The 113681-nt window shown below is 70.5% G+C and carries 109 protein-coding genes and 1 pseudogene; 66 read left to right on the top strand and 44 right to left on the bottom strand.

What is annotated here, in order from left to right; genetic code table 11:
- Nucleotides 1-167 precede the first annotated feature (167 nt).
- From AB0C27_RS50875 to AB0C27_RS50865, 3 genes are all read left to right on the top strand, one after another.
- Nucleotides 168-416, top strand: a complete 249-nt coding sequence (locus tag AB0C27_RS50875) for a hypothetical protein (RefSeq protein WP_357861639.1) — start codon at nt 168-170, stop codon at nt 414-416.
- 142 nt (nt 417-558) lie between these two features.
- Nucleotides 559-1164, top strand: a complete 606-nt coding sequence (locus AB0C27_RS50870) for a hypothetical protein (RefSeq protein ID WP_357861637.1) — start codon at nt 559-561, stop codon at nt 1162-1164.
- A gap of 11 nt (nt 1165-1175) precedes the next feature.
- Nucleotides 1176-1529, top strand: coding sequence for a hypothetical protein (locus tag AB0C27_RS50865; protein ID WP_357861635.1), 354 nt, complete (start codon nt 1176-1178; stop codon nt 1527-1529).
- 254 nt (nt 1530-1783) lie between these two features.
- On the opposite strand, the gene AB0C27_RS50860 is transcribed toward AB0C27_RS50865, so the two are convergent.
- Nucleotides 1784-3025, bottom strand: coding sequence for a caspase family protein (locus AB0C27_RS50860; protein WP_357861633.1), 1242 nt, complete (start codon nt 3023-3025; stop codon nt 1784-1786).
- Nucleotides 3026-3105: 80 nt separating this feature from the next.
- Here AB0C27_RS50860 and AB0C27_RS50855 point away from each other — a divergent pair, with 80 nt between their 5' ends.
- Nucleotides 3106-3459 (top strand): hypothetical protein, encoded by a 354-nt coding sequence (locus tag AB0C27_RS50855; protein ID WP_357861631.1) that lies wholly within the window; start codon nt 3106-3108, stop codon nt 3457-3459.
- 162 nt (nt 3460-3621) lie between these two features.
- Here AB0C27_RS50855 and AB0C27_RS50850 read toward each other — a convergent pair whose 3' ends face one another.
- A complete protein-coding gene (locus AB0C27_RS50850; RefSeq protein ID WP_357861630.1) occupies nt 3622-3828 on the bottom strand; it encodes a hypothetical protein in 207 nt (68 codons plus the stop codon).
- A 512-nt stretch (nt 3829-4340) separates the two neighbouring features.
- On the opposite strand from AB0C27_RS50850, the gene AB0C27_RS50845 reads away from it, so the two are divergent.
- From AB0C27_RS50845 to AB0C27_RS50830, 4 genes are read left to right on the top strand one after another with little or no spacing between them, the layout of a single operon-like run.
- Complete coding sequence (locus AB0C27_RS50845; protein ID WP_357861628.1) at nt 4341-5588, top strand: site-specific integrase; 1248 nt, start codon at nt 4341-4343, stop codon at nt 5586-5588.
- The gene (locus AB0C27_RS50840; RefSeq protein WP_357861626.1) at nt 5588-8005 is read left to right on the top strand and encodes a site-specific integrase; all 2418 of its coding nucleotides are present in this window, start codon (nt 5588-5590) and stop codon (nt 8003-8005) included. Before AB0C27_RS50845 ends, AB0C27_RS50840 begins: the two co-directional genes overlap by 1 nt.
- Nucleotides 8002-8574: an HAD domain-containing protein gene (locus tag AB0C27_RS50835; protein WP_357861624.1), complete on the top strand. Its 573-nt coding sequence runs from the start codon at nt 8002-8004 to the stop codon at nt 8572-8574. The genes AB0C27_RS50840 and AB0C27_RS50835 overlap by 4 nt, the downstream gene beginning before the upstream one ends.
- The gene (locus AB0C27_RS50830) at nt 8555-9391 is read left to right on the top strand and encodes a S1 RNA-binding domain-containing protein (protein WP_357861622.1); all 837 of its coding nucleotides are present in this window, start codon (nt 8555-8557) and stop codon (nt 9389-9391) included. Before AB0C27_RS50835 ends, AB0C27_RS50830 begins: the two co-directional genes overlap by 20 nt.
- Nucleotides 9392-9457: 66 nt before the next feature.
- On the opposite strand, the gene AB0C27_RS50825 is transcribed toward AB0C27_RS50830, so the two are convergent.
- The 6 genes from AB0C27_RS50825 to AB0C27_RS50800 all read right to left on the bottom strand — a co-directional run bounded on the left by AB0C27_RS50825 (nt 9458) and on the right by AB0C27_RS50800 (nt 15212).
- Nucleotides 9458-9733 carry a hypothetical protein gene (locus AB0C27_RS50825; RefSeq protein WP_357861620.1) on the bottom strand — a complete coding sequence of 92 codons (276 nt, stop codon included), beginning with the start codon at nt 9731-9733 and terminating at the stop codon, nt 9458-9460.
- A 12-nt stretch (nt 9734-9745) separates the two neighbouring features.
- Nucleotides 9746-10291: a hypothetical protein gene (locus tag AB0C27_RS50820; protein WP_357861618.1), complete on the bottom strand. Its 546-nt coding sequence runs from the start codon at nt 10289-10291 to the stop codon at nt 9746-9748.
- 14 nt (nt 10292-10305) lie between these two features.
- The gene (locus AB0C27_RS50815; protein WP_357861616.1) at nt 10306-12702 is read right to left on the bottom strand and encodes a hypothetical protein; all 2397 of its coding nucleotides are present in this window, start codon (nt 12700-12702) and stop codon (nt 10306-10308) included.
- A 3-nt stretch (nt 12703-12705) separates the two neighbouring features.
- Entirely contained in the window at nt 12706-13038 is a 333-nt protein-coding gene (locus tag AB0C27_RS50810; RefSeq protein WP_357861614.1) for a helix-turn-helix transcriptional regulator, read from the bottom strand.
- Nucleotides 13035-14159: a tyrosine-type recombinase/integrase gene (locus AB0C27_RS50805; protein ID WP_357861612.1), complete on the bottom strand. Its 1125-nt coding sequence runs from the start codon at nt 14157-14159 to the stop codon at nt 13035-13037. The genes AB0C27_RS50810 and AB0C27_RS50805 overlap by 4 nt, the downstream gene beginning before the upstream one ends.
- A gap of 129 nt (nt 14160-14288) precedes the next feature.
- On the bottom strand, nt 14289-15212 hold the full coding sequence (locus AB0C27_RS50800) for a tyrosine-type recombinase/integrase (RefSeq protein WP_357861610.1): 924 nt from the start codon (nt 15210-15212) through the stop codon (nt 14289-14291).
- Between the two features lie 96 nt (nt 15213-15308).
- On the opposite strand from AB0C27_RS50800, the gene AB0C27_RS50795 reads away from it, so the two are divergent.
- From AB0C27_RS50795 to AB0C27_RS50760, 8 genes are all read left to right on the top strand, one after another.
- The gene (locus AB0C27_RS50795) at nt 15309-16796 is read left to right on the top strand and encodes an alpha/beta fold hydrolase (protein ID WP_357861608.1); all 1488 of its coding nucleotides are present in this window, start codon (nt 15309-15311) and stop codon (nt 16794-16796) included.
- Between the two features lie 10 nt (nt 16797-16806).
- On the top strand, nt 16807-17928 hold the full coding sequence (locus AB0C27_RS50790) for a sensor histidine kinase (RefSeq protein WP_357861606.1): 1122 nt from the start codon (nt 16807-16809) through the stop codon (nt 17926-17928).
- A gap of 92 nt (nt 17929-18020) precedes the next feature.
- On the top strand, nt 18021-18680 hold the full coding sequence (locus AB0C27_RS50785; protein ID WP_357861604.1) for a response regulator transcription factor: 660 nt from the start codon (nt 18021-18023) through the stop codon (nt 18678-18680).
- 264 nt (nt 18681-18944) lie between these two features.
- Nucleotides 18945-19079, top strand: a complete 135-nt coding sequence (locus AB0C27_RS50780; RefSeq protein ID WP_357861602.1) for a hypothetical protein — start codon at nt 18945-18947, stop codon at nt 19077-19079.
- Between the two features lie 429 nt (nt 19080-19508).
- Nucleotides 19509-21395, top strand: a complete 1887-nt coding sequence (locus tag AB0C27_RS50775; RefSeq protein ID WP_357861600.1) for a BTAD domain-containing putative transcriptional regulator — start codon at nt 19509-19511, stop codon at nt 21393-21395.
- Nucleotides 21396-21483: 88 nt separating this feature from the next.
- On the top strand, nt 21484-22311 hold the full coding sequence (locus tag AB0C27_RS50770) for a tetratricopeptide repeat protein (protein WP_357861643.1): 828 nt from the start codon (nt 21484-21486) through the stop codon (nt 22309-22311).
- A 179-nt stretch (nt 22312-22490) separates the two neighbouring features.
- Nucleotides 22491-22745, top strand: coding sequence for a hypothetical protein (locus AB0C27_RS50765; protein WP_357861598.1), 255 nt, complete (start codon nt 22491-22493; stop codon nt 22743-22745).
- Between the two features lie 104 nt (nt 22746-22849).
- The gene (locus AB0C27_RS50760) at nt 22850-23434 is read left to right on the top strand and encodes a DinB family protein (protein ID WP_357861596.1); all 585 of its coding nucleotides are present in this window, start codon (nt 22850-22852) and stop codon (nt 23432-23434) included.
- A 42-nt stretch (nt 23435-23476) separates the two neighbouring features.
- Here the strand turns inward: AB0C27_RS50760 and AB0C27_RS50755 are convergent, their stop codons facing one another.
- From AB0C27_RS50755 to AB0C27_RS50730, 6 genes are all read right to left on the bottom strand, one after another.
- A complete protein-coding gene (locus tag AB0C27_RS50755) occupies nt 23477-24739 on the bottom strand; it encodes an MFS transporter (protein ID WP_357861595.1) in 1263 nt (420 codons plus the stop codon).
- Between the two features lie 270 nt (nt 24740-25009).
- Complete coding sequence (locus AB0C27_RS50750; RefSeq protein WP_357861593.1) at nt 25010-25216, bottom strand: hypothetical protein; 207 nt, start codon at nt 25214-25216, stop codon at nt 25010-25012.
- A 121-nt stretch (nt 25217-25337) separates the two neighbouring features.
- Nucleotides 25338-25742 carry a hypothetical protein gene (locus AB0C27_RS50745; RefSeq protein WP_357861591.1) on the bottom strand — a complete coding sequence of 135 codons (405 nt, stop codon included), beginning with the start codon at nt 25740-25742 and terminating at the stop codon, nt 25338-25340.
- Nucleotides 25743-25876: 134 nt separating this feature from the next.
- Entirely contained in the window at nt 25877-27133 is a 1257-nt protein-coding gene (locus AB0C27_RS50740; protein WP_357861589.1) for an MFS transporter, read from the bottom strand.
- Nucleotides 27130-28221, bottom strand: a complete 1092-nt coding sequence (locus tag AB0C27_RS50735; RefSeq protein WP_357861587.1) for a PLP-dependent cysteine synthase family protein — start codon at nt 28219-28221, stop codon at nt 27130-27132. The genes AB0C27_RS50740 and AB0C27_RS50735 overlap by 4 nt, the downstream gene beginning before the upstream one ends.
- Before the next feature lie 78 nt (nt 28222-28299).
- Nucleotides 28300-28698: a hypothetical protein gene (locus AB0C27_RS50730; RefSeq protein ID WP_357861585.1), complete on the bottom strand. Its 399-nt coding sequence runs from the start codon at nt 28696-28698 to the stop codon at nt 28300-28302.
- Nucleotides 28699-28920: 222 nt separating this feature from the next.
- Between AB0C27_RS50730 and AB0C27_RS50725 the strand changes: the two genes are divergently transcribed.
- From AB0C27_RS50725 to AB0C27_RS50685, 9 genes are all read left to right on the top strand, one after another.
- Complete coding sequence (locus AB0C27_RS50725; RefSeq protein WP_357861583.1) at nt 28921-30207, top strand: aminotransferase class V-fold PLP-dependent enzyme; 1287 nt, start codon at nt 28921-28923, stop codon at nt 30205-30207.
- Nucleotides 30208-30240: 33 nt separating this feature from the next.
- A complete protein-coding gene (locus AB0C27_RS50720) occupies nt 30241-30654 on the top strand; it encodes a metalloregulator ArsR/SmtB family transcription factor (RefSeq protein WP_357861581.1) in 414 nt (137 codons plus the stop codon).
- Nucleotides 30654-31553 carry a cation diffusion facilitator family transporter gene (locus tag AB0C27_RS50715; RefSeq protein WP_357861579.1) on the top strand — a complete coding sequence of 300 codons (900 nt, stop codon included), beginning with the start codon at nt 30654-30656 and terminating at the stop codon, nt 31551-31553. The genes AB0C27_RS50720 and AB0C27_RS50715 overlap by 1 nt, the downstream gene beginning before the upstream one ends.
- A 161-nt stretch (nt 31554-31714) precedes the next feature.
- Nucleotides 31715-32245 (top strand): PadR family transcriptional regulator, encoded by a 531-nt coding sequence (locus AB0C27_RS50710; protein WP_357861577.1) that lies wholly within the window; start codon nt 31715-31717, stop codon nt 32243-32245.
- Between the two features lie 93 nt (nt 32246-32338).
- Entirely contained in the window at nt 32339-33349 is a 1011-nt protein-coding gene (locus AB0C27_RS50705; protein ID WP_357861575.1) for an alpha/beta fold hydrolase, read from the top strand.
- The gene (locus AB0C27_RS50700) at nt 33349-33840 is read left to right on the top strand and encodes a nitroreductase family deazaflavin-dependent oxidoreductase (RefSeq protein WP_357861573.1); all 492 of its coding nucleotides are present in this window, start codon (nt 33349-33351) and stop codon (nt 33838-33840) included. Before AB0C27_RS50705 ends, AB0C27_RS50700 begins: the two co-directional genes overlap by 1 nt.
- 21 nt (nt 33841-33861) lie before the next feature.
- The gene (locus AB0C27_RS50695) at nt 33862-34917 is read left to right on the top strand and encodes a hypothetical protein (RefSeq protein ID WP_357861571.1); all 1056 of its coding nucleotides are present in this window, start codon (nt 33862-33864) and stop codon (nt 34915-34917) included.
- A gap of 344 nt (nt 34918-35261) precedes the next feature.
- Nucleotides 35262-35453 carry a hypothetical protein gene (locus tag AB0C27_RS50690; protein ID WP_357861569.1) on the top strand — a complete coding sequence of 64 codons (192 nt, stop codon included), beginning with the start codon at nt 35262-35264 and terminating at the stop codon, nt 35451-35453.
- A gap of 117 nt (nt 35454-35570) precedes the next feature.
- Nucleotides 35571-35768 carry a hypothetical protein gene (locus tag AB0C27_RS50685; protein WP_357861567.1) on the top strand — a complete coding sequence of 66 codons (198 nt, stop codon included), beginning with the start codon at nt 35571-35573 and terminating at the stop codon, nt 35766-35768.
- 293 nt (nt 35769-36061) lie between these two features.
- Here AB0C27_RS50685 and AB0C27_RS50680 read toward each other — a convergent pair whose 3' ends face one another.
- From AB0C27_RS50680 to AB0C27_RS50660, 5 genes are all read right to left on the bottom strand, one after another.
- The gene (locus AB0C27_RS50680) at nt 36062-36715 is read right to left on the bottom strand and encodes a LysE family translocator (RefSeq protein WP_357861565.1); all 654 of its coding nucleotides are present in this window, start codon (nt 36713-36715) and stop codon (nt 36062-36064) included.
- A gap of 30 nt (nt 36716-36745) precedes the next feature.
- Nucleotides 36746-38011, bottom strand: coding sequence for a S1 family peptidase (locus AB0C27_RS50675; RefSeq protein ID WP_357861563.1), 1266 nt, complete (start codon nt 38009-38011; stop codon nt 36746-36748).
- Between the two features lie 307 nt (nt 38012-38318).
- On the bottom strand, nt 38319-38474 hold the full coding sequence (locus tag AB0C27_RS50670; RefSeq protein ID WP_357861561.1) for a hypothetical protein: 156 nt from the start codon (nt 38472-38474) through the stop codon (nt 38319-38321).
- A 24-nt stretch (nt 38475-38498) separates the two neighbouring features.
- Complete coding sequence (locus AB0C27_RS50665; RefSeq protein WP_357861559.1) at nt 38499-38654, bottom strand: hypothetical protein; 156 nt, start codon at nt 38652-38654, stop codon at nt 38499-38501.
- A gap of 528 nt (nt 38655-39182) precedes the next feature.
- Entirely contained in the window at nt 39183-39734 is a 552-nt protein-coding gene (locus AB0C27_RS50660; protein ID WP_357861557.1) for a GtrA family protein, read from the bottom strand.
- A 121-nt stretch (nt 39735-39855) separates the two neighbouring features.
- Between AB0C27_RS50660 and AB0C27_RS50655 the strand changes: the two genes are divergently transcribed.
- Entirely contained in the window at nt 39856-40566 is a 711-nt protein-coding gene (locus AB0C27_RS50655; protein WP_357861555.1) for an SDR family oxidoreductase, read from the top strand.
- 99 nt (nt 40567-40665) lie between these two features.
- On the opposite strand, the gene AB0C27_RS50650 is transcribed toward AB0C27_RS50655, so the two are convergent.
- Complete coding sequence (locus AB0C27_RS50650; protein ID WP_357861553.1) at nt 40666-41145, bottom strand: hypothetical protein; 480 nt, start codon at nt 41143-41145, stop codon at nt 40666-40668.
- A gap of 244 nt (nt 41146-41389) precedes the next feature.
- On the opposite strand from AB0C27_RS50650, the gene AB0C27_RS50645 reads away from it, so the two are divergent.
- Nucleotides 41390-42316 (top strand): aminoglycoside phosphotransferase family protein, encoded by a 927-nt coding sequence (locus AB0C27_RS50645; RefSeq protein WP_357861551.1) that lies wholly within the window; start codon nt 41390-41392, stop codon nt 42314-42316.
- A gap of 4 nt (nt 42317-42320) precedes the next feature.
- Here AB0C27_RS50645 and AB0C27_RS50640 read toward each other — a convergent pair whose 3' ends face one another.
- The gene (locus AB0C27_RS50640) at nt 42321-43376 is read right to left on the bottom strand and encodes a protein kinase family protein (RefSeq protein ID WP_357861549.1); all 1056 of its coding nucleotides are present in this window, start codon (nt 43374-43376) and stop codon (nt 42321-42323) included.
- A gap of 65 nt (nt 43377-43441) precedes the next feature.
- Between AB0C27_RS50640 and AB0C27_RS50635 the strand changes: the two genes are divergently transcribed.
- Nucleotides 43442-43963 (top strand): MFS transporter, encoded by a 522-nt coding sequence (locus AB0C27_RS50635; protein ID WP_357861547.1) that lies wholly within the window; start codon nt 43442-43444, stop codon nt 43961-43963.
- A gap of 51 nt (nt 43964-44014) precedes the next feature.
- Here AB0C27_RS50635 and AB0C27_RS50630 read toward each other — a convergent pair whose 3' ends face one another.
- The gene (locus AB0C27_RS50630) at nt 44015-44581 is read right to left on the bottom strand and encodes a TetR/AcrR family transcriptional regulator (protein ID WP_357861546.1); all 567 of its coding nucleotides are present in this window, start codon (nt 44579-44581) and stop codon (nt 44015-44017) included.
- Between the two features lie 63 nt (nt 44582-44644).
- Here AB0C27_RS50630 and AB0C27_RS50625 point away from each other — a divergent pair, with 63 nt between their 5' ends.
- Both AB0C27_RS50625 and AB0C27_RS50620 read left to right on the top strand, forming a co-directional pair.
- A complete protein-coding gene (locus tag AB0C27_RS50625) occupies nt 44645-45607 on the top strand; it encodes an SDR family NAD(P)-dependent oxidoreductase (protein ID WP_357861544.1) in 963 nt (320 codons plus the stop codon).
- Nucleotides 45608-45769: 162 nt separating this feature from the next.
- Nucleotides 45770-47194 carry an MFS transporter gene (locus AB0C27_RS50620; RefSeq protein ID WP_357861542.1) on the top strand — a complete coding sequence of 475 codons (1425 nt, stop codon included), beginning with the start codon at nt 45770-45772 and terminating at the stop codon, nt 47192-47194.
- A gap of 34 nt (nt 47195-47228) precedes the next feature.
- Here AB0C27_RS50620 and AB0C27_RS50615 read toward each other — a convergent pair whose 3' ends face one another.
- Nucleotides 47229-48323: an NAD(P)H-binding protein gene (locus tag AB0C27_RS50615; RefSeq protein WP_357861540.1), complete on the bottom strand. Its 1095-nt coding sequence runs from the start codon at nt 48321-48323 to the stop codon at nt 47229-47231.
- Nucleotides 48324-48405: 82 nt separating this feature from the next.
- On the opposite strand from AB0C27_RS50615, the gene AB0C27_RS50610 reads away from it, so the two are divergent.
- Together AB0C27_RS50610 and AB0C27_RS50605 are read left to right on the top strand one after the other, a co-directional pair.
- Complete coding sequence (locus AB0C27_RS50610) at nt 48406-48972, top strand: helix-turn-helix domain-containing protein (protein ID WP_357861538.1); 567 nt, start codon at nt 48406-48408, stop codon at nt 48970-48972.
- Between the two features lie 64 nt (nt 48973-49036).
- Nucleotides 49037-50161: a serine/threonine protein phosphatase gene (locus AB0C27_RS50605; RefSeq protein ID WP_357861536.1), complete on the top strand. Its 1125-nt coding sequence runs from the start codon at nt 49037-49039 to the stop codon at nt 50159-50161.
- Here AB0C27_RS50605 and AB0C27_RS50600 read toward each other — a convergent pair.
- A complete protein-coding gene (locus tag AB0C27_RS50600) occupies nt 50100-50609 on the bottom strand; it encodes a MarR family winged helix-turn-helix transcriptional regulator (protein ID WP_357861534.1) in 510 nt (169 codons plus the stop codon). The genes AB0C27_RS50605 and AB0C27_RS50600 overlap by 62 nt on opposite strands.
- A gap of 108 nt (nt 50610-50717) precedes the next feature.
- Between AB0C27_RS50600 and AB0C27_RS50595 the strand changes: the two genes are divergently transcribed.
- From AB0C27_RS50595 to AB0C27_RS50585, 3 genes are read left to right on the top strand one after another with little or no spacing between them, the layout of a single operon-like run.
- Nucleotides 50718-51572 carry a haloalkane dehalogenase gene (locus tag AB0C27_RS50595; protein ID WP_357861532.1) on the top strand — a complete coding sequence of 285 codons (855 nt, stop codon included), beginning with the start codon at nt 50718-50720 and terminating at the stop codon, nt 51570-51572.
- Nucleotides 51573-51620: 48 nt separating this feature from the next.
- Complete coding sequence (locus AB0C27_RS50590; RefSeq protein WP_357861530.1) at nt 51621-52514, top strand: alpha/beta hydrolase; 894 nt, start codon at nt 51621-51623, stop codon at nt 52512-52514.
- 4 nt (nt 52515-52518) lie between these two features.
- A complete protein-coding gene (locus AB0C27_RS50585) occupies nt 52519-53367 on the top strand; it encodes a MerR family transcriptional regulator (RefSeq protein WP_357861528.1) in 849 nt (282 codons plus the stop codon).
- Between the two features lies 1 nt (nt 53368).
- Here AB0C27_RS50585 and AB0C27_RS50580 read toward each other — a convergent pair whose 3' ends face one another.
- The 4 genes from AB0C27_RS50580 to AB0C27_RS50565 form a co-directional block, all read right to left on the bottom strand.
- Nucleotides 53369-53950, bottom strand: coding sequence for a dihydrofolate reductase family protein (locus AB0C27_RS50580; RefSeq protein ID WP_357861526.1), 582 nt, complete (start codon nt 53948-53950; stop codon nt 53369-53371).
- A gap of 65 nt (nt 53951-54015) precedes the next feature.
- Nucleotides 54016-54849: a helix-turn-helix domain-containing protein gene (locus AB0C27_RS50575; RefSeq protein ID WP_357861524.1), complete on the bottom strand. Its 834-nt coding sequence runs from the start codon at nt 54847-54849 to the stop codon at nt 54016-54018.
- A 28-nt stretch (nt 54850-54877) separates the two neighbouring features.
- A complete protein-coding gene (locus AB0C27_RS50570) occupies nt 54878-55462 on the bottom strand; it encodes a hypothetical protein (RefSeq protein ID WP_357861522.1) in 585 nt (194 codons plus the stop codon).
- On the bottom strand, nt 55459-56118 hold the full coding sequence (locus AB0C27_RS50565; RefSeq protein WP_357861520.1) for a dihydrofolate reductase family protein: 660 nt from the start codon (nt 56116-56118) through the stop codon (nt 55459-55461). Before AB0C27_RS50565 ends, AB0C27_RS50570 begins: the two co-directional genes overlap by 4 nt.
- A 101-nt stretch (nt 56119-56219) precedes the next feature.
- Between AB0C27_RS50565 and AB0C27_RS50560 the strand changes: the two genes are divergently transcribed.
- Nucleotides 56220-57128, top strand: coding sequence for a LysR family transcriptional regulator (locus AB0C27_RS50560; protein ID WP_357861518.1), 909 nt, complete (start codon nt 56220-56222; stop codon nt 57126-57128).
- 2 nt (nt 57129-57130) lie between these two features.
- A complete protein-coding gene (locus tag AB0C27_RS50555; RefSeq protein WP_357861516.1) occupies nt 57131-57385 on the top strand; it encodes a hypothetical protein in 255 nt (84 codons plus the stop codon).
- Here AB0C27_RS50555 and AB0C27_RS50550 read toward each other — a convergent pair.
- A complete protein-coding gene (locus AB0C27_RS50550; RefSeq protein ID WP_357861514.1) occupies nt 57369-58844 on the bottom strand; it encodes a nitrilase-related carbon-nitrogen hydrolase in 1476 nt (491 codons plus the stop codon). The genes AB0C27_RS50555 and AB0C27_RS50550 overlap by 17 nt on opposite strands.
- Before the next feature lie 107 nt (nt 58845-58951).
- Between AB0C27_RS50550 and AB0C27_RS50545 the strand changes: the two genes are divergently transcribed.
- The gene (locus AB0C27_RS50545; RefSeq protein ID WP_357861512.1) at nt 58952-59938 is read left to right on the top strand and encodes an AraC family transcriptional regulator; all 987 of its coding nucleotides are present in this window, start codon (nt 58952-58954) and stop codon (nt 59936-59938) included.
- 27 nt (nt 59939-59965) lie between these two features.
- Nucleotides 59966-60223 (top strand): annotated as a pseudogene (locus tag AB0C27_RS50540) (nitroreductase family protein); the annotation flags it as partial.
- 18 nt (nt 60224-60241) lie between these two features.
- Here AB0C27_RS50540 and AB0C27_RS50535 read toward each other — a convergent pair.
- Complete coding sequence (locus AB0C27_RS50535; RefSeq protein WP_357861510.1) at nt 60242-61546, bottom strand: MFS transporter; 1305 nt, start codon at nt 61544-61546, stop codon at nt 60242-60244.
- An 85-nt stretch (nt 61547-61631) separates the two neighbouring features.
- Between AB0C27_RS50535 and AB0C27_RS50530 the strand changes: the two genes are divergently transcribed.
- On the top strand, nt 61632-62072 hold the full coding sequence (locus AB0C27_RS50530) for a helix-turn-helix domain-containing protein (protein ID WP_357861508.1): 441 nt from the start codon (nt 61632-61634) through the stop codon (nt 62070-62072).
- Nucleotides 62073-62083: 11 nt separating this feature from the next.
- On the opposite strand, the gene AB0C27_RS50525 is transcribed toward AB0C27_RS50530, so the two are convergent.
- The 4 genes from AB0C27_RS50525 to AB0C27_RS50510 form a co-directional block, all read right to left on the bottom strand.
- Entirely contained in the window at nt 62084-62944 is an 861-nt protein-coding gene (locus AB0C27_RS50525; RefSeq protein ID WP_357861506.1) for a hypothetical protein, read from the bottom strand.
- Nucleotides 62937-63536, bottom strand: coding sequence for an RNA polymerase sigma factor (locus tag AB0C27_RS50520; RefSeq protein ID WP_357861504.1), 600 nt, complete (start codon nt 63534-63536; stop codon nt 62937-62939). The genes AB0C27_RS50525 and AB0C27_RS50520 overlap by 8 nt, the downstream gene beginning before the upstream one ends.
- Before the next feature lie 72 nt (nt 63537-63608).
- Nucleotides 63609-65288, bottom strand: coding sequence for a ribosomal protection-like ABC-F family protein (gene abc-f / locus AB0C27_RS50515; protein ID WP_357861502.1), 1680 nt, complete (start codon nt 65286-65288; stop codon nt 63609-63611).
- 115 nt (nt 65289-65403) lie between these two features.
- The gene (locus AB0C27_RS50510; RefSeq protein WP_357861500.1) at nt 65404-66852 is read right to left on the bottom strand and encodes an MFS transporter; all 1449 of its coding nucleotides are present in this window, start codon (nt 66850-66852) and stop codon (nt 65404-65406) included.
- A 104-nt stretch (nt 66853-66956) separates the two neighbouring features.
- Between AB0C27_RS50510 and AB0C27_RS50505 the strand changes: the two genes are divergently transcribed.
- The 9 genes from AB0C27_RS50505 (at nt 66957) to AB0C27_RS50465 (ending at nt 87230) form a co-directional block, all read left to right on the top strand.
- On the top strand, nt 66957-67571 hold the full coding sequence (locus AB0C27_RS50505; protein WP_357861498.1) for a TetR/AcrR family transcriptional regulator: 615 nt from the start codon (nt 66957-66959) through the stop codon (nt 67569-67571).
- Nucleotides 67572-67754: 183 nt separating this feature from the next.
- Entirely contained in the window at nt 67755-68378 is a 624-nt protein-coding gene (locus AB0C27_RS50500) for a DUF1326 domain-containing protein (RefSeq protein WP_357861496.1), read from the top strand.
- On the top strand, nt 68375-69130 hold the full coding sequence (locus AB0C27_RS50495) for a DUF2182 domain-containing protein (RefSeq protein ID WP_357861494.1): 756 nt from the start codon (nt 68375-68377) through the stop codon (nt 69128-69130). The genes AB0C27_RS50500 and AB0C27_RS50495 overlap by 4 nt, the downstream gene beginning before the upstream one ends.
- Complete coding sequence (locus AB0C27_RS50490; protein ID WP_357861492.1) at nt 69130-71457, top strand: galactose oxidase early set domain-containing protein; 2328 nt, start codon at nt 69130-69132, stop codon at nt 71455-71457. Before AB0C27_RS50495 ends, AB0C27_RS50490 begins: the two co-directional genes overlap by 1 nt.
- Nucleotides 71450-74872 (top strand): DUF6603 domain-containing protein, encoded by a 3423-nt coding sequence (locus AB0C27_RS50485; protein ID WP_357861490.1) that lies wholly within the window; start codon nt 71450-71452, stop codon nt 74870-74872. Before AB0C27_RS50490 ends, AB0C27_RS50485 begins: the two co-directional genes overlap by 8 nt.
- Nucleotides 74869-77928 carry a hypothetical protein gene (locus AB0C27_RS50480; protein WP_357861488.1) on the top strand — a complete coding sequence of 1020 codons (3060 nt, stop codon included), beginning with the start codon at nt 74869-74871 and terminating at the stop codon, nt 77926-77928. Before AB0C27_RS50485 ends, AB0C27_RS50480 begins: the two co-directional genes overlap by 4 nt.
- Complete coding sequence (locus tag AB0C27_RS50475) at nt 77921-83359, top strand: hypothetical protein (protein ID WP_357861486.1); 5439 nt, start codon at nt 77921-77923, stop codon at nt 83357-83359. Before AB0C27_RS50480 ends, AB0C27_RS50475 begins: the two co-directional genes overlap by 8 nt.
- The gene (locus AB0C27_RS50470) at nt 83352-85172 is read left to right on the top strand and encodes a hypothetical protein (RefSeq protein ID WP_357861484.1); all 1821 of its coding nucleotides are present in this window, start codon (nt 83352-83354) and stop codon (nt 85170-85172) included. Before AB0C27_RS50475 ends, AB0C27_RS50470 begins: the two co-directional genes overlap by 8 nt.
- 75 nt (nt 85173-85247) lie before the next feature.
- Nucleotides 85248-87230, top strand: a complete 1983-nt coding sequence (locus AB0C27_RS50465; RefSeq protein WP_357861482.1) for a hypothetical protein — start codon at nt 85248-85250, stop codon at nt 87228-87230.
- Nucleotides 87231-87278: 48 nt separating this feature from the next.
- Here the strand turns inward: AB0C27_RS50465 and AB0C27_RS50460 are convergent, their stop codons facing one another.
- Nucleotides 87279-87848, bottom strand: a complete 570-nt coding sequence (locus AB0C27_RS50460) for a dihydrofolate reductase family protein (protein WP_357861480.1) — start codon at nt 87846-87848, stop codon at nt 87279-87281.
- A 160-nt stretch (nt 87849-88008) separates the two neighbouring features.
- The gene (locus tag AB0C27_RS50455) at nt 88009-88980 is read right to left on the bottom strand and encodes an alpha/beta hydrolase (protein ID WP_357861478.1); all 972 of its coding nucleotides are present in this window, start codon (nt 88978-88980) and stop codon (nt 88009-88011) included.
- Nucleotides 88981-89215: 235 nt separating this feature from the next.
- On the opposite strand from AB0C27_RS50455, the gene AB0C27_RS50450 reads away from it, so the two are divergent.
- Nucleotides 89216-89752 carry a GNAT family N-acetyltransferase gene (locus AB0C27_RS50450; RefSeq protein ID WP_357861476.1) on the top strand — a complete coding sequence of 179 codons (537 nt, stop codon included), beginning with the start codon at nt 89216-89218 and terminating at the stop codon, nt 89750-89752.
- Between the two features lie 81 nt (nt 89753-89833).
- On the opposite strand, the gene AB0C27_RS50445 is transcribed toward AB0C27_RS50450, so the two are convergent.
- Nucleotides 89834-90586: an ATP-binding protein gene (locus tag AB0C27_RS50445; protein ID WP_357861474.1), complete on the bottom strand. Its 753-nt coding sequence runs from the start codon at nt 90584-90586 to the stop codon at nt 89834-89836.
- A 370-nt stretch (nt 90587-90956) separates the two neighbouring features.
- Here AB0C27_RS50445 and AB0C27_RS50440 point away from each other — a divergent pair, with 370 nt between their 5' ends.
- The gene (locus AB0C27_RS50440) at nt 90957-91562 is read left to right on the top strand and encodes a DUF2975 domain-containing protein (RefSeq protein ID WP_357861472.1); all 606 of its coding nucleotides are present in this window, start codon (nt 90957-90959) and stop codon (nt 91560-91562) included.
- Nucleotides 91559-91777: a helix-turn-helix transcriptional regulator gene (locus tag AB0C27_RS50435; protein ID WP_357861470.1), complete on the top strand. Its 219-nt coding sequence runs from the start codon at nt 91559-91561 to the stop codon at nt 91775-91777. The genes AB0C27_RS50440 and AB0C27_RS50435 overlap by 4 nt, the downstream gene beginning before the upstream one ends.
- 278 nt (nt 91778-92055) lie before the next feature.
- Here the strand turns inward: AB0C27_RS50435 and AB0C27_RS50430 are convergent, their stop codons facing one another.
- Nucleotides 92056-92748, bottom strand: a complete 693-nt coding sequence (locus AB0C27_RS50430; RefSeq protein ID WP_357861468.1) for a GNAT family N-acetyltransferase — start codon at nt 92746-92748, stop codon at nt 92056-92058.
- Nucleotides 92749-92845: 97 nt separating this feature from the next.
- On the opposite strand from AB0C27_RS50430, the gene AB0C27_RS50425 reads away from it, so the two are divergent.
- Nucleotides 92846-93580: a TetR/AcrR family transcriptional regulator gene (locus AB0C27_RS50425; RefSeq protein WP_357861466.1), complete on the top strand. Its 735-nt coding sequence runs from the start codon at nt 92846-92848 to the stop codon at nt 93578-93580.
- Nucleotides 93581-93638: 58 nt separating this feature from the next.
- Here AB0C27_RS50425 and AB0C27_RS50420 read toward each other — a convergent pair whose 3' ends face one another.
- Nucleotides 93639-93911 (bottom strand): recombinase family protein, encoded by a 273-nt coding sequence (locus tag AB0C27_RS50420; protein ID WP_357861464.1) that lies wholly within the window; start codon nt 93909-93911, stop codon nt 93639-93641.
- Between the two features lie 268 nt (nt 93912-94179).
- Between AB0C27_RS50420 and AB0C27_RS50415 the strand changes: the two genes are divergently transcribed.
- Nucleotides 94180-94353, top strand: coding sequence for a DUF6545 domain-containing protein (locus tag AB0C27_RS50415; RefSeq protein ID WP_357861462.1), 174 nt, complete (start codon nt 94180-94182; stop codon nt 94351-94353).
- Between the two features lie 179 nt (nt 94354-94532).
- Here AB0C27_RS50415 and AB0C27_RS50410 read toward each other — a convergent pair whose 3' ends face one another.
- Both AB0C27_RS50410 and AB0C27_RS50405 read right to left on the bottom strand, forming a co-directional pair.
- On the bottom strand, nt 94533-95024 hold the full coding sequence (locus AB0C27_RS50410) for a nitroreductase/quinone reductase family protein (protein ID WP_357861460.1): 492 nt from the start codon (nt 95022-95024) through the stop codon (nt 94533-94535).
- The gene (locus AB0C27_RS50405; protein ID WP_357861458.1) at nt 95021-95464 is read right to left on the bottom strand and encodes a hypothetical protein; all 444 of its coding nucleotides are present in this window, start codon (nt 95462-95464) and stop codon (nt 95021-95023) included. The genes AB0C27_RS50410 and AB0C27_RS50405 overlap by 4 nt, the downstream gene beginning before the upstream one ends.
- Nucleotides 95465-96002: 538 nt before the next feature.
- On the opposite strand from AB0C27_RS50405, the gene AB0C27_RS50400 reads away from it, so the two are divergent.
- From AB0C27_RS50400 to AB0C27_RS50385, 4 genes are all read left to right on the top strand, one after another.
- Nucleotides 96003-96644: a TetR/AcrR family transcriptional regulator C-terminal domain-containing protein gene (locus tag AB0C27_RS50400; RefSeq protein ID WP_357861456.1), complete on the top strand. Its 642-nt coding sequence runs from the start codon at nt 96003-96005 to the stop codon at nt 96642-96644.
- A gap of 48 nt (nt 96645-96692) precedes the next feature.
- On the top strand, nt 96693-97943 hold the full coding sequence (locus AB0C27_RS50395; RefSeq protein WP_357861454.1) for a hypothetical protein: 1251 nt from the start codon (nt 96693-96695) through the stop codon (nt 97941-97943).
- Nucleotides 97944-98120: 177 nt separating this feature from the next.
- Complete coding sequence (locus AB0C27_RS50390; RefSeq protein WP_357861452.1) at nt 98121-98309, top strand: hypothetical protein; 189 nt, start codon at nt 98121-98123, stop codon at nt 98307-98309.
- A 355-nt stretch (nt 98310-98664) separates the two neighbouring features.
- Nucleotides 98665-99972: an amidase gene (locus AB0C27_RS50385; protein WP_357861641.1), complete on the top strand. Its 1308-nt coding sequence runs from the start codon at nt 98665-98667 to the stop codon at nt 99970-99972.
- A gap of 107 nt (nt 99973-100079) precedes the next feature.
- On the opposite strand, the gene AB0C27_RS50380 is transcribed toward AB0C27_RS50385, so the two are convergent.
- Complete coding sequence (locus AB0C27_RS50380; RefSeq protein ID WP_357861450.1) at nt 100080-101009, bottom strand: hypothetical protein; 930 nt, start codon at nt 101007-101009, stop codon at nt 100080-100082.
- 219 nt (nt 101010-101228) lie between these two features.
- Between AB0C27_RS50380 and AB0C27_RS50375 the strand changes: the two genes are divergently transcribed.
- From AB0C27_RS50375 to AB0C27_RS50355, 5 genes are all read left to right on the top strand, one after another.
- A complete protein-coding gene (locus AB0C27_RS50375; RefSeq protein ID WP_346103884.1) occupies nt 101229-101420 on the top strand; it encodes a hypothetical protein in 192 nt (63 codons plus the stop codon).
- Between the two features lie 156 nt (nt 101421-101576).
- Nucleotides 101577-102875 carry a glycerophosphodiester phosphodiesterase family protein gene (locus tag AB0C27_RS50370; protein ID WP_357861448.1) on the top strand — a complete coding sequence of 433 codons (1299 nt, stop codon included), beginning with the start codon at nt 101577-101579 and terminating at the stop codon, nt 102873-102875.
- 66 nt (nt 102876-102941) lie between these two features.
- Nucleotides 102942-106493: a serine/threonine-protein kinase gene (locus AB0C27_RS50365; protein ID WP_357861446.1), complete on the top strand. Its 3552-nt coding sequence runs from the start codon at nt 102942-102944 to the stop codon at nt 106491-106493.
- Nucleotides 106494-106593: 100 nt separating this feature from the next.
- Nucleotides 106594-107256: a VC0807 family protein gene (locus AB0C27_RS50360; protein ID WP_357861444.1), complete on the top strand. Its 663-nt coding sequence runs from the start codon at nt 106594-106596 to the stop codon at nt 107254-107256.
- Nucleotides 107246-108241: a hypothetical protein gene (locus AB0C27_RS50355; protein WP_357861442.1), complete on the top strand. Its 996-nt coding sequence runs from the start codon at nt 107246-107248 to the stop codon at nt 108239-108241. The genes AB0C27_RS50360 and AB0C27_RS50355 overlap by 11 nt, the downstream gene beginning before the upstream one ends.
- A 10-nt stretch (nt 108242-108251) precedes the next feature.
- Here AB0C27_RS50355 and AB0C27_RS50350 read toward each other — a convergent pair whose 3' ends face one another.
- Nucleotides 108252-108797: a hypothetical protein gene (locus AB0C27_RS50350; RefSeq protein WP_357861440.1), complete on the bottom strand. Its 546-nt coding sequence runs from the start codon at nt 108795-108797 to the stop codon at nt 108252-108254.
- 144 nt (nt 108798-108941) lie between these two features.
- Here AB0C27_RS50350 and AB0C27_RS50345 point away from each other — a divergent pair, with 144 nt between their 5' ends.
- Nucleotides 108942-109691: a MerR family transcriptional regulator gene (locus AB0C27_RS50345; protein ID WP_357861438.1), complete on the top strand. Its 750-nt coding sequence runs from the start codon at nt 108942-108944 to the stop codon at nt 109689-109691.
- Between the two features lie 58 nt (nt 109692-109749).
- Here the strand turns inward: AB0C27_RS50345 and AB0C27_RS50340 are convergent, their stop codons facing one another.
- Nucleotides 109750-110598 carry a LysR family transcriptional regulator gene (locus tag AB0C27_RS50340; RefSeq protein ID WP_357861436.1) on the bottom strand — a complete coding sequence of 283 codons (849 nt, stop codon included), beginning with the start codon at nt 110596-110598 and terminating at the stop codon, nt 109750-109752.
- 93 nt (nt 110599-110691) lie between these two features.
- On the opposite strand from AB0C27_RS50340, the gene AB0C27_RS50335 reads away from it, so the two are divergent.
- Together AB0C27_RS50335 and AB0C27_RS50330 are read left to right on the top strand one after the other, a co-directional pair.
- Entirely contained in the window at nt 110692-111429 is a 738-nt protein-coding gene (locus AB0C27_RS50335) for an SDR family oxidoreductase (protein ID WP_357861434.1), read from the top strand.
- A 213-nt stretch (nt 111430-111642) separates the two neighbouring features.
- A partial coding sequence (locus AB0C27_RS50330; RefSeq protein ID WP_357861433.1) for a DNA-directed RNA polymerase subunit beta occupies nt 111643-113681 on the top strand: 2039 nt, incomplete at its 3' end.

The raw sequence follows: 113681 nt of genomic DNA, 5'->3' as shown, positions 1-113681 counted from the left end.
CCACGCCCGTAGTCCGACCGGCGGGTCTCCGACCAGCCGACCTAACCCAACCCCACCGATGAAAGGGACATCAACTCGCAGAACGCACTCTGAGGAAGGCGCTGCTGGACGCCACGATCCAGCAGCGCGGCAGTCACCAGGCCCAGTTCGCCCAATACGCCGGGCGCATGGCACTCGTGTCGCTCGCCAGCGACATACGGAACCTCACCACCCATCTCACCCGTCCGCGCTTCCGGCTACGCGCCGACACCGACGGCGGCCCCCAGGAGATTCCCACCCCCACGTTCGGCCAGGCCAGCTGCCTGGTGGACGAGCTCACCGACAAGGGCGCTGCGGTCGTCCACATCGACGAGTTCCAAGACGACGGCCTCTGGGAGCAGGTCGCGCTCTACCAAGGCGGCGAGTGGCACTTGTAACCCCCGGTCTCCGGCTGGCTGAGGTCAAGCCTCGCCTTACCTGCGGAGCCAGCCGAAGATCATTCCGTCCACCGGCTATCTAGGGCTACGCCACGGCGTAGCCCTACTGGCCCCTTCCATTCCGACGGCTAAGGAATTCCTGATGGCTGATCCCTCGAAGGCAAACATCGATTGGGCTGCAGTCGCCCGTCATGACGTGGCCGCCCACAACGAGGCCAAAGACGACCGCCTGGACGCCGCCAGGCGCATCGGTTCGACACGGCGGCTGATCCATGAGCTGGCCATCGCCGGCCGCATGCCCAGCAACGTCGCCGATCTGCTCAACCGCTCCCTCAGCGCAGGCGCACCGGGCGGCACCTCGCCGCGTTCTCTCTACGCGGGCGAGACCTCGCAGCAGCGGGAACTGGCCGAGACCATCGCCGAACTCGCCGCCACCCTGGCCCGAGCTCGGACCGCTTCTCACACCTTGGCGCATCGCGCCGACGTGCTGGTGGAGCTGGCCCGATCGGTCTTGCATCTGAGCACGTACTTCGACGACCTCTCACCGTGGCCGGCCGATGTCGCCGAGCAGAACCGCGCCATGATGGAGAAGACCTCCACTGTGCTGCACAACAGCGTCACGGTCCTTCTCCGCGGCGGTCGCGTCCCGGTGTCCCCGAATACGCCCACCGCGTCCGAGGAGACCAGCGCATCGCACGACGGCGAGCAATCTTCCGGCCACGCCGGGCCCGACCTGAGGCAGGCATGATGTTGCCGGACATGCTGCTCACCCAGGCGAACGGATGCGAGATGTTCGCGCGGCAGATCAGGGACGAACACGTACGTGCTGCCGAGTTCATGAGCGACTTCGCGGCCCGGTTGCGGGAGGGCGCTGCCATCCTCCACGCCGACCCCACCCTTGTCGCCGCTGGCGACGGCCGAGGCCGTTGCCTGGATGCGCTGTACGAGGTGTCCCGGCAAGGGACGTCGTTGGTCCGCCGGGCCATGATGGGCGGCGGCGCGGACCTTTGGGTGCAGGCCGAACATCATCGCGCCTGGGCCAGCCGGGTCGTTGAGGAGGCGCGAGCGGCCGCCGCCGACGGCACCACGCCCGATGGGATCGATTCCCCATGAGCCGCCAACTCGCCCTGCGGTGGTCACCTGCGGTCGCGTTCTATCGCGTGGATCTGGCAGAGGCTGTGGAATGTTTGATCGACTGGCGGCATCCACTGCACCTGCCTGACGACGAACATCCCACCGGCAGGCCCTACAAACGGCCGTTCGGCTCCATGGCGTACATCATGGAGGACCGTGGCCGTCGAGCAGCCGCCGTCGTGCTGGCCAGCACCATCAACGCCAGTGTGTGCAAAGAACGTGGCTTCTCTGAACTACGAGTTGGTCGCACTGCCCCCTGGTTCCAGCAGCTGTATCGACGGTGCCGGGATGGTGTAAGCGGGATTGCGTCCGAGAGCAAGGCGGGCTTCTCCGCGTTGGAATCGTTGTGGGATAGGCGCGCCGTCCCGACGTGCTCTGTTAAAGAGTCCTTGGTAGATCTCCTCGATCGTCAGGTATTCGCCCAGGTTGGGGTCGCCTTCGGTGAGCAGGTCGATGAGAGCTCCGGTGAAGTAGGGGCGGTCGCGGCCGCCGAAGGCAAACCCGCGCGCGCTTGTGGATGTGAGCATTGCCGAGACGGAGGCCGCACTCGCTGTGTCGTAACGGAAGGCGGCATCGGCTGAGCCCATCGCGTTGTCGGCGATGGCGCCCGAGAAGCATGAATCGATGATCACCAGTGACCTAGCAGCACGCGTTTCTGCGAGTACGTTGCGGACGTAGGTCCAAGGCAGGCTGCTGGAGTGAAGTCCAACCCTGCTCGATTTCATGGGCAGGGTCAGTTCGCCGGTGGGTGTGACGGTCCCGTGCCCGGCAAAGTGCACGATGAGAGTGTCGTCGGTTTGACTGGCCCGTTCGACCGATTGCAGGACCTCCCAAGGGCCTTCAGGGTTGATCAATATGTCAGTCCGGTCAATGCTGAGAACACCACCGTTGGCGAGGCAGTTCGCGAGAGCGTGCGCGCTTTCCGCGGTGGCGGGAAGGTCGGGGAGGTCCGGGTCTTCGAAGGCTCCGGAAGCGATGATGAGGCCCCGTGACCGCTGCGGATCGGGGAGAAGCCCGTCGTGGTTGCGAACGACCGCGCTGAGGTTGCCCTGTTCTCGGACGATGTGACCGGAAGCCCCCTTGCCTGCTTCGTGGTCGGATCTCGAAGAGCGCGACCGGCCCCGACGGACGCGGACCGCCGGGGCGGCGGGCAGCGGAAGCAGGCTGGCGTGGCGCTGAGCCTTCCTCCACTTATCTTCCAAGTTCTCAAAGAACGCGTCTTCGCTGGCGTCGTCTGTGAACCGGGGCCGAGGTCCGCGAGTCGCCAGCCAGCCCGCGAGATCGAACAGGAGAGCGCCGTCGGCGGGCAGATCAGGCGAGGTGAAGATTTTGTGGATCTTGTCGTGACTGCAGCCAAGCTCCTTCGCCATTTCCCGGAGGGACGGCGCAGCGGCGAAAGCGTGCAGCTCGTGCAGCGCCAGCTTGAGGTCCCTAAGCGGCCCAGGTGGGAGCTCGGGGAAACTGATCTTGCCCATGCTTTCTCCTGTCCCGGAGCTTGTCCTCGCCCATCGCGTGTTGTCCGCTCTTGTCAGATTAACTCAACGATGGTGCGACGATGGCCCCGAGGATACGGATTCGAAAGGCCATCGTCATGCCCTCTAAATCAGGCGCTCAGGCTCCGCTCCAGGAACTGACCATCGCGAACGCCTCCCTCAAGACCGCCATCGAGGAACTCGTACGGTCGAAAGCGCTCCTAGAAGCAAAGAGCATCAAACAGGCGCAGACAGTTAAGTTCCTCCAGGCCACGCTGGCCTTGACCCTGGGCATCTGCAGTGGGCTGGGCTTGGGTTGCATCGTCAACCTTGCCGGCGCTTCGATCCAGGCGTCGCTCACCGCTGGGACCGGCGCGTTCTTCGGCGTCGTCACAATCGCCATGGCGATCATCGTTTTCCTCAACAGCGGTCGCTGAGTCGCGGATCTCAGGGCTGACGATGCCTCTTTCGCGGACTGTCAGACGAGGAAGTCCCAGACCTTCTGGCATCTCCCAGGCCATCAATTGCCGGTCAGGGTCGGTTTCCTCGTTCGCGCAGTCGATGATCAAGTCAACGAGAGCTCGCTGGTCCTCATCCGATTAGCCCTCCAGCACGACGATCACCGGTTCAAGCAACGGCATGATGACCTCGGGCGTGATGTCGTGGTCATCACTGTGATCAAGTCCGATGACGATCTCCGTGAGCGCTTTGGTCAGCGTCCGTTCGAGCGTGGTCGCGAGGAACCTCCTGACGGAGCGTCGCGAAGTGTGGCGGTGCGGCCGACGATGTCCGGCGAAGGCTGGCATGCGGAGTACTCACCTGTGGCGTCCACATCGCCGCCAGAGCTGCCAAGGTCCTGAAGATCGCGACGACCGCCTCTTCTCGATCAAGGAGGGTGGGGCAACGTGGCGGTCCTGCCGACGATCTGGCGAAAACTCGGCATTCCGAGCTGGACGGTGGCGGCTTGGCGGGCGCGGTCGTCGAGGTGGGCGAGCTTGTCTTGGGCAGCGGCCAGGCTGACGCGCAGGCCTTCGGCCTCGCCCAGCCAGCCCTCGCGCTCGGCTTCGGTGATGCGCGCCAGGAGATTGCCGCGGATCTCCTCAAGCCGTGGTCGTTGGGCGGGGTCAACGCGGAGGAGGGGGCATCTGATGTCCCGTTGACCGAACGAACTTGTCGTTGGTGTGCGTGGCGGAGTGGGTCAGGCCGAGGCGCCAGTGGCTGGGTCTCGTGGCTGTGGAGGTTTGATCGTCACTGCGGGTGATCGCCTGCATCTGTTGTGATCGCGTGTCGTTGAGGTCGTTGGCACGCGGAGGCTGAGATGGCAGAGCCCGGAATTCGGGACGTCGCAGCGTTGAGGGTGGAGCGGGTCGGTCGGGTCATGGAGACGGGCGATCCGCTGCGGCCGTACGCCTTGCTGGATGAGCATGGTGTCGAGGTCGCCGCGGTGGGCGAGTTCCTCCACCACATGCTGGCTGACGACGCTCGGCCGACGTCGCTGAGGTCGTACGCCTTTGAGTTGCTCGGCTGGTTCCGGTTTCTTCGGGCGGTCGGGGTGGGATGGGATGTGGCGGGTCGGGCCGAAGCCCGGGATTTTGCTCTGTGGCTGAAGACTGTCCGCAAGCCGTCTCGGCCTCGTCGGCCTGACGCTCCGGCTCCCGGAACGGTGAACTCGCTCACCGGGAAGGCGACGCCAGGGCTGCAGTACGCTCCCCGGACGCGTCGCCATGCTCGGGCGGTGATCCGTTCGTTCTATGAGTACCACCGTGAGATGCACGGTCGGCCGTTGGTCAACCCGTTCCCGGCAGCCGAGGGTGCCGAGGACGGCAGGGTCAACGCGCACCACAATCTCATGCAGCCGTTCCGTCAGCCGACGCGGCGGGCCGCCTACCAGCCCAAGGAGCCCAAGCCGTCACCGAGGATCATTCCGGACCAGGCGTTCAACGAGTTGTTCGCCGCTCTGACCTCGAACCGGGACCGTGCTCTCATCGCGTTCTACATCTCCACCGCGGCCCGAGCCTCGGAGCTTCTGGGCGTCGTGCAGGGGCTGGTCGCCCCGGAGGATCAGACGATCGGTGTGATCCGCAAGGGTAGCCAGGCGTTGCAGCATTTGCCCGCCTCGACGGACGCGTTCGTCTGGCTGCGCCTCTACCAGCAAGAGTTGCACGGCTTGATCCCACGGGGATCTTCCGAGCCCGTGTGGTGGACGCTGCGTCGACCGTTCCGCCCGCTCACCTACGACGCGGTCAGAATGGTGTTCACCCGGGCCAACCAGATACTCGGAGCCAACTGGACCCTTCACGACCTGCGGCACAGCGCAGCCAAGAGGATGATCCGCGACCCGAACCTGACGCTCGCCGACGTCCAATGGGTGCTCGGGCACGCCCACATCACCACCACGGAGATCTACACGAACCCGGCCCCGGACGAGGTGATCAGCCACGTCCTGGCCCACCATGAGCGGCAGCGCAGCGGGCCGCCGTCGCTCCCGGCGCCGCCTGCGCCCGGGTATCGGCCCGAGGTCCTGGCCGCTCTGTTCGGCACTTCGCAGATCACCGGGGAGGCATGATGCCCCGCAAGATCCATGACCGCCCCGCGAACGGGACCGCGCAGCAAACCCTGCCAGAGCCTCCGTCGGAGTGGCAGGCGCGTCCGCCGGCTGATGGGTGGTGGCAGGCTCGGCAGGAACGCCAGGCCATGACGACGCGGCTGCTGGCCACCTTCACCGACACCAAGACGATCAGGCGTGACCTGACCCGGCGACGCGGGCTGATCAAGCTCCTGGACTGGCTGGAACAACAGCCTGGCGACACCTGGCAGGACCGCTGGCTGGCCAGCGGAGCGGACGCCGCCGGGCAGGACTGGACCGACCCGATTCTGGGCAGCGACGCGCGACGGTTCCGCCGCGACGAGCTGATCGGCGGACTCACCTTACTCATCGTCGGGCAGGTGATCCGCCCGACCTACCGGTGGCTCCTGCGCCAGCGCCTGGCGCTGATGCTGGCCGAGGCACGTCAAGCGCTCGATCCCGAAGGGTTCGCCCGGCTTGAGGAGCACGCCCAGGACGCGATCGGATGGGCCCGCTCAGACGCGATGAACAAGCTCACTTGGATAGTGATCCACAAGGGTGGCGTCGTCGCGGACATCACCGTCGGCGACTGCATCGAACTGACGGCCGCGCTGGAGATACATCACTTCCGGGGAAGCGCCGGACGGCCGCTGTTCTACGCGCTGCTGAAGGAGACCGGGATCCTGCCCGCCACCGCTCCACCGCGGCTTCGGGCGCTGCGCATCGAGGCCCGACCCAGCATCAAGCAAGTCGTCGACAAGTACGGCATCGAGTGCCGGCCGATCCGGGACCTGATGGTCGACTACCTTACCGAGCGGGCGCCCGACCTGGACCACACCTCGCTCCGCTCGATCGCCCGCAACCTTTGCCGACTGTTCTGGCGCGACCTGGAACTCCACCACCCGGGCATCGACTCCCTGCACCTGGCGCCAGAGGTCTCCCAGGCATGGAAAGAGCGGCTCGCCTATATCCGCGATGCCGACGGCAACCCGATCCGCCCGCGCGTCAACTTCCGCAGCGAGCTGGTCTTCGTCAAAGCCTTCTACGAGGACCTCGCCCGCTGGGCCCTCGACGACCCCACCCGCTGGGCCAAGTGGGCGGTCCCTTGCCCGATCAAGGCCAGCGAATGCGCCACGAAGAAGTCCAGGTCCGGCGTCAAGTCGCGGATGGACCAGCGCACCCGAGCCCAGCTCCCGCTCATGCCGGCCCTGCTGCGCGCGGTCGAACAGCAGCGCAAGGCTGCCGAATACCTGATCAGCACCGCCCGGGCCACGCCCGAAGGCGAGGTCTTCACCGTCGCGGGCCGCGCGTTCCGGCGATGCCGGCAAGGGTCGTCCGGGCGCGTCTACGTCATCGAGGTCGCCACCGGCAAGAAGCGCAGCCTCACCCATGAGGAGGAGGCCGCGTTCTGGTCCTGGGCGACGGTCGAGGTACTGCGCGCAACCGGGATCCGGATTGAGGAGATGCTCGAACTCACCCACCACAGCTTCGTCGCCTACACTCTGCCGACCACCGGCGAAGTCGTCCCCATGCTGCAGGTTGCCCCGTCCAAGACCGATGCCGAGAGGCTTCTGCTGGTCTCGCCTGAGCTCGCGGAGGTGCTCACCGCGATCATCTTCCGAGTCCGGCGCGGCCAGGCCGCTCTTCCGCTGGTCTCCGCCTACGACGTGTTCGAGCAGACGTGGAGCGCGCCGATGCCGTTCCTGTTCCAACGCCGCTACGGTTCCGAGGATCGTGCCCTGACCCGCAGCTACATCCGCGAATGCCTGATCGCCACCTCCGCCGCCGCGCAGATCACCATCGCCGGACAACCTCTCGACTGGCGGCCCCATGACTTCCGTCGAATCTTCGTCACCGACGCCCTGCGCTCGGGACTCCCACCCCATATCGCCGCCAAGATCTGCGGGCACGCTCTGCTCGACACCACGATGGGCTATGCCGCGATCTACCCCGACGACGTCATCACCCACCACCGCGCATTCATCGCCCGCCGCCGCGCCGAACGCCCCAGCGAGGAATATCGCGACCTCACCGCCGGAGAATGGGAAGAATTCCTCTCACATTTCGAGCTGCGGAAAGTCGCGCTCGGAATATGCGGCCGCGATTATGGAACCCCTTGTGCGCATGAAAATGCTTGTGTCAGATGTCCACTTCTTCGCGTTGACCCAGCTCAGATGCCCCGGCTGGAAGAAATCCACGTCAACCTCATCGACCGGCTCGCCGAAGCTAAACAACAGGGCTGGCTCGGCGAAGTCGCCGCCATCGAAACCACTCTCGCGGCAGCAGAACAGAAGCTTCAAGCCATGCGAAAAGCGGCTGTTCGCACGAGCACAGTCCACCTCGGAATGCCCAGCATCCGTAAGACGGCCGGACGATCGACCGACGCTTCCACCACTCTCGATATCATGCAGCCGTGACCGGACCCGCACAGCGTCCGCTGCTTTTCCTCGACGTCGACGGACCACTCATCCCCTTCGGCGCCCCGTCGCAGCATTATCCGACTTACCAGACCGCCTCGTCGCACGCCGAGGCAAACCCGCTCTTGGCCAGGATTAATCCCGACCACGGAGCCCGGCTGATGACATTGCCCTGCGAGCTGGTCTGGGCCACCAGCTGGATGGACGACGCCAACGAGTGCATCGCACCACGCCTCGGTCTGCCTCGGCTGGCGATCGTGACCTGGCCGGAGGCACCCGATACCGAGCAGCAGGATGAACGCGACGGCCTGCACTGGAAGACCCGCACCCTCGTCACCTGGGCGGCCGGACGCCCCTTCGCATGGCTCGATGACGAGATCACCAACAAAGACCGCACCTGGGTATCCGCGCACCATCCCGGGCCCGCTCTACTGCAACGAATCAACCCAAGCAGCGGCATCACCGAGACCGACTACCGCGCTCTCCTGGAGTGGCTACGCAACATCGACGCCACTCCACCATCGAGTACCTCCGGAGAGTCTTGGAATTATGGGGACGGTGGAAGATAGTCAGCCCCTTGCCGCCTTCATGGCGACCGTGAACGTTGGCGAGACCCTCGCCGGCACCGTGGCCGAGGTCTCGCGGTCAGAAGCAACGGTGCTCCTCGATGGCTTCGTCGCCGCACCGGTCGGCGTCATCGGCCCCCTTGATCTTTCCTGGCAGGCCCTCCAACGTTCGGCTGGTGGGATCCTGCAGGCCGGCGACCGGATCTCCGCCGAGGTCATCGCCGTCGATCCCCAGAGCGGGCAGGTCCTGCTCTCCCGGTCAGCCACCGAGAACCCCCAACTCTGGGCGTTCCTCAAGGCCATGCGACCGGGACAGCGCTTGGCCGGCACCGTGGCGGCTATCGAGCGTTTCGGCATCTTCGTCGACCTGGACGACGGGCCGAGGCATCCCCTCCTCCCCGGCGTCGGCTTCATCACCATGCCCGAGCTGTCCTGGCGCAGATTCGAGGACCCGTCCGAGATCGTCTCGATAGGACAGCGCATCACCTGCGAATTCCTCGCATTCGACACCTCCAACGGTGAGGCCCGGCTGTCGCTGCGTGCCACCCAACCTGATCCCTTCCAGCAGTTCGCCCGCGACATTCACGTCGGGCAGATCTTGCACGGCTCGGTCACCAAACTGGTGCCGTTTGGAGCCTTCGTCCGCGTCGCGGACGGCATCGAAGGCTTGATCCACCTCAGCGAACTCTCCACCGCACCCATCGAGACACCCGACCAAGTAGTTCAGGAAGGCGAGGAGGTCACGGTCATCGTCACTGACATCGACCTGCAACGACGCCGGCTGGCTCTATCGCGCCGCCGACGCTTGGAGCTCCAATGAGCACGCCGACACATTTCGCGACACGCCGAGGACTCAAGACCAACAGGCTCAGCCAGTCACCATCCGTCACCAGGCTCTGAAGCCGTCACTCCACCAGCCGATCAAGATCAGTTCGGTTAAGCAGCTGTGCTCGTGCTGGCAACTGGTGCCGTAGGCGCGACCGCAGTCGCCGAGGGCGACCTTGCGTCGTTCGAAGTGGCCGAGGAACTCATCCCATTCGGCGTCGGTGGGGACGCGGTATTCCTCGCTGGGGCGCAGGTTCCGGCGGCGGGCGATGAAGGCGCGGTGGCCGTTGATTGCCTCCTGGGGGTAGACCGCCTCTGGCGACGTCGGATATTGCAACTGTCCGAATGCCTACTGGTCACGAACCCAGGCGATGAAGTCGTTGGCGAGGCTCGGCGGGTTGGCGGCCTCGGTCTGACGTGCGATCTGCTCGTAGTACTCGAGTTCGTGGATTACCACGGGCACTGGACGCCCGATCGCGCGTTCGATCACGCCGGCTGTGTGAAGGTCGCTGGCCAGGTGGATGCAGGCGTCGACGAAGTGGGCGGTGACATCGTCGGGTTGCTGACCCGCGCGTGGTAGCTCGGTGATCCATTGGTCACGGTGGAACGAGCCGTCGGGGTCGAGAGTCGTGTCGGCAATCACGACGAGTTCGTTCTGTAGCCAGTAGGCGTAATTCCATCGGGCCTCAGCCGGATCGGGATAGCAGCCTTGAGGGTCGATGACCCGTTGGACCTGGGATTCGGTGTTGTAGCCAATGGTGAGAGTGGGGCGTCGTGGATCATCATCCTCGTCATAGACGTAGAAGGAGATCGTGTAGATTTCCGCTGCGTCAGAGGCGGGGATGGAGGAGAGCGCTGTGGTCGCCGCGCTGCGCATGTGATCTTGGAAAGTCATGGGGGTTTCCTCTGTCAGTACCGGTTGCTGATCTCGGCGGCGTAGCTGGTCCAGTCGCCGCTGCTGGCGCGTTGCCAGGCGACGGCCACCGTGATGTGGATGCCGAGCATGCGGGCCAGGACAGCGGCAGGCAGGTCGGTGGCAAGCTGGAACAGGGCGGTGGAGCGGGCCTGGCCGGAGAGGATGCCGAGTTCGCGCAGACGTTCGGCGAGCCGATAGGAACTGATCGAGCGTCCGGGTTGTCCACCCGGAAACAGCCAGGTCGAAGCGGCGTCGTCGCCGATGGCCGCGTGACCGCGGCGCCTGGCCAGCAGATGCCGGACGAGGTTGTCGAGGGGTTCGGGCAGGACGACTGGTTCGCGTCCGAGGCTCAGCCGTACTTGCTCGTCGTCGGCGTGGACGTGGTCGAGGGTGAGGCGGCTGATGGCCGACGGCCACTGGGCGTAGAGCAACACGAGCAGTCCGGCGACGCGGTCTTCGATGGCGAGGGTGTCCTCGTGGAGCAGGCGGCGGGCCTGGTCCCAGCGGGCCTCGGTGTCCAAGATGCGGGAAGGGCCGCCCCATCGGGTGGCGGGGAAGTCCAGGCTGGTCAGCTTGTGTTTGCTGGCCCAGCGGACGAAGTGCCCGGTCTCGCGGCGGTGCGTGGCCCGGTCACTGGCGATCCAGGTGTCCAGGTGGTTTTGCCGGCAGGTCGCCAGGGTGAGATCGTGGCCGGTGAGCCAGTCCAGAAAGCCGATCGCAGCCTTGACGTGCTGGCGGACCGTGGCCAGTTGTGCGTGCGTGATGTCGGTGCCCTGGGTGCGGCCGCGGAGCCGGCGCAGTAGGTGCCAGACGGCGTAGCGGTGCAGCAGATGCTGCTCATCGGGGTCGGTGCGGTCGGCGATGGTGGCGGTGATCCATCGTTCCAGCCGGGCCATCTGCTCGTCGCGGTGGGGCAGCGTGCCGATGGCGACCAAGACGCTGCGCAGGTGCTCGACAGGCTTGCCGGGCGGCAGCGCGTCGAGGCTGGCGTGGGTGAGTTCGACCTCGGCGTCCAACTTCTGCAAGATTGCGGGGGCGGCACTCCTGTCGAGCCAGGCTGTGACCGTGCCAGGCCGCTCGGTGCTGGCCAGCGCCTGATAGAGGACGGCAAGGTGTGGGGGGATCTGACCGCTTGCGTCACTGAGCAGTTCGTGCAGGCGCCGGTTGAGAGCGCATCGGGCGCACCGGCCGGCGTGCAGCCGCCGAGTCTCGCCGCAGATGGGGCAGCTGGTCCAGAACCCGGGGTCGGATCGGGTGCAGGTGGCGCAGAGCGGTTCGGTCGTGCTGCCGCCGCGGATGGGAGCGAACTGGCCGCAGCGCGCGCATCGGGCGCGGCGTTGCTTGCAGGCCGTGCACCAGGGCTCTCCGGTGGCTTGGGAGATCACGCAGGGGCCCTGGCGGCCGCAGATGCCGCAAGTGGCGCTCTTCCAGGGGCGGCAACTGGGACATAGCGGCCCATCGGGAGTGCGGATACTGACCAGCCGCCGACGACCGCATCCGATGCATATTTCCTGGTTGGACGGGTCGCTGACCAGGCAGTGCGCGCAAAGCGGGCCGCCATCCGCGTCGCGACTGGCCGGCTCGCGGATGGTTTCGCAGCGTGAGCAGGGTTCGGCACGGGACTTGGCCACACAGTTGCGGCAGAGCCGGACCCCATCCCGGGGCTTGACCAGAGGGATGACCCGTCCGCAGTGCGGGCAGGGCGGCCGGACGACGCCTTGGGCGCCCGCGTCGCAGAGCCGGTCGATCAACTTGAGCACCGCGGGGACGGGTGCGTGCGCTCCTGCTCCGGTGAGCAGTTCGGGCCGGTCTTCAAGTGCCCAGGCCAGCTGGTGGCGCTGCCCCGGCCGCGGCACCACCGCCGTGACGGCGGCCGATATAGCTGCCGATGGCAGGTTCGGATCGATCGATGTGACCACCTCCACCACGATGTCGATGGGGTCTCGGCCGTTATCCGGTGGGCATCTGACGCAGCGGGGCCGTCCCTGCCGGTCACGGGAATGGATCGTGCGGACGTTGCCGCAGGACACGCAGGGCTCTCGGTGGGGCCCGCAGACGCCGCAGTACCAGTCCTGGTCACGGCGCTGGAAGGTCCGCAGGTGCTTACCGCACTCGGCGCAGACCGGCGGGGAGATCGTCGTGGCGCCTGTGTTGCGCAGTGCGATGAGCAACTCGGCGATGGCTCGAGGAGCCGGTGATCGCCCGTCGGTCAGGACAGCCGGGCGCTCCAGCAGCGCCTGGGCGACCTTGCGGCGCTTGGCCCGACCGCCGACGACGCCTGCGACCGTCTCTTCCACCACCGCCCGGTCCAAGTTGGGTGTGGCATCAAGAATCAAGTCGATGATGACGCCGATAGGGTCGACGAGCACCCCGGGCTCGTAGACGTCCATCGTTTACTCGCCCGCCCTGGTGATGCGGGCCCGCTTCGGCCGCAGGTCACCGACCCCGGCTTCGTCTCCCGATGCCGTCTTGCGGGCACGAGAGGGTTTGGCGGCCGCGATCGGTTCGATCAGGTCTTCCATCGAGCACCCGAGGATATCCAGCAGCGCCATCAGCAACTTGAGGCTGAGCCGCTCGGGCCGTTCGGCAACCAGCCGGTAGAGCTGGCTGGACGACAGCTGAATGCCGCGCTCGGCCAGCGGCCTGGCCAGGTCCGTGGTCTGGAACATGCCGCGCGCGGCCATCACCTGGCGCAGGTTCCATTGGTAGTCGAGTTTGCGCATCATCGGCCCCTCCCGTCCTCAGCCCGTCTGGCGTCGAGGGCGGGCGCCAGTGCCTTGCGCAGTGCGGTGTTCATGAAGTCCCCGCTGACGTGCGTGTAGATCGCTGTGGAGGTGTCGCAGCGGTGCCCGACAGCTTCCTGGATGAAGCGGCGGTCGACGCCGTCCTCGGTCAGATGTGTGACGTAGGAGTGCCTGGCCGAGTGCGGCGACAGCTCCTTGGGCAGGGCGATCGCGTCCCGGTAGGCGACGAATCGCGCGTTGATCTCCGCCGGCTTCACCCGGCCGCCCCGTTCGGTCACCCATAACGCCGGATGATCCGTGCAGCCGAACCGAGGCCGGATGTTGTCCACGTAGTCGGCGACGGCCTCGACCGCCCAGCCCATCACCGAGGGCACGTTCCGCCGCCGCGGCGGCTGTCCGCGTACCGCCTTGCCATAGCGAACGTGCAGCATGCCGTACCGGCCGAACTCCGGAGCGGCCGGGTTGCGCCCCCAATCAGCCAGGTCCAGCTTGGAGGTCTCGGTGCGACGCAGGCCCCATCCATACATGACCTTGAACAACGTGGCGTCCCGGTAGGCGGCCAACGCCCCCTTCCGCTTCGCCTTCACCGCCCGTTCCACCTGCTCATCGGCGTAGTCGAAGAACCGCTGCAGTTCCTCACGGGTGAACGGCCGGGCCTCGGGCCTGCCCTCGTAGTCGTTCAGATGAGCGATCGTGTTCCACTCATGGCAGATCGGTACCGGATGGGCACCCGCCCCGAACTGCGTCTCGCACTCGGCCGCCCAGCCGTAACGGGAGTCGGTGAGGTACTCGCTGAACAGCCGCAGGTCGGTCTGGTAGCCCCGGATCGTGGACGGTGCCAGGTGATGCTCGCTGGTCAGTGACAACGTCCACTCATCCATATGCCCGGGCTGCCACCGCCACGGGTATTCGTTGCAGAACGCCAGGAATCGGCGGACCAGGCGTTCACGCGGCGCGATGGTGTCTTCTTGCAGTCCACGGGCGGTCTGCTGAGCCCGCCAGCCCCGTAGCATCGCCTCGAACACGGCGTCCTCCGGCCGCAACTGCACCACTCCGGACACCAGCTCCAGATGCGCGGCGCCCGCCAGATCACCTCGTCTCACAGGCCCCTCCAGCCTCTGCAACCGCGACCATCTGAAGGGTGAATCGTGCATCTGATGGGAGCATCGCGCAAGCGGTTCAGCTCAAGTGGCACGAACGATCACCTTGTCGCACCCATTCCGGTGGCCCGCTCAGCAGGTGGCCTGCGGTTTCTCGCCCGTCTGATGCAATTCCCGAGGGTTGGTATAACGGCGGGTGGTGTCCAGGCGGGCGTGCCCCATAAATTCGGCGACCACGACGATGTCGACGCCCTGGCGCAGCAGGTTGGTGGCGAAGGTGTGGCGCAGGGTGTGCGCGGAGGCGGTGGGCGCGCCGTTGTCGTCGACCAGGTCGGCCTCGGCTGCGAGCTCGTCGAGCAGCTGGTCGACGGCGCGGGCTGAGAGCCGGCCGCCGCGGTAGCGGTTGAGGAACAGCGCCGGGCCGCCCGAGCCCGGCCACTGGCTCCGCTCGGTCTTCCACTCCTTGACGGTCTCGCGCACGGTGGTGTCCAGCAGGGGCACCTTGCGGGAGGTCTCGCCCTTGCCGTTGCGGACGATGACCTTGCCCTTGCGTGCTGATAGCGGCACGTCGTCGACGTCCAAGGCGACCAGCTCGGCGACGCGCAGCCCGGAGTAGAACAGCAGCCGGCCGATGGCGCGGTCGCGGGCGACCCGCCGGGTCTCCACGGCGCGCAGGAAGCGCCGCTGCTCGCGGGCGTCGAGAGCCTGGGGGGCGAGCTTGGGTGGGGTGTCGCGGCGGACCTGGACCGGGCCCAGGCCGCGGTGGCTGTAGAAGTGGTCGAGCGCGGCCAGGTGGGCGTTGACGGTGTTGGCCTTCCGCTTGGCCACCGTCTTCAGGTACGTCTTGTAGTCGCGCACGGCGAAGTCGCGGCTATGAGCGTCGCTCAGCGGGTCTGCGTTGTCGAGGGCGGCGGCGTCCAGCCAGGCGAGGAAGGCGCGGACCCGGGAGGCGTAGGCGCGGCGGGTGTCAGCGTCCAGCGGGGCGCGCTCGAGCGCCGCGGCGTAGTCGTCGTGCTCCGTGGTGAACGCGGCCGGTACCTCCTGGCGTCGCCCCACCGTCGCCCCTCTCCCTGATATCAGAAGTGATTTCGGGCTCCAATCCTAGCGCCACTCTTGCGATATCAGAAGTTCCGACCGAGCAGTATCAGCTGTTTGTGGAAAGAGGAGCTTTGCGGACATCCCCCGTCGCTCTTCCGGCAAAGATATGCAGAAAGGGGGACGCGCGATCGGTACGACCCCCGCGATCCTTCCGGCATGAACATGATTGCCTCATTCGTCATCGGCGCGGTCACCGCCATCGCCCCGGTCACGACCACGCCGCTGTCGTGGCAGGACTGCGGAGACGGTCTGCAGTGCGAGCAGATCCAGGTGCCGGCCGACTGGGCCCGTGGATCAGGGCCGAAGGTCACGATCAGCCTCGCCAAGCTGCCCGCCCAGGATCAGGCCGGCAAGAAGGGCGTGGTGTTGGTCAACACCGGTGGCCCTGGCGAGCAGATAACGCTTCTCCGCCAAGGAAAGAAGTACTTCGCAGATCTGACCAAATGGTTCGACGTGGTGATTTTCGACCCGCGGGGGTTCGGCAAGTCCACTGCCATCAACTGCCCTATCCCCGCACCGTTCGCCACCGAATGGGCGTTTCCGAGCAAGTCGGCCTACGACGCGTACGCTGCGAAGAATCGCACGTTCGGGCAAGCGTGCGCCAAGGAAGCCGGGCCGCTATCGGGAAACCTCAACTCCTGGCAGATCGCACACGACATGGAGGCGATCAGAAAGGCCCTGGGCCAGGCCAAACTGACCTACGTGGGCAACTCGCACGGCACCGTGCTCGGGCAGGCCTACGCTGAGTTGTTCCCCCGCAAGGTCGGCCGGATGTACCTCGACAGCGTGTGGGACCACACCACACCCGACCTGCATGAGTGGCTTCGCCGGCGCGCCCAGGCCCTGGAAGCCAATGCCGAACGCTTCGCCGCCTGGTGTCAGAGCACCACGACCTGCGCGCTGCACGGCAAGGACCCCATGGCCGTCTGGGACAAGGTGATGGCCAAGGCCCGCCGCGAGCCCATCCCCGCGCCCGAGGCCGGTCCCGAGGTGCGCATCAGCGACACCCAGATCGCCTCCCGAGCCAACTTCACCTACGAGGCCACCTGGGAGCGCCTGGCCGCCGGACTCGCGCGGGCGCAGGCCGGTGACGCCTCGTTCTTCGCCAAGGTGGAAGGAGCGCCGGACCCCAACCTGTCGCGCGTCATCCTCTGCGCGGATCTGCCCTACCCCGGCTACGACAAGCTCAAGCAGCTGGAGACCACGCTACGTCGCGATACGCCCCACATCGGATGGCGGATGGTGTGGCCGATGGCCAACCATTGCGCGGGCCTGCCCCCGACCAGGACATACGCGCCCCATCCCATCAAGGCGCCGGGCCTGCCGTCTGTGCTCATCGCCAACGGCGAACACGACGACAACAGTCCGGCCGCCGACGGCCGCCGGCTGGCCGACCAGCTTCCCCGCGCCCGCTACCTGAAGGCTGTGGGAGGACATGCCCTCTACTTCTCCGGCCACCCGTGCGTACGCGAGCACGTGCACCGCTACCTGACCACGGGCAAGATGCCGCCGCGCGGCGCCTCCTGCGGACCGGCGAAGTAGCGTAGCCGACGTGTACGTCAGAGAGGGGTTGCTCGTGCTCGCGGCCACGGCCGTGCTCGCCGGGTTCGCCATGCTCGACGGCGGGCCGCCGCGACCCGGGCTGCCCCTCCTGGCGGGCGCCAGCCTCGCCGCAGCCCTGCCTTTGACGCTGCGCGCACGCTTCCCGCTGCCGGGAGCGCTGCTGTCGGCAGCGATAGCTTTGCTCGGCCTGGTGATACCGGGCTGGCCTGGCCGGCTGGTGACCATGGTCATGTTCGGCTCGGCGGCCTTCCACGTGCCGCGCCGCCCATGGCTGGTTATGAGCCTGTCCATAGTCTGGACCACCGGCTACGGCCTGCTCATCCCGCAGGCCTACAAGGGCCTGTCCGTGGTCACCGACCTGGTCATCATGGGCGTGGCTCCGGTCGCCGTCGGCCACGCCCTCCGGCTGCACGGTGAGCGGGTCGCGCAGGCGGCGCGGCTCGACCACGCCGAGGCCAGGCGCGCCATGGCTGAGGACCGCGCCGCACTCGCCCGCGACGTCCACGACAGCGTCGGCCACCACCTCACCGCGGTCCACATGCAGGCCACCGCCACCCGCCGTGCCCTGCGCGGCCAGGCGCCGACCGCCGACAGAGCACTGGGTACCATCGCCGAGCTGTCCTCTGCCGCGCTGAAAGAGGTACGCGCCTTGCTCGACACCCTGCGCGAGGTGCCCGCCGGCCCGGGCTTGGAAGAGATCGAGGACCTGGCCGCGCGGCTCTCCACTCCGCACCTGCGGATCTCGGTCCACCGCGTCGGCCCCGGCACTCCGCTGCCATCCGGCATGGGTCATACGGTCTACCGCGTCGTGCAGGAGGCGCTCACCAACGCCGCCCGCCATTCGGGTGCCACCAAGGTGGAGGTGCGAGTGCGGCGCAGCCGGACCGCGGTGACGATGTCGATCACAGACAACGGCTGCGGCCTTGCCGGAGCGGAGGGGCGAGGCATCAGGGGCATGCGCGAACGCGTACACCAACATGGGGGAACGTTCACGGCAGGCCCGGTCCCGCAGCACGGCTGGCTGGTGGAGGCCATCGTGCCGATCGCGAAGGGGTCGGCATCACCGAAGGGTCAGGGACAGCCCTCCAGCGCTGCGGGGAATCCGACGTGAGCGACCGGGATGACGGATGGTTCGACATCGACAGTCCGGCATCACGGTGTACATCGCATGCCGGTCCGGCCGACCTGGATGAGGAGGGCGCTGTGATCGTTCGGGTGGTGATCGCCGATGACCAACCGGCCGTACGCGAAGCACTACGCGTGACGCTGGACGGCGAGCCCGACATCGAGGTGGTCAGTGAGGCGGCCGATGGAGCCGAGGCTGTGCACCAGGCGCTGTGGCGGCGTCCTGACGTGGTGGTGATGGATCTGCGCATGCCGTATGTCGACGGGATCTCCGCGATCCGGCAACTCGCCGACGTGGAGACACCACCGAGGGTGCTCGCGCTCACCACTTTCGACACCGACGAGTACCTGTTCGGCGCGCTCCAGTCGGGCGCTGCGGGATTCCTGCTCAAGGACAGCGACCCTGAGCTGCTGCTGCAGGCGGTGCGGGCGCTACACCGCGGGCACGGGCTGGTGGACCCGCAGGTCACCACCCGGCTGATCCACCGCTTCGCGAGACTGTCGCCCGGGCCCGCCACGGACGCGCAACAACGGCTCACCACTCGTGAGCTCGAGGTACTTCGGCAACTGGCCCGAGGGCTGAGCAACGCGGAGATAGCCCAAGCCCTGACCATCGAGGAGGGGACAGCCAAGACCCACGTCGCCAGCCTCCTGCGTAAGCTCGGGCTGCCCACTCGGGTGCGCGCCGTCATCTATGCCTACGAGCACGGACTGGCCCCGCGCGACTCAGACACCTGACCCCTCAACGAGGTGCTCCTGCCGCGCATCTGCTATGCCACCCAGACGGCGTGAGCTTGTCACCTGAAGAGTGAAACCCCCGACGGCGTCGCCTACGAAGTCCCAGCTCAGGCTTGGTTTGGCGGCTCATCGCATATTTTCTAACGGCCCCCCGACTTGCCCGAATGAACGGGCTACCGGCACCCACCCCCCGCGACCGGAAGATCCTCAATGAATCGGGCCTGATCAGTACTGCCAGATGACGTTGCGACGGTGTCGCGCGGGGTGGACTTCGAGATCATCGAAAGCGTCGACGGCAAGAGGGCCATCGGTTGTGGCGTTGACCCTCTGGCGGATGGCTTCGAGCCTGAGGCGCAGGCGTTGGCGTGCCTGGCGCTCCTCGATGCCGGCCCACTCTGACACCGACTGGTCCCGCAGGGCGGCCCTGGCCCGGGAGTAGACGTCGACTTTGCGGCGGAGAGACGTCGGGAGCGGCCGGTGACCGGCCCGTCGTGCCTGTCGCAGGCATGCGGCACTGTAACGGAGATCAACTAGCGTCACTGATCGCCATGGGAGTCCCCTCAGGTCACCCCTGTCGAGAGTCGGACGATCAATGTGATGGGCAGTGCGGGACATGAGGCTCCCTGGGTAGCACCGCCAGGTATTTCCTGGCGCACTACCGGAAGCCGGTCGGTCCCGTTGATCGCTGGTGAGTCATGGCGGGACCATAGCACCGCGGACGTCGAGGTAGGCGCTCCAGCCGCTTCCTCGCAGGTCGGAGCCGGATGATCTTGTCGGGCGCGTAAGGCACGTTGACGCTCATCCGTTCCCCTGATAATCGGTGGTGGCGTGGCCTGTGTCGAAGGTTCGCCGCCCGCCTTCGAGGTGCTCGGCTCGTTGCGGGTGTGGATGGATGGCCAGGAGCGTGCGGTGTCCCAGCCGGCGGTGCGTCGGCTGCTGGGCGCGTTGCTGCTCACGCCGGGCCGGCTGGTGGATCGGGCGCGGTTGATCGCGTTTGTCTGGGGGCCGTCGGGGTGCGAGCCTGCGGCGTTGTACAGCGCTGTGTACCGGCTGCGGGAGTGGCTGAGGCCGACCGGCATCGCGATCGTGCGGGAAGGCGATGGCTACCGTATCCAGGCGCCGCCGGAGCAGGTGGACGCGTCCTGCTTCCGTCTCGCCGTCGCCGGCGCGCGCGAGGAAGCAGATCCGGATCGCCGGACGGATGTGCTGTTGGCGGCGCTCGATTTGTGGCGTGGGCCGGTGCTGGCCGCGGACCTGGAGTGGCCCCACGAGCTACCTGCGGTCGCGGAACTGCAGCAGGCCAGGATCGATAGTGCGCGGGACCTGGCGGAGGCCGCCATGGGTTGCGGGCGTGCCGCCGATGCCGTCGACCCTCTGCGGCGGCTGGCCGAGGCGCTGCCCTACGACGAGTCCATCCACACCCAGCTGATCACGCTGCTCGGGCACGCCGACCGGCGTGCCGAAGGGTTGCGCCGCTATGAGCAGATCCGGCGCCACCTGGCCGACGACCTCGGGGTGGACCCGGGCCCGGGGCTGCGCCGGGCACATCTGGCCCTGCTCGGCGACGATCTGCCGGCGCCTGGCCCGCCGCCGTCGCCGGTTTGCCTGCTGCCGGGCGACCTGCCCGACTTCACCGGCCGCCAGGCGGAGCTGGAGCGCATCACCATGGTGTTGTCGGCCGAGCCCGGCACCCTGTCCGCCCCGTCCATGGTGGCGATCTGCGGCATGCCGGGAGTCGGCAAGACCGCCCTGGCCCTGCGAGCCGGCCACCGGCTGCGCAGCCGGTTCCCGGACGGGCAGCTGTTCGCCGACCTGAGCGGGGCCGCCGACCGCCCTGCCGACGTGGCCCAGGTGCTGGGACGCTGGCTACGGGTGCTGGGCGAGCAGCCGCACGCCATCCCCGACGACCAGGCCGAGCGCGCCGAGTTGCTGCGCGTGCGGCTGACCGGTCGCCGGGTGCTGGTCGTGCTGGACAACGTCGCCGACACGGTCCAGATCCAGCCGCTGCTGCCTACCGGCCCCTCTTGCGCGGCCCTGCTGACCGGCCGGTCCGATCTGGCGGCGCTGTACGGCATGACCCGCATCAAGCTGCCCGTCATGCCGCTGCCGGAGGCGGTCGCGTTGCTGGGGCGCCTGATCGGCGGCGCCCGTACGGAGGCCGAGCCCGATCAGGTGCGGCGGCTCATCGAGGGGTGCGGCCGGCTGCCGCTGGCATTGCGGATCGCCGGGGCGCGGCTGGCCGCCCGCCCGCACTGGACTGTGGCGCGCTTGGCCGACCAGCTCGAACGGGCCCATCGTCCGCTCGATCACCTGGCCCTGGGCGCGATGGAGGTGCGTGCTGTCCTGGCCGTCGGCTACCGCGCGCTCGATGCGCCCGAGCGCCGCCTGTTCCGGCTGCTCGGCCTGCTGGAGGCGCCCGATATCGCGGCCTGGGTCGCCGCCGCGCTCCTGGACGGACCGCTGGCCGAGGCCGAGGAAGCGCTGGAGCGTCTGGCGGACGCGCAGTTACTGGATCGCGCTGCATGGACAGGCTGCACGGTGGCGGGCGCGGGAGGGCGTCGGCCTGATGGCCGACCCGCTGGGCTGGTACGACAGCGAGCGGGTCAACATCGTGGCAGCGGTCGAGCAGGCCGCGCGGATCGGAGCCGTCGAGTTGTGCTGGGATCTGGCCGGTTCGGCTGTGCCCTTGTTCGAGGCCCGTTCGCATCACGATGAGTGGCGGCAGACGCACGCCGTCGCTCTGGCGGCGGCGCTGCACGCGGGTGATGACCGGGGCGCGGCGCTGACGAGCGCGAACGAGGCAATGTTGGACAGCCACCACCGGGGCGACTATGAGCGTGCCCGCGCGAAGCTGGCCACGGCCATGAAGCTGTGCGAGCGGACCGGTAACCGAGGCGGCTGGGTTCTGGCGCACACATTGGAGGCCCGGATCGATCTGATGCAGGGCCGTTTCGATGGCGTCCTGGCCCGGTACGAGCGGACCCTGGCCCACATGCGGGAGGTGGAGGACCGCGGAGGCCAGTTCCTGTCGCTGGGCGACATCGGCGAGTTGCACCTCGTCCAGGGCCGCCCGGATCTGGCTCTGCCCGTCATGGAGCAGGCCTTCGAACTGGCCCACACCGCCCCCGTGTTCGGCCCGCACCTGCGTGCCAGGTCGCTGTGGTTCGTCGGGGAGGCCCGGCTGGCGATGGGTGACCTCGACGGTGCCGAGGACGTTCTGGCCGAGGCCCGCCGGCATGCGGAACAGGTGCGTACTCCCCGGTTGCTGGTGTTCGTGCTGCACGGCCTCGGGCTGATTCGGCTGCTTCGCGACCGCCTGCCGGAGGCCGAGCCGCTGCTGAGCCGCGCCCTCACCTTGTCCGTGGACATCGGCGAGCCGGTGGCCCAAGTGCGCGTTCTGCGGACTCTGGACAAGCTCCATCGCCGCCGAGGCGACGTCGACCGGGCCGCCCATTGCTTCACCGAGGCCTTGGCAGTGAGCCAGAGCATGCGGGCACTGCTGTGGGAGGTACGTGTGCTCAACGACTTCGCGGCCCTGCACGAGGAGACGGGCGATGTCGAGGTCGCGGCGGCCGAACGGCTCCAGGTCCAGGCCCTGATGCAGCGGAGCGACCACTACGCCGCTGGGTGAGATCCTGGTCAGTTCTTGGTGAGTCCGGCTTGCCAGCATCGTCCATGCACACCTCGACGTGCGAACGCCGGATTGGTCAGGTGAGGGCTTCGGTCGCCGGCGTACCAGCGTCGCGAGCATGTCGGCGTGCGCACGTGCGGCTTTTCGTTCCGACCGTGACGACCATCCAGGAGAGCACCATGCATCCAGACCTGTACCTGTGGGTCGAACGCGTGCGAGCCCGTGAGCTGTGGGAGGAGGCCGACCGGCAGCGCAGGGCGCGTCTGGTCGCCCGCGCGTCGGTCATCAGCGCCATCGCCGAGCGGTTCGGATGGGTGCTGGTGAGGACGGGCCTTCGGCTGGTGGACCGCCACGCCTGCGGGCCGCAAGGGTCCGGCCTCGGAAGCCCGCAGCCCGATTCCAGGCGGATCTTCCGCCGTGGCGCGGCGACGTAGGCGCCGGACCAGCACCGCGCCGCCTTCGCCCCGGCCCTCGCCTGCCTGACCGACCACGTACGGGATTTGGCGAGTGCGAGCGGCCCGTGGCAGGCTCATGCCGCATGATCGATGATTTCGCGAAAGACCACCTGCACGGCAGACTGCGGCGGGACCGCAAGGTGCTGGTCTGGAAGCTCGACGGGCTGTCCGAGTACGACGCCCGCCGGCCCCTGACGGCGACCGGGACCAACCTCCTCGGCCTGGTCAAACACGTGGCCAATGTCGAGGCCAGGTACTTCGGCGAGGTCTTCGGCCGCCCTTCCCCCGAACCGCTGCCCCGGTGGCAGGACTCCGACGGCAGCGAGTTGTGGGCGGCCGAGGACGAGACCCGTGATCAGATCATCGAGTTCTACCGGCGTACGTGGGAACACTCCGACGCGACGATCAGCGAGCTGCCCCTCGACGCCCCCGGCCATGTCCCGTGGTGGCCGGAGCCTCACAACGACACGAACCTGTTCGCCGTCCTGGTCCATGTCCTCGGCGAGTCCATCCGGCATGCCGGGCACGCCGACATCCTGCGCGAGGGCCTCGACGGCCGGACCGGGCTGCGTCCCGAGCACGACACGCGGATCGACGAGGAAGCCCGTGCGGCCTACCGCGCGAAGATCGAGCAGGCCGCCAGGACGGCCGCGCCGATCACGGCCTAGTCACAGACCCTACGCGGCCGGCCCCATCCGTCCAGGTAAGAGCTACTTGCCCGTTCTCGGGAGCACCATCCTGGACGCGTCGACCAGGAAAAGGCCGGCGACCCCGACGATCGGGAGCAGGGTGAGCTGCCAGAGGCCGGCGCCGTCCCAGCCGAGCGAGCCCACCAGGCGGGCGAACAGCAGCCCGGAGAAGGCGGCGGCGACGTAGTACGTGAGGATGAACAGCCCGGCGCCGCGCCCGACGTGGTGCGGACGGACGGCCCGCTGCATGGCCGTGCTGCAGTTGGTGAACAGGAAACCGCTGGCGAACGTGCCCATCAGGAACGACAGCAGGTACTGGGTGGGTGCCGAGGTGGCGATCTGGTACATCAGGTACGCGGTGACGCCGGTGGCGACCATGGCGAACATCAGCAGGCGGGCCTGGTTGAACCGGTCGCCGAGCCAGCCGGCCGGCAGGGCCATCATGGCGCCGAGGCCGCCCATGGACACGGCGAACGCGGCCTGGTCGGGCGCGAAGCCGAGCGCCTCACGCAGGAACGTCGGGTAGAGGCCGAGGTAGCCGTAGAAGACCAGGCCGGAGACGGCGCAGGCGATGCCGATGCCGAGCGTGTTGCGGTTGTACGGGGAGGCCGGCACGTGCTCGTACGACTCCCCGGTCGTCTCCGCGGCGGTGCCGGTGACCGCCTCGGTCATCCGGCGTGAGACCGTCGCCGCGATGAGCAGGCTCATGAGCAGGCCGGCGGCGGCGAACAGGAAGAACGGCGCCCGCCAGGTCCCCCAGCTGTCGGCCAGCCCGTTGCCGAAGAGCGGGCCGAGGAAGACGCCGAGGCCGAAGGCCACGCCGACGACGCCGGCGGCCAGCGCGCGGCGGTGGAAGAAGAACGCGCCGATCACGGCGTACAGGGCGGTGGCCTGGATGCCCTCGCCGACGCCGGAGACCAGCCGGTAGATGCTCATGTCGACGAATCCCACGGCTAGTGGGATGGCGAGGGTGCCGAGCGAGTAGATGAGCACGCTGACCACGACGATGGTCTTGCGGGAGAGCCGGTCGGCCAGGTAGCCGGCCGGCGGCCCGGCGAGGGCGAGGCCGAGGGTGAAGCCGGTGGCCAGCAGCCCGCCCTGTTCGAGGGAGAAGCCGAGCTCGTTCCGGATCTCGGGCAGGAGGGGGTAGAAGATCTGCCGGTCCATCGCGTTGAGCATGTACGAGGCGCACAGGACCGCGAAGCCGATCGCGATGGAGGCCTTCGTCAGTTGGTCGGAGTCGGAGCTCGTAGGGGCGCTCCCGCCCTCGGTGGCGCTGCTCATCAAGTGGCTCCTCTGTGGCGCAGGGGGTGAACCCTTGTCCGGCTCAGCTCTATCGGACAATCGTCCGTAGAGCGGTCGGCATTGGGTTGGCCTCAGAATGATGCGTGGTGAGGCACCTGTCAAGGGGGTGTTGGGGCTTGTGAGGGGCACAAAGGGCACTGGGGCGGACGGATGTCCGCTCAGCGGCACACCCAGGGGTGGAAGGGGCCTGACCTGGCGCCGCGCGGGAGGGAACCGGCTGGTCCCGCCCGCGCGGCCGGAGCGGCTGTGTCAGACCAGGCGGGCCGTGACCGTGATCGTCGCTCTTACCCGCGGAAGCCCCAGCACCTTGTCCGTGTCGGACGCGGTGTCCGAGTGGGTGCTGCCAAGGGCGGTGACGATGACCGCCAGTCTGGGCAGGGCGTGGTTGAGCGCGAATTGCAGGACGCGGCGGCGGCGAGGGACAGCAGCCGAGGCTTGACGGACGTGATTCTTCAAGCAGTTTCGGAACATCTTTCGGTGGCAAAGTACGCACTACTCATGTGACGTCGATTACCCGAAGTCTTTTCGCTGGAGACGCGCGACAGAATTCCGATGTCTCTCCTGGACGGCTGAGCTGTCAGGTGCGCGACAGGGGCAGGCCCTCGTGGTTGAGATAGGCCACGATGCGATACGCGCCGAGTTCGTCGCGGTGCAGCAGGTAGGAGGAGGCCAGCCGGACGGGGGCGCCGCCGCCGGTGCGGGGCGCCGTCCACGTGGTGCGTACGAGCACGTAATGGTCGTCGAGCCGCTCCGAGGTCAGCGAGTCGAGCACCGCCGGGCGGACGCCCGCCTCGGCGAACATCTTCGCCCGCCGGGGCAGGGCCTGGAGAAAGGTCTGACGGGAAACGGGCCTGGCGCCTGAGGCGTCACCGGCCAGAAACGACTCGGCGAAGCAGCCGGTCAGGGTTTCCGTGTCGATGCCGTCGCCGGCCTGGGTGAACACGTCGAAGAAGCGGTTCAGGTCGGGCTGAGTTTCCGGCATCGGGTGATCCCTTTTCGCGAGTTGTGCACGGGAAAGCATTCGGCTCGTCGGCCGGGAACGCCGATGCTAAAGACAACTCACGAATTACGCCACTCATCATAGTGCGCGGAAATCAATTCCGGATCATTATTGAGTTACGCCCTCGTATCGTCGGCAACGGCATCTCGGCTCGCGGGGGAGAGCCGCCGGCGCCGGTCCAGCCGCAGGACCGCGCCCGCGCTGATCAGCCCGGCGGCGGTCAGCAGCAGCCAGGGCAGAGCGGTCCAGCCGGAGGCGTGGGCCGCGTCGAGCATGGCGCCCGACAGCAGGTTGCCCAGCAGGATCCCGACGCCGGACAGCAGGTTGTACAGGCCGTAGTAGGTGCCGATCAGCCGATCTCCGGCCATGTCGGCGATGGTGGCCATCTCGAACGGGAACGCGGCCAGCGTGCCGGCGGTGAGCAGCACCGTGCACAGCACCACGGCCGGCATCGTCCACCCGTCCGGCAGCCGCAGAGCGGCCACGGCGGCCAGGGGCAGGAACGCGGCCCCCATGAACGCCAGCCCGCGACTGATCGCCTGGCCGCGGCTCCACCGCTTCGAGCACCAGGCGGTCAGCCGCACCTGCCCGGCGATGCCGAGCAGCGCCGAGATCACGTACAGCGCCGTCACTCCCGCCTGGCCGCCGCCGGAGCGCTGCACCTCCAGCGGCAGGGTCAGATACAGCTGGTACGACAGCGCGTACGAGGCGATCATCGCCGCCGCGAAGGAGACGAACGCCCGATCCCCGAACGCCTGCCGCCACTCGCGCAGCACCGGCGGCCTGTCGCCGGCGGGAACCCGGCGCGGCGGCAGATACAGGCCCTGCAGCACCGTCAGAATCGCGAAGATCGCCGCAGCCGACAGGCACACGGCGGCGAACCCGGCATTGAGCAGGACGATGCCGATGACCGGGCCGAGCAGGATGCCGCCCTGGTAGAAGACGTTGAAGACGGAGAACGCCGCCACCTTCCGCTCGCCCGCCGCGACGGCCAGGTACGCGCGGGCGGCCGGGTTGAACAGCGCCCCGGCGAACCCGGTCACGGCGGCGGCCACGATCAGCAGCGGCAGCGAGGTGGTCAGCCCGAACAGGGCGAACCCGGCCGTCCGCAGCGCGCACCCGGCCATGATCATCGGTTTGTAGCCGATCCGGTCGGCCATCGTGCCGCCGATCAGGAACATGCCCTGCTGGCTCAGGTTCCGCAGGCCCAGCACCAGCCCGATGGTCCAGGCCGCCAGCCCGGCGCCGGACGACAGGTGCTGGGCCAGGTAGGGCATGAGCATGTAGAAGCCGAGGTTGATGCCCGCCTGGTTGACCTGCAGGAGCTGGATGGGCCGGTCGAAGGAGCGGAACTCGCGCAGCGTGCCCCTCATCGGGTGCCCGCCAGTGGGTCGGTCACGGTGGCGCAGCGGGTCCAGCGGTGCACTTCGCGTTCGTGCGGCGCCGCCAGCACGTCCGGTTCCCGCGCCGGTACGGTGCCCAGCAGGCCGTGAGCGCGACAGTAGTCGTCGTCGAAGATGGTGTTCCAGTACCGCCACGGCCCGTCGGGGAAGATCGCGACGATGGTCTCGCCGGGAGCGGCGCGGGCGAGCCAGCGGGCCACCAGGGTGACCGCGCCGGTGCTCCAGCCGCCCGAGACGTAGTGCCGTTCAGCCAGCATGCGGCAGGCCCAGACCGCCTCGGCGGGGCTGACCCAGTGCACCTCGCTGAAGGCGGCGTAGTCGACGTTGCGCGGATGGATGCTGGAGCCGAGGCCGCGCATCAGGCGCGTCCGCGCGGGCTGGCCGAAGATGGTGGAGCCGACGGTGTCGACGCCGACCAGCCGCAGGCCGGGGAAGTGCCGGCGCAGCTCGGCGTGGAGGCCGGCGCTGTGCCCTCCGGTGCCGACCGAGCACACCAGCGTGTCGATGTGGGGGAGCCGGCCCATCAGCTCGTGCGCGAGCCCCGCGTAGGCGCCGGCGTTGTCGGGGTTGTTGTACTGGTCGGGGCAGTAGGAGCCGGGGATGCCGGCCAGCAGGTGCTGGACGCGTTCGCGGCGGGCCTGCTGCCAGCCGCCGGCCGGGTGCGGTTCGGTGACGGTCTCCACGCGGGCGCCGTACGAGGTGAGCAGCCGGCCCATCAGCGGCTCCATGCCGGGATCGCTCACGAGCACGACCGGATGGCCGAAGACGATCCCGGCCAGGGCCAGGCCGAGCCCCAGCGTTCCGCTGGTCGATTCGACGATGGTGGCGCCGGGCCGCAACTCGCCGCGGGCCCTGGCCTGACGCACCATGTGCAGGGCGGGCCGGTCCTTGATGCCGCCGGGATTGAAGCCCTCGAGTTTCGCCCAGAAACCGCCGATCCCCGATTCGGAAGCCACCGGAAGCTGAACCAGTGGCGTATTTCCGACGGTGAGGGAAAGCACGGGATATCCGAGCGAGGAAACCTCGTGCGGGCGCGCGAAAACAACCTGTTGTGACATGGAAAAGATCCCCGAGTGATACCCGCGATTCGTGCGGGGTGAGGCCGGTGATGGACGACGAAAAAGCGGTCGTCCGGCCTATATGCGCATCACACAGAGATTTCCCAGAGCATAAGCATCCCTCGCCATGGGCGGCAGCCCTGCGCGAGGCCGGGGCGGCGGAGCCGTGGCCTCCTGCACGGCCAAGGGGCCGGGTGCGGCGGCGGGGCCGATCGCCGAGCAGCCCTGTTCGGTCCCGTGCTGGTGGCCCGGTGGCAGGTTACGGTGCATGCAGGCGGCGCCGTGGGCCTCGCCCGCCGGCTCTCCGGCCCGCACGCTGTGGCCGGCGGACTCCGCCAGCTCCACCGCCGCGCACGCGCCGCCGTGGGCGAACACCACGCCGACCACCATGACGATCACGAACACCAGATGCGCCAGCAGCCGGCCGGCGCCGATATCGGCCGGACGGCTGGAACGGATCTTTCGGGTCGTGAGCATCACCGGTGATAATGCCCCCGGCGCGGCAGGACGCGCCCGGTGACGGCAAAGGTTCCAGCAAAGCTCGTTCCTGTATTCGGTCTATTAGCGGCGTCGGTCGCGAGCATGGCTTGTGCGCCCGTCCGGCGACATGTGAATGATGAGCCATCGCCGGCGCCCTTTCCATTCAAAGGTGTCGCTCGCCGATTTCCACCCCGGTCGCCTGCCCATTCCGGAGTTCTCATGATCCTGTCCAGACGATCGGTCATCGCCGGGCTCGGCGCCCTGACGGCCCTTCCCCGCGCTGCGGCCGCCGCGGCGCCGACCGTGCCCGCCGTAGTGACTCCCGGGGAACTGGCTCAGGACGAGCGCTTCTGGGCCACGGTCGCCGGCCGGTTCCAGGTGAGCCCGGACTTCGTCAACCTGGAGAACGGCTACTACGGGATCATGCCCGAGCCGGTCCGCCAGGCATACCACCGCAATGTGGACCACCTCAACGAGCGCAGCTCCCACCTACTGCGCACGTCGTACAAGCCGCGGGCCGACACGATCCGCGACCGGCTCGCCGCCCTGCTCGACGCCGGCCGGAACGAGATCGCGCTGACCCGCGGCGGCACCGAGGCCCTGCAGTGCCTGATCTCCGGCTACAACCGCCTGCGCCCCGGAGACGGCGTCATGTACGCCGACCTCGACTACCACAGCGGCCAGTACGCCATGAACTGGCTCACATCCCGCCGCGGCGTGCACGTCGTCTCCATCGTCATCCCCGAGCCCGCGACCCGCCAGGCCGTGCTGGACACCTACGAACGCGCCCTGCGCGACCACCCCACGGTGAAGCTGCTCCTGCTCAGCCACATGAACAACCGCACCGGCCTCGTCGTCCCCGTCCGCGAGATCGTCGCCATGGCCCGGCGCCGCGGCGTCGACGTGATCGTGGACGCCGCGCACTCCTGGGGCCAGCTCGACTTCACCCTCGCCGACCTCGACGCGGACTTCGCGGTGTTCTCCCTGCACAAGTGGATGGGCGTGCCGCTCGGAGCCGGGTTCCTCTACATCCGCGAGCCCCGCCTGGCCGACATCGACCTCGCCTACGCCGACGAGACCTACCCGGCCACTGACATCCGTTCCCGCGTGCACCCCGGCACCATGAACGTCGCCCCCTTCCTCACCGTGGACGCCGCCCTCGACTTCCACGACACCCTGGGCGCCCAGAACAAGCAGGCCCGCCTGCGGTTCCTGCGCGACCGCTGGGTCCACCGCCTGCGCGAGCTCGGCGGCTTCGACATCCTCACCCCGGACGAGCACGGCATGTACGGCGCCATCACCGCCTTCCGCATGCACGGCCGGACCACCGAAGCCGGCAACCTCGCCCTCGCCGACGAGCTCATGACCCGTCACCGCATCTTCACCGTCGCCCGCAAGGGCATGATCGGCGGCGATGCCGTCCGCGTCACCCCGGCCCTGTTCACCTCCGCGGCCGACGTCGACCGCCTGACGGTGGCGCTGCGGGACATCTCACGGCGCTCTTGACACGTGGATCGGATATCCCACTATCTTGCTCATATGAACAGTTCTTCAGATGAGAGGTTGTTGACGGTGGACGGCTGCACCGTCCGGGTGGTGGACGCCGACCGGGTCATCGCCGTCTCGGAACGGATGCCCTCCGCGGCGGACCTCACCGACACCGCCGACGTCTTCGGTCTGCTGTCCGACCCCAACCGGCTGCGGCTGCTGGTGGCGCTGCTGGACGGCGAGTTGTGCGTGTGCGACCTGGCGGCGGTGACCGGGCAGAGCGAGTCGGCCGTCTCCCACGCCCTTCGGCTGCTGCGCGCGCACCGCATCGTGGCCGCCCGCCGCAGCGGCCGGATGGCGTACTACCGGCTGGAGGATCCGCACGTACGGATGCTGCTCGACCTCGCGCTCGCCCACACCGAGCACACCGAGGCCATCCACCCCGAACGCGAGGGGGCCACCTGATGGGCGCCGGGCACGGGCACGGCCACGCGGCCGGCAGGCATCGGTGGCGGCTGGCGGTCTCCTTCGCCCTGATCGGCGGCTTCTTCGTGGTCGAGCTGGTCTTCGGCCTGCTGTCGGGCTCGCTGGCGCTGCTGTCGGATGCCGGGCACATGGCCGCCGACGTGGTCACCCTCGGCGCCGCGCTGGTCGCCACCAAGATCGCCACCCGCCCCGACACCACCGGCCGCCGCAGCTACGGGTCCTACCGGGCCGAGGTGTTCGCCTCGCTGCTGGCCGTCGTGCTGATGCTGGGCGTCGCGCTCTATGTCGTGGCCGAGGCCATCGGCCGCATCGGCGGCCCCGCCGAAGTGTCGTCCGGGCCGATGCTGATCGTCGGCGCCCTCGGTCTGATCGTCAACGTGATCGCGCTGCTCCTGCTGCGCGCGGGGGCCGGGGAGAGCCTCAACGTCAAGGGCGCCTACCTGGAGGTGGTGGCCGACACCGCGGGTTCCGTGGGGGTGATCGCGGCCGGCTGGCTGGTCGCGGCGACCGGGCAGGCGTTCTGGGACACCGTGATCGCCCTGGCCATCGGCGCGTTCGTCGCCGTACGGGCGATCTCGCTCGGCCGCCAGGTGTTCGCCGTGCTCGGCCAGCACGTGCCCGAGAACGTCGACGCGGCCGCGGTCGCCGCCGACCTGGCCGCCATCGAGGGCGTACGCGACGTGCACGACCTGCACCTGTGGACGCTCACCTCCGGCATGAACGTGGCCACCGCCCACCTGGTCACCGCCGACGCCGGCGATCACCACGCCGTGCTGGACCAGGCCCGCGACCTGCTGCGCCGCCGCCACGGCGTCGCCCACGCCACGCTGCAGGTCGAGCCCGCCGACCACCACGGCTGCGACGAACTGAACTGGTGACCCGCCGGCCCGCCGCGATCGCTTCGGTCGTTCCCGCCTGGCGGGCCGCGGGGGCGCCTGCCAGCTGCCTCGCCCGTCGCCTTCTCGCCTCCACGGGCACGACAGATAGCCTGTTCGGCAGGGCTTTGACGGGTGCCGGGCCCCGGCGAGTGAGGGAGACGATGTCGGCGACGCGACTGCTGGTCCTTGGCGTGGTGCGGCTGCACGGTCAGGCACACGGCTATCTGGTGGGCTCCGAACTGGAGTCGTGGGAGGCCGGGCAATGGGCAGGGCTCAGGTCGGGCTCGATCTACCACGCGCTGCGTCAGCTGGCCAAGGAAGGTCTTCTGGACACCAGCGAGGTGCACGAATGGCCGGGGCGCGTCGATTACGCCATCAACGACAAGGGCGAGGCGGAGTTCCTCGGGCTGCTCAGAAGCGCCCTAAGGGTTCCCGATCGGCGTCCGGAGCTGTTCAACGCAGCCCTTGTGCTGCTACCCGCGCTGCCCGAGGAGGAAGTGATCGCGCTGCTCAAGGAGCGGGTGCGCGCTTTGGAGGGCGAGCGGGCGCAGATCATGGTCACGGCCCAGGAGGGAAAGCGCTCAAGGAAGGTGACAGAGTTGTTCGCCCTGCGCGCGGCGCAGGCGGCGGGCGAAGCGGCATGGATCCGTGACTTGATCGGGCGGTTGGAACGCGGCGAGGAGCCGGTCTGATCGGCCGGAGACCGGTTTGACGGTACGACGGTGGATGAGTCATAGTTCGATACCCAAATTTGGTTACCCAAATTTGGGTATCGAAGGAGTCTTATGCGCATCACGACAGCGGTACTTCTGGCGCTCGTCTCGGTCCCCGTAACCTCGATCCCGGTAGCGGCGAACGCCGCCCCCGCCTGCCGGACAGTCAGCGCCAAGGTGGCGATGACCTCCAGCGGCTCCGCCGACCAGCGCATCGCCGGCACTTTGTGCCTGCCGCGCGGCCATGCCGCCACCGTTCAGCTGCTCATCCCCGGCGGCTTCTATGGCCAGGCCTACTGGCGGATGCGCGGCGACCGGCAGCGCCCCTCCTACGTGGAGACGATGACCGCCGCCGGGTACGCCACGCTGGCCATTGACCGTCTCGGTACCGGGGCGAGCTCCTACCCGCCGAGCACCCAGTTCAGGCAGGACACCCACCAGATCGTCATCCGCCGGCTCATCCGGCAGTTGCGCGAGGGCCGTCTAGGCGGGGGCCGGTTCGCCAAGGTCGTTCTGGTCGGCCACTCGCTGGGCTCGACCCTCGCCCGCACTGTGGCCGCCGCACATCCAGCGGAGGTGGACGGCGTCATCCTGACCGGCGAGTCGAGCGTGCCGAACGAGGCCGCTTTCGAGCAGATGGGCGCGGGAATCTACCGCGCCGCCGACGATCCCCGCTTCGCCGGGCGCGGGCTCGACGACGGCTACCTCACCACCCGGCCCGGCCTGCGGGCCACCTGGTTCTACCACGGGCCCAACTCCGACTCCAAGGTCATCGCCGCCGACGAGGCCACCAAGACGACGGACGTCTTCCCTCCCGGCGACTCTTACACCCCGCCCTCGATCAACAAGAACATCCAGAACCCCGTACTGATCGTCATCGGTGAGCACGACAAGCTGCTGGCTGGAGCCCGCTCCTCCGCCGCGCTGCACGCCCAGGAGGCGCCCTTCTACAGTCCTCGCGCCAAGCTGGAGACCGTCGTGGTCCCCGGCACCGGGCACGTACTCAATGGCCACCGCACCGCGCCCCGCTGGTTCGTCCAGGCACGCGAGTGGGCTGACCGGCGCGTGGGCGGAGCGGCGTGATGAGCCAAGAGCCGATCGACAGCCCGACCGGGTGGGTGGCCAGGCACGTCAAGAGCTACGCCGAGTCCGGCGGCACTCGCGGTCACCTCTTCCACGGCGCCCCTACGCTGCTGATCACGACGATCGGCCGCCGCTCAGGACTACCCCGGCGCACCGCCCTCATCTACGGCCGCGACGGCGACCGCTACCTTGTCGTCGCATCCAACGGCGGCGCCGCCGACCATCCGCTCTGGTTCCACAATCTGCTCGCGCAACCGCAGATCAAGGTGCAGGTCGGGACCGAGGTGTTCGACGCGGTGGCCCACCTGGCGGCCGAGGACGAGCGGCTCCGTCTGTGGGAGACAATGACCGGAATATGGCCGCGCTACACCGGCTACCAGCGAGAGACGTCAAGACAGATCCCGATCGTGATCATCGAGCGGGCGGGGATGCCAGACCTCAGCCTCCGCGAGATCGCCTCCCTCGGCCAGCGTCATCGTCGTTGCTACTGAGACCCCCAATAGGGTTCCGGCATGATCGAATCGCCTCCCTTCGAACTGCTCGACGGCTTGCTCGGCCGCCGTATCGACGACCCGGGCCTGATCGAACTGCACCGGACCTACCCCCTGAAGCCCCTTCCCGCGTTCACCGACCGGGGGCCATCGTCCCGACCGGCTCGGACGCGCACGGGTTCGAGCTCACCTACCAGGCGACCGCGCGTGCCCGGCTGCTATCCCTCGATCCGGGTACGGGGGCGCGGTCCGCTGCTCGGCTATCTCACCAAGGTGTGGGTCAGGGAGCAGTACCGCTTGCCGATGGGGGACGGCCTCAGCACGGCGCTGCCCGAGCCCGAAGCGCGCACGCGGGCACTGGAGAGCAGCGTTCAGGAGTACGGGAACATCGTCCACGTCCTGAGCCGCGACGAGCGCAGCACCCTGGAGGCGCGCTACCACGAGGACGGCCGCTTCATCTGGTTTCTCCTCACACTCAACGAGCGGGACGAGGACGACCCCGAACTGCTGAAGTCGGCGGAAACGGTCCTGGCCGCCGCGCCGGCACGGGAGTACCCGTCCTGGCCGGAGCCCGGTGCCGGCGAACCCTTCGCCGCGGCCCTGCGGGCGCTGCGCGACCACCAGGGCGCGCACGGGTTCGGTGAGATCGACTTCGAGGTGTCCGACCGATTCACCTTCGGCGGGCCGCACGCCTGGACCGGCAACCCCGCGGCCGAACGAGAGTTCCGCGTGTTCGGCCACAACGGCGGCGGCGGTCTCGTGGCCTTCTGGCTGGTCCACCAGGGACGTTCGATCGAGGAGCAGCCCGTCGTCTTCCTGGACGGCGAGGGCGCCATGGGGCCGGTCGCGGCGGACCTGTGTGACCTGCTCCACCTGCTCGCGGGTGGCATCGGACCCTACGAGGCCATCACGTTCGGCCCCTTTTACTGGGACGCCGACCCACAGCCCACGATCGCCCGCATTGCCGAGGAGCACCTCGGACGGCGCGGAGCGCGTACACCTCAGGAGATCATCGACGACGCGGACAACGAGTACTCCGACCTCATGGACCGCGTCGACGCGCTCAGCGGGTACTGAGGTCCGAGCGCGTGTGCGGCTCGCCGATCGAGGATCTTGGGCCTTGCCCCACTCCGGCGAACCCGGGGCGCCGGGATCGCTCATGTCAGAAGCCTCGTGGAGGCCGTATTCCATCCCCTGGCCCCAGACGCTCCGGCGGGCTGATCTTCGTCCGAGAGAAGGAAGAACGATGACCCGCTCAAAACGGTCACCGTCGGCGTCGCTGTCGCGGTGGCGAGCGTCATTCTCGCGCAACCGGCCTTGGCGGCGAGTTTTCAACGGGATGTCGGAGACGGGATCGTCCGCTACGCCGACCCTGCCAACGAGTTGTGTGTCCGGGCCGATGACACCACAGGGACAGCGGGTTGGAGGTGACCCTGACCCGCCCGGGTGCGATCGGAAAGCCCATCGTCATCAGAGACGACAACATCCGACACCCCGGCGCCACCTGCGCGGTGCTCCCCGCCTTCGACAACGTCACCTCCCGGGCCGTCCACGAGAGCTACTGGAGCGGGCGAGACACCGTCCTGCGCGGGACGTTCACCTTCCAGATCTGACGCTCACGCAGGGCCCCCGCACCATCCATCGCTGCTCTTCGTCGTGATCCGCCACGAGGCGATACCTCGCACATCTCCCCCCCGCCGGCCACGCGCAAGCAGGTCCTCTGGGTTCACATGGACGGAACCACCGGGCACAGCGCTTGGAAGTCGGACAGCAACGGCTGCGGCACCGACGGCACCAACTTCGGAACCATCACCCTTACCAGCACCAAGCGCATGAGGAGCGCCTACCTATCGCTGCGTGTCTACGCCCGATCAGGCGGAATCCGGGCTATCCACATCAGCCGGGAGGTAGATAACGAGTTCACCTGAGCCGATGGGGCCCGCGGCATGCTCAAGGGTGCCGCCGGCCTGGACGCCTACCTCTGCACGCGCGAACCCTGAGGCCGAGCCACGTCCACCACGGGAACTGGCGTGGCCACGGAAGGAAGCCAGGCCCGAGTGCCGGGGCATTTCGGCACTCAGCCTCCTCGAAGGCCGCTGGGGCCGGCGGCTGCTGCACGCGGCCACCGACCCCGGCCTGACCACCCACGGTTGGCGATGGCCACTGGAAGCGCGGGATTCTTCACGAAGATGGGGATGGCCGCGTAGCCAGCGCCCGGGCCTTAGTCGCCGAGCGCGAGCCGGATTCCGAAGGCGGCGATCACGGTCCCGGCGACCCGGTCCAGCAGCCGCCTGGCCCGTTCCGTACGGAGCCATCCGCGCAGTCCGCGGGCGAAGGCGACCAGAGCCGTCGACCAGAGCAGCCCGAGCGCGACGTGCACCGAGGCGAGCAGGATCCCCATCGCCAGGTGGCTGGTCTGTGCCGGGATGAACTGCGGCAGCACGGCGACGTAGAAGACGCCCACCTTCGGATTGAGCAGGTTCGTCGTCAGGCCCTGCCGGAAGCCGCGGAACATCGTGTCGCTTCCCGAGGTGACCGGGTGCCCGTCCGCAAGGGTCGTCGGCTCTCCGTCCGCCGCCTTCCTGCGGAAGGTGCCGGCCAGCATCCGGGCGCCCATCCAGACCAGGTACGCCGCGCCGGCCCAGCGCAGCGCCTCGTACGCGATGTGCGAGGCGGTGAGCAGGGCCGTCACGCCAAGCGAGGTGAGCGCACCCCACATCAGGGTGCCGGTCTGGATCCCCAGGACCACGCCCCACGCACTGCGGTGGCGTCCGAGGGCCGCGGTCCGGAGGATCAGGGCGGTGTCCAGCCCCGGGGTGAGGGTGAGAAGGCCGACAATGAGCGCGAATTGCCATATGGAGGTGGTAACTGCCACGGCAGGCAGCCTACCCGGGGGCCGGCGGTGTCACGCGTACAGCAGAGAGACGTCGATGCTGGAGATGTAGTTGATCGCCATGTAGACGGCCCAGTTGCAGCCGGCGGTCGAGGTTCCGGTGGACGACTGGCCCTTGTAGATGCCGTAGGCCCTGTTGGCGTTGAACCAGGGGCCCCCGCTGTCACCCGGGTAGCACTTCAGGTTGGCACCGGACACCCGGATCCAGGTGGCCGCGCAGGTGGGGCCGTCGCAGGCGTTGCGCCAGGTCGGGCGGTAGGAGATGGTGCTGACCCGGCCACAGCTGTAGCCGGTGGACTTCCCCCGGTGACAGACGTAGTCGCCGTTCTGGCCGCTCCGCACCACGCGCCCGGTGACCGGCCGCGTCGCCTCGGTGCTGGCGGCATGGAACCTCGCGTAGGCGACCATGTTGGGACGGGTGTGCCACTGCACGTCGCTGGTGGCGTTGCGTTCCTGCCTCCGGAAGGAGGTCGTCACCCAGGTGCTGGAACCGTAGAGGCGGTACCGCTGCGTGTTGCCGCAGTGCCCGGCGGTGAGGATGCCTTTCTCACCTGCGCCGTTCCTGACGGAGAATCCGCTGGTGCACGTGTCCATCCGCAGTCCGCCCCGCTGGCCGTCCTCGGCGGACTGGGGCGTGAGCCTGATCTCGGCGGAGCGGATCTCCGCGGGCAGGGAGGCGGGCAGCGTCGCCCGCAGCGAGGTGATCACCTCCTCCCGCGAGCGGTCGCCGGTGGCCGCGCCGACCATGTCCAGCACGAATCGCTCGTTGGTCGAGTCGTAGAAGACGCCGTCGACCGCGCCGTGCGTGTCGAGGGTGTTCCCCGTCGAGTCGATGATCTTCTCGGCTTGGGCGAGGCTGTATCGCGCACCCGCTTGGAGGGTGACCCCCGGCACGCCCTTCACGATCTGCGCGGCCTGCTCGGGGACCGTGTCACCGGTGAAACGGACGCGCAGGCCGAAGTCGCCCTCGTGTTCGACCGTCGATCCGGCGAACGTGTCGGGATGGGCCGCTTCGATCTCCTCCACCAGGGCGCCGAAGTCGTTCTGCGCCGTGAGCCTGGCACGCGCCTGCTCTGTCGTGACCCCGAACTCCTTGGCGTAGGACTCGGCGTCCACGGCGAGACCGTCCTCGGTCCCACCGGCCTCGGGGTCGGGGTCCCCGGGGTCGTCGTCGACCACGGCGACGGACGCCGCCTGCACCGGGACCGGCGCCAGTAGTCCGCCCATGGATAAGAGGAGTACGGCCAGCACTCCCGGCACCCGCTTGCTGATCCCCATCTTCGTCCCTTCCTCGTCCGCCTGTCATGGTGATCATCGGCGGGCTGGATTAATGATCGTTCCACGCGTCGGCAGCAGCGTGGAATACGTCGGGAATACGCCCGGTCTATCCGGCATCGAGAGATGACTTCGGGCGGAGCCCCTTTGCCGGGGGCGCCTGTCTTTGCAGTGATGCTGAAGGAGTCGGGGGGTAACGGCGATCAGCGGCCAGATGCGCCGGCAACCCAGCTGATCGTCAGATTGCACGATCGCCCTGGACGCCTCATCACGGACCGCTAACAGGCGAAGAAGCCCCAGGTCGCTACCGCTAATTTCGGCACTCAGCCTCCTCGAAGGCCCAGCCGTACGTCATCGGCAGCCAGTTGAAGTCGTGATCCGGTCCGACGAGGTCGGCCAGCTCGATCAGCTTCATCAGCTCCACCACCGCGGCGAGCGGCTTGGCCACGCGCCACGCGTTCCGCATCCGTTCCTGAGGGACGGTGCCGGATCAGGCGGCGAAGCAGGCGTCGAGGTGGCCGGCGGCCCGCCAGATGTCGTCGCGGGCCAGGATCGACCGTACGCCGTCCGCCACCGCGACCGGAGTGAGCGGGACGCACCCCACGGCGATCAGCTCGTCGACGCGGTCGATGGTCGCCTTCTGCACCGTGACCAGCCGGGTCAGGCACGCGCGCCGCCGCCGCGGCGGACATGCTCCAGTGCTTGACCTGACGGCTCGGACCGAGACGTACGAGACCGGCGGCCCTGATCTCTTTGTCGATGTAGGACTCGGCCCGCTCGAACCAGCCTGCCGTGAACCAGCCGGAGACGGGCGGCCGGGATCGCGCCGCCCGGCGGTCGAGGAACGGGCTCTGCCCGCTCACCGCATCGTGCCCGAGCCAGGCGAACCCCTCGGCGCAGACCGGCCGTGCCCCGCCCGCCGCCGGCAGCACCGCCGTCGTGAAGTCCAACGGCTCCAGGGGCACCGTGGCGAGCCCGAGTTCGCGGCGAACGCGATCGGTCAGCTCGCTGTCCATCGGCGGCCACCTGGCGTCGAACCGCATCCGCGGCAGCGCCGGTGTGCCGCCGGCCAGGTCGCACAGCACGGAGCCCTCCTGGTCGAGGATGGCCAGCACGGCTTCCACCGGAGTCGCTCGCCCAAGATCGATGGGCCCCTGCGGCGGCGTTCAGGCCGTCAGGCGGCCTCGTGGGTGGGATCGGGCTCGGGTGCCACGCGTAGGTGGCCGGGCCGGGGACGGGCCTGTTCGTCGGGGAAGACCCATCTGCGCAGCGCCCAGAAGCGGAAGACCATGGCGATCAGGGTGCCGATGACCTGGGCGCTCATGAAGTCGGCGATCTCCTGGGTGAGCAGGCTCACCGCCGGGGTGTCCAGGCCGAAGACGTACCGGGAGATCCAGAGTGGCGCGGAGCTGAGCACCAGGCCGATGGCGCTGACCAGGAAGAACAGCGCCGCCTCGTGTCGGCGCTCGCGGCCGCCCCTGGTCCGGAACGACCATTCGCGGTTGAGGACGTAGGACACGATCGTCGCCACGAGCACCGCGATGATCTTCGCGGTCACCGGCTTCGGCTCCAGGAAGGTCAGCTTGAGCCCGTAGAACACCGCGTTGTCCACTAAGAAGGTGGTTCCGCCCACCACGGCGAACTTGAGCAGTTCGCGGTGCTTCAGTACGAATGCGCGCAGCGGTTGCGGTGATCTGGCGAGGAGCGCCTTTGCTATTCGGAGCACCCTCGATCTTCTCACCGCTCGAACACTCCGCCGACCGCCACGGTCAGTGTAAGACCCTTGAGCATGACTTGCGTCACATCGCTTGCCTCTGACGTCAATGTCAGGTTCTACGGTGGCGAGCATGCAGATCAACGGAGCACATGTGCTGGTCACCGGAGCCAATCGTGGCTTGGGCCGGCAGTTCGTTCTTTCCCTTCTTGAGCGCGGCGCCGGCAAGGTGTACGCGAGCGCGCGCCGCCCCGAGCTCGTCGACGTGCCGGGAGCCGTGCCGTTGCGACTCGACATCACCGACCCTGACTCCATCGCCGAGGCGGCGGCAGCGACGCAGGACGTCAAGATCGTCATCAACAACGCCGGCATCTCCACCGGGGCGAACCTGGTCACCGGGGACCTGGATCTGGTCCGCCGCGAGATGGACACCCACTTCTACGGCACCCTCAACGTGATCCGCGCCTTCGCGCCCCAGCTGGCCGACGGCGCGATCATCAACGTGCTGTCCGCGGTCTCGTGGCTCGCCGTCGACGGCGGGGGCGCCTACCACGCCGCCAAGGCCGCCGAGTGGGCGCTCACCAACAACGCCCGCCTGGAACTGGCCGGTCAGCGCACCCTGGTGACCGCCCTGCACCTGGGCGCCGCCGACACCGACATGATGGCCTGGTACACCGGCGACAAGACCGCCCCTGAAGTGATCGTCAAGGCCGCCCTCGACGGCGTCGAGGAGCACCGGACCGAGATCCTGGCCGACGAGTGGAGCCGTCAGGTGAAGGCCTGGCTCGCGGAGGACTCCGACGTCATGTACAGCAAGGCCGCCGCCGCCCTCTCCACCGCCTGACCGTTCCACCTGCGGCTCCGCCCTCACGAACGCCGCACCGGCGGCAGCCACGTTCCGCCGCCGGTGCGGGGTGAGCCGGCCCGCGTCATCGGTCTCCGGTCAGTTGAAGCAGTCCTGCGCGTGCAGCGCCATGCCGTACTCGCTGACCTTGCCGCGCGTGACGGTGAAGTTGTAGTACGCCTTCTTGTTGCCGGGGACCGTGGTCACGTAGAAGCCGTGGAAGTCCTTCTTGATGCGCGGGTACGCGGCCTTCAACTGCTTGGTCGTGGAGCCGATCGTGATGCCCTGCGGGGTCTTCATCCCCTTCGCGGCATAGATGGCGGCCACGCCCACGCGCGGCGAGATGTAGACGCCCACCGAGTTCTTCGGCGTCGCGTGCTTCTTCAGGTCCCAGCCGGAGCAGCCCCCGCCGCCCGGTGCCTTCTGGACCACGTCCCCGGTGGCCCTGGCCTGCTTGACGGTCATCCCGAGTTTGACGGCCCCGTAACCGTACGGCCCCAGCGTCGGCTTCGCCTGGGCGACCGCCGTACCGGCTCCGGAGACCAGCAGCGAGCCGGCGAGGAGCGATGCCCCGATCATCGTCTTCATCATGCCTGCTTTGACGCCAAGGCACCGGTAAAGGTTCTGAGTCACGATCATCCATTTGATCCTCATTAGCCCCTTGCGTCAGCCAGCGCTCGCCGCCAGCCGTTCGCTGTCATAAACGCTTGTCATGGGCTGAACAGCTCCACACTCGGCACCGGCTCTGCGAACGATCATGCCGCAGAGCCTCCTGTCCGGTAAGCGCCGGATCGAGGGTGGTGGGCGGCTATGGTTGCTCCGCATGACGCACACCGAGATCGACATCAGCGCGGACTTCGTCCGGGAGTTGCTGCGTGATCAGCACCCCGACCTGGCCGATCGTCCCCTGAGGCTGGGCGCGCGTGGCTGGGACAACCAGTTGTGGCGGCTGGGCGACGACCTGGCCGTCAGGTTGCCCTGGGCGACGGAGGGCGCTGATGAGCTGCTGCTCAAGGAGCACACCTGGCTGCCCGTTCTCGCTCCGCGCCTGCCGCTGCCGGTTCCCGTTCCGCAGCGTCTCGGTGAGCCGTCCGAACTTTTTCCGCGGCGGTGGATCGTCACCACCTGGGTGCCGGGGGAGCCCGCCGACCGTGCCTCCGTCAAGCGTGGCAACGGGTCGGCCGACGCCCTGGGCGCCTTTCTGACCGCGCTGCACCAGCCCGCCCCCGATGAGGTGGACACCGGCGGCCGGGGTCGCGGCGGGCCCATGGCCGGCTCTTCGGAGTGGGTGGCCAAGCAGCTCGCCGACGCCGTCGAACGGGAGCTGATCTCCGGCCAGGACGCGGACGACGTACGCGCGGTCTGGGACGACGCCGCCACCGCGCCCGGCTGGGCGGGCCCGCCGCTCTGGCTGCACGGCGACCTGCACGCGGCCAACGTCGTCACCGCGGACGGCGCCCTGTGCGGCGTGATCGACTTCGGCGACCTGTTCGCCGGCGATCCGGCCTGCGACCTGTCCGCGGCCTGGACGCTGCTGCCGGACGGCGCCGCCGATCGCTGCTTCGCCGCCTACGGGCATGCCCTGGACGCCGCGACTCTGCGCCGCGCCCGCGGCTGGGTCGTGATCCGCGGCCTGGCCGGGCTGCACATCGGCGACGCCGGCGTGCACGGCCGCCCTGGCGGCAAGGCCACGTGGGGACCGGCCGGCCGGGCGGCGCTGCGGCGCGTCCTCGCGGCGGCGCACTGCTGACGGTTCATTCGAGCGGCAGGGCGTGCCGTCCGGCGATCTCGCGGATCCGCTCCAGCGGGTACGGCGTCGTCCTGCTCTCACTCTGGCGAGCGTGGTAGTAGTCGTTCAGTACGGTGACCAGCGGGCTGCGCCGCGACAGCAGGGCCGCGACCCCGTCGGGCACGCCGGCCGGCCGCGTTCCCGCCGCCCACTCCCGCACCAGTTCGCGGCGTTTCGGCCAGTCGGCGCCGTGGAAGGAGCCGGCCAGCCAGTTCACCAGGTACGCCAGCGTAAAGGTGCGGTCGTAGGTGAGATGCCGCTGGTAGAAGGCCGATTCCTCCGCCGACAGGTCGAACCGGGTGGACACGGCCTGCCCGAAGTCGGTCAGGTAGAGGCGGCGCCCGTCGGTGAGCACGTTTGCGAAGTGCGCGTCGAAGTGCAGCAGGCCGTTCGCGTTCATGAAGGACACGACCTCGCGCAGCCGCCGGTCCGCCAGGGCGCAGGCTTGGTCGGCGTCGCCCGCGCGTATCCGCTCGTCCAGCCACCGGTTCAGGTCGGTGGGGAAGTACTCAAGGAAGAGCGTGAGGCTCGCCGGCGCCTCGGCCAGCGCTTCGAGGCGGCGGCGTACGCCGGGGGCGCCCTCCCAGAACGTGACCGCCCGATCCACGTCGGCCAGGTCGCCGTAGAGCGGGGCGGGCTCCGCGCTGGGCAGCACCCGCCAGTGGTAGAGCAGCGGGAAGCCGGGAAAGCGGCCGGCCAGCACCCACTCGGTGGTCATCGTGTGCGCGGCCAGCTCGCGCCAGGCGCCGAAGCCGGGCGAGCCGATGCCGTACTGGCAGAAGGGCGGCAGACCGAACAGGTTGGCCGTCGAGTGCGGATGGCGCAGCTCGGGCTCGGTGAGGGGGACACGTTTGACGAAGACCGGGGTGCCGCCGACGTCGAGCCGCGCGGACGCCCCGCCGATGCCGGTGCCGAGCGGCACGGCCTCGCGCTCCAGCAGCTCGGCCAGCGTGCGGTCGTCGTGGCGGGCCAGGGTCGTGGAGACGTCGCCGTGGGTGGTCAGCCGTGTGTCGGTCACCATGATCACCCTAGTGCTCGTCGCTCACCCGGGCGGCTGAGCCGCTCGTGCGTGAGCGTCATAGGGCAGTGAAGAGTGCCAACGCGACGTTGTTCGCCCTTGTCACCTCGGTCTTCAGCTATGCGCTCATGCAGACGATGGTCGTCCCCGCGGTCGGCCTGCTTCAGCACTTCTTCTACCTGGCCCTGCCCGCGTATGCCCAGCTCAAGCCGGGGCCGGCCGGGATCGGCTTCGGCGCGACGGTCACCGTGTCCGGCCTGCTGATGCTGCCAGGAGCGCTGATCCTCCTGCCCACGGGCACGGCGGTGGGCAAGCTGGCCGAGCGGTTCGGCCCGCGCCGGCCCGCGGTCCTCGGGTTCGCGGTCGCCGTCGCGGGTTCCGCGCTGCTCGCCCTGGCTCACGCCTCGATGTGGGAGCACCTGATCTTCTACACCGTGGTGGGCGCGGGATCGGGCCTGGTCATGGCCTCGCTGCCCAAGCTGATCGGCGACCTGGTCCCGCTCGCCAGGACCGGCGTCGCGGCCGCCCCCTTCGCGGTACGGCATGCACACGGGAGGGAACCTGAGCGTGTTCAGCAAGCAAGAGCTTGACCACCTGACCAGCGGGCCTTCCCTTCGGTCCGCTCTGCGGCGGGCTTGGCTTCAGCGGAGCAGGAGATCGATGGCCACCTTGAGTCGTTCCAGGTAGACCTCCCGTGAGCTGACCTGGTGCTTGAGGCCGATGGACATGCTGATCAGCGTCTGGGCGAGAGCTACCTCCCGGTCCGACTCGGTGGCGATCGCGTCCGTGATCAGCTCCTCGAAGCGTCGCCGCGGGGTCTCGATGACCTCACCGAGCAGGTCGGGATTGTCGTCGATGACCACCGCGACGTCGCTCGTCAACGGGCCGACGTAGCGGCCCGCCCAGTGATCGAACGCCTCGACGAGACGGTCCCGAAGGGGCTTGCCGGGGTCGGCCAGGACGGCTTCGACCGCCGCGAGGTCGCGGTCCAGTGCCTGGCCGACCGCGGCGCGGAACAGGGTCTCCTTGGAGGAGAAGAGGAAATAGAGGCCGGGCCGGGAGATGCGCGCCGCCCGGGCCACCTCCTCCATCGAGGTCTTCCGGTAGCCGAAGCGGGCGAACGTGAGCATGGCGGAGTCCAGGACCGTGGCCCGGCGGCCGGTGTCGGCGGGCCACGGCGACGGGTGATCGACTTCGGGGCTGCTCATGGGACGAGCATACGAGCGGTAGACGTACTTAACAAATATTGTCTGATCTGTATAGTTGCGGCGGTGAGCACCCATCAACCACTCATCACCACGCCCTTCACCTCCACCAGCACCGCGGCCGACGTGCTGCGCGGCGTCGACCTGAGCGGCGTCCGCGCGATCGTGACCGGAGCCTCCTCCGGGATCGGGGCCGAGACGGCCCGCGCGCTGGCCGGCGCCGGAGCGGAAGTGACGCTCGCCGTCCGGAACATCACCGCGGGCGAAGCCGTCGCCGGGACGATCGCGGGGCCGGCCCGGGTCGCCCGGCTCGACCTCGCCGACCGGGTCAGTGTCACGCGCTTCACCGATGCCTGGCACGGCCCGCTGCACCTGCTGATCAACAACGCGGGCGTGGTCACCGGCGGCCTCGAACGCACGCGGGAGGGGTGGGAGCTGCAGTTCGCGACGAACCATCTCGGCCACTTCGCCCTGGCCGTCGGCCTGCACGACGCCCTCGCCCTGGGAGCGATCGACCGTGGCGGGGCCCGGATCGTGTCGGTCAGTTCGACCGCGCACATGCGTTCCGGCATCGACTTCGGCGACCTCCACTTCGAACGCCGCCGCTACGACCCGCAGCTCGCCTACGCCCAGTCGAAGACGGCGAACTCCCTGTTCGCCGTCGAGGCGACCCGCCGGTGGGCGTCCGACGGCATCGTCGCCAACACGGTGAACCCCGGCGGCGTCGCGACCGGACTGCAGCGGAACTTCACCCCACAGCAGAAGGCGTCACTCGACGCGGCCGAGGCCGCCGGGATCTTCACCTACAAAACGGTCGAGCAGGGAGCCGCCACCAGCATCGTCGCGGCCGTCGCCCCGGAGTTCGCCCACTCCGGCGGCCACTATCTCGACGACGCGCAGGAGGCGTACACGGTGCCGAACGACGCCGACCTGGCGCAGCACCCGCACGGGGTGAAGGAATGGGCCCTCGACCCCGCCACCGCCAAGCGCCTCTGGACGGTCTCCACTGAACTGCTCGACACCGCTTGAGGCGAGCTCGTCCGAGAAGACGGCAAGGGGTTGATGTCGCGAGGCAGGCTCAGGAGGGGGCACTGCACCGCGGGTTGAGGCTTTTCGCCTGCCGTGCCCAGGCGGGGAGGTGCGGTGAGAGGTGAAAGTCTCCGGGACTCGTTCAACGACAGGCTTGAAGTCATGAATGTCTGTGACGACAACCAGTCAGGCGTGAAGGACACCTCGACCTCCACCGCCGTCTCGTGGCGGGAACTGCTCAGCCGGGAGCACGCCGGCGCGGCGATCGTGCCGGCCGTTGGGGTGCTGGTCGGCGCGGTCAACATCTACCTGGCCGCCAGCCTGCTGCCGACCGCGGTGGCCGACCTCGGCGGAGCCGGCTTCTACGCGGGGAACATGACAATCTACCTCGTCGCGATGGTGATCGCGACGATGCTGGTCAGCCGCTTCCTGGCTCGCTGGGGGAACGTCGGCGCCTATCTGCTCGGCTTCGGGGTGTTCCTGGCTGGTTCGCTGGTCTGCGCGGTGAGCCCGGTGATGGCGGTGCTGCTGGCCGGCCGCGGCGTCCAAGGGCTGGGGGCGGGGTTGCTGTCCGGGCTGGGCTTCGCGGCCGTCCGATCGGCGCTGCCGCAGCGGTTGTGGACGCGCGGCAATGCGCTGATGTCGGCGATGTACGGCGTGGGCAACTTCGTCGGGCCCGCGCTCGGCGGGCTGTTCGCGCAGTTCGGCGGCTGGCGACTGGCGTTCGTCGCGATGGCGGTGATCGCGGCGGTGTGCGGCGTGCTCGTGCCCCGGGCGCTGCCACGCGGCGGACACGGCGCGACGCGGGCACCGGTTCCGGTCGTGTCGCTGCTGCTGGTCACCGCGGCCACCGTCGCGGTCAGCGTGGCCGGGGTGCTGTCCGGTGCCGTGGCCATGGCGGCCGGTCTCGCGGTGGCACTGCTGCTGATGGCCCTCTTCGTCGCCCATGAACGGCGGGACGCGCGGCGGGTCTTTCCGCGCAGCGCCTACCGGCCGGGGTCGCCGTTGAAGTGGCTGTACCTGACGCTGGCGCTGCTGGCCTTCGGCGTCGCGGTGGAGTCGTTCCTGCCGCTGTTCGGACAGCGGCTGGGCGGGCTGGCCCCGGTCGTGGCCGGGTTCTTCGGCGCGGCCATCTCGCTGGGCTGGTCGGCCACCCAGCTCGTCAGCTCCGCGGCGGTCGAGGAACGCACGATCGGCCGGTTGCGCGTGCTCGGCCCGCTGCTGCTCGCGCTCGGCTTTCTGGTTCTCGGGCTGATGCAGCGGCAGGACGCGCCGGTGTGGCTGGTGCTGGGCTGGGTGCCGGTGCTGTTCGTCGCCGGGGCGGGCATCGGGCTGGCCTATCCGCACCTGTCGGTGGCGGTGATGTCCAGTACCCGGGACCCGGAGGAAGGCGCACGGGCGGCCGCCGCGATCGCCACGGTGACGAGCCTGGCGATCGCCTTCGGCACGGCGGTCGCCGGCGCCCTGGTCAACCTGGGTGGCGCCTCGATGCTCGACGCGGCCCGGTACGTGCTCTTCGGGTTCGCGATCGTCTGTGCGGTCGGGGCCATCACCGCGCGTGCGGCGGCACGTACCGGCTCCCGATGATTGAGACCAGAGCCGGGGCGAAAAGTGCCCCTGGTCAGAGGCGCGTGCCGGCGGGGGAGTCGGGGATGAGGTAGTCGCCGCCGCACGCCTCGGCGAGCGACGGGCCGAACAGGGCGGCCGGGGTGTGGGCGCCCGGCCTGCCCTCGCCGGCCAGCAGGCGGCGGGCCACCTCGGCCGCCACCGCCGCGGTGAAGGACATCGCCTCGCCGGCACGCAGCCAGCCCTCGCGGGTGACCCCGTCCGGCCAGTGCACGACCGCGTGGCCCCAGGAGTGCTCCCGCGGCTGCTCCTTGGGCTTGGTGGTGAGCGCGGCCAGCCGCCGCCGGGCGAACTCGCGTACCGGACCGATCGCGAGCAGGGCGGTCGCGGCCGGGAGGATCGCGCGGGCGACCGGTGAGGACGGCGCCTCGCTCGACGCCGAGACGACGTCCGGGGCGCCGCTCGCACGCTGGGCCGCCATCAGCTCGCCGAGCGGCATGCCCGCCGCGACGACCGTCGAGCCGTCGGGCAGCGTCAGCTCGACCGGGTCGGCGCCGAGGCGGGCCGGCGCCAGGCGGCCGCCCCGGTAACGGCGCCCCTGGTAGCGGGCGCCTCCCTCCACGCCGGGCAGGCCCTCGACGAGGGAGCCGGCCAGCGCCTCGCCCGTGACGCCGCCTTCGAGGGCGATCGAGGGGATCATGGCGGTCCGTACCCGGTCGGGAGTTCCGCGCCCTTCGCACAACTTGACGACCACGCTCTCGGTCGCGACGACGCCGAATCCGGCGCCGGTGACGACCGTACGGCCGGCGGCCGTGGCCTGATCGCCCAGCCCCAGTGTGGTCGCGAACGAGGCCAGGTCGTTGGCCAGGTCCAGGTAGTGGCCGGCCGGCAGACAGGCACGCACCAGGGGCTCGGCGGTCCGGGTGAACGGGCCGACCGTGTTGACGACCACGGCCGGACGCTGCCGCCGGATCTCCGCCACCATCGCCTCGACATCGCCGGCCACGACCGTGCGTCCCGCGCCGGCCACCTCGGCCAGCCGGTCAGCGTCCCGCCCGACCAGTGTGGGCTCGATGCCCTTCCGGCGGAGTTCCGCCGTGATCGCCCGGCCGGTGCGCCCAGCGCCGCCCAAGATCCAGACTTCGCTCATTCCGCCACTCTCCCTAGTGATGACATTGCGTGTCATCACTGTAGTCGTCATGACGTGTCGTGTCATCACTACACTTGATCGGGTGAGCAGATGGGCACCGGACGCACGGGAGCGTCTCCAGCGGGCGGCCATGGAACTCTTCGCCGAGCAGGGCTTCGCCGCGACCACCGTCCCCGAGATCACCGCCAGGGCGGGCCTGACCACCCGCACCTTTCACCGGCATTTCGCCGACAAACGCGAGGTTCTCTTCGCCGACGACGCCCGGGTGCCCGAGTTCGTGGCGGTGCTGATGGAGAGCTTTCCGCCGTCCGCCGAGCCGATCACGCTGATCGTGGAGGGTCTGCGCCTGCTCATCGAGGAGCGTTTCGAGGGACGCAAGGAAGCCCTGCGCGCCCGGCGCGACCTGGTCCGATCCGACGACGGGCTGCGGGAACGGGACCTGCGCAAGCGGGCGGTCATGGCCGAGGCGCTGCGGAGTGGGTTCCTGTCCAGGGGGATCGAGCCCACGCGGGCGGCGCTGCTGGCCGAGACCGGAGTGACCCTCATGTACGTGTCGGTGGCCGAGTGGCTGGACCGGGAGGATGATCGCAAGCTCTACGACGTCCTGCTCACGACGCTGGAGAAGATGCGCGCCGAGCTGGCCCCGTAGAGTCTCCCTCCGCACGCGAAACCGACCGGCAAGGATGGCTGCCCCCTTGAGAACGCCGCCCGACATGTCCCGAAGTGCCCGCGTCCGCCGCCACGACGAGGTCGCGAGCACGTTGGCGTCGTACGGTGACCGGCGGCTCGGCGAGGAGCTGGAACGGGCGCGGCCCCTGGGCGCGGGGATCGGCGGCACGTCGGTGCTGCTGGACGTCGGCGGCGTGCCCGTTTTCGCCAAGCGGATCCCGCTGACCGACCTGGAGCGCCGCGCGGGCAACGAACGGTCCACCGCGAACCTGTTCGGCGTGCCCGCGTTCTGCCAGTACGGGCTCACCGCCATCGGCAGCGCCGGCTTCGGCGCCTGGCGTGAACTCGCGGCCGGCGAGATGACGACCGAGTGGGTCCTGAACGGGCGCAGCGCGGCCTTTCCACTGCTCTATCACTGGCGGGTGCTGCCGGGTGCGCCGCCACCGGCCGACGAGCACGCCGACGTCGAGGCGGCCGTGCGTTATTGGGAGGGTTCAGCGGCCGTACGGGAACGCCTGCACGCCCTCGCGGCTGCCCCGGCCTCGATCGTGCTGTTCCAGGAGTTCATCCCGCAGCGCCTCGACACCTGGCTCGCCGCTCAGCTCGCCGCCGGCCGGGACGCCGCGACGGCGGCGGGCGCCATGATCGAGTCGTGCCTGCTCGCCGACGTGACCTTCATGAACGGCGCGGGGCTGATGCACTTCGACGGCCACTTCGCCAACCTGCTCACCGACGGCGAACGCCTGTATCTCGCGGACTTCGGGCTGGCGACCTCCTCCCGCTTCGACCTGTCCGAGCAGGAGATCGACTTCCTGGGACGCAACCGCACCCACGACGCTGGGTATGCGCTGATGCGGCTGGTCAACTGGCTCGTCACCGCCTTCTGCGGGGTGACGGCGCCGCCGGAGCGCAACGACTTCGTGCGCGCGTGCGCGGCCGGCGCGGATCCGGCCGGCGCCCCGCCGAGCCTGGCCAGGGCGATCAGCCGGTACGCGCCCGTGGCGGCGCTCATGAACGACTTCTACTGGAACCTGTACGGCACCAGCAGGACGACGCCGTTCCCGGACGATCGGATCGAACACGCCATGGAGGTGGCGACCGGCGTCGTCAGGACCCCGGGGCCGGAGGGCGGGGCGCCTGCTGGGAGTGGTGGTCCAGCAGGCGGGTGAGCAACCGCACGAACTGGTCGCGTTCGGCGGGCGACAGGGGAGCGAGCAACTCGTCCTGCAGATCGTCCAGGATCTGGTCGAGGCGGCGCAGTTGCCGGCGGCCCTGAGTGGTGATCGTGATGACGTTGCGGCGGCGGTCGTCGGGGTCAAGGGCCCGCTCGACGAAGCCGCGCTCGGCCAGTTCGTTGAGTACGCCGACCATGTCGCTGCGGTAGATGCCGGTGCGCCGGCTCAGCGTCGCCTGGCTGCCCGGGCCGAACTCCTGCAACGAGGCGAGCACGGCGTAGTGCCATTTGCGGGCGTCGATCCGGGCCAGGCCGTCGTTCGTCAGCCGGTCCGACTGCGCGGCCACGCCTGACAGCAGCCGACCGGCCAGCCGGCGCAGCCGTTCCGGCGTCTTCGTCTCGCTGTCGGGCGGCATGTGCGCCGCGTCGGCTCCGCTGCTCATGGCGACGATCTTACCTGGTTGCGTTAGTCCGACTAACGATGTACGTTCGTTCGGACGATAAACGTTAGTTGGAAGAACGTTAGCTCCACGAACGAAGGATTGCCTCTCATGCCCACGATCGACGTTCTCGGCACGACGATGCACTACGAGGAGCGCGGCAGCGGCCCCGCCATCGTCTTCCTGCACGGCAACCCGTCCTCCTCGCACATGTGGCGCAAGGTGCTGCCGCTGGTCGGGGACGGACGGTTGATCGCCCCCGACCTGATCGGCATGGGCCGCTCGGGCAAGCCCGCCTGCGACTACCGGTTCGCCGACCACGCCCGCCACCTCGACGCGTTCTTCGACGCGCTCGGCCTGGAGGAGGTCGTGCTCGTCGGCCACGACTGGGGCGGTTCGCTCGCCTTCGACTGGGCGGCGGGGCATCCTGATCGGGTGCGCGGTGTGGCCTTCTTCGAGGCGATCGTGCGTCCCGTCGCCTCGGCCGAGCTGTCCGAGCAGGCCCGCGCCCGTACGGTGAAGTTGCGCGGTGCCGAGGGCGAGTCCCTGATGCTCGACTCGACCTTCCTCATCGACACCGCCTACACCGGCGGCGTGCTGAACCCGCTCAGCGAGGAAGAACTCACCCCTTACCGGGCGCCGTACCCGACCCGGGAGAGCCGCCGTCCGCTGATGAACTGGGCCCGCTCGATCCCGGTCGACGGCGACCCCGCCGACGTGGCCGCCAGGATCGACGCGTACGGGGCCTGGCTGGCCCGCAGCCAGGACGTCCCCAAGCTGCTGCTGACCTTCGACTCCTCACCCACGCTGCTGGTGACCCCGGAACTCGCCGCGTGGTGCAAGGACAACATCGCCGGACTCCAGGTCGAACACGTCGGTCCGGCCGGTCACCACGCCGGCGAGGACCAGCCCGAGCGGATCGCCGCCGCCGTCTCCGCCTGGCTGGACCGGCAGCACCTCCGATGAGGCCGCAGGCTTGACCCTGACGTAGGGTCAACCTCTCAGCATGGGTGCATGACCGAGCAGAACAGCGCGACGGAGATCGCGCGGGCGTACGACGACGGAAATCGGGGAGACGACGGGGGTATGCGGCGCTTCACGATCGAGCACGACGGCGTCACCATCCCGGTGTCGCGCGGCGGCCGGGGGCGGCCGCTGGTCCTGTGCCCGGGACTGAGCTCGACCCAGGCGAGCCTGCGCGAGCTGGCCGGGCTGCTGCGGCGCGACCACGACGTGACGACCTTCGACCTGCGCGGACACGGCCTCGCCCCGGCCGCGAGCCGGTACTCGTTCGACGACTTCCTGGGCGATCTCACCGCGGTGATGGCCGCGGTGAAGGCCGAGACTGGGGGCCGCGACCTGCCGGGGCGCCGCGAACCGGCGGCGGAGCCCGTGCTGGTCGGCTACTCGCTGGGTGCCGACCTGGCCGTGCACTACGCGTCCGAGCATCCTGACGTCGTCGCCGGGCTGGTGCTCATCGACGGGGCGAACCCGGTGCCGGAGCCGTTCGTCACCGAGGCCGTCCTGCCGGAGTTCCGCATGATGTGGGCGGAGCAGGCGGCGCTGCAGGAGGCCGAGCGGGGCACCGAGCGTCAGGTGCTGCTCACCGCGGAGCAGCTCGCCGACCTGAACATCGAGATCGACGAGGTACGGTCCGGTCTCCTCGACCGGTACCGGAAGATCGACCGGCCCATCAGCATGATCATGTCGACGTCGATGGCCGGTGACGACGCGGGCGAGCACGCGCGGCGGTTCAACCGGAACTGGCGGACCGGCGTCGAACGGCTCGTCCGCGAGCGGCCGGACATCACCACGACCTGGCTCGAAGCGGACCACCAGCTGGTCTTCACCCATGCCGAGGAGATCGCCCGCCTCATCGGGAACGCGCCGGAGCAGCCGGGAGGATGATGCCATGCTGACCATCGGCGAGCTGGCGTCGTACGCCGGAGTGACGGTGCGCGCGGTGCGGCACTATCACGCCAAGGGGCTGCTGCCGGAGCCGGACCGGGACCACTCCGGCTACCGCAGGTACGACGCCGGCGCGGTGGTCGAGCTGATCAGGATCAGGACGCTGGCCGAGGCGGGAGTGCCCCTCGCCCGGGTACGTGAGCTGCTGCGGGCCGGCGAGGAGGAGTTCGCCGCGGCCGTCGCGGACATCGACCGGCGGCTGCGAGACGAGATCAGGGAACGGCAGCGGCACCGCGAACAGATCGCCCGGCTCTCCTCCGGGGACGGCCTGGCGCTGCCGCCCGAGGTGGTCGCGTATCTCGACCGGCTCAGGGAGCTCGGGGTGGACGAGCGGATCGTCCGGGCCGAGCGGGACGGCTGGATCCCGCTGGCCGCGCGCTCGCCCGAGCGGGTCGGGGAGTGGATGGCGCGCAAGCACGAGCAACTCGCCGACCCGCGCCTCGTCGCCTTCTACCTCACCCTGAGCCAGGCCCTCGACCGGCCGGAGTCCCCGGACCCGGCCCGCGACCAGGCCGAACTCCCGGTCAGCACGGAGACCCCGAGCCGGGCCGACGACGACCCGCGGCTGGTCGAGCTCGCCGACGAGCTGGCCGCCTACATCACGCGGATGGCCGACGAGCAGGGCGAGGACTATGTGGACGACAACGACATGGAGCCACCGCTCATCCCCCTGATGGACACGCTGGCCTTCGACACCATCCCGCCCGCACGCCGGCTGACCGAACTGCTGAGAGAGCGCGGCTGGACGGGCTGGACCAAGCTCGAACGCCTGCCCCCACCACAGCCCGAGTAGGTCAACGGCGCACCTGATAACGCAGGTGCAGCACCCCATCGCCCTGAATCACCACATCAGGATCCTCCAGCAGGTGCTGCGCCCGGACCGACCCGAAGTAACGCTTACCGGACCCGAACACGACGGGAACGACGTCCATGCGCACCTCGTCGACCAGGCCCGCCGCCAGCACCTGGCCACCGACGTCACCCGCCGCGACCTCGACCAGGCGCTCACCCGCGAGCTCCCGCGCCTTGGCCACGGCCGCCTCGACGCCGTCGACGAAGTGGAACGGCGCCCCGGGGTCCCAGCCTTCGGGCATCGGCCGGTGCGTCACGACGACCACGTGCTCGATCCCGCCCGGCGGCTTCCCGTCCCAGCCGTCCGTCAGGTCGAAGACGTGGCGGCCGACGATCGTGACGCCGATCTGGTCCCAGTACGGCCGCGTGTAGTCGTAGGACGTCTGAGACACCTTCAGCCCGCCGCTCTCGTCCAGCGGGACGTCACCGCTGGTCAACCAGTCGAACAGCGGTCCTGGCTGGTCGTTCTCGTCCGCGACGAAGCCGTCCACGGACACCGAGCTGTACATGACCACCTTGCCCACGGGGCCCTCCTCTGCTTCGAGGTGCCCCAAATTAGCGGTCGTGAGCTGCGAGTTCTTGTAAGAAATCAATCGGCCGGCAGCGACCAGCCGTCCAGCACGTGGCCGGGATGCTCGCGCAGGAACCGCCGCCGGACCTCGACGTACCGAGTCGGCGTGAGCCCGGTGAACGCCCGGAACTCGTGCCCGAAGTGCGCCTGGTCGAAGTAGCCCGCGCGCCCTGCGAGATCGCTCCAGTCGATCGGTCCCGCGGGGTCGATCGCGAAGACGGTGGCGGTGAAGCGGTAGGTACGGGCCAGCCGCTTCGGCGTGACGCCGACGAGCTCCTTGAACCGCTGCGCCAGATGAGTGCTGCTGACCCCGGCGGCCATGCTCAGGTCGCCGATCGCCACCGCCCCGCCGGCCGCCGCGATGACGCTGCTCGTACGGCGGACCAACCCCAGCCCGGCGGTCTCGGTGAGCCGCCGCCGCAGCTCGCCCTCCAGCAGCGCCAGCATCGCGGCAGGCCCGTCCGCCAGCGCCAGCCGCTCGCGCAGCTCGGCGACGGCGGGCCGGCCCCAGACCTGCTCCAACGTCACCGGCCGGTCACACAGCTCGGCCGCGGGCATCCCCAGGAACGCCGCCGGGCCCCATGGCTTGAAGTGCACCCCCACCGACCTGGTGCCCGGCGGATAGCCGAACGTGAAGGCGCGGCTCGGGGCGGTGATCACGCAGCCGTCGGCGTACTCGCCCGTCCCGGCAGGGGCGCTGATGTGGAACGGCGGCCCGAGGTTGACGATGAGCAACGCGGCCGGCATCGGCGGCAACATCAGCCGGGCGTACGGCGGCGTGCCCGCCAGGTAATAGAGGTCGTCGATCAGCCCGTCCAGCGGCGGTCGCGGCACTCTGGACACGTACTCCACGCCCACAGTATTCACGTCAAAGGGCGCGTCAGTCGCCGGGCACGCTGTCCCAGCCGGAGACGAACCAGGTGACCTCGCCGGTGGCGGGATCGTAGGCCCGCCGTCTGATCGTGGCGATGTCGCCGCCGTAGACGTGGATCCCGATCGTGGGCACGGCGCCGACGGCCTCGACGGCGTGGACGTCGTCGTCGGTGGTGCAGCAGACGGTGACCTGGCCCGGCACCCACACCGTCTCGCCGGCCGGCGTCAGCGGCCCGGCGGGGGCGGACCCGGCCGGCTTGAGGTAGCGGACCTCGTGCTCGGCTCCCGCGTAGACGCCGGCCACGCCCCAGGTCTCGTGCGAGTGCACGCCGGTCCGCTGGCCCACGTCCCAGACGACCGACGCCAGCGACCAGCTTCCGTCGGCGGCGATGTGCAGCGGATACGTCAGGTGGCGCTCGGCGGACGCGCGCGTCAGCTCGGGCGGGAGCCGGTAACCGGGCGCCAGCAGCGCGGACAGCCGTTCTGCGACCCGCGCCGTGATCTCGTGCTCGTCGCCGGTCGTGCTCACCACGTGGTCCACGTCGTCGATGAAGGCCCGCATCAGGCCGCTCTCCCGCACGAGGCTCTTCACGATGACGCACCTCGCAGGACCCGGTACTTCAGGTGGGTGACGCCGGCCCCCTCGACGGCCCTGATCTGCTCCAGCCGCACGTCCGCGCCCTCGAGGTCGTCGAGCAGGCGGGAGCCGCCGCCGAGCAGGACCGGGACGACGTGCAGTTCGAGCTCGTCCAGCAGCCCCGCCGCCAGGTACTGGCGGGCGACGTCGCCGCCGCCCCACAGCATGACGTCCTTGCCGTCCGCGGCCTTCTTGGCCTGGTCGAGTGCGGATTCGAGGCCGTCGGTGACGAAGTGGTACGTGGTCCCGCCGCGCATCTCCACCGGCTCGCGCGAGTGGTGCGTGATCACGAACACGGGGTAGTGGTACGGCGGTTCGTCACCCCACCAGCCCTTCCACGCCCCGTCGCCCCACGGGCCGCCGCCGATGGGGCCGAACATGTTCCGGCCCATGATCCCGGCGCCGAGGTTCGCGATCGTCTCCTCGAAGACCCGCGTGCTGGCGGTCACCGCGCCGCCCTGCCCGCCGTGGGCCTCGCGGAAGGCGGCCAGCGGAACGACCCAGTCGTGCAGCCGTTCGCCGCCCTCGCCGAGCGGGTTCTCCTCGCTCTGGTTGGGGCCGGCGACGTATCCGTCCAGCGAGATCGAGATGTGGCACCTGAGCTTGCTCATCACTTTTCCCTTCGTACGGCGTCCTCACCAGAGAGCATGGCCGGGCGATGAGATGACGTCTAATGCCAAATCTTCGACGGACTCATTGATATCTTTGATCGATGCTGAACCTGACGCATCTCAAGGTTCTGGCGGCGGTGGCGCGGCACGGGTCGGTGACCGAGGCCGCGAAGGAGCTGCACTACTCGCAGCCGTCGGTGAGCCATCACCTGTCCCGCCTCGAAGCGGCCACCGGCGTCAAGCTCCTCCAGCGGGTCGGGCGCGGCATCCGGCTGACCCCGGAAGGGCGGCTGCTGGCCGGCCGGGCCTCCGAGATCGTCGGGCGGGTCGACGCGGCGGCCACCGAGCTGGCGGCGCAGGCCGGGCTGCGGGCGGGCCTGGTGCGCCTGGCCGCCAACGCCTCGCCGCTGAGCACGATCGTGCCGGCGGCGGCCGTCGCGCTGGCCGAGGCGCACCCGGGGCTGGAGCTGATCCTGATCGAGCGTCACCCGGTCGAGGCGCTGCAGCTGTTACGGGCCGGCGAGATCGACGTGGCGCTCGTCTTCCGCCACGCCGACGCCCCGGCGGAGGAGGAGGGGTTCCGCCTCGTCCACATCGGCTACGACCCGATCTACCTGGTCAGCCGGCAACCCGATGACAGCATCGCCAACCATCGTCTCTCGGCGTGGATCGGTGGTTGCGAACGCTGTCAGGAGGAGCTGGTCAACCTGTGCCGGCAGAACGGCTTCACGCCGCGCATCGGATCGCTGAGCGACGACATGGTAGTGGTGCAGGCCCTCGTCGCCGCGGGCAAGGGCGTCACCACCCTGCCGGGTCTCGCGTTGCGCGCCCACCGCCGGCCCGGCATCCACACCACCGAGCTGACCGGGTTCACCCGCCGGCTCTACGCCGTCACGTACGGAGACCCTCCCGACCCGCCCGCCACCGTCGCGCTGATCCAGGCCCTCGCGGACGCCGTACCCCCGGAGGCGCGGCCCGGCGGGCCCGCCGGGACCCCGTTAGAGTCGTGATCATGAAGTTACGGGAGCGGATGATCACGGGCGGGCACTGGCTCGGCACGCGGCTGGTCGCTCGTCCGGTCGCCACGCTGGCGGTCATCGGGGTGATCTCCGCGATCGGATACTTCCTCTTCGGGGTCGCCGTCTCGCTGGCGACGGGAGAGCAGCCGATCCCCTGGTGGCGCTACACCAGGGGCGCCGGGATTCAGCTGTTCCTCTGGGTCGGCGTGGGGCTGCTCGTGCGGAGCCAGCTCAAGAAGGGCGATTGACGCCCCGCCGTACGGGCCGCGCCGCGCCCAGCACGATCGCCCCGAGCGTGAGCGCCACGCACGCCCAGGCGAACACGTCCCCGACGACCCGGTAAGGCGTGGACGTCCCGCGCGTGGGGACGTCCACGATCCACGGCAGGTTGTCGCCGGGCGTGGTGTCCTGCTGCGACAGCACCCGCCCCTGGAAGTCGAAGGCCTGCGAGGAGCCGTTGAAGTCCTGCCGGACCAGCGCGTAGCCGTTCTCGATCGCCCGCAGGCTGGCCATCTTGGTGTGGATGCGCCCCATCTCCGGCCAGTCGCCGCCGGGCACGAGCATGATGTCCGCCGCGACGTGCATCATCGCGGGAAAGTCCGCGTCGTAGCAGATCACGTTCGACAGGCGCCCGTACGGCGTCTCGACCACGGGCGCGGGACCCGTGCCCGGCTCGTAGCTCTCCAGGCCGGGAATGGGATGGCGCTTCTGGTACGTCCACAGCACCTTCCCGTCCGGCCCGACGAGCACGGTCTGGTCGCGGCCGTAGGGCGCGTCCGGCAGATAGACGTTGGCCGCGACGGAGAGGTAGATGCCCCATTGCCGGGCGAACGCGGTGGCCTGGGCGAGCAAGGCCGGTTCGTCCTCGGCGCGCACCTTGGCGGCGTTCTCCGACCAGAACACGATCTTCGCGCCCGCCTGCGCCGCCTTCCTGGTGTCGTCGAACAGCTGCCTGCTGATCACCTCGGAGGCCGCCCGCACCGTGCTCACGCCGACGCGCGAGACGCCCGCGAGGTCGGTGGGCGCGGTGCCGAGCAGCCGTCCGGCCGCCTCCAGCGAGGCCCCGGAAGGGTTGATGCCCGCCACGCGCACGGTCGGCGCGCTGGGCGCGGGCGCGAACGCGAGCCTGGCCTGCCCGCCCACGAGCACCGCCGCCAGCACCCCGGCGACCGCGAGCGCCGGCCGGAACCCGCTGTTCTCCCACAGGTGGTTGGCGGCGGTCGCGACCACGCCCATGAGGAACGCGACCGCGTACGGCCCGGCCACCGACAGCGACTGCAGCAGCGCCAGGTTCTCGTGCTGGGTGACGGCCAGCAGCCCGTACGCGGTCCCGAACGGGTTGAAACTGCCCAGCAGGAACTCCACGGCGGTCAGCGCGGCGGGGAAGGCGAGCAGCCGGACGACCGGCCCGACCCGCTCGTGCAGCAGCCGGTCCACGGCGAACGGCACCAGCGTGGCCGATCCCAGGGCGAACACGCCGGCGAACGTCAGCGGAGTCAGCGGGACGGCCAGCTGCACCGTCCAGAACAACGCGCCGGCCACCCCCACCAACCAGGCCAGGATCAGCCCCGGCAGGGGGCGTCCTGTGCGCAGGAACCTGAGCAGGAAGACCAGGAAAGCCCAGGCGGCCAGCGGCAGGTCCCACCGGCCGCCGACGGCGAACAACTGCAGGAGCAGGCCAAGGGCGAACCAGACATATCTAGGCATGGTGGGAAACGTAGGGTTTCGTCCAGGGGGTTCCGAGTACCGTGCCGAGCGGATCTCATGACCGCCGCGCGCATCCCGTACCAGGCGGGGGCCGATAGGCTGCCCCGGTGGGCGGGTCGACGCAGCCGGGCGACGTGGTGCGGCGGCTGGTGCGCGCCGGCGAGCGGCGAGGGCTCGACGTGGCCTCGCTGCTGCGGCGCAGCGGCATCCCGGCCGACACGCTGGGCCGGCCTGGCGGCGGCTGCGTGAGCCACACCCAGCTGTCCGAGCTCACCCAGGAGCTGTGGATCCTGACCGGCGACGAGCTCTTCGGGATCGGGCCGCCGCTCCCGCTCGGCTCGTTCCGGCTCATGATGCGCTCGCTCATCCACGCGCCGGACCTCGGCGCGGCGCTGCGCCGGCTGGCGGAGGCCGGCGAAGTGCTCGGCGCGCCCCGGCTGCGGGTGGCGGAGCGTCCGCCGCTGGTCGTCGTCGAGATCGACCCGCGCCGCCTCGACGACCCCGACCACCTGGCCGCCGAGCTGCTGGCCACGGTGATCCACCGCATGCTCGGCTGGGTCACCGGACGGCGCATCGCGCTGCGCGAGCTGACCCTGCCCTGGCCCGCCCCCGCCTACGCCGCCGACTACGAAGGCGTCTTCGGCCGGCATCCGGTGTTCGACGCCGACCGGCTCACGCTCGCCTTCGACCACGCCCTGCTCAGCGCCCCGCTGATCCGCGACGAACAGCAGCTCGCCGACTACCTCGCCGACCAGCCCAACGTCTGGTTCACCACGCGGGACTACGGCTCGTCCACTGCCGACCGCGTCCGCAAGATCCTCGAACGTGGGCTGCGCGGCCACTGGCCGGCCCCCGGCGACATCGCCGCCCAGCTCGCCATGAGCACCCAGCACCTGCGCCGGCTGCTGCGGGCCGAGCACACCTCGATCGGGCAGATCAAGGAGGACCTGCTGCGCGACGCGGCCATCGCCAGCCTGCGGCGTGGTGACGAGACGGTCGAGGAGCTGGCCAGGCGGCTGGGCTTCTCCGAGGCGAGCGCCTTCCGCCGCGCCTTCCGCCGATGGACCGGCCGGCCGCCGGGCGCGTACCGCTAAGAAGGGGGTCAAGCCGGTACGGAACGGATGACGGCGGCCACCTCGTCCACCTCGTCCACCACCGCCCGCGTCGGCCGCTGGCACGCCAGCCACCTCGTCGAGATCATCGACCAGGTGCCCGTGCTCCTGGTGCCGTGCATCCAGGTGGGCTCGCGGGCCGAGCTCGGCGATCCGGCGACCCAGGCCGGGACCTGGGGCTCGGCCTGGGTCGCCGTGTGGAGCTTCATGCTGGCCGCGCGTAGCCGCGGGCTCGGCACCGTGTGGACCACCCCGCACCTGAACTACGAACGCGAGGCGGCCGAGCTACTCGGCCTTCCTCACGAGACGACCGTCCAGTGCGCGCTGATCCCCGTCGCCTGGACGATCGGCACGGACTTCAAGCCCGGCCGCCAAGTCCCGGTGACGGAGGTCGTCCACTGGGATTGCTGGTAGCGTCCGGCCGGCGATCCAGACGGTCAGCGCGCAGGCCGCGTACCCGGCGCCCAGGAGGCTGGAGCCCGCCCAGCCGTGAGTGGCGAAGACGGCGGTGGTCGTCGCCGCGCCCAGGGCGGAGCCGAGGGAGTAGAAGACCATGTAGCCGCCGACGACGGTGCTGGTGCGGTCCGGGTGCGCGGCGGTGAGCAGGTGCTGGTTGCTCACGTGCACGGCCTGGACCGCGAGGTCGAGCAGCACGATCCCGGCGACGAGCGCCCACAGTGCCGCCGGCAGTTGCGCGATGGCCGCCCATGACAGGACGAGCAGGGTGAGCGCGAGGCCGGTGACCGGGCCCGCCCGGCCCGCGTCCGCCCACCGTCCCGCGCGGGCCGCGCCCAGCGCGCCGGCCAGCCCGGCGAGGCCGAGCAGCCCGATCCGGCTCTCGCCCAGCTGCCATGGCGGGCCCGCCAGTGGCAGGGACAGACCACTCCACAGGGTGCCGAACGAGGCGAAGAGGAAGAAGGCGATGAGCCCGCGCGTCAGGAAGAGCCGCCGCGTGAACAGCGCGCCGAGTCCGGCGACGGCCTGCCGGTATCCGGCGGTCCGGCCGGGGCGCTCCTCGCTCGGCAGAGCGGTCCGGCCGGGGCGCTCCTCCTTCGGCAGGGCGGCCAGGACGACGACGGCCAGGCCGAGCGCCGGCACCGCGAGCACGGCGTACACGCTCCGCCAGCCCCACAGGTCGGCGAGCGCACCGGTGACGACCCGCGCGCCCAGGATGCCGGCCACGACGCCCGAGGTCACGACCCCGATGTTGCGCCCGCGTTCGGCCGGAGGGGAGATCGAGGCGGCGTAGGCCACCGTGATCTGCACCACGACCGCGAACACCCCGGCCGCCGCGAGCCCCGCGAACGCCACCCACGCGACCGGCGCCGACGCCGTCAGGATCAGGCCCGCCGCCGTGAGCGCCAGGTGCGCGGCGATGAGCCGCCGCCGGTCGAGCAGGTCCCCGAGCGGCACCAGCAGCACCAGCCCGGCCAGGTAACCGAGCTGGCCGGTCGCCACGATCCAGCCGGTCAGCTCCGCCGGAACGCCGAGATCACGTCCCATCGGCTCCAGCACCGGCTGCGCCGCGTAGACGCTCGCCACCGCGACACCGCACACCACCGCGAGCAGCCACCGCCGCCACCCGTCCATCGCTTCCCCCGATCAGTAGCAGATTGCAACTGTTTCGACCGTAGGACATAATGGTTTCAATTCGCAACTGATTGGGAGAGGGCTCATGGAACGCGACTGGACCGACCCCGAGTGCCCCGTGGCCCGGGCGCTCGACCTCGTCGGCGACCGGTGGAGCCTGCTCGTCGTGCGCGACGCGATGGACGGGGCGCGCTCGTTCACCGAGTTCCAGCGGCGCACCGGCGTCGCCCGCAACATCCTCACCGACCGCCTGCGCCGGCTCACCGCGGCCGGGCTCCTCGCCCAGCGCACCGCGCCGTCGGGCCGGCGGCAGGAGTACGTGCTCACCGACGCCGGCCGCGACCTGTTCCCGGTGATCCTCACCCTGCGGCAGTGGGGGGAACGCCACGCCTTCGCCCCGGGGGAGAGCCACTCCACCCTCGTCGACCAGCACGGCGTCCCCGTCCCCGAACTCACGCCGACCGGCGCCGACGGCGCCCGCCTCGACACCGCCACCACTCGCGTGCGCAAAGTGGGGACAGACTGAAGCGGGCGTCGTCAGTTCCCGTGGACGGGGTTCTTCGCCACCCGCTTCTCCGACACCAGCAGGCGCACCGCACCCTGCCGGGAGGGCTCGGCGGCCCACACGATCCAGTGCCCGCCCACCTCGGCCGACTGCTTTCCAGGGTTCATCGAGAAGCCGTTCCCGTCGGGGGCGGGTTCGATGATCTGGAAGGTCACCTCCAGGCCGCGCTCGCGCGTCTCGGCCAGGACCTCGGCGACCGTGCGCCCGTCCGGGTCGTACCCTTCAAGTGCCTCGCCCTTCGCGCCGGCCATCGCGTTGTTCTCGTACGGCTCCGCGGCCCTGGCGGGGCGGCCCAGGTAGAGCACGCCCCTGCCGCTGAAGCCCTTGCTGACGGTGACGGTCAGGGCACAGCCGGGACGGCCGTAGGAGCACCCTTCCGGTTCCAGACCGGAGCCTATGCGGTCCTTCTCGGTCGTACCGGAGAAGCCGAGCCGGAAGACCTTGCCGACCCCGGACGGGGAGGCGGGCCGCAGGTCCAGGGCGACGTCCAGGCCCAGCGCCTGGAACGCCTCGGTGTAGCGGGCGTGGTCGGCGAAGGGATCCTTGATCGTGGCGACGTACTCGTCCCCGCGCAGCTCGATGGCTATGGCGGAGTTGGCGTAGGCGGTGGGAAGGGCGTCCCCGCTGATCAGCGCCGGGCCCAGGACGGCCACGACGGTCAGCGCGGCGGCGGCGAGCAGACCGGTGACCACGACGCGGCCGCGGCGCCCGCGCCGGGCCGGGGGCACGGCGGCCATGGCCTTCATGAGCCGCTCTTCCTGGGCGATCAGGGCGTCCGGCGTGGGGGGCGGCACTTCGGAGCGGAGCCGGACGAGCTCGGACATCTCATTCATGGACGGGCTCCTCGCTGATGATCGTCATGGGATTGACTCCTCCGAGCTCCCGGCGCAGCTTCTCCCGCGCCCGGTTGATGCGCGACCGCACGGTTCCGAGGCGTACGTCCAGCGCCCGCGCGACCTCCGGATAGGTCAGGCCGGCCCAGGCGACCAGGAGCAGCGCGTCCCGATGGCCCTGCGGCAGCGTCGCCAGCGCCCCCGCCAGGCGGTGGCGGGCGGCCTCGGCGCTGACCCGGTCGTCGCTGCGGTCGGTGAAGGGAGCCGTCACGGGGTCGACGCCCGTTCGTTCGAGGACCCGAAGCTGGTGCACCTCCGTACGCCGGTGGCGGCCGATCAGGTTGGTGGCGATGCCGTACAGCCAGGGGCGGGCGTCCGGGCGGCTCAGGTCGTAGCGGCCACGCTGCCGGAACGCGGTCAGGAACGTCTCCGCCACCACGTCGTCGGCGGCGTCCACCCCCAGCCTTCTGGTGACGTACCGGGTGATGTCGGGCGCATGCCGGCGGAAGAGCGCGGCGAACGCCTCCGATTCGCGCAAGGAGCGCTCGATGTGGGAGGCGTCATCGCCGTCCGCCTGGCTCATGCCGCTCATGTCGTAGCCTTTCGGCGAAATATCAGCACAGCAGTTGTTGCCAGGCCGACGGCACTTGGTTCCCGATTCTCGTCAGCAGCGCACGGGGAGAGGGCCGGCCGTGATCGGGCGGGTCGCTTCGCCCGCGTCGAGCTCCAGGTGGGAGCCGGTGAAGGCGGCCCGCAGGCGGCGGTCGTGGGTGACCATGACGAGCGCGCCCCGGTAGGCGCTCAGCGCCTGCTCCAGGTCGTCCATCAGGCCGGGGGACAGGTGGTTGGTGGGTTCGTCCAGGAGCAGCAGGTCGGCCGGCTCGCTGACCACGCGGGCGAGTTCGAGCCTGCGGCGCAGGCCGGGAGAGAGGGACGCGACCGGCGCGTCGAGCTGGGCGGCACGGAACAGGCCCAGCGCGAGCAGCGCGTCGGCGTGCCCGTCCTGATCTCCCGGCCGCCCGGCCGCGAACGCCTCCAGCACCGTGCCCGCCCAGTACGTCGGCCCGTACGCCGGCCCGTCGTCCTGACGTAGGTGCCCCACGCGCGGCCTCCCGCGGACCGTGCCGGCGTCAGGGGTGAGCTCGCCGGCCAGCACGCGCAGGAGCGTGGTCTTGCCCGCCCCGTTCGGACCGGTGACCAGCAGCCGGGCTCCCGGTTCGACGCGCAGCGACTCGACCCGCAGGCGCTCGCCCACCCGCACCTCCGTCAGTTCCACGAGAGGGCCCGTGGTGACGTCGGCCGCGATGCGGGCGGCGAAGCGCAGCGGCCGCGGAGGCGGCGGAACCGGGGTCAGGTGGAGCCGGCGCAGTCGTTCACGAGCACCGCGGATCCTGCTCATCGCCCCGTGCGCCCGCGACCGGGCGCGGAAGGCGCCCGCCCCGCTGAAGGCGGCCGGCGCCTTGCGCGGGATGACGGCCAGCCGTTGCGCGTGCACGTCGGCCAGCCCCTCCGCGCGGGTCACCTCGGCGCGCCACTCCTCGTGCTCACGCGCCCAGCGCGCCCTGGCCGCCGACTTGGCCGCCAGGAAGCCGGCGTAGCCGTTGCCGTAACGGCGCACGGTACGCAGGTCGCCGTCCACCTCCACGATGGCGGAGGTGACCCGTTCCAGGAACAGCCGGTCGTGCGTCACCGCGACCAGGGTGCCCCGGTGCGTGCGCAGGTGCTGCTCCAGCCAGGCCACGGCCTGGTCGTCGAGGTCGTTGGTGGGTTCGTCGAGCAGCAGTACCTCGGGGGCCGCGGCCAGGGTCGCCGCCAGCGCCAGCCGGGATCTCTGCCCGCCCGAGAAGGTGCCGAGCGGGCGCGTGCGGTCCAGGTCCGGCAGGCCGAGCGCGTCCAGCATGATCTCGACCCGGGTGTCGGCCCGGTACCCGTCGCGGGCCTCGAACCGGGCGACCAGGTCGGCGTAGTCGTCCAGTTCGGCGGGCGTGGCGTCACCCAGGCCGAGCTCGGCCTCCCGGATCCGGCGTTCCAGCTCGCGCAGGTCCGCGAGCGCGAGATCGACGGCTTCGCCGGCGGTCGCGGTGAGGGGCAGGTCCAGTGTCTGGGCCAGGTAGCCGACGCCGCCGGGCGTCGCGAGGTCGGCGGCGCCGTTGTCGGGCCGGCAGCGTCCGGCGAGCAGGCGCAGCAGGGTGGACTTGCCGGATCCGTTGTCGCCGATCACGCCGACCTTCTCGCCGGGCTTGACCGTGAGCGAGACCTCGTTGAGCACGATCGTGTCGTCATACCGCTTGGTGACGCCGGACAGGATGAGCCGGATGCCGGATGAAGGAGGGCCGATGCGCATGAAACTCCCGATGGGTCGATTGCGAGACGATCCGTCTCGTCTCGTTGCAAGGAGGACGATAGCCGTTCACGCCCCCTGAGCGCAAGACGAACCGTCTCGTTTCGTTTCTCGGGAATCAGGACGCAGGCCAAGCGGGGTGTGCCGAGAGCCGTCGCGTACGGACGATGCCCCAGCCGACCAGCGCCGCCGCCACCACCGTGAGGAGGAGGCCTGCCACCGTGACCGCCTCCTGGAACTCCGCGCTCTGCCGCGCGCTCCACCCCGACGCGGCGATGTCACCGGTGAACAGCGCCGCGAGGACGGTGCCGATGACCGCGATGCCCGCGCCGGAGGTGACCTGGCCGGCGGTGTCGGTGAGCGCGGCGCCGATCGTGGTCCGCTCGGGCGGCAGGCCACGGAGCACGTTGACCCCGGCGACGACGCCGACCACACGCATCCCGGCCGCCGTGAGCACGAGGGCGAGCGCGACCCACACGTACCCGAACCTGCCCAGCACGGCGTAGACGGCCAGGCCGCCGACGACCGCCGCGGCGCTGAGCCAGGCGGCCCGGTCGAGCCCGGCCCGCCGGACGAACGGGCCGACGAACGCGCCGCCCGCGATGAGCACGGCGACCTGCGGCAACATCCCGACGGCGGCGAGTGCGGGCGTCCACCCCCAGTCGAGCTGCAACTGCAGCGTCACCATGTAGCCGAGACCGGCGGTCGCCAGCCCGGCCGCGGCCTTGAACGCCAGCCCGCTCGACACCAGCGGGTGCGCGACGAGCTTGAGGTCGAGAAGCGGATGACGCGCCGCGCGCTGGCGCAAGAGGAACGCGAGCGCCCCCGCGACGGCCGCCGCCGTGGCCGTCCACGCCGCCCAGGATCCGGCGCCCTCGTCCACGAAGAGCGTCGGCGCGATGAGCGCCAGCACGATCGTGGCCGTGCCCAGCGCCGCCCCCGCGCCGTCCACCGGATCGCGGTGCAGGCCGGCCGGGTCGTCGGCGGCGATGCCCGCCCGGATCCCGATGATCGCGAGCACCGCGATCGGCACGTTCACCAGCAGCAGGGCCTGCCAGGGCGCGACCGCGAGCACGAGGCCGCCCGCCGTCGGGCCGAGCGCGAGCCCGGCCAGGCCCACGGTCGAGATGAGGGTGGTCGCGCGGACACGCAGGCCGTCCTCCTCGAACAGGCGGAAGGCCAGCGCCATCGAGCCCGGCGTCGTCATCGCGGCCGCGACCCCCATCGCCACCCGTACGGCGATGAGCTGCTCGGCCGTGCGCACCAGGACGGTCGCCAGGCCGGCCACGCCGAGCAGGACCAGCCCGGCGAGCATGACCCGGCGCCGGCCGAACCGGTCGGCGAGCGCGCCGAAGGCCAGCATCGACCCGCCGAACACGACCGCGTACGCGCCCGTCACCCACTGCAGCGCGGTCGTGGACGCGTGCAGTTCGCGGCCGATGGTGGGCAGCGCGACGTTCAGGATCGAGTTGTCCAGCATCTCGAAGAGGAACACCGCGGACAGCCCCGCCAGGGCCACCCAGGCCTCCCGCAACGAGCGCGGCGCACCCGCGGTCTGCTCCAGCACTGAGATCTCCTTCGTGGGAAAGGCCCTGCTTGAATGAACGCGCGGGTGAGGGCCCGCCACTAGATTAAGCGACTAAATTTAGTCACACAAGAGAATGAGGTCGGATGCCCAGAACGGGAGAGCGTGGCGGGCCGCGGACGCGGGCCAAGATCTCGCAGGTCGCGACCCGGTTGTTCCTGGAACGCGGCTTCGACGCCGTCACGGTCGCCGAGATCGGGCGGGAGGCCGGCGTGTCGAGCGTCACGGTCTTCAACCACTTCCCGCGCAAGGAGGACCTGCTCCTCGATCGCGGGGAGGACGCCGTGGCGATCCTGCGCTCGGCGGTGCGCGACCGCGCCGCGGGCGCCGACGTGCTGACGTCCCTGCGCGACGCGACCCTCCGCCTCGCCGACGAGCGCCACGCGCTCTCGGGGTTGAAGGACGGATCCGTCCCCTTCTTCCGGACCGTCGCGGCCTCGCCCGCACTGATCGCCCGCGCCCGGGAGATCGCCGCCGACCTGCAGCGGGTCCTGGCGGACGAGCTCGAACGCGACCCGGACTTCGACGGCGACGGCCCGCTGCTCGCCGCCTTCTTCATCGCCGGTTACGGCAGCGTGCTGGTGGAGACCGCGCGCCGCCTCATCGCGGGAGAGCCGCAGCAGGCCGTGGTGGACGACCACCGGGCCCGCCTGGAACGCCTGTTCGCCGCCCTGCGTGACGGGGTGATCCCGCGTCCGTGAGCGCCTGGCCGGATGCGGACGCCCGCCTTGACGCGAGGGAGCGGCGTCGAGGACATTGACTGCACGGTAGGTCAGGCGGGCGCGGACACCCCGGGGGCGGCTGAGGCGTCTCCTGGCCGGGCGTGCGGTGAGGCGCGGTTCCGGCCGGGCTTCTCGGCTCCGACGGGGTGAGGTGAACCGCCCATGGGCTTGCCCGCCTACCGGCTGGACGGCCGGTTCTTCGAGCTCTGCGACTGCTACACGATCTGCCCGTGCTGGGTCGGGCGGGAACCTGACGACGGCCGGTGCACGGGGGCATTCTGCTGGTCGGTCGAGACCGGGACGATCGGCGGCGTCGACGTGTCGGGATTGTCGGTGGTCAGCGTCTCCTTCCACTCCGGCCACCGCGACAGCGGCGGCCAGGAGGTCACCGTCTTCATCGACGAGGGCGCCGACGACGCTCAGTTCACCGCGCTCGCCTCGGCGTTCACCGGCGGGTACGGCGGCCCGCTCGGCGAGCTCGGCCGGCTGATGGGCGTGCTGCGCTCGGCCAGCCGCGCCCCGATCAGCATGACCACCGAGGACGACCACCTGTCGGTCATCGTCGGCCGGATGGTCAGGGGCGCCGGGTCGGTCATCCGGGGCGGCGACGGCGAGATCACGGAGCTGCGCAGCGGGAAACTGAGCGAGGTGCTCGGCCCGCGCGCCGAGGTCGGCAACACCTCGGCCTTCCGCATCGACCTCGGCGGCCAGGCCGGATCCGTGCAGGTGGCCGGCCGCGCGGCGATGCGTGGACCGTTCCGCTACGAGAGCAGGGACGCGTCGTGAGCGCGGCGGCGGGCGCACGCGCCACGGTCGCCGTCGGCGCCGTCACGGCGGTCGCCGCGATCGGGCTGCTGGCGTGGCAGCTCTCGCCGGGCCGCTCGCATCTCGGCCATGACCTGGGCGGGGGCTGGCCGGCGGCCGGCTGGTTCACCGCCTCCTGGTTGCTGATGACGGTCGCGACCATGCTGCCCACCTCGCTTCCGCTGCTCCGGGCGTTCGCCGGGATGCTCGGCGAGCGGCGGGACGCCGGCCTGCTGGTGGTCACCGTGGTCGGCGGCTACCTGGCCGTGTGGACGGTCGCCGGGCTGGCGCTGGCGGCGGTCGACGGCGGCGTGCGCGCGCTGATCGGCCGCACGCCGTACGCGTGGGTCGTGCTGCCCCTGACCCTGCTGGCCGCCGGGCTGTATCAACTCTCCGGCACGGCGGCGCGGTGCCTGACGGCCTGCCGCTCGCCGTTCGGGATCATCGCCAGGCGCTGGTCCGGATGGCGGCCGGCGGGGGTGGACGCGGCCCTGGTCGGCGTGGACCACGGGCTCTTCTGCCTGGGCTGCTGCGCGGCGCTGATGACGGTGATGTTCGCCGCCGGGATGTCCAGGCCGCTGCTGATGATCGCCCTAGGCGGCGTGGCCGCGCTGCACAAGCACGCGCCGTGGGGCGCCGTGCTGGCCAGGCTCACCGGCGTCGCCCTGGTCGCCGCCGCGGTCCTGGCCGGCGCCGCCCACCTCACCGCGGGCGCGGGACACGGGGGGCACTGATGCCGGCCGACACCGACGGTTCCTGGCAGGCGCCCAAGCCCGTGCCGTTCAAGCCGGGCGAGGTGCTGCGCGACAAGAGCGGCGCCAACCCGGTGCCCGACGAGCGCGGCCTGTTCGTCATCCACGCGGTGCACCTGCACACGGGCAAGGTGCTGTGGTTCTGCGGGCACGCCGAGACCCTCGACTACGCGCTCGTCGCGTACGTGTTCGACCCGCGCAACCCGGCAGCGGCACCGGTGCGCAAGCCGTTCCCCAACGGCGCGGACCTGTTCTGCTGCTTCTGCGTCCAGCTCCGCGACGGAAAGATCCTGGTCGTCGGCGGCTCGCAACTCGACCACCTGGCGGGCGCGGTCTACAACCCGAACACCGACTACCGCGGCAGCGCCGGATCTTCCACGATCATCGTCTTCGACCCGCGCAAGGAGGTGTGGGAGAAGCCCGATCCGAAACGGAAACTGCTCCAGGGCCGCTGGTATCCGACCGCGGTCGCGCTCGGCGACGGCAGCGTGGTCGTCGTCTCGGGCCGCCGCGAGCTGGCCATCTTCGCCGGCCCCGACAAGTGGCCGGACCCCCAGCTGACCGAATGGGTGACCAACCACGGCATCGCCGACGTCGTCGAGCATCTCAGGCCGCCGAAGTACGTGCCGGAGAAGGTCACCGGCGCCAATCGCCCGATCCCCATCTATCCGGGCATCCACCTCGCCCCCGACGACCGGCTCTACACCACCCACACCACCTGGGGCCAGGAGATCGACGAGCCGCCGACGCTCTCGCTGACCGTCCAGCCGCCGCCCTCGGGCGCGCCGAAGGGCACGACCGCCACCGGCACCTGGACCTCGTACGTGCTCCCGACCGCGACGGCCAAGCAGCCCCAGCGGGAAGAAGGAATGAGCGTGATGCTGCCGGTGCTGCTCGACCCGGTCACCAAGGCCCGCGACCCGAACACGGTCGGCAGGTTCCTGGTCGTGGGCGGCGGGTTCGCGGTCGACTCCGCGGGCGTGTCGCTCGTCCGCAAACCGATCATCGCGGGGCCGCCGTGGACGATCACGGTCGTGGCGAGAGGGACGGCGGCCTTCCACCATCACGACATCCCCGCCCCGGAGCCGGTGGAGATCCTCGACACCAGCCTGACCGGCGCGCCGCGCTGGACGGCCGTGCCCGGCCTCAACCACCGGCGCATCAACAGCCACTGCGTGCTGCTGCCGGACGCCACGGTGCTCATCCTCGGCGGCCATGACTCCTACAAGTGGAACGGCAGCGGGCGTAGTCCGCTGGCCGCGGCGAAGAGCGTGCCGGTCACCCAGCCGGCCCTCGAAGCGGTGATCTACACACCCGGCGGAGGATTCCACGTCGGTGCGCCGCTGGCCCATCCGCGCATGTACCACTCCATCGCGATGCTGCTTGCCGACGGCTCCGTGATCGTCGCGGGCGGCGCCGACCCCAACGAGCACGAGCCCTCGCTGGCCTTCCCGCCCAGCTTCAACGGGCGCACCTATCTAGGCACGTCCCGCCTGCTGGCGGCCGCCGCCGGCGCCACCACGCTCGTCCTGGACATCCGCCCGTCGGTCTATCTCGCGCCCTTCGCCACGATGCCGGCCGGCACCACCGTGGTCATCGACCGCGGACCGAGCGAGATCAGGACCACCCTGGCCGCACAGCGGACGGGCGTGCCGGGCTTCTCGGGCTTCTTCCTCCTGGACATCGCCACCCCTCTCCCGCGCGCCATCCTGCTCGGGACCCGCGTGGACTTCGAGCCGGCGACGGGCAGCACCACGATCCCCCGGGTCGAGGAGTGGCTGGAGGACACCACGGTCGTACCGGCGAGGGACGAGCACGTCGGGTACTCCATGGCGCTCAACCGCAAGGACTACGAGATCTACCAGCCGCCGTACTTCCACAAGGCAGGCACGCGTCCGGTGCTGCCGCCGCTGAAGCCCGGCGAGGTCCAGGTCAAGTACGGGTCGACGTTCAAGATAAGGACGCCCGACGCGGCCAGGATCACCCGGGTGGCGATCATGCGGCCGGCCGCGGTGACCCATCACACCGACACCGAGCAGCGCTTCGTCGAGCTGCCGTTCACCGCCGGGACCGGCACGCTGTCGATCACGATGGTGCCCGGTACCGACAGCTCGCTGGTGCCGCCCGGCTACTACATGTTGTGGATTCTGGACGGGGCGCTGCCGTGCGTCGAGGCCCGCTTCATCCAGGTCACCGGCGCGCCTGCGCTGCGCTCGCCGGTGGTGCCCGTCGAGGTGGCGCCACCGCCCGTCGTGCCACCGCCGGCACCGCCGCCCGGCCCGTCGGAGGAAGGGGGCCGCCATGGCTGAGCCCGGCACGCTGGAACGCCTGGCGCTGATGCTCGGCTCGGCCCTCGCCGACCTGGGCGCGGAGTTCGCCGACGACCCGATGGCCGTACTCACCGACCTCGGCCTGCAACTCCCGCCCCCACTGGTGTCGCCGGCGCTGCGCAGCGCGCTCGGCTCCTGCGCCTCGTCGGCGCAGGAGCTGCCCGGCCTGGTCGGCGAGCTGGCCGAGGCGATCGAGGCGGACGCCGGCGCACTGGAGCTGGCCGCCAAGGCGAGCCCGCTGGTCGCCGAGCTGGTGAGCGTGATCCGCTCGTTCGACACGATCGCCGGCGAGGTCGGCGGCCTCGACCTCGGCACCATCCCCGGAGCGCTGGAAGAGTTCGCCGCCGCGCTGCCCAGGCGAATGCTGGACCGGGTCGTCTTCCGCCACCTGGCCGACAACCAGCCGATCGTCGCCGGCGTGCTCACCGCGCTCGGCGTGCTGGGCACCACGGCGATCAACGTCGGCTCCACGGACCCGGCGCTGCCCGAGACGACCGTCCAGTACGTCGACTTCGCCCGGATCGGCCAGTTCCTCTCCTCGCCCGAGACGGCGTTCACCTCACTCTTCGGCTGGGGCACCCCGCAGTTCGACGGCGCCCTGCTCATCGACCTGCTGTACGAGCTGCTCACCTTCCTCGGCGTCCCGGTGGCCTCGGGCGTCGACCCCGGGCCTCCCGAGCGGCCGTTCATCGAGTTCTTCCTGGCGGCGCTCATCCCCACCGACCCCACCGTGACACCGCCCGGCCTCGACCTGATCGTCAAGCTGGGCCTGGCCGACGGCCTCGACCTCACGACACCGGTCGGCGGCGGATTCCTGGCCGGCTTCGGCGTCTCCGGGGCGATCTCGGCCGCCACCGGCATCCGCATCCAGCCGCCCGCCACCCTCTCGGTGATCCCGCCCGAGGGCACGGTCCAGGGCACCCTCTCCGCCGGGCTGGACAAGGTGCCCGCGCCGGACCAGGACGCGGTGATCCTGCTCGGCGTGGCCGGCGGCACCCAGCTCAGCGCCAGGCGGATCAGGATCCGCCTGACCACCTCCTTCGCCTGGGACGTCGTCGCCGGTCAGGCCACCGGCGACTTCGGCATCGAGGGCGCCGTCGAAGGCGGCCGGCTGGTCATCTCGCTGGCCGGCGCCGACGGGTTCATCGGCAGCGTCATGGCCGGCTTCGCGCTGGAGGCCCAGTTCGACCTGGGCCTCGGCTGGCGGGCCGGCTCCGGCGTCTTCTTCACCGGCAGCGGCGGGCTCGACGTGCAGATCCCGTCGCACATCCAGCTCGGCCCCGTCGAGATCGACAATCTCACGGTACGGGCCGGCATCGAGGACGGCGGCTTCCCGATCGCGCTCATGGCCACGATCAAGGCCGCGCTCGGGCCGCTGCGGGCCGTCGTCGAGGACATCGGGGCCGAAGCCCTGCTCGGCCTGCCGCCGGGCGGCGACGGCAACCTGGGCCCGTTCGACCTCGACTTCCGTTTCAAGCCGCCCACCGGCGTCGGCCTCTCGCTCGACGTCGCCGTCGTCAAGGGCGGCGGCTACCTGTTCATCGACACCGAGCGGGGCGAGTACGCCGGCGCCCTGGAACTGGTGATCGCCGACTTCCTCACGGTGGCGGCGATCGGGCTGATCACCACCCGCAACCCGGACGGCTCGCCCGGGTTCTCGATGCTGATCGTCATCACCGCCGAGTTCCCCGGCGGGATCCAGCTCGGCTTCGGCTTCGTGCTGCTCGGCGTCGGCGGGCTGCTCGGCGTCAACCGGACGATGAACCTGCCCGCCCTGATGGAGGGCGTACGCAGCGGCGCGGTGGAGTCGGTGATGTTCCCGCGCGACGTCGTGGCCAACGCACCCCGGATCCTCAGCGACCTGCGCGCCTTCTTCCCCGCCAAGCAGGGCACGTTCCTCGTCGGCCCGATGGTCAAGATCGGCTGGGGCACGCCCGCGCTGATCACGGCCTCGGTCGGTGTGATCATCGAGATCCCCGGCAACATCGCCATCGTCGGCGTGCTCAAGGTCGTGCTGCCCACCGAGGACGCGCCGCTGATCAAGCTGCAGGTCAACTTCGCCGGCGCGATCGAGTTCGACCGCAAGCGGCTGTACTTCTTCGCCTCGCTGTTCGACTCCCGGATCGTCTTCCTGACCATCACAGGGGAGATGGGCCTGCTGGTGGCCTGGGGCGACGAGCCGGAGTTCGTGGTCAGCGTGGGCGGCTTCCACCCCGCCTTCGAGCCGCCGCCGCTGCCGTTCCCCGTGCCCCGGCGGATCACGGTCAGCATCCTCGACGAGGACTGGGGCCGGATCCGCATCACCAACTACTTCGCCGTCACCAGCAACACCGCGCAGTTCGGCGCTTCGGCCGAGCTGTACTTCGGCTTCAGCGGGATCAGCGTCCAGGGACACATCGGCTTCGACGCGCTGTTCAGGTTCTCGCCGTTCTACTTCATCGTCGAGATCTCCGCGTCGGTGTCGCTGAAGGTGTTCGGCGTCGGCGTCTTCAGCATCCACCTGCAGTTCGCGCTGGAGGGAACCTCGCCGTGGCGGGCCCACGGCCGGGGCTCGATCTCGTTCTTCTTCTTCGACGTGTCCGTCGACTTCGACGAGACCTGGGGCGAGCCCAGGCACACCGAGCTCGATCCGGTGAGCGTGCTCCCGCTGCTGCGTGCCGAGCTGGACAAGCCCGAATCGTGGCGGGCGTTCCCGCCGCCGGGCAGTCACCTGTTCGTGTCGCTGCGCGGCCTGCCCGACTCCGGGCCCGCCGCGCTGGTGCTGCACCCGGTCGGCACCCTGGAGGTACGCCAGCGCGCCGTACCGCTGGACCTGACGATCGCCAAGGTCGGCGCCAACCGGGCCGGTGACGCGACCCGCTTCACGCTTACCGTGCAGGGCACCGGGCTGCGCAAGGGCGCCGACGTCACCGAGCCGTTCGCCCTCGCGCAGTTCCTGGAGCTGGACGACGCCGCCAAGCTGTCGCAGCCGTCGTTCGAGCGCCAGCACGCGGGGATGGAGCTGGTGCCGGACGGCGCCGGCACGCGATCCGCGCGGATGACCCGGCGGGTCGTCCGGTTCGAGGAGATCGTCATCGACGATCAGTTCCGGCGGCGGTTGCGGCGCTTCCGGCCCATCGCCCGCGAGTTCTTCACCCACCTGGTCACCGGCGCCAGCGTCGCCGGCTCGCCGGTCTCCGCCGCCGCCGGGCGGCTGCTCGACCCGCACCAGGACGCGGTGGCGGTCGCCGACACCGGCTTCGTCGTCGCCTCCACCGTCGACAACCGTCCCACGACCCAGGTCTTCGCCAGCCAGGCGGCAGCGCGGGAACACGTCGACGGGATGATCGCCGACGACCCCAACCAGGCCGGCCGGATCCACGTGATCCCCGCGTACGAGGCGGTCACGACATGACCGACATAGGCACCTACTCGTTCCTGCCGTGGCTGCGGCGGGGGATCGCCAACCTGATCACCACCGCGCCCGGCGGCGCGCCCCGGGCGAGCATCGGCGTCGACCTGAAGATCACCGGCGCCACGGCCGGCGGCGGCACGATCTCGGCGCCGGTGCACCGCGACGTCCAGCTCTACGGGCCTGGCGACGTGATCGGCCTGGACCCGCGGTCGATCGTACGCACCGAACCGCGTCCCGGGATCACCGACTTCGAGCCCAACTACCTGCCGTTCGTCGAGTTCTACGACGAGGACCTGCCCTGGCGCTACACCCCCGCGCCGCCCGACGGGGCCCTCCGGCTGCCGCCCTGGCTGACGCTGGTCGTGCTGACCGAGGAGGAGATGAGCGACGGCGCCGTCGCGGGCAAACCGCTGCCGTTCGTCATCGTCGGGGATCCCGGCGCGTTCCCGGCCGCGGACCAGCTGTGGGCGTGGGCACACGTGCACGTCAACCGAGGGCTGGACACGGCCGGCGAGGTGATCTCCGACGACCTGGGCCAGGTGCTGCCGCGCTTCGATGCGGCGATCGCGGCGAACCCGGACGCCGGCCTGTCGCGGCTGCTCTCCCCGCGCAGACTGAGCCCCGACACCGTCTACCACGCCTTCGTCATGCCGTCCTTCGAGAGCGGCCGGCTGGCCGGGCTCGGGCTCGACCCCGACGCGACCCCGGCGGCCACGCATCCGGCCTGGGCCCCCTACGCCGACCGGGCCGAGCCCGCGCACTACTGCTACTACCACCGCTGGCGGTTCAGGACCGGGACGGCCGGCGACTTCGAGTACCTGGTGCGCCGGCTCAAGCCACGCCGGATGGACCCGCGCGTGGGCAGGCGCGACCTGGACGCCCGCGCCCCGCTGCCCGGCCTGCCCGGCATCGACGTGCCCGGGCTCGGCGGCGTGCTGCGCCTCGGCGGAGCGCTGCGCATTCCGCTGATCAACCTGGACGAGCCGGCCCGGCAGGAGGTCGAGCGGTACGAGAACTGGGACACGCCGTTCCCGCACCCGTTCCAGACGGCGCTGGCCGATCTGATCGAGCTGAGCGAGGACTACGCGAACGGCAACGCGGCCGACCCCGATCCGGTGATCACCCCGCCGCTGTACGGGCGCTGGCACGCCAGGACCAGCCGGCTGCTGGAGGCGTCGGAGCCGCAGCTGCACGGCAACTGGGTGCACGAGCTCAACCTCGACCCGCGCTTCCGCGTCGCGGCCGGGTTCGGCACCTCGATCGTGCAGGACAACCAGGAGATCTACATGACCGCCGCCTGGGAGCAGATCGGCGCGGTGCTGGCGGCCAACAGGCGGATCCGTCTCGGGCAGCTCACCAGGGAGGTGGCCGGCAGCCTGTACCGCCGCCATCTGGCCGCGCAGGTGGCCGCCGACCCCGGCAGGGTGCTGGAGCTCACCGCGCCCGTGCACGCGCGCATCGTCCGTGGCGGCGTGACCGTGGCGCACGGCCTGCGCTCGAGCCGGGTCGCCTCCGGCCCGCTCACGGCGGCGATGCGCCGGATCAACCGGCCCGGCTCGACCGTGGTGCGGGCGCTGACCAGGAGTGGCAGGCCGCCTCGGCGCCTGCTGGCCGCCGTCGCCGCAGGCCGGGCCACCGCGGCCAGGCCGAAACAGGCACCGGCCGGCGTGCCCGCCTCCGAGGTGGTGGTGAAGGATCTCCGCCGCTACGAGGGCCGGATCTCCTTCTGGCTGGCCCGCGACGACCGCAAGCCCGAGCTGGTCGCCGAGCTGCCGCGTTACGACCGTTTCGAGCTGATCGACCCGGGCAGGGACCTCCCGGTCCTGGAGCCGACGCGGGACGACGGCAGGGTCGCGATCCGCTACAAGTCCGGCATCCGGGGCACCGCCGAGCTGATCCGCGCTTCGGCCGAGGCCGGGGCGGAGGCGGAGCGGCCGGGCGTCGCCGTGCCCGATCTGGCCGAGGCGACGCTGGAGCTGCTCGACCCGGAGGTGACCGTGCCGCGCCGGGTGCTGGCCGGGTTGACGGTCCCCGAGCGGCTGCGGCCGGTCGTCGCCGCCTTCCGCGAGGTCATGGCCTATCCGGAGATCGACGTGCCGATGTACCGGCCGCTGGCCGACAAGTCGTCGGAGCTGTTCCTGCCCAACCTGGCCCTCATCCCGCCGGACAGCATCAGCCTGCTGGAGACCGACCAGCGCTTCATCGAGGCGTACCTGGTGGGACTCAACCACGAGATGGCCCGCGAGCTGCTCTGGCGCGAGTATCCGACCGACCGGCAGGGCAGCTACTTCCGGCAGTTCTGGGACCCGGCGAACCAGCTTCCCGTGGCGGGCGAGAGCGCCGCGCAGCGCCGGGAGCGGCTGCGCGACATCCCGCCGCTGCACCAGTGGGCGCTCGGCTCGGCCCTGGGCACGCACGATCATCGTGAGCTGGGCGGGCCGGAGGACGAGGTGGTCCTGGTGATACGCGGGGAGCTGCTCAAGCGCTATCCCACGGCGGTGATCTACGCGCAACGGGCCAAGTGGCGGCGTACCCCGGACGGCGCCATCGATCCGAGCGCCGAACGCGAGCTCGACGACCTCACCCCGCAGGAGGCGGCGAACCCGCCGCGAAGCAAGCTGCGCATGCCGCTGTTCGGCGCCAAGGTCGAGCCCGACATCACCTTCCTCGGCTTCGACCTCACCGCCGCGGCGGCGCGCGGCGAGGACCCCGTGTCTCCCGACGCCGACCCTGGCTGGTTCTTCGTCCTGCGCGAGCGGCCTGGCGACCCGCGCTTCGGCCTCGACCTCGCCCGGGATGGCGAGCTCAACGTCTGGAACGACCTGGCCTGGGACGACGTCGCGGCCGGCGCGCCGTTCATCCCGGTCGGGCCGGGCGCACCGGTGCACCACCTGACCGAGCCGGCCGGGGCCGCGATTGAGAAGCACGAGCAGTGGGCCGAGGACCGCTTCCTGCACTGGGGCCCGGATCTGCACGCCTCCGAGGTCGCCTACATCCTCTACCAGGCACCGGTCCTCGTGGCCGTACACGCGGGGGAGCTGCTCGGACATGACTGACCCGCGCTCCGCCCACCGCCGCGTCCGCGAGCGCGCGCGGGAGGCCGACGACCTGCGCGCCGCCATCGCCGCGGCCGACGCCAGGCTGACCCGTCTGCGGCGGGCCCGCGACGCCGAGGTCAGGCACGTGGGCCGGCCCTCGTCCGAACCCGGCAAAGGGGTGGCGGCGGCCACGGCCGCGCTGGCCGACCTGCGCGAGAAGCTGCGCCTGGCCGAAGACGGACTGGCCGGCGAGCTGCGCGGCTTCGCGGACGTGTCCGACCCGCGCAAGGCCGTCGCCGAGCTGGACGGCCACACCCCGATCCTGCTGCTGCCGCTGCGCATCGAGACCCGCTTCACCCCCAAGGAACTGTGGGTGCGCTGCTACCCGGACCAATGGGCGGTCGACGGGTTCGAAGAGCGGCTCAGCGACACCGAAGTGGCCAACGCGACCAGGTTCTGGGCGTCGATCTTCCGCGCCGGAGGCGACGAGGGCCTGCGCCGGGCCGCCTGGCGGACCCTCGTCGGCGCGTGCGGCAGCGGCCGGGCCGGCTGGATCATCGGCGGGTTCGCCCCGCTCGACCCGTCCGCAGAACCGGTCAGGACCGGCCCGGACGAGGTCATCCTGGTGGTCGCGGGCGCCTTGGGACTGAGCGCGGCGGAACGTACCGCCCTCGCGCTGTACTGGGAACGGGTGTGGCGCGCGGGCGGCGACCCCGACGGGGCCTTCGCCGCCGAGCTGCGCACCGCGATCGGCGCGGCCAGGGCCGAGACGCTGATCGCCGTGCCGCCGCACGCGTTCGACGAGCGGCCAGAGGGTGTGGATCCCGAGCAGGCCCAGGTCACGATCGCCTTCTGCGAGCTGCCCGCGCTCGGCGAGGACGACACCAAACCGTCCGCCTGGACCCGGCCGGCCAGGGCCGGCCTGCTTCCCGACCGGATCGTGCTGATCGGGATCAACGCCGGGAAACAGGTACTCGAATTCGCCGGCGAGCAGATCCCGCCGTCGCTGATGGTCGGCCCCGATCCGGCGGCCAGGCCGGGCGAGCAGTTCCGGATCGAGAACGGCGAGCTGGTCGTGCCGGACGCCCTCACCTGGATGGTCGACTTCGACGCCGCGGTCAAGGTCGGCATGGGGATGCGCGTCCCGCTGAAGCCGGGCATGGAGGCCGGGTTCGACCGGCTCTACGCGATCGGGCTCAGGACGGGCGCCACCCCTGAAGAAGACCAGGCGGAGCTGGAGAACCTGCTCACCCACCACCATCGCGGCCGATCCGGGATGTCGATCCTCGCCCAGGGCACGCCGACGAACAACACCGAGGGCGTGCCGTCCGGCCTCAGCCGGCTCGACGACCCCGACCTCAGCTACGACCGCTACCTCGGTGCCGGGACGCCGCCGGCGAACGAGCCGCGCTGGGCCGCCAAGCAGGACGGGCAGTGGCTGGCCGAATGCCTCGGCGTGGACCCCGAGGTGTTCGCCGCGGTGGCCGGGGCCGACGGGAGCGACCAGGCGGAGTCGTACGCGATGAACGCCGCGCTGTGGCCGGCCACCTGGGGCTACTTCCTCGAGTCGATGATGCACCCGCTGTTCGACGACGACGCCGTGACCGGGACGAGGAACTTCTTCCTCGGGTACGTCAGCGGCCGCGGCCGGGTTCCCGCGCTGCGCCTGGGCCGCCAGCCGTACGGGATCGTGCCGGCCACGGCGTACGGCCGGCTCCGTTTCGGCACCGGTGACGAGCACGACCCGAAGTCGGCGCCGGACCTGCGGGTGCTGACCGTGCTCCAGGACCTGCTCGCCCAGGTCGGCGCGGACCTGGCCGAGCTCACCGACGCGGTGCCGCACGCGTACGGCGCGGGAGACCCGCACCAGACGCTGCTGGACATCGTGGCGCTGCACCCGGCGTCGGTCGAGTTCCACCAGCGCTACGCCGAGTCGATCACCGACCTGTTCAACCGGTTCCGCTTCGACAACCTGGGCCAGGAGTTCTTCACCATCTGGGAGGCGCTCGGCCAGCTGGCCGCCGGCCGTCAGCTGCTGGCCGGGCTCGGCTACCGGGGCAGCGCCACGCCGGACGTCCTGCACAAGTTCTTCCACTCAGCCCAGCACCGGCTGCGGGGGCCGGTCATCGACGACCGGCCGCCGGACGAGGAGGCGCGGGTCCGCGCCTACTGCGACGACGGGCGCAACTACCTGGCGTGGCTGGCCGAGGTCGGCCGCGCGTCGCTGGAGGACCTGCGGCAGGAGGCTGGGTTCTCCGGCGATCAGGAGCCGGCCGCGCTGCTCTACCTGCTGCTCCGCCACGCTGTGCTGCTGTGCTGGTGGGACGCGGCCGTCCGGCTCCGGGTGGAGGGCGGTCTGCTCTCACCAGCGGAGATGCTGGCGGCCCGGCGCGAGCCGCCGTTCGTGCACGTGTCCGACGCCCGGCGCACGGAGAGCCGCTGGGCCATGCTGTACGACGAGGCGCAGCCCGTCACCGGCCACCCGTCCCTCCCGCTGCACGAGGTCATCCCCGCGCTGCTCGGCAAGGCGGGCACAGAGCAGCTGATGGAGGTCACCGCCGCGATCAAGACGCTGTCCGACCTGCCGACCACCCGCCTCGAACGGCTCCTGGCCGAACATCTCGACTGCTGCAGCCACCGCCTCGACGCCTGGCGGCTCGGCCTGGCCACCCGCAGGCTGCTCGACCTGCGCGGCCTCGGCCCCTCTGACGGCCCCTCTGACGGCACTGCGGGCGGGCCTCCCGAGCTACGCCGCGGCATCCACGCCGGCGTCTACGGGTGGCTGCTCGACGTACGTCCCGAACGCCGCCCGCTCGAACCGGTGACGCTGCCCGACGAGCTCAAGCCCGCGTTCGAGGCCGGCCCCAGGCTGATGCGCGACCACGCCAACGGCGGCTTCGTGCACGCGCCGTCGCTGAACCACGCCGCGACGGCGGCGATCCTGCGCAGCGGCTTCATGGCCAACGCCACCCCCGACCACCCGGACACGATGGCGCTCAACCTCAGCTCGGAACGCATGCGGCTGGCCACCTCCGTGCTCCAGGGGCTGCGGAACGGGCAGCCGCTGGGCGGCCTGCTCGGTTACCGGTTCGAGCGCGGGCTGCACGACCGGCACGGGCTGGCGGAGGTGGACGCGTTCATCCACCCGCTGCGGCTGGCGTTCCCGCTGACCGGAGACCAGGAGGGGCGATTGTGCGTCGACGGCCTCGACCTGGTCAGGCACGTGCGCGAGTCGGGCGACGCGCACTACCCGTTCGGCCGTACGGACCTGCCAGCCGCCGCACCGGCGCAGCGGCAGGCCATCGACCTGGAGGTGGAGCGGCTGCTCGACGTGCACGACGCGCTCGGCGACCTGGTGCTGGCCGAGGGCGTGCACCAGGCGGTGCTCGGCAACGCCGACCGGGCCGCGGCCACGCTGGACGCCGTCGCGCGTGGCGGGTTCCCGCCCGAGCCCGCCGTGCTGGAGACCCCGTCCGAGGGCGGCACGCTGACCCACCGGGTGGCGATCCAGCTGCGCGCCGGGCTCGACCATCACGCCTCCCCGGTGGACGGGATCGCGATGACGCCGCGGGCGATGGCGGAGCCGGGCGTCAACGAACTGCTCGCCGCGATGTTGCCCGCCCCGGCCGACGTGGTGGTCCTGGTCCGCTGGCCCGGCGGGGAGCTGCCGGTCAGCCAGGCGGACCTCGGGCTGCAGCCGATCGACCTGCTCCATCTGCTCCGACTGGAGTCGCAGGCGGCGCTCGGCGAGCTGGACGAGCGGATCCTGCGGTACGCGGCCGCCGAGGCGGGGCTGCGGCCCGACGTCACGCCGGCCGTGCATCTCACCGAGCGGGTGCCGGGGAAGGTGACGTTCTTCGAGCTCGCCCCGCTGGTGGGCCACCTGCGTACGGTGGTGACCGCCGGCCGGCCGCTGCGCGCCACCGACGTGCTGCGCGCCGGCGAGGCACGCGCCACTGCGGACGCCCTCGTGCACGCCGACCGGAGCCGGGTCGCCGACGTGGCGGCACGGCTGGAGGAACATCTCGGCGAGCTGGGAAGCCTCAGGAACGAGATCGAGACGGCGGTGGCCGACCCCGCGACCCTGCTCGCCTCCCTTGACGACCTGGCCGGCCGGGCCGGCGCCGCGCTGGTCGCCTCCGGCGCGTTCGGGCTGGCCGGCGGGGGAGCGGCCAGGCTCGCGGCCGCCGGGGCCGGGCTCTTCTCCGACCTCCTGGCCGCCGTGGCGAGCCTGGCCGAGCGCTGGCAGACCCGGCTGGCCCGCGCCGACGCCGCACTCGCCCGCGACAGCGCGCTGCCGTCGGTGGCCACGGACGCCGAGCGCGTCGCCGTGCTGCTCCTGGCCGACCGCGAGCTGCGCGGCACGCCGGTCACGCCGGTGCCGGCCGCCGCCACGCCGTTCCGTACGGCCATCGAGACGCAGCGGGCGGCCTTCGTGGCCAGGCTCGCCGGGTTCGAGGCGGTGGCCGGCGCGGCGACCGGGCTCACCGACGCGCTGGCGATGGTCACCGCGCTGCTGCCGGTGGAGGCGTTCGACGCCGAGCCGTTCCCGATCGGCGGGTTCGCCGACCGGGCGGTCGCCCTCGCCCGCGACGCCGCGCAGGCGCTCGGCTCCATGATCACCGAAGGGGAGTCGAGAAGCGCGGCCGCGGCCGGACACCTCGCCGCCCACGACGCCGCCCCGGCGGGCCGGCCTCGGGTCGAGGCGCTGGCGGCGGCGGTGACCGCGCTGCTCGGCCAGGACGCGGTGTTCGTGCCGGAGTTCGACGTTCCGGCAGCGCAGGGCGCCGAGTGGATGGCAGCCCTGACCTGGAGCGACTCGGGCGGGCTGCTGTCCGGGTTCCCTTCCCGCCCGTTCCCGGTGGGCGACTGGCTGCACGGGGTCGCCCGCGTCCGCGACCCGGTGCGCGCCTGGGAACAGGCGACCCTGCTCTCCGGCACCCTCGGGCGGCCGGTGGCCGAGCTCACGCCCGTCCAGTTCCCGCACACCGGCGAGCCCTGGCTGGCGCTGGAGTGGTCGCCGGGCACCCAGATCACCGGCGACCGGCTCCTCTACACCGCCCACTACCCGGCCGCGTTCGACCCGGGCGCGCCCCAGGCCGGGCTGCTCCTGGACGAATGGGTCGAAGTCGTGCCCGGCGAGACGGCGACCACCGGCATCGTGTTCCACCACGACAGCCCGAACTCCGAGCCGCCGCAGGCGATGCTGCTGGTCGTGCCGCCCGACGTGACGAAGGGCTGGCAGTGGGAGGACCTCGTCGCGGCGCTGGGCGACACCCTCGACCTGGCGCGGCAGCGGGCACTCGAACCGGCCGCCGTCGCCGGGACCGCCTACGCCGCCTTCCTGCCCGCCACGCTGTCCGAGGCGACCGTACGTGGCCTGGGCATCTCGGCCAACCTCGCCGTCAACAACGGCCTCTACCGGAGCCTGCGAGCCGACCATGCCTAACCCGCTGCTGATCCGTAACCTCCGGGCCGAGCTCGCCGAGCGTCAGCGGCCCTCGGTGACGATCTGGAACCGGATCGAGGGCCGGCCGCGCTCGCCCGACTTCCACCGGGCGCTGCGCGCCGAGATCCGCGACGGTCTGTGGATGCTGACCCGGCAGTGGCAGATGGGCGAGTTCCACGGTGAGGACGCGGGGTCGCCTGTGCTGGCCAAGGTGCAGGTGGGGCAGGCCGAGCTGGCGACGTTCCAGGCCCGCGACGGCAACCAGGTCGCCTACGACGGCACCCGGCCGCTGGAGACGGTGGCCGAGCGCCGCGCGCTCGATCACCTCGGCGCGGGCGGGCTGGGCGCCGTCGACCTGCGGATGATGCTCGGGCAGCGCTTCCTCAAGCTCATCCCGCCTGTCTACCGGCAGGCCTTCATCGAGCGGTACGCCTTCACCGCGCCCGACCCGGCCGCCGCGGACGACACCGAGCGGGTCGCCCACCTGGAGGTGTACGCGCTGCTCCAGTCGCTGGCCGGCCGGGCGATGGACGGCTACCTGCTCTACCTGCACCTGTCCGCGAGCCCTGCCAACACGCCGCTGACCGGCATCCCGGTCGCCGACGCCGACAAGCCCGCCGTCGTCGCCGCGGGCGTGTCGCTGGTCGCCTGGTTCGAGGCGATGTTCGAGCGTCCCGACTGGCAGCCGGCCTGGGACCCGGCGCACCTGGAGCACCGGTTCGCCGTCACCGCGCACGTCTCCGACAGCGCCAAACGGCTCGTCGCCGAGGAGTACCCGGGCGGCCGGCTGGACTGGACGGCCTTCTCCGTCGACCCGGCCGGCGGGCGCGGGCACGGCCCGCTCGCCGAACCGTCGGGCACGATCCCGACGGCGACCAGGTTCAGCGGGATGCCGGACAAGCGCTGGTGGGCGTTCGAGGACGGGCACACCAACCTCGGCGACGTCGCGGCCGACACCACCGACCTGCCCCGGCTGCTGTTCCTGGAGTTCGCGCTCGCCTACGGCAACGACTGGTTCACCATCCCGTACGAGCTGCCGGTCGGCACCCTGGCCACCGTGGCCGGGCTGGCCGTGACCAACGTGTTCGGCGAGCGGCTGTGGATCGAACCCGCCGGCCGGGGCGCCGACGACGACTGGCGGCGCTGGTCGATGTACACGCTCGACGTCGCGGGCACCGGCCACGAGCCGGCCGACACCTCGCTGTTCCTGCCACCGGTCCTGCCGCGCGCGGCCGACGGGCCGCCGCTGGAGGACGTCGTCTTCATGCGCGACGAACTGGCCAACCTGGTCTGGGCCGTCGAACGGGTCGTGCCGCTCGCCTCCGGGACGGGCAAGCCGGGATCGGCGGCGGCCGAGGAGACCCTGGCCCACCGGCGGCGGCTGGCCGGCCTGCCACCGGGCGGCCCGGTCACCGGTGACGCCACCGCGCCGATCTCCTACCGGGCCATGACCACGGTGCCGGAGAACTGGATCCCGTTCCTCGTCATGCACGTGCCGGGCGACGTGCGGGAGACGCAACTGCAGCGCGGGGCCATGGTGCGCACGATGGAGGGCGCGCCGCCAGGCCCCCGGGTCAGGCCGCGTACCACGCTGCTGCGGGCTGGGCTCGACCAGGCGCCGGCCGCGCCGTACTACGTGTTCGAGGAGGAGGTGCCGCGCGCCGGCACCCAGGTCTCGATGGCTTACCAGCGCACGCGGTGGCGCGACGGGCGGGTGCTGCTGTGGCTCGCCGCGACCCGTGCCACCGGCCGCGGCGAGGCGTCGAGCGGGCTGGCCTTCGACCAACTGCTCCCCACTCCGCCCGGATCGTAGATCCGGGTTGCTCAGACAGGTGGTGACCTTGGAAGCTCGTCCTCGACGACGTGTACGACCTTCCAGGAGCGCCCTGTGATCATTGAGGATCTGTCCGAGCCGGAACTCGCCCTCTGGGAGGCGTTCCCCACAGCGCGTCCCGTGGATCTTCCCGGCAGCCCCGTCCGGGCCGCGATCATCGTCAGGATGGTGCTCGGCGCCCAGGAGCGCCTCGCCGGGCAGGCACCCGGCGTGCACCTGTCCGGCGCCCGGATCACGGGCCGGCTGGACCTGTCGTACGCCGAGGTGCACCACCTGCTGATCTTGACCAGGTGCGAGTTCGAGGAGACGCCGGTCTTCACCGGAGCCCGCACCGGCCTGGTGGACCTCACGGCCTCCCGGGCACCCGGGCTGCACGCCGTGGACGCTGTGATCGGCGGGGCACTGCGCCTGGAAGGCTGCGAGCTGGCCGGCCCGATCCAGCTCGCCGGGGCCCACGTGTCCGGGACCCTGGATCTCAGCGGCGTGGCGATCCACGCACGTCAGGCCGTCCATGCCGATGGCCTGATCGTCGACCGTGATCTGCTGTGCGCGGACGCCGTCATCAACGGTGAATTACGCGTCGTCGGCGCCAGGATCGGCGGGACGATGACCCTCGACGGCGCACGGGTCGGGCGGCCAGGCGGCCTCAGCCTCACCGCCGAGGGGATCGTCATCGACGGCGGGCTGTCGTGTGCCCGCGGTTTCCGCTCCTCGGGGGAGCTGAGCGTGCAGGACGCCCGGATAGGGCGCCGGTGCGTCTTCAGCGGAGCGCGGCTGTCCAACCCGGACGGCGTCGCCATGAACGCGGAGAGACTCGTCGTCGAGGGCGCTCTGCGGCTCGATGACGGCTTCTCGGCCGAAGGCGAAGTCCTGCTGCGCGGAGCTCGCGTGGCCGGTTCGCTCCGAGTCGCGCAGGCGAGCCTCGCCAACCCGGGAGGACGCGCGCTGAACGCGCCGCTGATGGAGATCGGCAGCGGGCTGCGGCTCACACCGGGTCTTGTGGCGAACGGCGAGGTCTTTCTGGACTCCACCCAGGTCCGCGGATCGGTCAACTTCGACGGCGGGACGTTGTCCAACCCGGGTGCGACGGCGCTCTCCCTGCGCCGGCTGGCGGTCACCGGCAGGCTCAGCTGCAGCGAAGGCTTCCGTGCCGACGGGGAGATCGTGCTCATCGACGCCCGGGTCGAGAGCAGCATGGAGTTTCACGGCGCCGTCCTCAGTAATCCCGGCGGGCGGGTTCTGTCCATGTGGCAGGTGATCGCGGGCGGGCGCACCGACTGCTGTGAAGGCTTCGTGGCCACCGGAGACGTCTCGATCAGGAACTCCCGGATCGCCGCCACCCTGTGCTTCGCGGAGACCAAGATCGACGGTGACCTTCACCTCCGTGGTGTGGAAGCGGCTTCGCTGAAGATCGGGCCCGAGACGGAGCTGCTGCGGGCCGTCGACCTTCGCCACAGCCGGGTCGGCGTACTCGACGACGTTCCCAGCCAGTGGCCCGCTCACGTCCTGATGAACGGCTTCACCTACGACGGCCTGGAGGCTCCCCTGCCTGTCGAGGAGCGGCTCGACTGGCTGGCCAAGGACGACTACCAGCCTCAGCCCTATGAGCAACTGGCCGCCATCTACCGCCGGCAGGGCCACGACGAGGCCGCCCGGGACGTGCTGCTGGCCAAACAGCGTCGCCTCCGCTCGGGGCAGCGGCTCGGGGCACGGCTGTGGGGATTCGTACAGGACTGGACCGTCGGGTACGGCTACCGCCCCTTTCGTGCCGCACTCTGGCTCGCAGCCCTGCTCCTGGTCGGCACGGTCGTTTTCACCGCCCACGAGCCACCGGCCTTCAAACCGGGCGAGGCACCCCCCTTCAACGCCTTCCTCTACACCCTGGACCTGCTCCTGCCGATCATCAGCTTCGGGCAGGAGAGCGCCTTCGGCCCGCACGGCGCACAACAGTGGCTCGCCGCGGCGATGATCACCGCGGGGTGGATCCTGGCCACGACCATCGTGGCCGGCCTCACGCGCGCACTCTCCCGCCAATGACGCGACCAGCCGGCCGGGAAGCGGGCCGGCTCAGGCGACCGGGGGCCCTCAGCGGGAGGCCTCGTCCGCCTGAGCCGGCCCGTAGATCAGGTACACCACACCGGTGGTGAAGGTCTCCGACCTGATCAGCCGCAGCGGGACGGCGTCCGCGCCCTCGTCGAACAGGCGCTCGCCCTTGCGGACGGCGATCGGGTGCACGAGCAGGTGCAGCTCGTCCACCAGCCCTGCGGCCAGCAACTGGCGGACCACGGAGACCGACCCGCTGATGGCGATGGGGCCGCCCTGCTCGTTCTTCAGCTCCGTGACCGCCCGCACCAGGTCGCCCTGGAGCAGCTCGGAGTTGCGCCAGCTGAACTCCAGCGGCTGGCGGGACACGACGATCTTCCGCGCGTCGCCGAGCGTCTTGGCGAACCCGGCGTCCTCGCCGCCCTCCGCCTCCCGCTCGGGCCACGCTCCGGCGAAGCTGTCGTACGTCTTGCGCCCGAGGATCAGGGTGTCGGCCATCTGCGCCGTCACGGCGGCGCCCATCTCGTCGTTGAAGTACGGGAAGTGCCAGTCCGCGGGCTCCTCGACGACGCCGTCGAGCGAGATGAACAGGCTTGCCGCGATCTTCCTCATGGTGTTTCTCCAGGTGAGGGGCGGGACCGTCCGGCCCTGCCGTGTTGGTGTGCCTGTAGTCTCGCGGGTCCGGCTTACGAAACCCTTCAGGTCTTCCTCACGCCGGGACGGCCGCGCCATAAGCTTGCTCGCTGATCACCGTCCGGCTCGGCGTTCCGTGCTACATGACCGGTTCGTGGACGCCGAGGCGGTCACGGAGGAAGGCGAGGATCTCCGCGCCCGCCGCCCTGGCCTGCGGCAGCACGCCCGGCATGCTGAGGAAGGCGTGACCCGTACCTGGATGTTCGGTGAGCCGCACCGAGGAGCCTGCCGCGCTCAGCTTCTCGGCGTAGGCGCGCCCGTGATCGGCCAGCGGGTCCTCGGCCGGCACCACCACGAGCGCCGGGGCCAGCCCGCCCAGGTCACCGGCGTGCAGCGGGGACAGCGGACGCGGGTCGGTCCCCGGCGGCACGGCGAGCCCGGCGAAGAACCGCAGCTGCGGCACGGTGAGGGTCGGGGTGTCGGCGTACCGGGTCGTCGAGGCGTGCTCCAGCATCGCCTCCGTCACGTCCACGGCGGGGTTGACCAGCACCTGCGCCCGCAGGGGCAGCCCTGCGTCCCGGGCGCGGATGGCCGACAGGGCGCTGATCAGCGCTCCGCAGCTCTCGCCGAACACCGCGATCCTGGCCGGGTCCACGCCCCAGCGGGTGGGGTCGCGCACCACGTGCTGGAGCACGTCCCAGCCGTCGTCGGCGGCATCGGACAGAGGGCTGCCCGGCGCCACCAGGCGGTGCTCGACGGAGACGACGACCGCGGGCAGGTGGGCGGCGAGGTAACTGTTCACCCAGTCGCACTGCACCGCCGTACCCACGAACCCACCACCGTGCACGTGCACCACAACCGGCAGCCCGACCACGTCCGGCGCTGGCCGGTAGACGCGGATCGGCAGGTCGCGGCCGGGCAGCGCCACCTCCTGCCACTCGATCACGGCGCCCGGATCCGGCTCCCCGGTGATCGCCCGTGCCTCCGGCGACGATCGCCTGCGATTCTCCGCCTCGCGGAAGGCGAACAGCTCCTCGGCCGTCATCGCCGCCCAGTCCGGATCCCCGCCCAGGGCCTGCCGCCGCGCTTCCGTACCGCTCACTTCACTCACGCGTCCTCCATCCCATTTCCGCTACCCGAAGTATCGATACCCATAGTAGCGAAACCTGACCTCCTCGGCATGTGACGTAGAGCACATCGAGCACATCCACCAGACCGCCAGGACACCCCCGTTCCGGCCTCAACACCCTGGCCGAAATGGTCCTGCCACACTTCACCGAAGCCGGTACTCCCTGACCCCGCGCAGCACGAACGACACGCCCGAGCAGCGCTGGAACAATCACCATGTGAGAGATCATCCTGAGATCCCGGCCCCGCTCATCGTGACGGGGCACGGCCTGTTGCTGCGCGAATGGGACGAGGAAGACCTGCCTGACATGGTGGACCTGTTCGACGACCCGCAGGTGGCCCTGCGGACCCCGCTCGCCGCGCCGTTCACGCTGAGCGCCGCCCGCGACTACCTGGGCCGAGCGCGAGTGAACCAGGCGGACGGCCGGCAGCTCCAGCTCGCGATCACCACCGACGGCGGCCGGGCCAAGGGGGAGGTGCGGCTCAACCGCTCCACGGGCACGATCAGCTACATCGTGGGCGCGGCACATCGCGGACAACGCCTGGCCACCCGGGCGCTGCTGCTGATGACCGAATACACTCACGAGGAACTGGGCTTGTCCCAGGTGTCGCTGGAGATCGAACCGGACAACCACCCCAGCGTCGCCGTGGCCCGAGCCGCCGGTTTCCGCCTCACCAACGCGCCTCCAGAAGTGGTCACGGTCCGGGACCGCAGCTACACCCTCCACGTCTGGTCCCATCAACCATCCGCCTGACCCTGCGCCGGGGCTCTCGGGGCGGCCGATGGGCAGACGTGCGTGCCGGTGCCCGACATATCCGTCTCGCGGCCATATCCGTCACTCGGTCGCCGGCCCAGCTCGCCTCGGTGCCTGGCCGACATCGCCGTACGTGAGCGAAGGCCACCGGTCCGCGGCCCACTCCGGCCAGCCCGGCCACCCCGGTGGCGGGCCGGGAATGTCGCCGAGCTCGTCGGCATTGGGCGCCTCGAATCGTTCGCGCCAGCTGCCGACATCCGCCTCGCTCATCGGGAACGTCGTGTGCGGCGCGGTCGCCTGACGGTGTGCGATCCGGGCGCGCTGGACCTCGGGGTCGATGGGCAGGTAGACGACGTGGCAGTCGGCTCCGGCCGTCGTTGCCAGCCGGCGCAGTGCCGAGCGTTCGTCACGGCTCCAGAGCCCGAAGTCGAGCACGACGCTGATGCCGAGCCGGAGCACCCGCAGGGCCACGGCGATGAGCCGTCCTTCCAGGAGGTCGCGCTTGCCGTCGGGCTGCGACCCGTCGAACAGGGAGATCATCCACTCGTCCGGGGTCAGCCGCAGCGCGTGGTGCGCCGTGGCGAGTTCTTCGGCCCGGGTGGTCTTCCCGGCACCGGGAAGCCCGACCATCAGAAACAGCTGAGCGCGTCGGGCGCGCACGTCATGGCCCGGCTTCCCTTCCGCGCTCGCTTGCGCTCTCGTTTTCGCTTTCGCTTGGTCGGCGGCGGCTGACCTGTCTGCGTCGCCGGCGCTGTCGTCGGCGACGTCGGCTCGGAACGTCTCGAACGCGTGCGGAACAGGCCCTTGACCTGCTGAATGGAACTGCTGCGACATGGATGTGCTCCCCGGATCACACGGGACGGCCCGGCAGCACAGCGAGACACGCGAGAGGGCTGCCGGCGGGACACTGATCCGGCGGTACGCAGTGACACCCACCCCGGCGGGGCAGGCACTGAGGCCGCGGTCTACGGCGACCGCGATACCGCCGCTAAGCGGCGGCGCGGATGTTCATCGCGGCGAAGCAACCCATACCGCCACCATATCCGAGCGCACCGGCATGGTCACCAGCCTCGGCCGCGTGCGGCAACCGTTCGGCCCCGTCACCGCCGATCCGTTCGGTCGTGTCGCCGTCGATCCGTGAAGAGAGCGACTCGGCGGAACACCACGATGGACATAACGACTATCGTTATTTACGATTATCGTTATGTCTACGAAATGGCTCACCCGGCTCCAGATCCTGCTGACCTTCTTCCTGATCCTGGCCTGCTTCGGCGCCTTAGCCATGCTGTTCTCCACTGTCGTGATCGCGTTCGTCGGCACCACCAACGGCGCCGGGGTGCCCCTGCGCGTGCTCGACGTGCCGATCGAAGGCATGGCGGCGCCGGGTGCCGTGATCGAGAGCGCGTCCGCCGACGTGACGGTCCTTCCCCAGGGGCCCGCGCCGCTGGTCGGCCTGCTCTTCCTGCTTCTGTGGGCACCGGGCGTCGTGACCACCCTGCTCGCCCTGTTCACCGTCGTCCGCGCGCTGAGCCGGGCCGGCGCAGGAGACAGGGCGCTGTTCTCTTCCGTCACCGCCGGCCACCTGCGCCGCCTCGGCTGGATCCTGATCATCGGCTCGCTCGCCACCGGCGTGCTCAGCATGGTGGCCGAGCCGATCCTGGCCTCCATGCTGCTGAGCAAGAGCTACCGGTTCTACGCCCCGCCGGCCGGGGTGCTGGCCGGCGTCGTGGCAGGAGTGGCGATACTGGCCGTGTCGGAGATCGTACGGCGTGGCTTGAGGTTGCTGGAAGAGACCGAGGCGACCATTTGACGGCCGAACCGACCATCCGCGTACGACTGGATGAACTGCTCAAAGAGCGCGGCATGACGCTCACCGAGCTGTCGAATCGGGTCCAGATCACCGTCGTCAACCTGTCCATCCTGAAGAACGGCCACGCCAAGGCGATCCGTTTCTCCACCCTCATGCGTTTGTGCGACGCCCTCGACTGTCAGCCAGGAGACCTGCTCCAGTACGAGCGGTCATAGGGGGCAGAGGCGACCTGGCGCCAGGCCGACCAGCGGTTCCGGCGGGCCCACGAACTCCGGCAACTGTGGGGGTGCGCCGACGAACAGCCGGCCTACCCCCACAGCTCGACGCCTGCCCGACCGTCCGCTGAATCAGATGGGCCGAAGGTAGAAAGTACACGGACTTCGGTCCCGAGCAGACGCCGGGCCCGCCGCTGTTGAGGGAGAAGCGCTGGATGAAGTAGAGACTGCCCGGACACGCCGCCCCTACAGTCCGATGGTGGCGGTGCGGCCCGGAGTTATCGACGCTTGGCGGACGTCCGCGCTCCGGCCTCTGCCTCCTCGGAAGTGCGGCCGGCACTCCAGATCATCGTCCGCTGGTGGACCCGGCGGCCGTCGTGCCGGAGGCCGGGCACCAGTGGTGCCGGGCCGTGCTCGGCGAAGCCCATGCGCTCAAAGAACCGCACCGCCCGGGTGTTCTCGACCAGGGTCTGCAGGTGACAGCCGGGAGATCCGGCCTTCCTGAGCCGGTCAAGCCACCGGCTCATCAGCCCGTCGGCGGCACCTGTCCCTCGCGCCTCGGGTGCCACGTTGATGTGCAGGTGCGCGGGCCACCTGGCGTCGGCGAACTCGCCGACGCCAGGCTCCCTGCGGACCGCGGCCCACGCCAGATCGGCCAGGCTGCGCGCGAAGAAGGCCGCGGGCCTGGGTCGGAAGACCAGCCGGTAGGTCCGCATCGCCTTCTCCATGCGCTCGCCCTCCCCGGGGAACTTCACACTGTCGAGGCATCCCGTCAGGTAGCCGACCAGGGCGCCCCCGGCGACGGCGACGAAGAGCGAATCCGGCTCCAGCTCCATGTAGGGATCAAGGTAGACGGCCGCCTCCGAGTCCACGTGCCCCCACAGCGACGCCGTGGGAGCGCCCTCGCCCACGCGCTCGAACAGCTCGCGCAGCTCGGCGCGGTCACTCGGTGCGAACGTACGGATCTCCATGACGCCTCGCTCACTATGTACTGCCTACTCTGTACGACATACACGATTACTATGCTATATGACGTACACAGATTCCGACCGCACGAGAGGATGTTCGATGGCAGAGCTGCCACCCGTCGTGGCGCGGATGTGGGACCGTGAACCCACCACGCGCAGAGGCCCCAAGCCGCGCCTGGACCTGGCCACGATCACGATGGCCGCCATCGAGATCGCCGACACCGAGGGGCTGGCCGCCGTCTCCATGAGCAACGTCGCCGCCCAGGTGGGCGTCGCTCCGATGGCGCTCTACCGGTACGTCGGCAGCAAGGACGAACTGCTGACCGTCATGGCCGACAGCGCCGTGCCCCCACCGCCCGAACGCGAGAACCTGTCCTGGCGCGCCTACCTCGCCACGTGGACCCGGCTCACCCGCGACCTCCTGCTGTCCCGGCCCTGGCTGCTGGACCTGCGCCAGAGCACCCCGCCCATAGGGCCGCGGCGACTGCTCTGGCTTGACCGGGCCCTGGACGCGCTGTCCGGTACCGGGCTGGACGACAGCCAGAAGTTCAACGCCGCCACGGTGCTGGCCGGCTACGCCCTCACCGACGCCACACTCACGCACTCGCTCGGCGCCGGTGGCAAGGAGCTCGCGGCCAGGGCCAAGGGAGCCGCCGAGTACGGCGAGATACTCACCGAGGTCCTGGACCCCGCGACGTACCCGGCGTTGTCGGCCATGATGCGCTCCGGCCTGCTCAGGGACTCCACCGGCTGGACGGAGGACGCCGACTTCCGGTTCGGCCTCGACCTCCTGCTGGACGGCATAGAGGCGCTGATCGCCCGCCCAGCCCGGTAGCCGGCCCCCGGCCGCTGGGTGAGGAGGAACGCGAATATCACCGGGCGGCGGGGGATTTTTAGGCCGGGCCTGCTCGATCACGTGCAGGCCGATCTTCCGCTCTCGCGGATCGGCGCCGAGCGTGACCAGATGCAGGACCGACCGGGACAGCCGATCCAGGCGGGTGACCTTCAAGGTGTCGCCCTAGCGCAGCGGTTGCGATACGAGATCGAGCTTTTGGGCGTGAGGCCTTCGCACCCGAGGCGCGGTCGAGGTGGATGTTCTCGCGTGCCACCCCTGCGCGCATCAGCGCGTCGATCTGGTGATCGAGGTTCTGGTCCGCGGTCGACACCGCGCGTAGCCGAACAACAAGCGTCGAAATCTACTCTGCGGACCGTTCACCGACATGGAAAACCGGCACGAGTTGTCGACACATCTGAGCTGGGGCTCCGTGATCGGCTCGCGCGGTGTCGGCAGACGGTCGTTACTCGACACTGAGACGACCCACCTCGCAATCACACAGAGCAACAGCGGCTGCTCAGCGCTACTTTGCGGCTGGCGACGCGGACCCGAGTGGGGGCCTGATCGACGGGGGGCTGCCGAGGCTGGCCCACCTGCTGGTGCTCATCGGCGCGACCCTGCCGGCCTGGGGCCGGCTGGTGAACGCCTCCGAGTTGCTCGCGTGGCTGAGCCGCTACCGCACCTACCAGGCGCTGCGTCCCCTCTGGCGAGCCCTGTACACGGCCAGTCCGCACATCGCCCTCCCCGTGTCCAGCGGACGAAGGTCACGATGAACAGGAGCCGTATAACGCCCTCGACCAGGTCGTCGATGGGCATGGGGGGTGTGTCATGCGACCCTGCCCCGGAGCAGGCGAGCCACAGCAGGATCAACGCTGCTCGGGGCTCATGACACGGTTCTTACCGGCACCCCTGCCTGCCTCGCGGCCGTCACCCACCCCCCTCCCCGGGAGGTCTACCTGGCGACGATCAGGAACACCGGATGGCCGGGCGCGATCTGCTGGAACCGTTCCAGCGACGCCCCGGGACCGAGCCCGAGGTGGGGCCTGGCCCCGGGGGCGAGGGCGGCGTAGCGGCGCAGGATCTCGGCGCGCCCCTCGGGCGGGACCTCCTTCAGCACGATCGGGGTGTCACGCCCCCGGCGGTGCAGCACGGCCTGCCCGCCCGCGGCCTGTACGTTCCGCACCCAGTTCGCGTCCGGGCCGAGCATCGACACGAGGTACTCGGCACCCCGATGCTCGGTGACCACGATCGGGATCGAGGTGCGGCGCCCGGTGCGGCGGCCGGGCACCTTCAGGACCGCGGTCCGGCGCAGCGACAGCCACCGCGATCCGTAGATCAGCGCGTCGAGCCGGTTCGCGTGCCGCATGAGGGAGTTGGGCCGCCCGTACCGGTACATCCAGCGCTTGACCGCCGCCACCACCCGCACGACCTGCCCGGGGCTCATCCTCGCTTGCTCCACAGCAGCACGACTGAGGCGAGCCCGGCGAGGCAGGGGAGGACCTGCAGCCAGCCGAGCAGGGGTGCGAGCCCGACGTCGCCGCTGGTGTCCTGAACGGTCAGGCCGGTGAGCGCGACGCAGGCGGCGATCACGAGCAGGGCGCTCGCCACCCAGCGGGCCGACCCCTTGCCGAGGCGGACCAGCCAGGCGCTGCCGAGCCAGCCGATCAACCCCAGCGCCCCGATCGCGGCCAGGATCACCGTGTACGCCATGACGGCGCTGTCGATCTCCGCCGTCTGGTAGGCGGGGTAGCCGGCCCGGATGTGCTCGGCCAGGCCGACCCGGTCGATGAAGGCGAAGAGGGTCGCGAGCACCGTGAGAGCGGCGCCGACGTACATGGTCGCGAGAGCTCCACGCGTGCCGGACCTGGTTGCCGGGATGGTCATGAGGAGAGTCCTTCCGTGAGACGAGTGGGACCGACCGCGATACGAGCCGGCCGAAGAGGAAGACGAGCGGCCCCGGCCGCGAGGCGAGCCTGCCCAGACGGATGGCGAGCGGAGCTGCCCGTAACGCGAACGGACCTTGCTACGAGGCGAGCCGGTCCGACTGGGAGGCAAGCGCGGTTGCCCGTGCCATGAGCCGACCCGGCTGAGAGGGGGGCAGTACCGGCCGCAGCAGTGACGAGAGCGGGAACGATCGCGCCGCAAATGGGCCTTGTCGTAAGGCGAGTCGGCCCGGCGGGGAGGCGAGCGCGGCTGGTCGTGACGCGGCCCGGCCCAGCTGGAAGACGAGCGGGGTCGACTGCGCCGCGAACGGGCCCTGTCGAGATGCGAGCCGACCTGGCTCTGAGGCCAGGGGGAGCGGCCGCAACTGTGAGGCGAGCGAGACCGACTACAGCTGACCGTAGTCGATTCTTACGCCGTATGTTTGCCATGTGCCCACTATACTTACGCCGTAAGAATCGTCCATGTGAGGTAGGCCACCATGTCCCCGAACCGCACGCGCGGCCAGAACGCCGGGCTGACCCGCCAGGCCATCCTTGAGGCGGCTCTGGCGCTGGCCGATCGCGACGGGCTGAAGGCGTTGTCCATGCGGCGCATCGGTCAAGAGCTCGGGGTCGAGGCGATGTCCCTCTACCAGCACGTCGCGAACAAGGACGCCCTGCTCGACGGGCTGGTCGAGCAGATCTTCACCCAGGCCGCCCCGCCGCTCGCCGAGGCGGTCTCATGGCAGGAGGGTCTGCGTGAGTACGCCCGCGCACTGCTGCGCATCCTGCTCGCCCACCCGAACGTCATCTCCCTGGTGGTGAGCCGGCCCGCGATCACGCCGCAGAACCACCGCCTGATGGAGAACGCGCTCCACACGCTGCGGGCCGCCGGGCTGCCGCCCGAGCGAGCGCTGGACATGCTGTACGCCGTGACCGGTTTCGTCGTCGGCCACGTCGCCATCCTGGCCGGGGGCGGTGACGGGGGATCGCCGGCCCGGGGGATGCGGCCGATCCCCGAGGAGGAACTGCGGGAGACTCCGCTCCTCGCGCAGGCCACCCGGGTGCGACAGTCCTCCGATTCCGATCCTCGTTTCGACTTCGCGCTCGAAGCCATGCTGCGCGGCTTCGAGACTCTCTGAATTTTTATTTTTATTTTCCAGAAATTTATAATTGCTAGACTCCGGTACGTGACCGAAGAGACCAGCTTCGTGACGCCGTGTAAGCACTGTGGCGCGCCGATCGAGCAGCGGCGGGGCCGGGGCCGGCCGAAGTCGTACTGTCCCGACAAGGACTGCCAGGCCGCCGCCAAGCGCGAGCGGGAGCTGCGGCGGGCCACACCGGGGCTGGAAGGAGCGCTGGCCAGGGCCGAGCAGTTGTACGACCGGATGGAGGTCGGGCTGGCCGCGGCTCTCGAACCGCTCGCACGGGCGCTGGCCGAGGAGCTCAGCCCGGCGGGGGTCGAAGCCAAGATCAGCGCCGTCCAGGCCGAGGCGCACACCCGCGTGGCCATCGCGCGTACCGAGCGGGAGCAGGCGTTCGAGCAGGTACGGCTGGCGCGGGAGGCCGCCGAGCACGCCAGGAGGCAGACGGCCGAGATGCGGCAGCGCCTGGAGGAAGCCGAGAGTGAACGCGAGACCGCGCTGGCCGATGCGGAACGGGCACGGGAGCAGGCCCTGGCCGCCCTGCGCGAGGCCGCCAGCACCGAGCGGCAGGCGTTGCAGACGGTCGAGCAGGCCAAGCGACGTGCCGAGCTGGCCGAGCGCAGGGCCGAGGAGGCCGCCCGCCAGGTCGACATGACCGAGCAGGCCAAGGACCAGACGACACAGGAGCTGGCCGAGCGGGCCGGGCTGGCCGTCAGACAGGCGGAGGAGGCGCGGGCGGAGGTCGTACAGGCTCAGCAGGCGGCCGAGCTGGCACGGGAGCAGCGCGATCGGGCTCGGGAGGAGACTGCGGCCGCCGTTCGAGAGCGTGAGCGGGCCGAACGCGAAGCGGTCGGCGCGAAGGCCCGGGAGGAGGTGGCGGCGCAGGAGCGCGAACGGGCCGTGGCACAAGCCGTCACGGCGGAGCGAGCCGCCGCCGAGGCGGAACGCGACCGCGCGATGGCGCTCAGGGACGCGTCCCAGGCACAGGCCGAGGCGGAACGGCTGGCCGCGAAGGCGACGGCGGCGGAGGCCGACGGGGCGGCGGCCCTGGCCCGGGAGCGCAAGCTCGTCTCCAAGGAGCGAGCGAGGGCCGACGCGGCGGTCAAGGAGCGCGATCGGTTCCAGAGCGAGCTGCGGCTGGAGCGGATTCGGCTGGAGGACCTGCGGGCGGAACTGGAGGCGGTGCGCGCGGAGGCGGCGCAACTGCGGGAACGTGCGGTGGCCGCGGAACTGCGGGAACAGGCGCTGGCGGCGCAGCTACAGGCCCAGGTGGTCACCGCCGAGCCGCGGGACTAGGGGTCAGCGAGATCTGGCACGAAATCCGGCGTTAACGGACTTTTCCCACCGGTCGGCGAGCCCAGCGTTTCCTGCCTTTGAACTCGGCCCGCGCCGGATCCCGTTCGATTTCACAGCGCGCCATCCATTCACCCACGGTCACCAAAGGCAACACTAGGTAGCGGTTGTGATGCTCTGATGACGCCGCGTCTGACGAGTCGGTCTTGGGAGCGGCTGCTGTCCGGCCATCCGGCCCGCACTGACAACCTGGCCGACCGCAACGCGTACGTGTTCTGCCTGCCGGAGCAGCTCCACCGCCACCTCAAACGTCGCGAGATCCACGCACCCGCCTCCAGCCGGTGCGCGACCCGGACGCGCAACCGCTGAAAGGCGCTGGTCAAGGACAGCGTGCTGACCGACCTGGGCCTGCCCGAAGACCCCGCAGCGCTGCCGGCCGACCATGACGAGCGGCTGGATCGCGCCTACCGGGGCGCGGTGTTCAGGTCCGCCAACCCTGCCCACCGGCCTCGTGATCGTTCATCGGTGATCACCCCTGATCTTCCCTCATCCCGGGCTCCCAGGGCCAAAACAGGAGATGTAGCGCAACCAGCCTGCCGTTCCTCCGGCGCCCGTAGGCGGCCTCGACCCGTTGCCGGCCGATTGCTCGCGATCCACCGGCCACGCATCCGCTGTCGCGAAAACATGCCGCTTCACCTGAAGAAACAGGACTGCTCGACGATCGATTCATCCGCCGTGCCCGCAGATCAACGCGATCGTCACCGTCGCCCGCGACGCTCTGCAAGCCGCCGAGCAGGCGGAGAAGGCGCTGCGCTCCGGCGCGGAACTCGGGCCGCTGCACGGCGTGCCCTTCACGGTGAAGGACTCCATCGACACGGCTGGGGTGCTGACCCAGCGCGGCTCGCCCATCTTCAAGGGCCGGGTCCCCGGCACCGACGCGGTCGCCGTCGAGCGGATGAAACGCGCCAGCGCGATCGTGTTCGCGAAAACCAACCTTCCGGAATTCTCCTATTCCACCGAAACCGACAATCTGCTCACCGGCCGGACGAACAACCCGTGGAACCTCGACCGCACCTCGGGCGGGTCCAGCGGTGGCGAATCAGCCGCGATCGCGGCCGGCATGTCACCGATCGGTCTTGGCACCGACCTGGCCATCTCCGTACGCGGCCCCGCGGCCCACACCGGCATCGTCGCGTTGAAGCCGACCCACGGGCGCATTCCGATGACCGGGGTCTGGCCCCGAGTACCACGCCGGTTCTGGCACGTGGGCCCGATGGCCCGCACCGTCCGCGACATCGCCGCCGCCTACTCGCTGCTGGCCGGGCCGGACGGCGCCGACGGCTACGCGGTCAGCCCGCTCAGCCTGGACACCGGACTCGGCCCGGCACCGGACCGGCCGCTGCGGGTCGGCTGGCTGGTCGAACCCGGCTTCGGCCCCGTCGACCCCGAAGTCGCAGCCACCGTGCGGGCCGCGGCCGACGCGCTGCAGAGCACCGGCGCGGTCGTGGAAGCCGTCCGCATCCCCGCGCTCGAACGCGACTTCGCCCTCGACGTCTTCAACGCCCTGCACGTCATGGAGATGAAGCCGACCTTCGCCGGAACCACCGCCAGCCACGACGAGGACGAAATCTTCAAGATCGCCAAGGGTATGCTCGACACCCCTGACACGCCCTACCGCGACTACGTCCTGGCCGAGCAGGCACGCGAGCGGCTCAAAGACGGCTACGCCGAATACTTCCAGCGCTACGACGCGCTGCTGACACCGGTGCTGCCCATCCCCGCCCACAAGCACGGCGTGACCGAGTTCGTCATCAACGGCCAGACCGTCCCCGCCACCTACATCCAAGGAGCGACCGTCCCCCTGAACGTGACCGGACTGCCCGGGCTGTCGATGCGCTTCGGCACCAGCGGCGACGGCCTGCCCATCGGCGTACAGGTGATCGCCGGCCGGCTCGCCGAGTCGACCGTGCTCCACCTGGCAGCACAACTGGAAGCCGCCAGCCCTGTGCGTGACCTGCACCCCACGCTCTGACCGGCAACAGCGCGCGGGTATCCGCCAGGGCGCCGGGGCGGCGGCCAGACGGGCTGGTCCTGACGTCGACGGTGTCCGTCACCGGCCGGCACGCCGGCGCTCCCGGCTCAGCAGGCGTTGGTCTGCCCTCCAGGTACGGGGGTGGCGGCGGCCGCGGGCAGGCCGGGCTGGGCCCAGAGCAGGTAGGACAGGGCGTTGAGGTCCGCGGCGGAGCCGATCCTGAAGGCGCCGGGCTGCTTCGGGACGGCGAGGCCGTAGTGCCCGGCGTTGGTCCTGACGCACCAGGAGCGATCCTGGGTTCCTCCCTGCCAGTCCTGGAACTCGCTCGTCCAGGACTTGGCGGGCATGGACATGCAGGCGTGCAGCGTCGGCCGGCCGGGACCGGGGAACAGCGCGGCCGTGGCCCCGTTGACCGGCTTCGGGCCCACGTTGAAGCCGAACGTCTCGACCTGGACGTCCGCCGCGCGGGATTCGGGCGAGTTGTCCGGCGAGGCGCGGCCGGTGTCGAGGTCGAGGAAGCCGTCCAGGTCGCCGGGGACGGTGCCGCGCAGCGCGATCTCGTCGCCGTTCCCGGCGTCGGTGACGGTGACCTCCGCCGCGGTGCCGCGCGGGATGATCACCTTGATCTGCCGCTCCTTGACGTAGAGGTCCACGTGCTTGAGCTGCGCGCCGTTCACGCTGACCTTGAGCTCGTGATCGGTGCCGAGCTCGAACACGCTCGTCCGCCGCTGCCCCTGGAGCGTCTGCTCGATCAGCAGCCACGTCTTGTCCTCGGGCACCGCGTGCTCGATGAGGTACCGCGCCAGCGCGTCCGCCGCGAACAGGCCGAGGCTGACCGCGAGACCGGGGATGCTCTTCGGCGCCGCCTCGGGCAGGACGGCGAGGACGATGGGCGAATAGGCCTCGTAGACGCCGGCGATCGTCTTCGGCGTGCAGTCGTTCTCGTCGCAGCCCGAGATCAGGCCGCCGATCAGAACGCAGGTGACGGCTGCGGATACGGATACGGATACGGGTGCTGATGCTGTGTGTCGAGGCATGGCTCGTCCCCCCACCGGTCGCGTGGTGTCCCCTCGCCTGTCGCGTGGCGTCCTCCGCCCGTCGCGTGGCCCCTGCTCCAGGATCGGCTCGCGGGCGCGTGCCGGCAAGCGTCCGATAACGAGTCCGTCGCGCCACGTCGAGGACTCCACACAGCATGGATTCGGCAAGGCGCTTCGTTGCCACGGAGGTCCCCGACCAGGCTGATCTACCCTTCCGGCATGGCATTTGTTATCCCGGAGATCAAGGTCGGCCTGGCCGAGCTCGGCGGCGAGCAGGGGACCTGGTGCACGAAGTGCGGCAAGCGCGCGACCCTGTACATCGTCGATCCGGAGACCGGAGGCCACGCGTTCGCCTGCACGGCCGACGTCGGCGCGGAGATCGAGGACATGCTGCTGCGGACCGCCGGCTAGCCGGAACGAAGCCTATACCGGTGGATAACGGGCAAAGGGAGAGCACCGGCCGGCAGCCGTGACGTCGCGAAACATTCATCCGCCGGACGGAGGAACCGTTTACAGTGCCCACGCGCGAAAGATCCATCCGCGTGCGCCTAGACAGAAAGTTCCCCCATGCGACTCCCAGGCTTCATCGTCCAGCGGCTGCGTACCGCGCTCGTCCACTCGGCCGCGCTGGCCGCCGTGGCGGCGACGCTCGTCTCCGCCCAGCCCGTTTCGGCGGACGCCTCGACACCACCGGAAACGGCCGCCGGTTGGCAGGTGAAGCGCGGCGAGCCGGTGGTCTGGTCGCATCGGGGCGCCTCGAAGAACGCGCCGGAGGAGACGACCGCGGCCTACCAGCGGGCGCTGGCCGACGGCGCCGACGTCCTCGAAGGCGACCTCGCCCAGACCAAGGACGGCGTGCTCGTGGTCATCCACGACGACACCCTCGCCCGGACGACGAACGCCGAGGAGGTCTTCCCCGACCGCGCCCCGTGGAACGTCATCGACTTCACCCTGGCCGAGATCAAGCAGCTCGACGCCGGCTCGTGGTGGGACCCCGCCTTCGCCGGGCAGCGGATCCTCACCCTGCGCGAGTGGTTCCAGCTCACCGGCGGCCGGGCGGGCCTCGCGCCCGAGCTCAAGTCGCCCACCCTCTACCCCGGCATGGTGGAGAACCTGGTCAAGGAGCTGCGCGCTTGGGGCTACACCCACGACCTCAAGGCCAGGAACGGCGCTCCGCAGATCTGGGTCCAGTCCTTCGACGAGGCCGCGCTGCGCCAGTTCCACGCGCTGCTGCCCAAGGTGCCCACGCTCTTGCTCCGCAGCGGCTACCCGTTCATGACGGCGACCGACGAGGTGCTCACCGAGCTCGCCACCTGGACCACCGCGATCGCCGGCAACCCGGTCCAGACCACCGCCTCCCAGGTCGCCCGGGTCCAGTCCTTCGGGCTGAAGGTCGTCAGCGAGGTCGAGGACGGCCCGTCCATCCTGAGCATGATCGAGCTTCAGGGGTACGACTACCTGTTCACCAACGTGCCGGACGTCGCCAAGGCCGTGCTGGACGACAAGAAGCCGCTGCGTACGACCCACGGCGTCGTCATCGACAGCGTGGTGTACAACCCCGACGGCAGCGACGTCGAGCCCGGCGGAGGCGAGTACGTCGCCCTCCGCAACACCACCCGCAGGCCGATCGAGCTGAACGGCTACACCCTGCGCGAGTTCGGCAACACCCTCCTGCGGGTGGGCGAGCGCGCCGTCATCGAGCCGGGCAGTTTCTACAAGGTGTACGTCGGCTCCGGCACCGACCGGCCGGACGCGCACTTCAACGGGCTGACCGCGGGGGTGCTCGCCAACACGGTCACCGACCACGTCTACCTGTACGACTCCAGGCGGGTCATGGAAGACCTGTACTCCTACATCGCCTCCTGACAGGAAGCACGGCGGAGGCGGAGGAGACGGCGGAACCTTGTGCGCGGTCCGGGCATCTAACACGCCGTGAACGCGCTCATCGCTGGAGATCCGCAGCACATCGGCGAGTACTGGCTGGCGGGCCGGCTCGGCGCCGGTGGCCAGGGGGTCGTGTACGACGCCTACGACGGGGAGGGCCGCCGGGTCGCGCTCAAGGTGCTCCATGCGACCGGCGACCAGGCGGGCCGTGACCGGTTCGCCAAGGAGGCGGCGGCCGCCGGCCGGGTGGCGTCGTTCTGCACGGCCAGGGTGCTGGACTCCGACCTGTCGGGCAGCCGGCCGTACATCGTCAGCGAGTACGTGCCGGGGCCGAGCCTGCGCCAGGCGATCACCCAGGGGCGCAGGTTCACCGGGGACGATCTGCACCGGCTGGCCACGGCGGTAGCCACCGCGCTGACCGCCGTGCACGACGCGGGCGTGATCCACCGCGACCTCAAGCCGGACAACGTGCTGCTCGGCCCCGACGGTCCACGGGTGATCGACTTCGGCATCGCGCGCACCGCGGACATGTCGCTGACCAGGACCGGCGAGGTGGCCGGCACGCCCACGTACATGGCGCCCGAGGTGTTCATGGGGCAGCGGGCGGGGGCTCCCGCCGACGTGTTCGCCTGGGGCGCGATCATGGTGTTCGCGGCCACCGGCGCGGACCCGTTCAGAGCCGACAATCTGGGCGGGGTCATGCACCAGGTGCTGTCGGCGCAGCCCGACCTGGGCGGGCTGCCGCCGCGGCTGGCCACGCTGGTGGCCGCCGCGATGGACAAGGACCCCGCGGCCCGTCCCACGGCGCGCGACCTGCTGCTCGCGCTGGTCAGTGGCAACGGACGCGACATGCGTGTCAGCGGCAACGGACGCGACATGCGCGGGCTGCTGACGGCGGGCAGTCACGCGGCCAGGGGCGTGCACGTGCCCGACTCGGCCGTCCCGGCGCTGGGCACGATCGCCGAGGACGCCTACGAGGCGCTCACGCCGGACGAGCGCGAGCTGGCCGCCGAGGTCTTCCTGCGCATGGTGGCGGTCACCGACGACGGGCACGAGACCGTCCGCTGGGCGCTCAAGGAGGAGCTGCTGGCGGGCCGGTCCGAGCGGGAGATCGTGGCCATCGAACGCATCCTGCGCGCGTTCTCCTACCTGGTGACGCAGAAGGGCGACGCGGTCGGGCTGTCGCGTCCCGCCCTGCTGCGCGCCTGGCCGCGGCTACGACTGTGGGTGGACGGCGACCGTGACGGGCTCGCCGTAGTGAGTCAGATCAGCGACGCGGCCCGCCGCTGGGCCGAGAACGGGCACAAGGACGGCGACCTGCTGCAGGGCAGCCGGCTGGACGACGTGCTGACCTGGGCGGCCACCGGGCGCAGGCACATCACGCTGACGCCGGGCGAACGTGACTTCATCGCCGCGGGCACCCGGCTGACCAGGAAGCGCATCCGCCGCAGGCGGCTGACCACGCTCGCGCTGTCGGGATTGCTGGCGGTGGCGCTGGTGGCGGGCGGCATCGCGGTGCTGCAGAGCAGGCAGGTGGCCGAGCAGAGCACGCTGGTCGGCCGGCAGCGCGACCAGGCTGTGGGCCGGCAGGTCGCGGCCGAGGCCGACAAGCTGCGCACCACCGACCCGGCCGGGGCGATGCTGCTCAGCGTGGCCGGCTGGCGGCTGGCCCCGGGCACCGACACCAGGCGGAGCCTGACGACGTCGCTGACGATGCCGGAGAGCGCGGTCTTCCGCGACCCGGGCGCCAAGGGGGTCTCCGCGGCCGCGGCGGCGGCCGACGGGCGGACGCGGGTCATCGCCGGCGAGGACGGGGTGCGGGTCTACGACACCCCCTCGCGGCGGCAGACGGCGTTCTGGACGTGGCCGGACGGGCTGCGCGCCCTGCCGACCGCGGCCGCGCTCAGCCCGGACGGCAGCACCCTGGTGATCGTCAGCAGGGACAAGGCGTACTCCTGGGACACCATGACGGGCAGGAAGTTGTACGAGCACCGCGTGGGCGAGGGCACCCCGGGCGTGCAGGTGGCCTTCGACGGGCACGAGAGCCTGGCCGCGGTGATGCGGGAGCAGTCGGTGGAGTTCCTGTGGGACACCAGGACCGGCAGGTCGTACACGCCGGAGCTGGAGGCGGACCCCGCTCCGGCCATCGCTCCTTCCGGCGCCTACATCGCCGGGGTCGGCCTCAACCAGGGCGGGCTGAAGGTGATCCGCCTGCCCGATCTCACCGTGGACACCCGGATCCCGAGGAAGTGCGGCACGGTGGTGGCGTTCACGCCGGACAGCCGGCGGCTGCTCTGCGCGAACGGCGACATCGAGGCGTGGGACCTGCGCACCGCCAGGAAACTGCCCGACGAGGACCGGCCGTTCTGGCAGAACTCGGCCGCGGACGACCTCAGCGGCGCGAGACTGCGGGTCAGCAGCGACGGCCGCCGGTTGCTGGCCGCCGACGGGCGGAGGATCCACCTGTGGGACGCGGACGAAGGCGACGAGCTCTACACGTACCAGGCGGAAGGCGAGGTCGACGAGGTCTGGCTGGACCCTGACGGCGGGTCCATCCGCTATCTGCTCGACAACTCGATCATCTCCGTCGATCCCGGCTCCCGCAGCTCCTCCCGCGAACTGCCCGGCGGGTACATCGTCGACGCCTTCAGCCAGGACGCCCGCCTGATCGCCGCCACGAAGGACGACGGCCCCGTACGCGTGGGCGACGGGCGCGGACCCGGCCTGCCGATGCGCGGCAGCGAGGGCGGCACCAGCACGCTGTTCGACCCGGCGGGCAGACGGCTGGCCGTCCTCACAACCGAGCACACGGCGATCTCCGTCTGGGACGTGGCCACGGGCACCCGGCTGTGGCGCTACGCCGTTCCGAAGGATCAGCTCGTGCTCTCGCGGGCGTTCACCCCCGACGGCGGCAAGCTGGTGCTGTCGCTCAAGGAGCTGAGCCAGCGGGACGCGCGTAACGAGCTGATCGTGCTGGCCGCCGACAGTGGCCGCGTGCTCTCCCGGCACCCCCTCAACACCGCCACCGGGACCATCGTCTCCAACCGTGACGGTACGGCGGTGGTGAGCAGCACGGGCAAGGTGCTCGACCTGCGCACCGGCGCCGCCGTCGGCCCCGGCTTCCACGGCGAGGGGCAGACCCTCGCGGTCAGCCCTTCTGCGCCGCTGGTGGCCCTCGGCTCCACCACGGTCGAGCTGTGGGACCTCGCGAAGGGCGCCGAGTTGCCTCCCGCCCTGCGCGTGGCGAGCAACGCCCAGGTCGAGGCCGTGCTGTTCGGCCATCGCGGCGATCTGCTCGCCCTGATCAGCAGAAGCATCGGTGAGACGTTCGACGACGTCTACACCGTCCAGATCTGGGACGTCGCCTCACGGCAGCGGCTCGGCTCGTTCCCCATCGAGATCTTCGACCTGCTGGCGTTCAGCGCCGGCGACGACCGCCTCTACGTCTCGGGCAACAAGTCGGGGACCGTCACGGAGATCCCGGTCGCGGGGGACCGGATCGCCGAGCTCGTGTGCGAGCGCGCCGGTCGTACCTTGAGCGTGCGGGAGTGGGACCAGTACCTGAAAGACGTCCGGTACCGGGATGTCTGCTCGCGCTGAGCAGATCCACCTCAGGGTGGAGATCACGGGTCTCATGCCACAGGTTGAGGACCCCCGTACGGCGCGTGACTAGCGTCTCCGATCCAGGAGGCGACATCACATGGACAAACGCAAGCTCATCGTCGGACTGCTGTGGGACGCCGGGCTGCCCACCGCGGTCTTCTACCTGTGCCGGGCGCTCGGCCTCGACCCCATGCCGGCTCTCATCGCGGGCGGGCTGGCGGCGTTGGCCCGGGTCGGGTACGTCGCGGTCGTACGGCGCCGGCTGAACGGGCTTTCCGCCCTCATGGCCGCGACCTTTTTGCTGCTGCTCGTCGTGTCGGCGCTCACCGGAGACCCCCGGGTGCTGCTGGCCAAGGAGTCGATCCTGACCGGCGCGGCGGGCCTGCTGCTGGTGGGCTCCTGCGCGCTCGGCCGGCCGGTGCTCTTCGCCCTCGTCCGGCGTCTCGGCGCGGGCGGCGACGAGGCACCAGGGCGGTGGGAGGAACGGTGGCGGACCGAGCCGGCGCTCAGGCGGCAGTTCTATCTACTGAGCCTGGTGACGGGCAGCGGGCTGCTGCTCGACGCCGTCGTACGGGTGGTGCTCGTCTACCTGCTGCCCATCGACACGATGGCGGGCCTGTCGACGGCGCTGCACGTCACCACGCTCGTCCTGCTGGGCGGATGGGTGACGTGGTACCGGCGCCGCCGCGTTCAGGCCGCCCACCCAGTTGCCGGCCACCCCGTTACGGAGACAGGATCGGAGCACACTCATGCGCGGTAAGGGAATCCACTACGACACCGGGACCCGCGTGACGGACGGGTGGAGCCGGCCGGCGTTCGACGTCTCGGACGTGCGCCGCGACATGCGGGTCATCGCCCGCGAGCTGCACTGCACCGCCGTACGCGTCACCGGCAGCGATCCCGGCCGGCTGACGATCGCGGCCGAGCAGGCGGCCGAGGCGGGGCTGGAGGTGTGGTTCGCCCCGTTCCCGTGCGACCTGACCACCGGGCAACTGCTGCCGCTGTTCGCCGAATGCGCCGACCGCGCCGAGACACTGCGCCGGAACGGTGCCAGTGTCGTGCTGGTCACCGGGGGCGAGCTGAGCATGTTCTGCCACGGGTTCCTGCCCGGGGACGACTTCCTCACCCGCATCGCCCTGTTCACAGGGGCCACCCCTGATTCGCGGGAGGGGCTCGTCGCGCTGCCCGCGCGGATCAACGCCTTCCTCGCCGAGGCCGCCGACACGGTCCGCGCGCGGTTCGGGGGCAAGATCACGTACGCCTCCCTGCCGTTCGAGCGGGTGGACTGGGCGCCCTTCGACTACGTCGCGGCCGACGCCTACCGCGCGGCGCGCAACGCCGCCACCTTCCGTGAGGAGATCCGCGACCTGCACCGTCACAGCCGTCCGGTGGTGATCACCGAGTTCGGCTGCTGCACCTACCGCGGCGCCGCGGACAAGGGCGGGGCCGGCTTCCTGATCGTCGACCGTGACCACCCACCCTGGCGGCTGGACGGCCACTACGAACGGGACGAGGACGGGCAGGCCGCCTATCTGCGTGACCTGCTGCGCGTCTTCGAGGAGGAGGGCGTGGACACGGCCTTCTGGTACACCTTCGCCAGTTACCGCTACCCGCACCACGCCGACCCCCGATTCGACCTGGACCTGGCCGCGTACGGGCTCGTCCGGGTCGACCCGGACCTGAGCCTTCGGCCCAAGGCCGCCTTCCACGCCCTCGCCGCCGAATACGGCGAGGAGCGAAGGTGATGATCGTCGGTCAGAAGACGCCGTTCACCTGGTTGGACTCGCTGGTGATGGTGTCGCCGGCGCCGTCGACCCACCTGGCCCTGATGAAGATCTCGTCGCCGGCGGTGTCGAGCGAGCCCCAGTCCTCGTTGAGCTGGTCGTGCGTGGCGGGCAGCCGTACGTGCAGGTGGATGCCGTTGTCGTCGGCGTAGAGCGGCCCTCTCCTGTAGGTGTACGGGCCCATCTGCAGGTTGTCGAACCAGGTGTCGCGTCCCATGACCCGCAGCTCGACCCGCGCGCCGTTGTTGATGTAGCCCTGCCCGTCGTACCTGTTCAACGGGAGCCAGACGTCGATGTTGACGGCGTAGGTGTTGTTGTCGTGGCTCGGCCCGGGGAAGGTCTCGATGCTCAGGCCGACGTGCATCTCGGTCACGGCCGCCGCCGGCAGGGTCGCCACGGACAGGGCCAGGGCGAGGCCGGCTCCCAGGGCGGCCAGCCGCCGTCCGAGTCGGCCCGCCCGGCCGGAGGGTACGGCCCGCGGCCGCTGGTCACGGGTGCGGTGGATCAAGGCGAACATGGGTCTCCTTTTCGTCAAGGGCGCTGCCCTCGGGCGGTGGCGGCTTCACCGGGAAGACGTTCCGCGCCGTTCCAAGCCGTTCCAGCCGTCTGGGGGAGTACGTGGTTTGACCTTGACGTGGCGTCAACCTGTTCAATGAGACGCATGAGGATCGGCGAGCTCGCGGCGCTGGCCGGGGTGTCCACCCGGACCATCCGCCACTACCACCATCTGGGGCTGCTCCCCGAGCCGGAACGACTGGCCAACGGCTATCGCGAGTACCGGCTGCGCGACGCGGTGGTGCTCGCCCGCGTGCGGCGCCTGGCCGAGCTGGGCCTGTCGCTCGACGAGGTCCGCGACGTCCTGGCCGACGACGAGGGCCAGGAGCTGCGAGAGATGCTGCTGGAGCTGGACGCCGACCTGGCCAGGGAGCAGGCGGCGATCGCCGCCAGAAGGGCCCGGCTGGCGGGGCTGCTGGCGGAGGCGGACCTGCATCCCGACTCGACGGTCTCGCCCGACATGGCGGAGGTGCTGCGCGGCCTGCCCACGGGTACCTCGGCGTTCGCCGAGTTCGACCGCGAACTGCTGACCCTGGCCGCCAGCGGGCGCGACCCGGAGGGCCGGGCCGAGTTCGCCGAGCTGCTGCGGCCGCTCACCGAGCCGGAGGCGTACGCGCGCGGGCAGGTCCTCATCGCCCGGCTGGACGAGCTCGCCGACGCCGATCCCGATGATCCGCGCGTGGCCGTGGTCGCCGGTGACCTCGCGGCCCACCTGCCCGGCGAGATGGTCTCGGCGATGCTGGGGAGCCTCGACGACACGAGTATCGGCCACTGGCTGGAGGAGATGCTGCGCGAGCTGCCCGCCGCCCAGGCCCAGGTCTTCCAGCTGCTCGTGAAGCGGCTGCAGCGAGGGTGAAGGTGTTCAGAGCCGGGCGGTGACAGCAGCTCGTGGAGCGGGGGCGGCGGAGACGGTGTCAGAGCCGGGCGGCGACGCCGACCAGCCGGGCGAGGGGGAGTGAGCGGCTGTGCGCGGGCCAGGCGAGGGTGGTGGTGACGGCGGGCGCGTCGCTCACGGGAACGGCGGCGTGCTCGGCCCACAACCAGGCGTAGGCGGAGGCGGGAATGACGATCAGGGCGAGCCCGAGCGCGACCAGCTGCGCCATCTGGGCCTGGTCCTTGACCTCGGGGCCGGGGCCGGGCGGATAGCTGCCGTCCAGCCGGGGCCAGCGCGCGATCGGCAGATCGGGTACGCCGGCCGCCTCTGCCATGGACAGCGAGTCGCGCATGGCCAGCGGATGCCCGGCCGGCATGACGGCGACCTGCCCCTCGGTCAGCAGGTCCTGGGTGTCGAACCCGGACAGATCATCGAAGGGCCGGTGCACGAGCGCCACGTCGGCCCGGCCCTCGCGCAGGAGCCTGGCCTGCTCACCGATCCCGCACATCAGCACCTCGACCTCGGCCGCCTCCGGTTCCGCGGCGTACGCGTCGAGAAGCTTGCGCAGCAGCTCGTGGGAGGCCCCGGCCTTCGTCGCCAGCACCAGGCGGTCGCCGTGCTGGGCGGCGCGGCGGGTACGGCGGGCGGCGGCGGTCGCGGCGTCGAGGGCCGCGCGAGCCTCGTGCAGCAACACCTCCCCGGCGGCCGTGAGCGCGACGCCGCGCCGGTCGCGCTCCAGCAGGGTGACACCCAGGCGCCGCTCCAACTGCTGGATCGCCCGCGACAGCGGCGGCTGCGCCATCCCGAGGCGCTCGGCGGCCCGGCCGAAGTGCAGCTCCTCGGCGACGGCCACGAAGTACCTCAGCTCACGGGTCTCCAGGGTGTCCACCGCACCAGCATAATCCGGTGATACCTGCCGGGTATGACAGCGCACCCGATCGGTGTTGGAGCTCCCCGGTGGCCCAGGGGCAGGATCGACACCGTGAGCGAGAAGAAGATCGCGCTGGTGACCGGCGCGAACAAGGGGATCGGATACGAGATCGCGGCCGGGCTCGGCGCTCTCGGCTACGGCGTCGCAGTGGGCGCCCGCGACGACGCCCGGCGGGAGACCGCCGTCGAGAAGCTGCGCGCCGCCGGGGTGGACGCCTTCGGGGTGCCGCTCGACGTGACCAGCGACCAGAGCGTCACCGCGGCGGCCGAGCTCGTCGAACGCCGGACCGAGCGGCTGGACGCCCTGGTCAACAACGCGGGCGTCTCGGGAGCGATGTCGGCGGAATGGATCCAGGATCCGACCACGACCGACCTGGACGAGGTCCGCAGGGTTCTGGAGACCAACGTCATCGGCGTCATCCGGGTGACGAACGCGATGCTGCCACTGCTGCGGCAGGCGCCGTCGCCGCGCATCGTCAATGTGTCCAGCAGCGTCGCCTCCCTGACCTGGCAGGCGGACCCGGACGTCAACGTCGGCCCCCTCATGAGCATCTACGCGCCGACGAAGACGTACCTGAACGCCGTCACGCTGCAGTACGCCCGGCAGTTCGCCGGCACGGACATCCTGATCAACGCGGTCTGCCCCGGCCTGGTCGCGACCGACTTCACCGGCTTCCAAGGGCCCCGCACACCCGAGCAGGGCGCGGCCGTGGCGATCCGCTTCGCCACGCTGCCCGACGGCGGTCCCACCGGGTCCTTCTTCCAGGACGACGGCGTCATTCCCTGGTGACTCGAACGCCTGGCTCGTGCGGAAGTTGACGAAGGTGCCGCCACTGTGACAAGCTGAAGGCGGCACCGAGGTTGACGCTCATAGTAGGTGTAGACATTCGTTTGCATTTTGCGTTATGCTGCTCCCTCGCGCTGCCTTACGCCGCCCCGGGTCACTCCGGGGCGTTTGGCATGCGCGCAGTCCGATTCCATCCGTGCCCCGGAAGGACATCTGTTGGCAGCTTCGCGCACCGCCTCCGCCATACCCGCCGGTCCCCGCCGTGTCTCCTTCGCCCGCATCGAAGAGCCTCTGGAAGTTCCTGATCTTCTGGCCCTGCAGACCGAGTCTTTCGACTGGTTGCTCGGCAACGAGAAGTGGAAGGCCCGGGTGGAGGCGGCTCGCCTGGCCGGGCGCAAGGACGTCCCGGTCCAGTCGGGCCTGGAAGAGATCTTCGAGGAGATCAGTCCCATCGAGGACTTCTCGGGGACCATGTCCTTGTCGTTCCGCGACCACCGGTTCGAGCCGCCCAAGTACTCCGTAGACGAGTGCAAAGACAAGGACATGACCTTCTCCGCCCCGATGTTCGTGACGGCGGAGTTCATCAATAACACCACCGGTGAGATCAAGAGCCAGACGGTGTTCATGGGCGACTTCCCGCTCATGACCCCGAAGGGCACGTTCATCGTGAACGGCACCGAGCGGGTCGTCGTCACCCAGCTGGTCCGTTCGCCGGGCGTCTACTTCGAGCGCAGCGTCGACAAGACCTCGGACAAGGATCTCTACGGCTGCAAGGTGATCCCGTCGCGGGGCGCCTGGCTGGAGTTCGAGATCGACAAGCGCGACAGCGTCGCCGTCCGCGTCGACCGTAAGCGCAAGCAGGCCGTCACCGTGCTGCTCAAGGCACTGGGCTGGACCAACGAGAAGATTCTCGAGCGGTTCGGCCAGTTCGAGTCGATGCGGGCCACCCTGGAGAAGGACCACACGGCCGGTCAGGACGACGCCCTGCTCGACATCTACCGCAAGCTGCGGCCCGGTGAGCCGCCGACCAGGGAGTCGGCGCAGACTCTGCTGGAGAACCTCTACTTCAACCCCAAGCGGTACGACCTGGCCAAGGTGGGCCGCTACAAGATCAACAAGAAGCTCGGGGTGGACGCCGAGATCACGCACGGCACCCTGACCGAGGACGACATCGTCTCGATGATCGAATACCTGGTGCGGCTGCATGCCGGCGAGACGTCGATGGGCTCGACGGGTGAGGTCGTCGTGGACGTCGACGACATCGACCACTTCGGCAACCGCCGCCTGCGCAGCGTCGGCGAGCTCATCCAGAACCAGGTCCGGCTGGGCCTGGCCAGGATGGAGCGCGTCGTGCGCGAGCGGATGACGACGCAGGACGTCGAGGCGATCACGCCGCAGACCCTGATCAACATCCGGCCGGTCGTGGCGTCGATCAAGGAGTTCTTCGGCACCTCGCAGCTGTCGCAGTTCATGGACCAGACCAACCCGCTGGCCGGCCTGACGCACAAGCGGCGGCTGAACGCGCTCGGCCCCGGCGGCCTGTCGCGTGAACGGGCGGGCATGGAGGTGCGCGACGTGCATCCGTCCCACTACGGCCGGATGTGCCCGATCGAGACCCCTGAAGGCCCGAACATCGGCCTGATCGGCTATCTCGCGTGCTTCGCCCGCCTCAACGCCTTCGGCTTCGTCGAGACGCCTTACCGCAAGGTCGTCGACGGCAAGGTGACCGAGCGGATCGACTACCTGACCGCCGACGAGGAGGACCGGTTCATCATCGCGCAGGCGAACTCCGCGCTGACGGCGGACGGCGGCTTCGCGGAGAACCGGGTGCTCGTACGGCGCAAGGGCGGCGAGTTCGAGCACGTACGGGCCGAGGAGGTCGACTACATCGACGTGTCGCCGCGCCAGATGGTGTCGGTGGCCACCGCGATGATCCCCTTCCTGGAGCACGACGACGCCAACCGCGCGCTGATGGGTGCGAACATGCAGCGCCAGTCGGTGCCGCTGCTCAAGAGCGAGGCGCCGCTGGTCGGCACCGGCATGGAATACCGTGCAGCGACCGACACGGGCGACGTGCTCAGCGCGGAGAAGGCCGGTGTGGTGGAGGAGGTCTCCGCCGACTACATCACCGTGATGAACGACGACGGCACGCGGACGACGTACCGGGTGGCGAAGTTCAAGCGCTCCAACCAGGGCACGAGCTTCAACCAGAAGCCCATCGTGGCCGAGGGCGACCGGGTCGAGGTCAACCAGGT

Origin of the sequence: Nonomuraea sp. NPDC048882, from assembly GCF_040649755.1 — a bacterium.
Taxonomy (GTDB): domain Bacteria; phylum Actinomycetota; class Actinomycetes; order Streptosporangiales; family Streptosporangiaceae; genus Nonomuraea; species Nonomuraea maheshkhaliensis.
The sequence above is the reverse complement of the archived record's forward strand: the minus strand, read 5'-3'. Positions and strand labels throughout refer to the sequence as shown.

Excerpts from the sequence above, each read along its gene's own strand:
- AB0C27_RS50875 (WP_357861639.1), top strand. The coding sequence starts at position 168 with ATGGCACTCGTGTCGCTCGCCAGCGACATACGGAACCTCACCACCCAT.
- AB0C27_RS50870 (WP_357861637.1), top strand. The coding sequence starts at position 559 with ATGGCTGATCCCTCGAAGGCAAACATCGATTGGGCTGCAGTCGCCCGT.
- AB0C27_RS50865 (WP_357861635.1), top strand. The coding sequence starts at position 1,176 with ATGCTGCTCACCCAGGCGAACGGATGCGAGATGTTCGCGCGGCAGATC.
- AB0C27_RS50860 (WP_357861633.1), bottom strand. The coding sequence starts at position 3,025 with ATGGGCAAGATCAGTTTCCCCGAGCTCCCACCTGGGCCGCTTAGGGAC.
- AB0C27_RS50855 (WP_357861631.1), top strand. The coding sequence starts at position 3,106 with ATGGCCCCGAGGATACGGATTCGAAAGGCCATCGTCATGCCCTCTAAA.
- AB0C27_RS50850 (WP_357861630.1), bottom strand. The coding sequence starts at position 3,828 with ATGCCAGCCTTCGCCGGACATCGTCGGCCGCACCGCCACACTTCGCGA.
- AB0C27_RS50845 (WP_357861628.1), top strand. The coding sequence starts at position 4,341 with ATGGCAGAGCCCGGAATTCGGGACGTCGCAGCGTTGAGGGTGGAGCGG.
- AB0C27_RS50840 (WP_357861626.1), top strand. The coding sequence starts at position 5,588 with ATGCCCCGCAAGATCCATGACCGCCCCGCGAACGGGACCGCGCAGCAA.
- AB0C27_RS50830 (WP_357861622.1), top strand. The coding sequence starts at position 8,555 with ATGGGGACGGTGGAAGATAGTCAGCCCCTTGCCGCCTTCATGGCGACC.
- AB0C27_RS50820 (WP_357861618.1), bottom strand. The coding sequence starts at position 10,291 with ATGACTTTCCAAGATCACATGCGCAGCGCGGCGACCACAGCGCTCTCC.
- AB0C27_RS50815 (WP_357861616.1), bottom strand. The coding sequence starts at position 12,702 with ATGGACGTCTACGAGCCCGGGGTGCTCGTCGACCCTATCGGCGTCATC.
- AB0C27_RS50810 (WP_357861614.1), bottom strand. The coding sequence starts at position 13,038 with ATGATGCGCAAACTCGACTACCAATGGAACCTGCGCCAGGTGATGGCC.
- AB0C27_RS50770 (WP_357861643.1), top strand. The coding sequence starts at position 21,484 with ATGTTGGACAGCCACCACCGGGGCGACTATGAGCGTGCCCGCGCGAAG.
- AB0C27_RS50765 (WP_357861598.1), top strand. The coding sequence starts at position 22,491 with ATGCATCCAGACCTGTACCTGTGGGTCGAACGCGTGCGAGCCCGTGAG.
- AB0C27_RS50760 (WP_357861596.1), top strand. The coding sequence starts at position 22,850 with ATGATCGATGATTTCGCGAAAGACCACCTGCACGGCAGACTGCGGCGG.
- AB0C27_RS50755 (WP_357861595.1), bottom strand. The coding sequence starts at position 24,739 with ATGAGCAGCGCCACCGAGGGCGGGAGCGCCCCTACGAGCTCCGACTCC.
- AB0C27_RS50745 (WP_357861591.1), bottom strand. The coding sequence starts at position 25,742 with ATGCCGGAAACTCAGCCCGACCTGAACCGCTTCTTCGACGTGTTCACC.
- AB0C27_RS50740 (WP_357861589.1), bottom strand. The coding sequence starts at position 27,133 with ATGAGGGGCACGCTGCGCGAGTTCCGCTCCTTCGACCGGCCCATCCAG.
- AB0C27_RS50735 (WP_357861587.1), bottom strand. The coding sequence starts at position 28,221 with ATGTCACAACAGGTTGTTTTCGCGCGCCCGCACGAGGTTTCCTCGCTC.
- AB0C27_RS50730 (WP_357861585.1), bottom strand. The coding sequence starts at position 28,698 with ATGCTCACGACCCGAAAGATCCGTTCCAGCCGTCCGGCCGATATCGGC.
- AB0C27_RS50725 (WP_357861583.1), top strand. The coding sequence starts at position 28,921 with ATGATCCTGTCCAGACGATCGGTCATCGCCGGGCTCGGCGCCCTGACG.
- AB0C27_RS50720 (WP_357861581.1), top strand. The coding sequence starts at position 30,241 with ATGAACAGTTCTTCAGATGAGAGGTTGTTGACGGTGGACGGCTGCACC.
- AB0C27_RS50715 (WP_357861579.1), top strand. The coding sequence starts at position 30,654 with ATGGGCGCCGGGCACGGGCACGGCCACGCGGCCGGCAGGCATCGGTGG.
- AB0C27_RS50710 (WP_357861577.1), top strand. The coding sequence starts at position 31,715 with ATGTCGGCGACGCGACTGCTGGTCCTTGGCGTGGTGCGGCTGCACGGT.
- AB0C27_RS50705 (WP_357861575.1), top strand. The coding sequence starts at position 32,339 with ATGCGCATCACGACAGCGGTACTTCTGGCGCTCGTCTCGGTCCCCGTA.
- AB0C27_RS50700 (WP_357861573.1), top strand. The coding sequence starts at position 33,349 with ATGAGCCAAGAGCCGATCGACAGCCCGACCGGGTGGGTGGCCAGGCAC.
- AB0C27_RS50695 (WP_357861571.1), top strand. The coding sequence starts at position 33,862 with ATGATCGAATCGCCTCCCTTCGAACTGCTCGACGGCTTGCTCGGCCGC.
- AB0C27_RS50685 (WP_357861567.1), top strand. The coding sequence starts at position 35,571 with ATGGACGGAACCACCGGGCACAGCGCTTGGAAGTCGGACAGCAACGGC.
- AB0C27_RS50675 (WP_357861563.1), bottom strand. The coding sequence starts at position 38,011 with ATGGGGATCAGCAAGCGGGTGCCGGGAGTGCTGGCCGTACTCCTCTTA.
- AB0C27_RS50670 (WP_357861561.1), bottom strand. The coding sequence starts at position 38,474 with ATGCGGAACGCGTGGCGCGTGGCCAAGCCGCTCGCCGCGGTGGTGGAG.
- AB0C27_RS50655 (WP_357861555.1), top strand. The coding sequence starts at position 39,856 with ATGCAGATCAACGGAGCACATGTGCTGGTCACCGGAGCCAATCGTGGC.
- AB0C27_RS50650 (WP_357861553.1), bottom strand. The coding sequence starts at position 41,145 with ATGATCGGGGCATCGCTCCTCGCCGGCTCGCTGCTGGTCTCCGGAGCC.
- AB0C27_RS50645 (WP_357861551.1), top strand. The coding sequence starts at position 41,390 with ATGACGCACACCGAGATCGACATCAGCGCGGACTTCGTCCGGGAGTTG.
- AB0C27_RS50640 (WP_357861549.1), bottom strand. The coding sequence starts at position 43,376 with ATGGTGACCGACACACGGCTGACCACCCACGGCGACGTCTCCACGACC.
- AB0C27_RS50630 (WP_357861546.1), bottom strand. The coding sequence starts at position 44,581 with ATGAGCAGCCCCGAAGTCGATCACCCGTCGCCGTGGCCCGCCGACACC.
- AB0C27_RS50620 (WP_357861542.1), top strand. The coding sequence starts at position 45,770 with ATGAATGTCTGTGACGACAACCAGTCAGGCGTGAAGGACACCTCGACC.
- AB0C27_RS50615 (WP_357861540.1), bottom strand. The coding sequence starts at position 48,323 with ATGAGCGAAGTCTGGATCTTGGGCGGCGCTGGGCGCACCGGCCGGGCG.
- AB0C27_RS50605 (WP_357861536.1), top strand. The coding sequence starts at position 49,037 with ATGTCCCGAAGTGCCCGCGTCCGCCGCCACGACGAGGTCGCGAGCACG.
- AB0C27_RS50600 (WP_357861534.1), bottom strand. The coding sequence starts at position 50,609 with ATGAGCAGCGGAGCCGACGCGGCGCACATGCCGCCCGACAGCGAGACG.
- AB0C27_RS50595 (WP_357861532.1), top strand. The coding sequence starts at position 50,718 with ATGCCCACGATCGACGTTCTCGGCACGACGATGCACTACGAGGAGCGC.
- AB0C27_RS50590 (WP_357861530.1), top strand. The coding sequence starts at position 51,621 with ATGACCGAGCAGAACAGCGCGACGGAGATCGCGCGGGCGTACGACGAC.
- AB0C27_RS50585 (WP_357861528.1), top strand. The coding sequence starts at position 52,519 with ATGCTGACCATCGGCGAGCTGGCGTCGTACGCCGGAGTGACGGTGCGC.
- AB0C27_RS50565 (WP_357861520.1), bottom strand. The coding sequence starts at position 56,118 with ATGAGCAAGCTCAGGTGCCACATCTCGATCTCGCTGGACGGATACGTC.
- AB0C27_RS50560 (WP_357861518.1), top strand. The coding sequence starts at position 56,220 with ATGCTGAACCTGACGCATCTCAAGGTTCTGGCGGCGGTGGCGCGGCAC.
- AB0C27_RS50555 (WP_357861516.1), top strand. The coding sequence starts at position 57,131 with ATGAAGTTACGGGAGCGGATGATCACGGGCGGGCACTGGCTCGGCACG.
- AB0C27_RS50550 (WP_357861514.1), bottom strand. The coding sequence starts at position 58,844 with ATGCCTAGATATGTCTGGTTCGCCCTTGGCCTGCTCCTGCAGTTGTTC.
- AB0C27_RS50535 (WP_357861510.1), bottom strand. The coding sequence starts at position 61,546 with ATGGACGGGTGGCGGCGGTGGCTGCTCGCGGTGGTGTGCGGTGTCGCG.
- AB0C27_RS50530 (WP_357861508.1), top strand. The coding sequence starts at position 61,632 with ATGGAACGCGACTGGACCGACCCCGAGTGCCCCGTGGCCCGGGCGCTC.
- AB0C27_RS50525 (WP_357861506.1), bottom strand. The coding sequence starts at position 62,944 with ATGAATGAGATGTCCGAGCTCGTCCGGCTCCGCTCCGAAGTGCCGCCC.
- AB0C27_RS50520 (WP_357861504.1), bottom strand. The coding sequence starts at position 63,536 with ATGAGCGGCATGAGCCAGGCGGACGGCGATGACGCCTCCCACATCGAG.
- abc-f (WP_357861502.1), bottom strand. The coding sequence starts at position 65,288 with ATGCGCATCGGCCCTCCTTCATCCGGCATCCGGCTCATCCTGTCCGGC.
- AB0C27_RS50505 (WP_357861498.1), top strand. The coding sequence starts at position 66,957 with ATGCCCAGAACGGGAGAGCGTGGCGGGCCGCGGACGCGGGCCAAGATC.
- AB0C27_RS50500 (WP_357861496.1), top strand. The coding sequence starts at position 67,755 with ATGGGCTTGCCCGCCTACCGGCTGGACGGCCGGTTCTTCGAGCTCTGC.
- AB0C27_RS50490 (WP_357861492.1), top strand. The coding sequence starts at position 69,130 with ATGCCGGCCGACACCGACGGTTCCTGGCAGGCGCCCAAGCCCGTGCCG.
- AB0C27_RS50485 (WP_357861490.1), top strand. The coding sequence starts at position 71,450 with ATGGCTGAGCCCGGCACGCTGGAACGCCTGGCGCTGATGCTCGGCTCG.
- AB0C27_RS50480 (WP_357861488.1), top strand. The coding sequence starts at position 74,869 with ATGACCGACATAGGCACCTACTCGTTCCTGCCGTGGCTGCGGCGGGGG.
- AB0C27_RS50475 (WP_357861486.1), top strand. The coding sequence starts at position 77,921 with ATGACTGACCCGCGCTCCGCCCACCGCCGCGTCCGCGAGCGCGCGCGG.
- AB0C27_RS50470 (WP_357861484.1), top strand. The coding sequence starts at position 83,352 with ATGCCTAACCCGCTGCTGATCCGTAACCTCCGGGCCGAGCTCGCCGAG.
- AB0C27_RS50460 (WP_357861480.1), bottom strand. The coding sequence starts at position 87,848 with ATGAGGAAGATCGCGGCAAGCCTGTTCATCTCGCTCGACGGCGTCGTC.
- AB0C27_RS50445 (WP_357861474.1), bottom strand. The coding sequence starts at position 90,586 with ATGTCGCAGCAGTTCCATTCAGCAGGTCAAGGGCCTGTTCCGCACGCG.
- AB0C27_RS50440 (WP_357861472.1), top strand. The coding sequence starts at position 90,957 with ATGTCTACGAAATGGCTCACCCGGCTCCAGATCCTGCTGACCTTCTTC.
- AB0C27_RS50430 (WP_357861468.1), bottom strand. The coding sequence starts at position 92,748 with ATGGAGATCCGTACGTTCGCACCGAGTGACCGCGCCGAGCTGCGCGAG.
- AB0C27_RS50425 (WP_357861466.1), top strand. The coding sequence starts at position 92,846 with ATGGCAGAGCTGCCACCCGTCGTGGCGCGGATGTGGGACCGTGAACCC.
- AB0C27_RS50410 (WP_357861460.1), bottom strand. The coding sequence starts at position 95,024 with ATGAGCCCCGGGCAGGTCGTGCGGGTGGTGGCGGCGGTCAAGCGCTGG.
- AB0C27_RS50405 (WP_357861458.1), bottom strand. The coding sequence starts at position 95,464 with ATGACCATCCCGGCAACCAGGTCCGGCACGCGTGGAGCTCTCGCGACC.
- AB0C27_RS50400 (WP_357861456.1), top strand. The coding sequence starts at position 96,003 with ATGTCCCCGAACCGCACGCGCGGCCAGAACGCCGGGCTGACCCGCCAG.
- AB0C27_RS50390 (WP_357861452.1), top strand. The coding sequence starts at position 98,121 with ATGACGCCGCGTCTGACGAGTCGGTCTTGGGAGCGGCTGCTGTCCGGC.
- AB0C27_RS50380 (WP_357861450.1), bottom strand. The coding sequence starts at position 101,009 with ATGCCTCGACACACAGCATCAGCACCCGTATCCGTATCCGTATCCGCA.
- AB0C27_RS50375 (WP_346103884.1), top strand. The coding sequence starts at position 101,229 with ATGGCATTTGTTATCCCGGAGATCAAGGTCGGCCTGGCCGAGCTCGGC.
- AB0C27_RS50370 (WP_357861448.1), top strand. The coding sequence starts at position 101,577 with ATGCGACTCCCAGGCTTCATCGTCCAGCGGCTGCGTACCGCGCTCGTC.
- AB0C27_RS50360 (WP_357861444.1), top strand. The coding sequence starts at position 106,594 with ATGGACAAACGCAAGCTCATCGTCGGACTGCTGTGGGACGCCGGGCTG.
- AB0C27_RS50355 (WP_357861442.1), top strand. The coding sequence starts at position 107,246 with ATGCGCGGTAAGGGAATCCACTACGACACCGGGACCCGCGTGACGGAC.
- AB0C27_RS50350 (WP_357861440.1), bottom strand. The coding sequence starts at position 108,797 with ATGTTCGCCTTGATCCACCGCACCCGTGACCAGCGGCCGCGGGCCGTA.
- AB0C27_RS50345 (WP_357861438.1), top strand. The coding sequence starts at position 108,942 with ATGAGGATCGGCGAGCTCGCGGCGCTGGCCGGGGTGTCCACCCGGACC.